The sequence below is a fragment of the Actinoplanes sp. NPDC019969 genome (assembly GCF_055562375.1).
Genome location: NZ_JBVHFK010000010.1, coordinates 221,424 through 334,527, shown reverse-complemented (window position 1 = coordinate 334,527; position 113,104 = coordinate 221,424). Strand labels below are relative to the sequence as shown.

The window sequence follows — 113,104 nt, the reverse complement described above, 5'->3', positions numbered from 1 at the left end:
GCTCACCCTCGGCGACGCGTCCCCCGGCGAGATCGCCGCGGAGTTCGGCATGCCGACCAACCTGGTCGCTCACCACGTGAAGGTGCTGCAGGACGCGGGTCTCCAGCGAGTCCACCCCCGCGCGGTGCGGGTCGCCCACGAACACGGCCTCGCCTTGAACCGGCCGGCACCCGGCACGCCGACGACGTGCTGCAGGACGGCGACCTGGTCATCGCCGTCTGCGACAACGCCCACGAGGATCTGACCGGCCCGGCCACGGCTGCACTGGCCGGTGCCCGGCCCCGCCCGCGTCGACACCGACGCCGCGTTCGAGGCCGCCTACACCGACCTCGCCGACCGCATCGACCGGATCGCGCCTGTCCTCGGGTGCGGCGCGCTTCCGATGCACCCCCGACTTTACAATGAAAACCGTTTCCAACAAGATGTGCGTGTCAGATTCCCGCACCGGAGGAACACCCATGGCCGTCCCGAAACGGCGCACCTCGCGCGCCAACACCCGCCACCGTCGTGCTCAGTGGAAGGCGACCGTCCCCACGCTGGCCGACTGTCCCTGCCCGCGCGGGGAGAAGATCGTCCCGCACCGGGCCTGCACGCACTGCGGGCTCTACCGCGACCGGCAGGTGACCGACCCCCGATGAGCAGCACGACCACACCGGAACGCCTGCCGGTCACCGTCCTGTCCGGATTTCTCGGCGCCGGCAAGACCACCCTGCTCAACCACCTTCTCGCCAACCGCGACGGGCTGCGCGTCGCGGTGATCGTCAACGACATGAGCGAGATCAACATCGACGGCGCGCTGGTCCGCGACGGCGGAAGCCTGTCCCGTACCGAGGAACGTCTCGTCGAGATGACCAACGGGTGCATCTGCTGCACCTTGCGCGACGACCTGCTGGGCGAGGTGGCCGGCCTCGCCCGGCAGGGCCGCTTCGACTATCTGCTCATCGAGTCCAGCGGCATCTCCGAACCGCTGCCGGTCGCCGCCACGTTCGCGTTCGGCATCGACGACCAGGAGCGGGTGCTCGCCGACGTCGCCCGGCTCGACACCATGGCCACGGTGGTCGACGCCCCGCATCTCATCGCGCAGATCGATGCGGGCGAGACCCTGGAGGCGCGCGGCCTGGCCGCGTTCGAGGACGACGATCGTACGATCGCTGATCTGCTCGTCGACCAACTCGAGTTCGCCGACGTCGTCGTGATCAACAAGACCGACCAGGTCACCGCGGCGGAACTCGCCCGGGTGCAGGCGCTGGTCACCCGGCTCAACCCCGGGGCACGGCAGATCCGGTCCACGTTCGGCCGGGTGCCACCGGCCGAGCTGCTGGGCACCGGCCGCTTCGACATGGACGCCGCCGAGGCCGCGCCCGGCTGGGTCGCCGAGCTCAACGGCGACCACATCCCGGAGACCATCGAGTACGGCATCGGCAGCCTGCTGTTCCGCGCCCCCGAGCCGTTCCACCCGCAGCGGCTGTGGAACCTGCTGGACACCGCGGTCACCGAGTACGGCGTACTGCGCTCGAAAGGTTTCCTCTGGCTCGCCACCCGGCCCGGCATGATCGGGCTCTGGTCGCAGGCCGGGCCGAACGGCAGGTGTGATCCGGCCGGTGTGCCGGTCGCCGTCTCCGGACAGTGGCCGGACGACCCGGAGGAACGCGCCGTTCTGGAGCGGCGCTGGCATCCCGTCTTCGGTGACCGGCAGCAGGAGCTGGTCTTCATCGGGGTCCGGCTGCCGGTCGAGGAACTTCGCGAAGGGTTGCGCCGCTGCCTGCTGACCCCCGACGAACTGGCGGCCGGCGAGGAGGTCTGGCGGACCTGGAACGACCCGTTCCCGCAGTGGGACCTCGACGAGAGGGAACCCCATGCCCACCAGCACTGACCTCATGATCTGCGGCTTCTGGCCACACGCCACGGCCGAGGTCGCGGGACGGCACACGGTGCTGCCCGAGACCGTCGAACCGGACCAGCGGCGCACGCCCGGGAGCCCCAACCCGGCGATCATCACGGTCGTCCCCGCCGACCTGCTGCTCGACGGCCTGACCGACGACCGGCCGCTGCACGACCTCGAACCGCACCACGGCGACGAGCGCAGCATCGGTGAGCTGGTGGCTCGGCAGATCGAGCAGGCCGACGGCGTCCTGCTGACCGGGGACCTCGACGACGAGTGGGAGACCGAGCAACTACGGGTGCTGCTGCGCCGGATCGCACCGTGGGCGGTCCACCTGCGCCCGGGTGACCCGTTCACCACCGTGCACGGCCGTACCGGCCCGGCCGACCCGATCACGCGAGGGCTGCGCGGCTACCCGGTCGGCGTGCATGAGCCGATCGGGTCGCATGCGGTGAGCGCCTGTGTCTTCCGTGCCCGCCGCCCGTTCCATCCGGGCCGCCTGCACGACGCCCTGGACGAGGTCACCCACGGCGTGCTGCGCTCCCGCGGGCACTTCTGGCTGGCCGGCCGTCCGGACCTCGTCATGACGTGGGAGTCGGCCGGCGGGCTCTCCATCGGGCCGCACAGTGGCTGGCTGGCCCAGCTGCCGGACCAGCACTGGGCCGAGGTGGACCTCGAACGCAGGCTCGCCGCCGACCTGGACTGGGACCCCTACTACGGCGACCGGCACCATCACCTGTCGTTCACCGGCATCGACATGGACCCGGCCGGCATCCATCGCGCCCTGACCGGCTGCCTGCTCACCGACGACGAACTGTCTCGCGGTGAGCGGCACTGGCGACGGCTGGCGGACCCGTTCCGCCGGGCCTGTCCCGCGTCGGCGGCTGACCGCTCACCATCGAGGAGAAGTAGGTGAAACCCGTCGCCCGCACGCCCCGGTGATCAGCGGGCCACGAAACGGACGATCTGGTCGACCAGCCTGCCGGTGGCCTCCCCGGGCAGCGCGTAGTACACGTGCCGCCCCCGCCGGCTGCGCCGGATCAGGCCGGCATGGGTGAGGTTGCGCAGGTGATGCGACACCACGGTGGGATGAACGGCGGTCGCCTCGCACAGTTGCGCGGGCGTCGCCTCCCCGTCGCGCAGCAGCACCAGAATGTGCAACCGGGTCTGGTACGCCATCCCGCGCAGCACCTCCACCGCCCGGTCCAGGTCCTCGGGGCTCATACCGCCACCACCGCCCGCTTCACCGGACCGGCCGCCGGAGCCGTCAGCCGCACCAGCGCCCAGGACAGCAGCAGCACCGCGGTGGCAGCCAGCGAGATCGCAGCCCCCGCGGCGACGTCCCACCGGTTCGACGCCCAGAGACCGGCCAGGCCACTGCCGACGGCGAACACCACCGCCAGCCCGGTGATCACCGGCATCCGGTCCGACCACAGGCGGGCCGCCGCGGCCGGTGCGACGATCAGCGACAGCGCCAGGATGGTGCCGACCGCGGGGACGACGGTCACCACCACCACCTCGATGGTCAGCAGCAGCACCACGTCCCAGCCGCCGATCCGCACCCCGGCCACCCGGGCGCCGGACGGGTCGAACCCGGCGTACAGCAGCGGGCGGGCACAGACGGTCAGCAGCACCGCGACGACTGCCAGGACGACCGCGGTGACGACCAGGTCGGTGGTGCTGACCGTGAGGATCGAGCCGACCAGGAACGACGACAGGTCCCGGGAGAAGCCGCTCTGCGTGGCGACCAGCGCGGTGCCGAGCGCGAACCCGCCGGAGAGCACCACGCCGGTGGCGGCCGCCGCGTCCTGCCCGCGGCGGCGGGACAGGGCCGCCACCCCCAGCGCGATCACGGCGCCACCCAGCACCCCGCCCAGCAGCAGGTTCAGCCCGAGGATCGAGGCGGCGACCACGCCCGGGAAGGTGGCGTGGGTCAGCGCCATGGTGAAGAACGACAACCGCCGCAGCACCACGTGCACGCCGACCAGCCCGGTCAGCACACCGACCAGGACCACCTCGGCGACGGCCCGGTGCATCACGTCATCGAACCAGTTCATGCGGGGACCTCCTCGGCGCCGGGATCGTCGCGGTGACCCGCCGGCGATCCCGGATCAGTCGCACCGGCAGAAGCAGCAGATAGGACAGGACCAGCGCCAGCACCACGGCGGACGCCGACGGCAGCGACACCTGGTGGTCGAGGGAGGCGGTCCAGCTGGCCAGCAGCCCGGCGTATCCGGCGGCCAGGACCAGCCCGGAGCCGGCCACGGCCATCACCGCGAGCCGGTCGGTGATCATGCGGGCGGCCGCGGCCGGCACGATCAGCAGGGCGACGACCAGGATGGTGCCGACCGCGCGGACCGCGGCGACCACCACCAGCGCCAGGACGACGTTGAACCACAGGTCGATCCCGCCGACCCGGAACCCGGCCGCGCTCGCACCGGCCGGGTCGAACGTGCGGAACAGCAGCGCCCGCACGCCGATCAGCAGCGCCAGCAGGATCACCGCGGCGAGCACGGCGGTCTCGGCGAGCTGGCGTTCGGTGACGGTCAGCAGCCGGCCGAACAGGAACGACGTCAGGTCGCTGGTGTACGAGGCACGCCGGGACACCAGGATCACGCCGAGGGAGAACATGGCGGTCAGCACGACGGCGGTGGCCGCGTCGTCGGACACCTTCGCGGTACGGGTCAGGACGGTGAGGACCACGGCGGTGAGCACGCCGGCGACCAGTGCGCCGGCGACGATGCCGTCCAGCCCGGCGGCGACGAAGCCGATGACCACGCCGGGGAAGACGGTGTGGGTGAGCGCGTCGGAGACGAACGCCAGCCGGCGGGCGAAGACGAAGACGCTGACCGGGCCGCAGATCACCGCGAGCAGGGCGATCTCGGCCAGGGCGCGGGCCATGAACGGTACGGTGAACGGCTCGATCACGGCTCGGCCAGCACCATCCGGCCGTCGGCCAGGTCGATGGCGGCGTGGCCGTACGTCTGCCGCAAGGCCGTGGCCGTGAGCGTCTCGCCCGGCGTGCCCACCGCCCACTGCCGTCCGTTGATCAGGCAGACGAGATCGGCGAGATCGCGGGCGACGTTCAGGTCGTGGGTGCTGAGTACCAGGGCGGTGCCGGCGTCGCTGAGGTCGCGCAGCACCCGGACGATGGCTTCCTGACTGACCGCGTCGACGCCGTTGAACGGCTCGTCGAGCAGCAGCAGGCGCGGTTCGGCGACGATCGCGCGGGCCAGCAGCACCCGCTGGCGCTGGCCGCCGGACAGCAGGCCGAACCGGTGCCGCGCCCGGTCGGCGAGCCCCACCTGTTCGAGGGCGCCGGTGACCGCGCGGCGGTCGGCGGTGCGGGTGGGCCGCCACCAGCCGAGCTGCCGGTAGCGGCCCATCATGACGACCTGCCGGACGCTGACCGGGAAGTCGGCGTCGAGGGTGTCGGTCTGCGGCACGTACCCGACCAGGCCGCGCGCCTCGGCCGGTGGGCGTCCCAGGACGGTGGCCGTACCGCTGAGGATGCGGGCGATGCCGAGCACCGAGGTGATCAGGGTGGACTTGCCGGCGCCGTTCGGGCCGACCAGGGCGAGCCGCTGCCCCGCGCCGAGCTCCAGGTCCACGTCGGTGAGGACCGGTGTGGCGTGGTATCCGACGCTGACCCCGGCGTAACGCAGAGCAGCGGGCGACATGTCAGCCGGCCAGCGCGTCGACGATGGTCCTGGTGTTGTGCCGCTCGGCGCCGAGGTAGGTGCCCTCCGGGCTGCCCGGCTCGCCCAGGCTGTCGCCGAACAGCGCGTCCTCACCGGCGATCACCTTGACGCCGGCCTGCTGCCCGATGGCCTCGGCGGTCTTCGGCGGCAGCGAGCTCTCCGCGAAGATCGCCTTCGTGCCGGTGCTCCTGATCTTCGCGACCAGATCGGTGAGCTGCTTGGCGCTCAGTTCGGCGGAGGTGTCCAGGCTGGGGATCACCGAGCCGACGAACTGCAGCTCGTAGCGCTCGATGTAGTAGCCGAAGGCGTCGTGGTTGGTGACCAGCTTGCGGTTCTGCGCCGGGATCTTCGCCCAGGCGGCGGTGTTCTCCGCGTCCAGCTTGTCCAGTTCGGCGGTGTAGGTGGTGAGGTTCGTCGCGAACAGGCCGGCCTTGGCCGGCTCGGCGGCGGCCAGGCCCTTCTGGATGTTGGTCACCATGGTCTTGGCGTTGCGCGGGTCGTGCCAGATGTGCGGGTCGTGTTCCTCCTCCTTGCCTTCCTCCGCCTTGTGCTCCTCCTCGCCCTCCTCGTGCTCGTGGCCGCCCTCGTGCAGCTCCACGCCCTGGCTGGAGTCGACGACCGGGCCCTTGTAGCCGGCCGACTCGATGGTGCGGTCGAGCCATTCCTCGAGGCCGACGCCGTTCTTGACCAGGACCTTCGCGCCCGCGATGGCCTGCAGGTCGGCGGGGGTCGGCTCATAGTCGTGGGGGTCCACGTTCGGCTTGAGGATCTGGGTGACGGCCACGGCGTCGCCGCCGATGTTGCGGACGAAGTCGGCGACCTCCGGCGTGGTGGCGACGACGGCCAGCTTCGGGGCGCTCGCGGCCGGGGTGTCGGTGGTGGCTTCGGCACCGCAGCCGGCCAGCAGGACGGCGGCGGCCACGGCAAGGGACATACGCCCGTGTTTCATCGATCTCACTCCTGTCACTGAGGAGCGAAACGATAATCGTTGTCAAAAAATATCGTCTAATGGCAAATTGACGATGTGTCAGCAGATGTCGGCCGCCGGGCAGCAGCCCAATGAGCATGTTAACGTCTTGCTGAAAACGAGAGTCATTTTCAATCTCGTGCTCGTCCCGCTTTCTTCTCAAGGAAGAACACAGTGCTCCTACGTTCACGCCCCCGCCGCAGGGCCGCGGCCCTGGCGGTCCTCACCGTCGCGACAGCCGCCGTGCTGGCCCCGGCGTCGACCGCCACCGCGGCCGACGGGCCGGCCCCGCAACCCCGCGAACACCGGGTCATCGCCGGAGTGCACACCGACGCCGTGTCCACGTTCCTCGACGACGGCAGGCTGACCCTGGCGTCCAGGGCCGACGTCGCCGAAGGCAACGGCACCCGCTTCAGCGCCGACGACGTCTGGTTCCACCTCGCCGACGATGCCGAGGTCACCGTGCCCGCCGGCTACGAGTTCCTCGCTCCGGCCGGCAGCCGGGCGTGGATCGCCCCCGAGTCCAACCCCGGGACGGGCCGGCTGTGGCCGGGCTTCTCCACCGAGTCGGTGCCGCTCGGCGCCATCGACGGCAACCAGACGACCCTGGCGCTGACCAGCCTCGACGGGCCGGGCAGCCTGGAACTGTTCACAGCCGCCGGGTTCGGTGGGATCAAGCGCCTGTGGTCCTCCGACGACGACGGCTTCCGCGCCTTCACCGCCGGCCGCACCCACATGCACGCCAACTGGGCCTTCACCGCCGCCGGCACCTACCGGATCGGCGTGCGGGCCACCGCCACCGTGGCCGGGCAGCAGCAGACCGCCGACGCCACCTACACCTTCGTGGTCGGTGGGCTGCCCGCGGCGACCGGCACCACGACCGGCCTGACCGCGAGCGCCACCACCGTCGCGGCGGGCGGGACCGTGCGCCTCGACGCGACCGTCGCCCCGGCCGAGGCGGCCGGCTGGATCGAGTTCCTGGACGGCGACACCGTGCTCGGGCACGCCGCACCGGCGAACGGGCGAGCCACCTTCGACGTGGCGGCCCTCCCGCTGGGCGCCCGGCCGTTGACCGCACGGTTCGTGCCGCACGTGCTCAACCGGTACGCCCGGTCCTCGTCCGCGCCGGTCACCGTCACGGTGACCGAGAAGCCCGGCGGCGAGGTGTTCGGCATCTCCGGGCTGGCCGGCAGGTACCAGGCCGGCGAACAGATCGATCTGGGTGTCGTCGGCGCGACCCTGGCCGAGGGCCAGGAGTGGTGGTGGCTCATCCGGCCCACCGGGCAGACCACCGAGTACCTCGCCGTCCGCGGCGAGCGCTACCGGCGGGACGCGACGGTGGGGCTGCACGGCGCGGACATCACGGCGCAGATCCGCGACGCGGGCGGCAAGCTCGTGCAGCAGACCGGTTACCAGCGCCTGACCGTGGACGGCCCGAACGTGGGCACCGGCGAGCCCGTCACGATCACCGGGATGCGCGACAGCCACCACATGGGCGATCCGGTGCGCGTCACCGTCGAGCACCGCGCCCTCGCCGCCGGCGAGAAGGGCCGGTGGATGAACCGATACCTGCCCACCGGCACCACCTGGGAGGAGGTCGGCGAGTGGGCGCTGCCCACGACTGTTCCCGGCAGTCCCGGCACCTACCTGATCGACACCCAGTGGATCAACTCCAGCGAGTGGGCGTACGAGATCGTCGCCGCGGACGGCACGATCGCGGGCCGCTCCCCCGCCGCCACCGCGACCATCGTCAACCGGGAGCTGCAGCTCTCCGGCCTGCGCACCGTCTACCGCGCCGGTGACACGCTGACCGCGCGATCGGACATCCACCCGGCCCGTGACGGCGTCACCTACGAGTGGGGCATCGCGGACGACCAGTGGACCCCGATCCCCGGCGCCACCTCGCCCTCGATCGAGTTGCCGGTCACCGCGCAGCTCGACGGCACCTACCTGTACCTGACCGTGACCGACGCGGCGACCGGCTTCTACGTCGGCAGCGTCCAGCACGAACTGCGGGTCACCGACGCCGCGCCCGGCGAGCAGCTGCTGTTCCTGGACTCGCTGTCCGGCCACTACCACCAGGGCGACACGATCCGCCTGGGCGCCTTCGGCGACCCCGCCGCCGGCGACACCGACACCTACCGCTGGCTGTGGAAACGCCCCGACCAGGCCGGCTTCGTGGTGATGGACGAGGTCACGGCAGCCGGGCATCAGCTCCGCGCCGAGCAGGCCCTCGACGGCGCCCAGGTCAAGGCCGAGCTCTACTCGGCCGCCGGCACCCTGCTGGCCACCAGCGAACCGGCGACCATCCACGTGGACGACCACGGCGCCGCACCGCGGCAGAAGGTGGCCGTCGCCGGTCTCACCGACAACTACCGGGCCGGCGACGAGATCGCACTGTCCGCCACGGTCACGCCGGAGTCGGTGCTGGCCCGCTGGGAGTGGTACCTGGACGGGCAACTCGTGCCCGGCCAGAACGGCGCGCGGCTGTCCGTCGTGGCGGCGGCCGAGCACGACGGCGCCGCTGTCGTCGCCCGGCTCACCTTCGACGACGGCCGCAAGTACGTCGAGTCGACTCCCGTCACGCTGCACGTCGACGGCTCCGGTCAGCCGGGCGGCCCCGCCCTGACGGTGTCGGGCCTGTCCGATGGCGCGTACCAGCCCGGCGACGCGGTCACGGTGCAGGCCGTCCAGTCGCCGCAGGGACCGCTGACGACGTATCAGTGGTTCGTCGAACGGGCCGGTGACGCCGGGTTCACCCCGGTCGAAGGCGAGACCGGGGTTTCTTACGGCTTCACCGCGACCACCCAGCTCAACGGGGCCCGATATCTGGTCAAGCTGTACGACGGCGCGACCGTGGCAGCCGTCAGCAGCCCGGTCACCATCAAGGTCGCGACCGGACCGCAGGGCGGCGCCGCCGCCAAGACGGTGACGGCGACGATCAGCGACACCGACGGCGCTTTGGTGATCAGCGTCGACGACGCCGACCGGGCCGTCACCCTGCCCGCGGCCACCCTCAACGGGGCCGGCGACCGGTGGGAGAGCACCGGCGCGCTCAAACCCGTGACGGTCACCGACACCCGGTCCGGGCAGCCCGGCTGGACAGCGTCCGGGCAGGTCGCCGACGGTTTCCGTACCGCCGACGGCAAGAGTTTCGCCGGTGGCCACCTCGGCTGGGCGCCCGTCGTCATCCAGCAGAACGACACGCAGGGTGTGGTGGCCGGGCCGGTCGCCGTGCCGTCCGGGCCGGGCCTCGGGAACGGCGCGGTGCTGGCGACCGCACCGGGCGGCTCCGGCCGGGGAACCGCCCGGCTCGACGCGCGGTTGCGGCTGAGCGTGCCGACCGACACGGCGCCCGGAACCTACTCCGGCACGCTGACCCTGACCGCCATCTGAGACGTTTTCCGCCGTACCCTCAATGCATTAACAATTGCGCATAAGAGCAACCGATCCGGAGATCGACGATTCGCCGCACGGATATTGCATCCGTGCGGCGAATCGGCAATTCTATTGACGGCCATGACTGGGAATGGCTGTCGGGCGAACTGACGCCGGAACGGGAGCGCGTTGTTGAATTCCCTTAAGAATGCCGCGACCGGCACGCGGACCGCCCGTCGCCCCGCCGCGCCGGCTCCGCGATCCGGGTCCCGGCGTTTCGGCTCGGTGGAATGGCTGGCGGTCCTGCTCGTCCTGCTCGTCGTCTTCCGGGATCCGCTCGCGGGCCTGGTCTCCGGTCCCCGCCTGCAGACCTGGACCACGGTTTTCGTGTCCGTGCTGGTCCAGGCCATGCCGTTCCTGGTCTTCGGGGTCGTGCTGTCCGCCGTCATCGCCGTGTTCGTGCCCCGGTCGTTCTGGGCCAAGGCTCTGCCCCGGCATCCCGCGGCCGCCGTGCCCGCCGCGAGCCTGGCCGGGGTGGTCCTGCCCGGATGCGAGTGCGGCAGCGTGCCGATCGCCGGCTCGCTGATCCGGCGGGGCGTCACCCCGGCCGCCGCCCTGGCCTTTCTGCTGGCGGCGCCGGCGATCAACCCGATCGTGCTGACCGCGACCGCGGTGGCGTTTCCCGGCAATCCGGAGATGGTCGCCGCCCGGGCGGTCGCCGGCCTGGTCGTCGCGATCGCGATGGGATGGCTGTGGCTGCGGTGGGGCAAGAGCGAATGGATCCGCCTGCCACGCCGTTCCGACCTCGACGGCACTTCCCGGGCCCGGGCGTTCTGGGCCGCCTGCCGGCACGACCTCATGCACGCCGGTGGCTTCCTGGTCGTCGGCGCGGCAGCGGCCGCGACCATCAACGTCGTCGTGCCCGAATCCTGGCTGCAGGGTCTGGCCGCCGATCCGGTCCTGTCCGTGCTGACCCTCGCCGCCCTCGCCGTTCTGCTGTCGATCTGCAGCGAGGCCGACGCGTTCGTCGCCGCCTCCCTGTCCCAGTTCTCGCTGACGTCCCGGCTGGTGTTCCTGGTCGTGGGCCCGATGGTCGACCTCAAGCTGATCTCGATGCAGGCCGGGGTGTTCGGCCGGCGGTTCGCCGCCCGGTTCGCGCCCGCCACGTTCGTGGCCGCCGTCGTCGTCGGCACCGGCGTCGGGGTGGTGCTCTGGTGAACCGGCGCGCGCAAGCGGTCATGCTGATGCTGCTCGGCGGGGCGATCCCCAAGGCCGGCCTCACCGACATCCACCTGCGCTACGTCAAGGAAGGGCTGCAACCGTTCCTCATCGCGGCGGGCGCGCTGCTGGTCGCCGCCGCCGTGATGACCCTCTACTACGAACTGCGGGCCGGCCGGGAGGCGAGCACCGGCCACACCCACCACGAACCACGCGTCGGGTGGCTGCTGATGCTGCCGGCGCTCGGCCTGGTGCTCATCACGCCTCCGGCGCTGGGCGCGTACGCCGCCGGCCAGTCCGGCACCGCCCTCACCGCCGCCCCGGCCGACGCGGAGTTCGCACCCCTGCCCCCGGGCGATCCGGTGCCGTTGAGCCTCATGGACTACGCCTCCCGGGCGGTGTTCGGCGACGGCCGCAGCCTCACCGGCCGCACCGTACGGCTGATCGGCTTCGTCACCGCCGGCCCGGACGGAGCGCCGATGCTGACCAGGATGGTGCTGGCGTGCTGCGCGGCGGACGGCCGCCCGATCAAGGTCGGTCTGACCGGCGGCGTACGGGTGGACGCACCGGCGGACACCTGGATCCAGGTCGTCGGGACCTACCACGAGCGGGTGGAGAAGGACCCCGTCAACAACGCCGACGTGCCGTACGTCGCGGTGACGAGCTGGCAGAAGACGACCGCGCCCCGGCAGACGTACGAATGACCGCCGTACGTCGAACCCGTGGTCTCCCCATCGCCGGCCTGGCCGTCGCGCTCGCGGCGACCGGCGCCCTGGTGATCGGCGGCGGCCCGGCCGCACCGGAGCCCGCCGCGTCCGGCGGGCGGCCGTCCGCGGCGACGGCCTGGCCGGCCGCGCGGATCAGCACGATCGCCGGCCTGCCGCTGCGGCCTCTGCTGTTCCTCGACACGGCCACCGTGGTGGGCACCGCCCCCAGCCCGGACGACCGGTTCCTGCGGCTCCTCCTGCACTCCGGCGGTGGCGAACCTCGGGAACTACGCCGCCTGGCCACCTCGGGCAGTCCCCGCTTCGAGAACCTGACCGCCGCCGGCGACGACGTCGTCTGGACCGAATACGCCGACGGCCGGCCACCGGAGATCTGGGCCGCGGACATCCGTGCCGGCGGCCCTGCCCGGCGGCTCACCGCCGACACCGGCGCCGTGATGTTCCACGGCAGCCAGTACGACGTGGTGCACCATGCCGGCCGGGTGTACTGGACCGCCACGCCGCAGGACGGCGCCGGAGCCACGGAGATCCGCTCGGTGTCGTTGCGCGGCGGCCGCGTCCGGATCGACCGGACGCCCGGCGAATGGACGATGGCGGCGTGGCCCTGGCTCGACGACGGCGCCAGCGGCGGCGCCGGCGCGACCCTGCTGCGTGACATGAGCACCGATCGTGAGATCACGGTGCCCACCACCGCCGGGGAGTTCGCGGCGTGCAGTCCTGCCTGGTGCCGGGTCCTGGTGACCGGCGAGGACGGCCTGGCCCGCATCGACCTGATGCGTCCCGACGGATCGCAGCGCCGGCGGATCTCCGGCGGGACGGCGCGCACCGCGGTTCCCGACGTCGCGATCCTCGACCGCTTCGAGATCCTCGCCGAACCCGGCCCGCATTCCGCCACCACCGGCACCGCGGGCCTGCTCGTCCACGACATCCGCACCGGCGAGACCCTCGAGCTGGACGCCGCCGCGAACGACACGCAGAGCCGCGGCGGCCTGGTGTGGTGGTACTCCGGCAGCACGGGCTCCGCCCAGTGGCACGTCGTCGACCTGCGCACCGCCTGACAGCACGGTAACCCGTAGGCCTCGCGTTCCGTGTCCCCCGATGGCCGTCACCCCCCTATCGCTTTGTAAACGAAAACCGTTATCGTTTGCAAATCGGGTCACCTCGTCAGTCGGGAGTGCACGGTGGGTCATGTTCTGTTGGTGGAGAGCTGGGTCGGGGCGATGAGCGCGTTGCTGCCCCGGGCGATACGGGAAGGCGGGCACCGGTTCACGTTCTTGACCAGGAACCTGCATCACTACCTGCGGGCCGGCTCGGCCCAGGGCGTACACCCGCTGCTGGCGGCGGACAACGTCATCACCGCCGAGACCAATGACGAGGCCACGCTGCTGCCGCGGGTGGCACGCCTGCATGAGGTGATGCGGTTCGACGCCGTGATGACCTCCTGCGACTACTACCTGGGCACCGTCGCACGGCTCGCCGCCCATCTGGGTCTGCCCGGCGCACGGCCGGACGCGGTCGAGCACGCCTACCGCAAGGACCTGGCCCGCCGGCGCCTGCAGGCGGCGGGGATCCCCGGGCCGGCGTTCGCCGTGGCCGACGGCTGGCCGGCGGTGCGCGACGCCGCCCGGTCGCTGGGGTTCCCGCTGGTGGTCAAGCCGGTCGACCTGTGCGCGGGGATGTTCGTCCGGCGGGTGGACGACGAACGGCAGTTGCGCGAGGCGTTCGACGCGACGGCCGGCTTCCCGGTGAACGCACGCCAGCAGCCACGGTCGCCGTTGATGCTGCTGGAAGAGGTCCTGGTAGGGCCGGAAGTCAGCGTGGAGACAGTCACCGCCGACGGGCGCACCACGGTCGTCGGGGTGACGGACAAGAGCCTGGCGGGTGAGCCGTGGTTCGTCGAGAGCGGCCACATGTTCCCGGCGGCGCTCAGCCCGGCGGCGGCGTCCGCGGCGGCGGACATGGCGGTGGCGGCCCTGAACGCCGTCGGCTTCGACCGGGGCGTGGCGCATACCGAACTGCGGTTGACCGGATCGGGGCCACGAGTCGTCGAGATCAACCCCCGGCCGGCCGGCAACCAGATCACCGAGCTGGTCCGCCGGGTCACCGGCGTGGATCTGCCCATGGTCTCCACGCGACTCGCCCTCGGTGAGCGACCGGACGTCGCGGCGACCGACACCGGGGTCCGCAGTGCTGCCATCTGCTTCCTGCTGCCACCGAAGGCGGGCACCGTCGAACGCATCGACGGGATCGCGGCGCTGGCGGAAGCGGCGGACGTGGTGGATTGGACGGTGAAACCGGCCGGGCACCGGACCGCGGACGCCAGCAGCAACAACAGTTACCTCGGGCATGTCATGGTGGTCGATACCACGGGGCCGGGGGCGCGTACCCGTGCGGAGGAACTCGTCGCCGGGCTCCAGGTCCGGTTCGCCGGCGATCGGGCCGAGGTGCCCGCGTGACCGCCGCGTCCGAGCTGCGGGCCGGCTACACATCGGTGGACGAGCTGATCGGCGCCATCGGCGCCGGCCACCTGGGGGTGGACCCACGGACGGTACGGGTCAGCGTGGGATTCACGACGCGGCAGGGGGTCCGGCACTCCGGACGTGGCCGCGGCTACCGCAATCAGGTGCTGAGCCTGCGGGTGGGCGCCGCGGTGGGCTCCTGCGCCGTGGAGCCGGATCAACTCGACGACGAGTCGGTGTTCGCGTGCGTCGGACGCAGCGTCGCCGACCTGCTCGGCCATCCCGATCCCGCGGTACGGATCGCCGCGGCGGACGCCTACCTCGCCGAGACCCGGCCGCATGCGTCCACCGCGCACGACACGGTGACGATCACGGCCGGCAGCTCCCTGGAGAAGTCGATGGCCCGCGCGGCCGCGGTGCTCGACCTGTTGCCGGTCACGGCGGGGCAACGGGTGCTGGTCGTCGGTGTCGTCAACTCCCTGCTGCATCAGCTCCGGCAACGGGGCGTGGCGTATCTGCCGTGCGACCGTGCGGGCGGCGCCACCGAGTGGGACGAGCCGTGCCGGCCCGACGCCGCCGGCCTGCTCGACGACTGTGACGCGCTTCTGGTGTCGGGCATGACGGTGGGCAACGGCAGCTTCGACGCGCTGCTGGAGCACGCCCGCCGGACCGGCAAGCCATTGGTCGCCTTCGCACAGACCGGCAGCGCACTGCTGCCGTACTTCCTCGGCGCGGGTCTGAGCGCGGTGTCGGCGGAGCCGTACCCGTTCTTCTGGCTCGACGGCGGCCCGACCACCATCTATCGCTACCGCGCCGCGGCCGGTGTCCCATGCTGACCTCCGCGCCGCCCGCCGGCGCCCCGCACCTGCTGCGGTTGCTGGGGCAGACCCCGGTGGCGTTCGTGGACGCCCCGCTGCCGTTTCCGCACAGCGGGTTTCACGCCAAGCTGGAGTGCCTGAGTCCGGGCGGGATGAAGGCGCGGGCCGCCGTCGCGATGTTGCACGCCGCCCGCGAGCGGGGTGAGCTGCGGCCGGGCGCCACGGTGATCGAGTCGACCAGCGGCACCCTCGGGGTCGGGCTGGCATTCGCCGGGCAGGCGCTCGGCCACCCGGTCGTGCTCGTCGTCGACCGCGACATCGACGCGTCGATGCGGGCGCTGCTCACCGCGTACGGCGCCACCATCGAGGTCGTCGACCGGCCGCATCCGTCGGGCGGCTGGCAACAGGCCCGCCTGGACCGGCTGCACCGGCTCCTCGACCGGCTTCCGGGCGCCTTCTGGCCGGACCAGTACCACAATCCCGACAACGTCACCGGCTACCGCACGCTCGCCGAGGAACTGGTCGCCCAGCTGGACGCCGTGGACGTGCTGGTGTGCAGTGTCGGCACCGGTGGGCACAGCGCCGGATTGGCCCGTACGCTGCGCCGCCACTGGCCGGCACTGCGGCTCGTCGGCGTCGACACCGTCGGCTCGACGATCTTCGGACAGCCGGCCCGGCCACGGTTGATGCGCGGCCTGGGCAGCAGCATCTATCCGCGCAACGTCGATTACCGCGCTTTCGACGAGGTGCACTGGATCGGCCCGGTCGAGGCGGTCGACAGCTGCCGCCGCCTGGCGCGCGCCGCGTTCGTCACCGGCGGCTGGAGCACCGGCGCGGTGGCCCGGGTCGCCGCGTGGATCAGCCGGATGGAACCCGGCGCCCGGGTGGCGACGGTCTTCCCCGACGGGCCGCACCGCTATCTGGACTCCATCTTCGACGACGCGTACTGCGCCGCGCACGGGCTGCTGGCTCCGGCGCCGGCGCATCCGATCGAGATCTCACACCCGTACGCGGTCGAGGTGACCCGGTGGAGCCGCTGCCGTACGGTGCTCGACCCGGTGGCGGTGGCGGCGTGAGACTCACCTGGCACGGCTACCGGCTGACGCTGCGCGAACCGCTGCGGATCTCGCGCTCCACGATGGCCGCCCGGGACGCCGTCCAGGTGGAGCTGTCCCACGACGGTGTCAGTGGGCACGGTGAGGTGGTCACCAGCGTCTTCTACGGCCTCGAGCGGGACACCATCGAGGAGCTGCTGACCGGCGTGCGGCCACGGCTGTCGGCGTACGAGACGCCGGAGGAACTGCTCGCCGAGCTGCCGGAGCTGAGTGACCATCTGCCCGCGGGAGTGCTCGCCGCGGTGGACGCCGCCGCCCACGATCTGCTGGGCCGCCGCGACCGCACACCGGTTCATCGGCTGCTCGGCCTGCCGGCCGCGGCCGGGACACCGACCGCGTGCACGATCGGCCTGACACCGCCGGCGCAGGCCGCGGAAACGGCCCGCATGCTGGCCGGCCGCGGTTTTCAGATGATCAAGGTGAAGGCCGGCGACGATGCCGACCCGGCCCGGATCGCCGCCGTACGGCAGGCCGCGCCGCACGCCCGGCTGCTGCTGGATCCCAACGGGGCGTGGACGGCGGAGCAGACGGTCCGTCTGCTGGACCGGATGAGCCGGCACCGCATCGACGGCGTCGAGCAGCCCATCGCTCCCGGCGCCCCGCGGCGGCTGGCCTGGATCAGCGCCCGCACCGACATCCCGGTCATCGCCGACGAGGACGCCGCCACCGTCGCTGACGTGCACGCCCTGGCCGGCGCCGTCGCGGGCGTCAACATCAAGCTCGCCAAATGCGGCGGCCTCGGCGCCGCGACCCGGATCATCGCCGCAGCACACGAACACGGCATGGACGTCATGCTGGGCTGCCTGGTCGCCAGCTCGCTCGGCATCGCGCCCGCCGTTCACCTCGCCGCGCGGGCGCGCTGGGTGGACCTGGACGGTCACCTGCTGCTGCGCGACGACCCGTGGACCGGCATCGGCGGCCACGACGGTCTCCTGCGCCTGACCGGCGTGCCCGGCCTGGGCGTACGGCCGGCCCGATGACCTCCACGTGGGCTGCGCTGCGCGGCTTCCCGTTGCCGATCCGGCTGCTGGTGATCAACCAGTTCGGCGTGAACCTCGGTTTCTACCTCCTGCTGCCGTACCTCGCCGGATATCTCACCGACGACGTCGGCCTGTCGGTGGCGCTGGTCGGTGTCGTGCTCGGCGTACGCAATCTCAGTCAGCAGGGTCTGTTCCTGCTCGGCGGGTCCGCCGCGGACCGGCTCGGCGCTCGTGGCGTCATCATCGCCGGCTGTGCGCTGCGCAGCGTCGGGTTCGGCCTGTTCGCCCTCGGTACCGCCCTGCCGCTGCTGCTGACGGCGTCGGTGTTGTCCGGGCTGGCGGGGGCGCTGTTCAACCCGGCCGTGCGCAGCTACGTCGCGCAGGCCGCCGCGGACCGGCGGGCGGAAGCGTTCGCGCTGTTCACCGTGTTCGCCAACGCGGGCGCCGTGCTCGGGCCGCTGCTGGGCAGCGCGTTGCTGCTGGCCGATTTCCGCACCGGCGCGGTGGTCGCCGCCGCCGTGTTCGCGGTGCTGACCGTGGCGCAGGCGGTGTGGCTGCCCGCCCAGAAGGTGGTGCCCAGCGGCGCCACGGTGCTCGGCGACTGGCGTACCTGCCTCAGCGACCGCCGGTTCCTGGCCTTCAGCCTGGCCTGCGCCGGCATGTTCGCGCTGCAGACCCAGCTGTACCTGGTGCTGCCCGTGCAGGCCGAGCACGTGACCGGCCGGCCGGTCGCGATCGCCGCGCTGTTCGTGGTGTCGACGCTCGCGACGCTCCCCCTGCAGGTCCCGGTGACCCGGTGGTTGCAGGCCCGCTGGGCGCGGGGCCGGTCCATCACCGCCGGATTCACCGTGATGGGAGCCGGGTTCCTGCTCCCGCTGCTCGATCCGCGGGACGCCGGCCCGTGGCCACGGCTGGCGCCGGTGCTGGGCGCCGCCGTCCTGCTGGCGGCCGGGGTGATGATCGCCCAGCCGTTCGTGCTGGAGCTCATCCCGGCGTTCGCGCCCAGCGGGCTCACCGGCACCTACTTCGGTCTCTTCTATCTCGTCTCCGGGCTCGTCGCGGCGGGCTGCACCGCGGTCATCGGCGCGGCGGTCGACACCACCGCCGACGGCGGTGTCCCCGCCGCCGCGTGGCTGCTCACCGCCGCGGTCGGTATCGGCTGCGCCGCCGCGCTGGGGCTGCTGCACCGGCGCCGCAGGCTCACCCCGGTCTCCGCCTCCTCCACGGATGGATCATGAACGAGCGCAACCTGCTCACCGACAACCCGCATCTGTACGAGCAGCAGTTCCCCGACCCGGAGCATGTGGCGGGCCGCTTCGTCGACGACGTGGTACGCCGCTTCACCGACCCGGCCACAGGACCCGCACGGCTGCTGGACGTGGGCTGCGGCACCGGCCGCGACGCCGGGTACCTGCACTCCCGCGGCTACACCGTCACCGGGCTGGACACCTCGCAGCCGATGCTCACCCATGCCCGCCGCCGGCATCCGGCGGTGCGGTTCCTGCACGCCGACATGCGCACCTTCGGCCTGCCCGACCGGTTCGACGTGGTGACGTGCCTGGACAGCGCGATGCTGTACTGCCACACCACCGCCGAGCTGATCGGATTCCTGCACCGCTGTCACCGGCATCTGCGGCCCGGCGGGCTGTTGGTGGCGGAGATGCGCAACGGCGCCTTCTTCCTGGGCAACACCGAACTGCTCGACGGCGCCCGTACCCGGACGGTCGCCTGGCGCGGGATCACCTACACGTCACGGACCCGGCTGTGGATCGACCACGCCGCCCAACTGCTGCGCCGCGAACGGGTCTGGAGCTGGCCCGGTGGTCCCGAGCCGCTGGTGCAGGAGTCCGCGTGGCGGCTGCTGTTCCCCGCCGAACTCCGGCACCTGCTGGACACGACCGGCTTCGACGTTCTCGCCCTCTTCGACGCCCCCGGCCCGCGCACCGACCCGCCCTGGGACCCGGCTGCCGGCCTGTCGACTGCTCTGTCCGGCGACCGCCTGCACCTGGTCGCCCGCCGCCGCGACGACGCGGCCTGATCACCGTCGAAATTCCTCCGGAAGGACCGCCTGATGTTCGACTCCCTCACCACCCCGCTGAGCCGCCGTGGGCTGCTCGGCGGCGCCGCGGCCTTCTCCGCCGTGCTTCTGACCGGCTGCGGCGCGGAGGCCCAGCCGGCGACCGCCACCGCGGGTCAACCGCGCCGCGGTGGCCGCCTGCGGGCCGCGTTCGCCGGCGGCGGCGTCAACGAGACCCTCGATCCGCACCTGGCGAACCTGTTCAACGAGGCGTCGCGGGCCAAGGCGATGTTCGACAAACTCGCCGACTACGGCCCCGACGTGTCCATCCAGCCCCGTCTGGCCGAGAGCTGGGAACCCAGCGCCGACCTCACCCGCTGGACGATCCGGCTGCGGCAGGCGACCTTCCACGACGGCAAACCGGTCCGGGCCGCCGACGTGCTCTACAGCTACACCCGGATCACCGACCCGGCGAAGGCGTTCCGCGCCAAGGCCAGCCTCGACATGATCGACCTGAAGAACAGCCGCGCCGTCGACGACCGTACCGTCGAACTGGTCTTGAAACGGCCGTTCGCGGAGTTCCCCAACGCCCTCGCCGCGTTCGGCGCCTACATCGTCCCCGAGGGTGCCACCACCTTCGACAAGCCGATCGGATCCGGGCCGTTCGCCTTCGGCTCCTGGCAGCCGGGCCGGTCGCTGCTGCTCGAACGCCACGACGGCTACTGGGACGGCGCCGCCCACCTCGACGAGCTGGAATATCTGATCAGCAACGAGGAGTCCGCCCGGGTCAACGCGCTGCTCGCCGGTCAGGTCGACTACGCCCACGACATCACCCCGACCACCGCCCGCACCCACGAACGCGACAACCGGATCACGATCACCCGGATGCCGAACAGCACCATGCAGTCGTTCGTCATGAAGGTCGACCGGCCCCCGTTCGACAACCGGGACCTGCGTGAGGCCATGTTCCTGCTCACCGACCGGCAGCAGCTCGTCGACACCGTCCTGGCCGGCAGCGGCCAGGTCGGCAACGACCTGTTCGGCAAGGGCTACCAGCACTACGCCGCCGACATCGCCCAGCGCACCCGCGACCTCGATCGCGCCAAATCCCTGATCGACAAGGCCGGCGCCAAGGGCCTGCGCATCACCCTCGACACCGCGCCGGTCGCCAGCGGATTCGTCGAAGCCGCCAGCGTCCTCACCGAACAGGCGGCCCAGGCCGGCCTGGTCATCGAGACGAAACTCGGTAACAAGGACACCTACTGGAAGGACATCCTCAACTCCGGGGTGCTGGCGTCCTACCGCTCCGGGGCCATGCCGATCGAGACCCACATCTCCCAGAGGCTGCTCACCGGCTCCACCACCAACGCCACCCGATGGGCGCGCCCCGACTTCGACGACCTCTACAACCAGGCCATCTCCAGCAACGACGAGCAGACCCGCAAGCAGGCGTACGGCGACATGCAGCGCATGCTGCACGCCGAAGGCGGGTTCCTGATCTGGGGCTTCGCCGACTTCCTCGTCGCCGCCCGGCCGCAGGTCGGGGGCATCTCCGCCGACGCCCCCGCCAACACCCTCAACTGGGCCCGGTTCGACAAGGTCTGGCTGGGTTGAGTCTGCCCCGCTACGCCGCCCAGCGGCTGCTGCTCGGGCTCGGGCAGGTCGCCGGCATCGCCACCCTCGTCTTCGTGCTCACCGAGGTGCTGCCCGGAGACGCCGCCGTGGTGATCGCCGGCGACCAGCCCGACCCGGCCCGCATCGCCGCCATCCGCGCCGAGCTGGACCTGGACCAGCCCGCCTGGCAGCGCTACCTGCACTGGCTGAGCGACCTGCTGCACGGCGATCTCGGGATCTCCCTGATCTCGCAGCAGCCGATCGCCGCCCGGCTCGCCGCCAGCGCAGGCGCGACCCTGCTGCTGGCCGTGCTCACCCTCAGCGTGCTGGTGCCGCTCGCGGTGACCGTCGGGATGCTGGCCGCCCGCCGCGAAGGCGGGCTGCTCGACCGGACGCTGTCCACGGTCGCGGTCGCCCTGTACGCGGTACCGGAGTTCGCCCTGGCCATCCTGCTGGTCGCCGTGTTCGGCGTTCAGCTGGGCTGGCTGCCGCCCACCGCGTTCGGCACCGACCTGATCAGCCGGCCGGCCGTCCTGGTGCTGCCGCTGCTGGTCCTGCTCGCTCGCCCGATCTGCACCATCAGCCGGCTCACCCGCGCCGGCATGCTCGAAGCCCTCGCCTCGGAGTACGTGCGCCACGCCGCCCGGCTCGGCGCCACCGGCCCCCGGCTCTGGCTCGATCACGCCCTGCCCAACGCCCTGGCGCCGGTCGTGCAGCAACTCGCCCGCACCACCGACTGGCTGCTCGGCGGGGTCATCGTCGTCGAGGCGGTCTTCGTCATCCCCGGCCTCGGCACCGCCCTGGTCGACGCCGTCGCCACCCGCGACGTGCCGACCATCCAGGCCCTCTGCGTGCTGGTCGCCGCCGTCACCGTCACCGTCAACCTCGGCGCCGACCTGATCGCTTTTCGCCTCGCGCCCCGTACCGGAGCCGTCCGATGACCCGCCCCGCCCGCACCGTTCTCGGCATCCTGCTGCTCGCCGTGCCGCTGTCGCTCGCCGCGCTCGGCCCGGTCGTCGCCGGTTCCCCCGGCGCGCGCGGCGTGCCGTTCGCCACCGACGGGCTGCTCGGCACCGACTTCGTCGGCCGTGACGTCCTGCGCCAGGTGCTGCTCGGCGGCCGGTCCATCGTGCTCGTCGCCGTCTCCGCCACCGTTCTGGCCTATCTGGCCGCCGTCCCGATCGGGCTGCTCGCGGCGACCAGCCGCCGCCGGTGGCTCGACGAACTGCTCATGCGGCCGCTGGACCTCGTCCTGGCCGTACCGTCGCTGCTGCTGCTCATCCTGCTGGCCGCCACCGCACCACCGGGACCGGCCACCCTGATCGGCATCGTCGCCCTGATCGCCGTGCCGGAGATCGCCCGGATCACCCGGGCCGCCGCCCTCCCGCTGGCGCACGGTCCCGCCATGGAGGCGATGCGCCTGCACCGGGAGACCTGGGCCCGGCGCGCGATCGGCCATGTCGCCCACGGTATCCGCCGGGTTCTGCTCGCCGACGCCGGCGTCCGGTTCATCGGCGCCGTCTATCTCGTGGCCACCGCCAGCTTCCTCGGCATCGGGGTCGCGCCCGACGCCACCGACTGGGCGGTCATGGTCGACCGCAACCGCACCGGGTTGTTCCTGCAACCGTGGTCGGTCGTCGTCCCCGCCGTCCTCGTCATCGCCCTGGCGGTCGGCTTCAACCTCGTCACCGACCGCATGCTGACGGCGCCACCGGCGCCACCGGCGCAGCGCCCGGCGCCGCCCGCCTCGTCCCGGCGACGGGCGACGCCCGCGACAGCGGTCGTACGGGCGAGCGATGTCACCGCGACCACCGGCGACCGTGTCGTGCTCAGCGCGGCGAACGTCGAGGTGGCCGCCGGACGGACACTCGCCGTCATCGGCCGCTCCGGCAGCGGCAAGAGCACCCTGGCCCGGGCCCTGCTCGGCGAGGCGACACCGGGAATCACCTGGACCGGCGACATCACCATCGCCGGCCACCCGGTCAGCCAGGGCACGCCCGCCCCGCCGGGCACCGTCGGTTACGTTCCTCAGCAACCGTCGGCCGCCCTCAACCCGGTGCGCCGCATCGGCGCCGTCCTGCGGGAGGTCGCCCGCCGGCACCACCCCGGCAGCGACACCCGGCAGGCGGTCACCGACGTGCTCACCAGAGTCAGCCTGCCCGGCGACCGGTCCTTCCTGCGTCGCTTCCCGCACCAGCTCTCCGGCGGCCAGCAACAACGGCTCGTCATCGCCCACGCCCTGCTCAGCCGGGCCGTCCTGCTCATCGCCGACGAGCCCACCACCGGCCAGGACGCGCTCACCCGCGGCGACGTCGCCGGCGAGCTGGACCGGCTGGCGCACGACGGCATCGGTGTCGTCCTCCTCAGCCACGACCTGGAACTGGTGCGTTCGGTCGCCGACCACGTGGTGATCCTCGAGGAGGGGCGCACCGTCGAGCACGGCCCGGTGGCCGAGGTGCTCGACGCGCCCCGCCACCAGCACACCCGAGCCCTCGTGGCGAGGCCCGGGCCCATGGCGCGCGACATCACCGCCGCCGGCGCGCCGTTGCTGCGCGTCGACGGGCTCTCGGCGGTCCACCGCGACAACGGCCGCAGCCGGACCGTGCTGCACCACGTCGACCTCACCGTTCCCGCCGGGCAGTGTCTCGCCGTCGTCGGCCGATCCGGCAGCGGCAAGACCACCCTCGCCCGGTGCATCGCCGGCCTGCACAGCGCCCACGACGGCACGATGACCCTCGACGACCGGCCGCTGCCTTCCCGGCTCGACCGGCGCAGCGGTGAGCACCTCGCCGCCGTGCAGTACGTCTTCCAGGACGCCCGCGCCAGCTTCAGCCCCTACCGGCCCGTGCTCGACCAGATCCGTCGAGCGGCGCAGCGCCTCACCGGGGCGAGCCCGGACACGGCCCGGCGCGCCGCCCTCGACCTGATCGATCGCGTCGGGCTCACCGCCGACATCGCCGGCCATCGGCCGGACCGGCTCTCCGGAGGGGAACTGCACCGCGCCGCCCTGGCCCGCGCGCTGATCACCGGCCCACGCCTGGTGATCTGCGACGAGATCACCGCCGGCCTCGACGCCCTCACCCAGCGCCGCATCCTGGACCTGCTCGACGACCTGCGCCGCGACCTCGCCCTCACGGTCCTCACCATCACCCACGACCGCGACGTCGTCGCCCGGCTCGCCGACCACATCGCCGTGCTCGACAGCGGACGACTCGTCGAAACCGGCCCGGCAGCCACCCTGCTGACCCGGCCCCTGCACCCCTTGACCCGTGCGCTGCTGCACCCCGAACCGGCGCCCACCACGCGGTGCCCATGACCGGAGGAGAATCCATGCCCCACGCCCACCACAACGCCGGCCGGTACCACATTCGGACGGCCCGGCATCAGGACCTCGGCGGCGCCCGCAGCGTCATGCTCGACACCTTCTACTACGAGTTCGGGTACGGCTACCGCCCCGACTGGCACCATGACGTCGTCGACCTCGCCGGCACCTATCTCGACCCCGAGGACCACGCCCTGTTCGTCGCCGTCACCGGTGACGAGGTGGTCGCCACCACCGCCGTCCGCGCCGCCGCACCCAACAGCCCGCCCCACCCGCGGTTCCTCGCGCAGCGATACCCCGCCGACACCACCGCCCAGCTGTTCCGCGTCTACGTGCACCCGCAGCACCGGCGCAACGGCCTGGCCCGGGCACTGGTCGAACGAGCCGTCGCGTTCGTCACCGGCCGGCCGCGATACCAGGCGCTGTACCTGCACACCGACACCCGTGTCCACGGCGCCGGGCCCTTCTGGTTCGCCGTGGCCCACCCCGTTCACGACGCCCGCGACGGCCACGCCGACACCGCGCAGACGGTGCACTTCGAGATCCCCCTCGCCGGACGGTCGCGCCGCCTCCAGGCTCTCCAGGCTCCCGGCGACCGCAGGGAAAGCACCGCGCCGCGCCGCTGACGTTCGGCCGGATCACCGCGACCGCCGGCGACCCGGAGACGCTGCGCACCGCAGTGAACCGCTTCTTCGGCGAACCGGCCGCCCGGACCACCGGCCGTGCGGCGGTGAACCACGCCGTCAGGCCGGCTCGGCCACGATCAGGCCGGAGGGAGGCGGCAGCTCGTGCAGGCCGGCGAACCGCCAACCCGTCGCGCCGAGCCAGGTGGCGACCTCGTCCACCTGGTACAGGTCGCCGCCGCTGATCATCAGGAACTCGCCGGCGCCGAACCGCGCCGACGGGTGCGGCGCCACGTCGGTGCGCCACCAGTCGACCAGCAGCAGGCGCCCGCCGGGGGCGATCGCCGCGCGCGCCCGGCGGAACAGCTCGGCGATCTGCTCGGGCGGAAACAGGTGCACCACGTTGGCGACCAGCACGGCGTCGTGCCCGCCGGGCAACGGCTCGGCGAAGATGTCCTGCCCGACGGCGGTGAGGCGGCCGGCGAGCGGCCCGCCCGCCGCCTCCGCGGCGACCGCCGACGCCACGTCCGGCAGGTCGACCAGCGTCGCACTGAGATCGGGGTACGCGGCGAGGATCGGCTTGACGAACGTGCCGTAGCCGCCGCCCACGTCGAGCAGCCGCCGGTGCGGGCCGAAGTCGTAGCCGCGGGCCAGGTCGGCGGCGGTCTCGGCGGTGACCAGTGTGACGGCGGACTCGTACGCCTCGGTCTGCGTCTTGTCCAGCTGCGGCCGGACACCGCGCCGGGTGCGGTACGCCTCGGTGGCGTGCCGCCAGGTCGGGTAGCTCACCAGATCCCAGTAGCGGGCCAGCGGCCGCAGGTCGAACGGGCCCCGCCCGGTGAGGAACGTCTCGGCGTCGGGCGCGTTACGGAATCGGCCGCCGTCGCGCACCAGCAGGCCCGCGTCGGCCAGCAGGTCGGCCATCGCGCGGGCACTGCGCTCGGGAATGGAACATTGCTCAGCCAGCTCGGCCGGGGTGCGGCCGTCGGGCGCGGCGGCAGCGAACAGTCCCACCTCGATGGCCGCGAACAGGGTCTTCGAGACCATGAAGCCGGCTGCCAGCTCGATGATGCGGGCGGGCAGCGGCGGGTCGGCCGCGGCGCTGCCGGTCTGCCCGGTCGGCGTGAACATGCGCTGCGGCTCGTCGGACATGGCGTGGTCCCCCTGTCACCCGTCGTTGGGGCCCATCGTAAGCCGGTCCACTGTGGTCGTGTCACCCGGCGAATCGGCCCCGACGCGCTCGGCTACGGGGCGCGGGACGCCTTCGCCGACCCTGACGCCCCGAAGTGATTTCCTCCGCATCCAGGGGTATCCGGGGCATATGACTCGGACGAAGGTCGGCCTGTGCGGAGCCGGCATGGCGCTGACGTCCTACGCGCAACGCTTCCGGGTGCTTGAGGTGCAGCAGACGTTCTACGAGCCACCCCGCGAGGCGACCTTGCGGCGGTGGCGGGCCGGCGTTCCACCGGCGTTCGAGTTCACCGTCAAGGCGTGGCAGCTGATCACTCATGAGGCGAAAAGCTCCACATACCGGCGGCTGCGCACGTCACTGACGGCCGAGGAGCGTACCCAGGTCGGTGGTTTCCGGTGGACGCCCGTCGTTGCGCGCGCCTGGGAGACCACGCTCGGCTGCGCCGCGATCCTGGAAGCGACTGCGATCCTGTTGCAGTGCCCGGCGAGCTTCCGGCCGACCGAGCCCGCCGTCGCGCGGCTGCGTGAGTTCTTCACCAGAGCGCGCCGGCCGGCCGGTGTCCGGCTGTTGTGGGAGCCCCGCGGCCCGTGGCCGGACGAGGTGGTCCGGGACCTGTGCGAGGAACTGGACCTGACCCACGCCGCCGACCCGTTCCTGCGCCGCAGCCTGACGCCGCTGGCCTACTACAGGCTGCACGGCATCACCGGCGCCCGGCACGTGTACACGGATGCCGAGCTGGCACGCCTCGCCGACACGGTCGGCGACGGCCCGGCCTACGTGATGTTCAACAACCTGCCCCGGGCCGCCGACGCCTGGCGGTTCCATCAGCTGGTGCGCCCGGATGCCGGCGCCGGACACGTTGACCCCTAGACCGCGGGTTCGATCCCCGGCGTACTTCAGCTTGCGGCGCAGGCCACCGTGGCGCCGCTGCCGTTTCCGGCGCCTTGGAAGCCGAAGGTGGCGCTCTGGCCGGCGGCCAGCCGTCCGTTGCAGCTCTGGTTGGTGACGGTCACCGCGCCGCTGCTGCCACTCGCCACGGCGTTCCACAGCGAGCTGATGGACGCTCCGCCGGGCAGGCCGAGCGAGACCCGCCAACCGTTGAGCGAGGCCGAGCCGGCGGTGACGGTCACGCCGGCCACGAAGCAGCCGTTCCACTGGTCCTGCACCGCGTAGGTCGCTGAGCAGCCCGTACCCGGCTCCTCGGTGGGCGGCGGCGTGTCACCGTCGAGGGTCAGGTTCCTCTGCTGGACCTGCCCCTGGCCGCTGCGGCACAGACCGCAACCGGAGCCGGCGAAGTTGGTGCCGGCGACAGCTGATCAGCCCTTGCGGTACATCGACGATCTGCAATGATTCGGGAGCGCTCCCAAACCTGTGAGGAGAACCGATGCGGAAGCTGCTCGCCACGATCACCGCTGCCCTGACGCTCGGCGCCATGGCGGGACCGGCAGAAGCCGGCCACCGCCACCGCTGCGCACGTGACCTGCTCTTCTGCGAGGACTTCGACCGGCTGCCGACCGGCGGTCCCAGCACCCTGGACTGGGGCGTCGACACCCGCAACGGCACCCTCACCGTGGAGCGGGCCCGCCACGGCAACAAGGTGCTGCACGTCCGTACCCTCGACAACGGCCGCGCGTTCCTGCGCGTCGACGACTTCGCCCCGCCGGGCAACCGTTTCTTCGGCCGGATGCGGCTGCGCGTCGACGCCTTCCCCACCGCCCCCGACTGGGCGCACTTCACGCTCGTCGAGGCGACCGGCACCGGCAGCGCGGAGATCGTCCGCCCGATCGGTGGGCAGTACGCGCCCACCGTCCCCGGCATCTTCTGGGGCGTCGGCGCCGACGGCGGGCCCACCGGCGACTGGACGAACTGGCGCGAGTCGGCCCCGGTCGCCGAGGACACCTGGCAGTGCTTCGAATGGATGCTCGACCCCGCGGACAACCGCGTCGCCGTCTGGATCGACGGCCGGGCGAACCCGGAACTGACCGCCTCCACCACCGAGCACGGCGGCAACGACGTGCCGTTCATCCTGCCCGCGGTGAACACCGTGAAGATCGGCTGGCAGCTTTACCAGGGCGGCACCACGCCGAAGCGGTTCGACCTCTGGATCGACGACATAGTCCTGTCCACCGAGCGCGCCGGTTGCTGACCGGGCCGCTGTCGACCCAGACGTCCGGGCCTCGGGCACTTCCGTGCCGTTCAGGAACGAGACGTAAGGATCGTCGGCGAACGGTGACCGGCCACGGGTGGCAGCCGTGCAACCCCAGCGTGGGGCTCGGACACGGACCGCATTCCAACCGGGCCGGGCGAGATCGATGTCAGCCCGCGCCGGTCGGTGTTCCGGGTGAACGTCGGCCGCCGAGGTCTTCACTCCCCGCCGTGCTGTTGGCGCCTCGACAGCCGGACGGTCGCGACGGTACCGCCGGGCTGGTTGCCGTCGACGGTGACGGTGCCGTGGTGACGGTGCACGATGGTGCGGGCCGGCGTCAGCCCGAGGTCGTGCCCGGCGACGCCGTGGTGGCGCAGGTCGCTGCCCTGGTGGAACCGGTCGAAGACCCGCACCTGTTCGGCGACCGGGGTGCCGATCCCGGTGTCGATGACGGACAGGGAAAATAACGCAGCTCATCGGAACGACATGGCCCTGGTGCCGGACGAGTGCCTGCGCTACGTGGGCCTGGCCCCGGTACGCGCGCACGAGCTGCACCACGCCGGCCGCCAGTTCGCCGACCGGATGGGCGCGGAGATGGCCGAAGCGCTCGACCCACGGGCGCTTCTCGGTCTTCTCGGCATCGTCAACCCGGTGGTCTGGGTGGAGGCGGTGATCTCACCGGTGCGATTCGCCGCGGGCTTCCTGCTGCTGCCTGGCAAGGCGGCCGTGCCGGCCGCCGGCGCGGGGCCCGCCTCGGGGTCCGGCGAGCCCGCGGCGCCGGAGGCCACGCCGCGCGAGCCGATCCCGCTCACCCCGGAACAGGAGGCGTTCCGGGCCCTCTTCCGGCTCAGCGCTCATCGCCCGCTCGCCGGACAGCTCGCCGAGATCGCCTACCGGCGGCGGTACGCCTTCAGCGGCGACCTCGCGTCCACGGCAGGCGGCCTGCTGCTGTTCCTGGAGCGCTACACCGGCACCCCGCTCGCCGTCAGCGAGTCCCACCTGCACCTGCTGCGGATGGGCCGCCGCCCGGACCCGGACAAGGCCGACCACCGCAAGCCTCAGCTGCTGTGGAGCATGCCCCGGAAGCGGATCGTGCGGATCGACGGCGACCACGGCACGGCCCGGCTCATGGGTTTCCCGTCGACCATCACGTTCGACGACGGGTCGTGGATCCGGATCGTGAACCCGTCGATACGCGACGACCAGGACCGGTTCCTGGCTGCGGTCCGCGACATCGCCGGGGACCGGCCGGCGGCCTGACCGAGCCGGTCAGCGGCAGGTCTGTCGGCTACACGCTGGCGCGACCCCGCCGGGACGCCGACACTGTGCCTCATGACGAACCTGGGCGACGTCATGGACGACGTTCGCTGGCAGGGCTTCGTCGGGCGGGCCGCGCAGGTGGCCGCCTTCGACGATGCGCTGGCCGGGCGATCGGCACGCCGTGTGCTGTTCGTGCACGGGCCCGGCGGCGTCGGCAAGACCACCCTGCTGCTGCATCTGCGCAGCCGGGCGCGGCGAGCCGGCCGTCACGCCGTCTACCTGGACGGCAGCGAGCTCGATCCGTCCCCGGAAGGCTTCGTCCACGCCGTCCAGTCCGTCGACACCGGCGCCGCGCCGGTGCTGCTGGTCGACGGATACGAGCATCTCGCCCCGATCGACGGCTGGTTGCGCCGTGACCTGGTGCCCACGCTGCCCGCCGACGGGATCGTGGTCGTCGCCGGCCGCGACGCGCCCGCGCCGGCCTGGCGGGCCGATCTGGGCTGGCGGGGACTGGTCGCCGTGCATTCTCTGGGCAATCTGGACGAGGCCGACAGCACCGCCCTCCTCGATCGGGCCGGTGTCGCCGCACCGGACCGGGAGGCGATCATGCGGCTGGGCCGGGGCCACCCGCTCGCACTCGCCCTGCTCGCCGACGCGGCGCTGACCGGCACGGTGCCGAGAACCCTCGCCGACGCGCCGGACCTGATCTCCGCGCTGATCGCGTCGCTGGCGCACGACGCGCCGTCGGACGCGCACCTGGTCGGCCTGGGCACCTGCGCCAAGGTGCTGCTGACCACCGAGGACCTGTTGCGGCGTACGGTCGGCGACGACGCGCCCCAGGTCTGGGAGTGGTTGCGGGACCGGCCGTTCGTCACGGTCCGTCCGCACGGCCTGGCGCCGCACGACCTGACCCGCGCCGTCCTGGAGGCCGAGTTCGAGCGGCGCTTCCCGGACCGTTACCGGGATCTGCACCGAATCATCCATGACTACGTCATCACCGGCCTGCACGCCTCCTCCGGCCCGCATCGTCAGCTGCTCGCACAGCAACTCGTCCAGCTGCACCGGGAGGGGCCGTTCAGCGCTCGGTTCCGCGCGATGGGGGCGAACGGAACCATCGCTCTGGCGCGGGCGCGACCCGAGGAGCTGTCCCGTGTCGCCGAGCTGATCGGCCGGCATGTGGGTCCCCGGTCGGCCGAGCTGGCCCGCGGCTGGTTCGCCGCGCAGCAGGCCGGCGCCAGTGTGATGCGGGCCGAGGGCGGGATCGGTGGCTTCGTCCATCACGCGCGGTGCCCGTCCGGTTCCATGATCGAGGATCAGGATCCGGTGGTACGGGCGATCCTCGATCATGTCGCCCGTACCGCGCCGCTGAGACCCGGGGAGCAGGTCGACATCTCCCGGTTCCTGCTCGGGCGCGACGGGGCGCAGAGTGACCCGAACGCGGTCTTCGCCGGATCCATCTCGTCGATCGTCGAGTGGTGCGGCCGTCCGCTCGCGTGGGCCTTCATCGTGTCGGTGGAGCCGTCGTTCTGGGGCCCGTTCTTCGACTATCTCGCCTTCCGCGAGATCCTCGAGGTCACCTTCGACGGACGGCGTCACGTGGTCTACGGCAACGACTGGCGGCGCTTCCCGGTCCCCGCGTGGCTCGAGCTGATGGCGGAGCGGGAACAGTCCGGCGGCACCGGCCCGCCGCCGGACGGGATGCAGCTGCCCGCGCCGCTGAGCCGGGAGGCGTTCGACGCCGCCGTACGCGCCGCCCTGCCCAACCTGTGCCGGCCGGACCGGCTCGCCGCGTCCCGCCTGGTCGGCACCCATCTGGGCGGCGATGCCGCCGCTGTCCGGGCAGCGTTGCGCACGGCGGTGGACGAGCTGACCGGGCTGCCGCGCGGCGATCGGCTCCGGGCGGTGCTGCACCGGACGTACGTCAGTCCCGCACCCACCCAGGAGGCCGCGGCGGAGGTGCTCGGCCTGCCCTTCAGCACCTACCGGCGGCATCTCGCCAAGGCGGTGGACGCGCTCGCGGAGCGGCTCTGGGCCCGCGAGACCGGGCAGGGAATGACCGGCGACTGACCTGGAGAGTGAGCAGCGCCCGGCCCCACCCTCGGGCCATGACGACGATGACGATCCTGGGCGCCGGCCTCGCCGGCCTGACCACCGCGATGATGCTCCACCGTGACGGCCACGAGGTGACCGTCCTCGAACGTGACCCGGCGGTGCCCGCGGACCTGCCGTGGGACGACTGGGAGCGGCCCGGCGTGAGCCAGTTCCGGCTGCCGCACTACCTGCTGCCGCGCTGGTGGGCGGAGTTGCGGGCCGAACTGCCCGACGCCGCGGCCGCCGTGCGCGCCGCCGGGGCCGCCGTGATCGACCCCCTGGCCGCCCTGCCGGCGGAGATCCGCGGCCCGGACCGCGACGGCGACGACCGGTTCGCCGCCGTGACGGCGCGGCGCCCGGTCCTCGAGGCGGCACTGGCGGCGGCCGCCACCGCCGCCGGGGTCGAGATCCGGCGCGGGGTCCGGGTCACCGGCGTACGCACCGACGGCCACCACCCGGTGCCCCGCGTCACCGGCGTCACCACCACCGGCGGCACGGTGAGCGCCGACCTCGTGATCGACTGCGGCGGCCGCCGGTCCGCGCTGCCGGCGTGGCTCGCCGCGGCCGGGGCGGGGCGGGTCGCCGAGGAACGGGCCGACGCGGGCTTCGTCTACTACGCCCGCCACTTCCGGTCCCCGTACGGCAGGCTTCCTGAAATCACGTCGATGTTGATCCAGCCGTACGACTCGCTGTCAATGTTGACGTTGCCGGCCGACCACGGAACCTGGAGTGTGGTGGTGACCACCAGCGGCAAGGACCGGTCGCTGCGGGCCCTGCGCGAACCGGCGGTCTGGTCGGCGGTGGTGGGCCGCTATCCGGCGGCCGCTCCCTGGCTCGGCGGCGAGCCGATCACCGGCGTCGACGTGATGGCCGGCCTGGAGGACAGACTGCGCCGGTACGTCGTCGACGGCCGCCCGGTCGCCACCGGCGTCGTCGCGGTCGGTGACGCGTGGGCGTGCACCAACCCGTCGCTGGGCCGCGGCGCCGCCTTCGCGATCATCCACGCGCGCGTCCTGCGGGACGTCCTGCGCGAGGTCGGCGCCGCCGACCACGACAAGCTGGCCCGCCGGTTCGACGAGGCGACGGCTCAGACCGTCGAACCGCTCTACCGCGCCACCAACTTCGTCGACACGCACCGGCTCGCCGAGATCGACGGTGACGTCGCCGGTGTGCCGTACCGGCCGGACGACCTGCGGTGGCTCGCCTCGAAGGCGCTGTTCGCCGCCGCCCTCCGCGACCCCGGCGCGCTGCGCGGCTACCTGTCGATCAGCTCGTTCCTGAACACTCCCGACGAGGTCTTCGCGACGCCGGGCCTGCGCGACCGGGTCCTGGCCCTCGGTATGCCGGCGCCGCAGTACCCGCTGCCCGGGCCGTCCCGCCCCGAACTCCTGGACGCGCTGCGGCGACGGTGAGAACGACAGTCCGGTCGTCCTGTTCGATGCCGCCTGGCCCGGAGCGGCGCTGGAAACCGGCAACCACCTCGTCATCGATCTCACGCCGGGCGCGTACCGGGTTCGGGCGACGTGCCGCGCCGACGACGACAACCGGATGATCCTCGTTCAGCTCCAGCCGATAACGTGAAACGCCCCCGGGACAGTCATCGCTACGCCGGTGGTCGCCAACGCTTGACGACCACCACAGGCGCTGCCGGCCACACCTGCAATCGCAGGCGTTCCATCGTCTGCGGATCACCATCCGAGTCGATGCCGGCCTGGTAGGCGCGATCAAGGTTGGACTGGGCAACGCGTAACCGCAGCCAACCCGCTGTCGTCGGGCGGCGGCCCGCCTATCAGCTCGACACTGACCGCAACGTCGGCGTCGACGGTGGTGCCGACGGCGACCGCGTCCCGGCTGACGGCCAGATGATCGTCCATCGCCTGGTCGGCCCACGCGTCGCCGAGGTCCGTTTCGGATCCCTCGTCGCACCTCACTCGCGGTGGGTCTGTACGGACGCGGCAAACCAGACCGTGACGGTCACGGACTCCACGTCGTGCACGTGGAGGACAAGCGCTTCGTCTGGAGCAGCATGGGGTGAGCGGTGATGAACCGGACCCGGCCCGTGGAGAGCTACGGCGGTTGACGCGGTCCGGTGGACGTGTCGCCCGCGCCGCGACAGCCGCCCGCCTTGGACATCTCCTACCCGGCAGACGAGCGACGGCTGACCGCTGCCCTCGCATGCCCGCACGACGACGTCACGGCGGCAGCGGACTTGATCGATGCGGCACGGTGGTGGCTCGTGCACCGTGCCACCGATCTCCCCCGCCGGCCATGACCGGCCGGCATGCGCGGCGACCCCATGGCATACCGTTTCGCGGTGATCGCCACCCCGCCCGAGCCGTGGGACCCGCCGCCGGCCCGGCCCAGCCTCGTACCGGCCTGGATCGGCGCGTCCCTCTCGTCCGCGATGATCATCGCGCTGGCCGCCGCGGGTGGCGTGGTCGCCTACGCCTGGAACGACGAACGCTACCGTGACAGCGGCGACGCCTGTTCCCGGCTCGACATCGCGGCCGTCGCCGGCCGCCTCGGCGATCCCGCGCTCCGGCCGCAACCGTCAAGGACCACCGGCGCCTGCGCCTACGTCGTCGCGAACGAGGACGGCCTCTGGCGAAGCTACGGCAGCGTGCAATTGTCGTACGGCAGGAACGCGGCCGTCGCGTGGGTCGAGTGGCGATACAACGAGACCCTGGAAGACCCGCGGGACGTCCCGGACCTGGGGCGAGCCGCGCGCCTCGCCTCTCAGACGAGAACCGTCGAGGGGAGAACGGTCTGTTCCGTGTTCCTGGAGGTGCTCGACTCGAACCTGCGGATCAACACCGGCCTCGGCGCGGACGCCGACCTGCCGTCGCGGCCCTGCGATGACATGGAGGCGCTCGGCGACGCCCTGATCGAGAGCACCCGCGCCTCCCTGGCCCGCCTCGCCGAGAGCCCGTGACCAGCGAGTCAATGGATCGCGGCGAGTTCGTCGCGCACTGAGCGCGCCGGGCGCCCGAGCACCTTCTCCAGCGTCGGATCGGTGACCGCGAACTCGCCCCGGCGCGCGGCCCGGAACATGCCGAGGGTGAACTCGGCCGCGGCCTCGGGCATGCCACCGGCCACGGCAGCGCTCCTCCACTCCTCGTCGGGCACGACCACGCGGGTGATCGGGCGGCCGGTCAGGTCGCTGAGGGCGGCGGCCACGGCAGCGAAGTCGAGCAGGCCGGGCGCGGTCAGCGGCGGGGTGACCCCGTCGAGGACGTCGCCGGTCAGGGCGATCGCCGCCACTTCGGCCAGGTCGTCGTGCGTGGTCCAGGAGAACGGCCCGTCCTCGGGCAGCGCCAGCCGGCCGGACTCGAGCGCGGCGCCGAGGTAGTGGCCGAGCGTGCTCGTGTAGAAACCGTTGCGCAGCGCGGTGAAGGGCACGCCGAGCCCGGCCAGGCAGTCCTCGGTCCGGGCATGGGTGTGCTGCGGCGTGAACAGCGAGGACGACGACGCGGCCTGGTGGCTGGTGTAGAACACGCGCTTCACCCCGGCCGCGCGGGCGGCGTCGAGGGCGGCCTTGTTCGCCGCGAACGCTCCGTCGCCGCGGATGGCCGCCGAGATGACGAGGAGCCGGTCGGCGCCCTCGAAAGCGTGTGCCAGACCGGCGGGGTCGGTGAAGTCCCCGGCCCGGACCCGCACCCCGCGCTCGGCGAGGTGTGCCGCCTTGCCGACGTCGCGGACGCTGACCCCGATCTCGGCGGCGGGCACCCGCTCGAGCAGACGCTCGACGACGCGGGAACCGAGCTGCCCGGTGGCACCGGTGATGACGATCATGACAACTCCTTGTTTCCGTGGATACCGGCGAAACGTTATCACCGATAACACCGCCGATAACAATAGGCTGTTAGCATCGCTACATGACCTCCCCGAACGAGACGGCGCTCGACCACAGCAGCCGGGTCAGGATCGTCGAGGCGGCCACGCGCCTGTTGCGGGAGCACGGCATCGCCGGCGTCACCACGCGCGCCGTCTCGCAGGCCGCCGGCGTGCAGGCGCCCACCATCTACCGGCAGTTCGGCGACAAGGACGGCCTGATCGACGCGGTGGCGGAGCACGTCATGGCCACCTACGTCGCCGAGAAGTCGGCGACGGCGGCGGACGAGAGCGCCGACCCGGTCACGGACCTGCGTGCCGCCTGGCGGACCCACATCGATTTCGGCCTGGCCAACCCCGGGCTGTACGCGCTGCTCAACAGCCCCGACCGAGCCCGGCGCTCCGCCGCCACCCGGGCCGGCATCGAGGTGCTCCGGGCCCGCGTACGCCGGGTCGCGGCCGCCGGCCGCCTCCGCGTCGACGAGGACCGCGCCGTCGCCATGATCCACGCCGGCGGCTCCGGGACCGTCCTGGCGCTCCTCGGCCTCGCTCCCGCCGACCGCGACCCCGGCCTGCCCGACGCCATGTTCGACGCCGTGGCCGCCGCCGTCCTGACCACCGCCCCCGCCACCCCGGACTCCGACGTCGCCGCCGTGGCGGTGACCTTCGGAACCGTGCTGGCCGACCTGCCGGCGCTGACCGGCGCCGAACGCGCCCTGATGGCCGAGTGGCTGACCCGCTCCCTGACCCACCTGCGCGCCGGCGGCGATCCCGGCCGGGCGGAGTAGCCGAATCGCGAACAGGCGGGGGCGAGGTCCCCGAGAATCGGGACAGGCGGCGGGACGTGGGCGGGGGTGACGCCGTGCCGGTACGGCTGTCGAGCTGCTCCTGGCTTCTCCTGGTCGCCGTGGTGCCGGCCGCCCTGTTCGTCGCCTTCATGACGTGGCCCGCCACCGGCATCGGCTACGTCGCCGGCGTCGCCGTCTGCGTGGCCGCGGGCATCGCCGGGGTACGCCGCAACGTCCCCGCCGGGCACCGCCGCCCGTGGCTGCTGATCCTGACGGCCCAGATCCTCTCGATGGCCGCACAGGCCGTCCAGCTGCTGGCCCATCTCGCCGAGGGCCTGACCCATACCGTGCTCACGGTGATCCCGGGGGTGTTGCTGCTGCCCACGTACGTGCTGCTGGCCGGCGGCGTCGTCGACCTGGTCCGGCGCACGCGGGCGGCCGACGACCGGCCCGCCCGGGTGGACACGCTGCTCGTCGGGGTCGGCGCGTCGCTGGTGGTGTGGTCGCTGTGGATCGAGCCGTGGTTCGCCGGTGACGACCCGCGGCTGCTCAACCTGGTCACGGCGGTTCTGCCGCTGATCGCCGCGCTGCTGCTGACCAGCGCGATGCCGATGCTGCTGCTGGGCCGGGCCCGCACCCCGGCGGCGTGGTTCTTCGTGACCGGTGGCCTGGCCGTTCTCACCGCCGACATGCTGCTGGCGACCCGGGGCTGGTTCGCCACCGGGCCGGGCGGGATCACGCTGAACCTGGTCGGCGGGGTGATGCTGGTCGCGGACGCGGCGATCGCGGCCTGCATGCTGCATCCCACGGTCGGCGTGCTGACCGAGCCGGTCCGGGCCCGCTCGCGGTTCCTGCACAAGCGCCGGATCGCCGCGATCTCCGCCGCGCTGTGCGTGCCGACGTTCCTGAGCCTGACGGCGCCTCCGGCGGAGAAGACCTTTGCGGTGGTACGGGCCACGCTCTCACTGGCTCTGATAGCCGTCGTCGTGTTACGGGTGGTGCAGGCGAACGACTCCCGGGCGCACGCCGAGCAGCAGGCCCGCTGGCGTGCCGAGCACGATCCGCTGACCGGCCTGCCGAACCGGGACGTGCTGACCACCACCGTCGACGGCTGGACCGCCGGTGACCAGCGGATCAGCCTGCTGCTGCTGGACCTGGACCGGTTCAAGCTGATCAACGACCACTGGGGGCACGGGGTCGGCGACGAGCTGCTGCGCGGGGTGGCGGAGCGGATCACCGCGGCGGTCCGGGCGGAGGACCTGGTCTGCCGGGTCGGTGGTGACGAGTTCGCCGTCGCGGTGACGGCGCCCGCGGACGAGCCGGTGGCCGAGAACCTGGCCGTGCGCCTGCTGGCGGCGGTGACCGTACCCCTCGATCTCTCGGTGGGGTCCGCCGTGGTGACCGCCTCGATCGGCATCGCGCACGCGTCGGGGCGCGGCGGCGCCGTGGAGCTGTTCCGGGACGCGGACACGGCGATGTACCGCGCGAAGGAGTCCGGCCGCAACCGCTACGACGTCTTCGACTCCCTACTGCGCGAGCGCGTCCAGCGCCGGTTCACCATCGAGCGCGCGTTCCGGGGCGCGCTCGAACACGGGCAGCTCGCCGTGCACTACCAGCCGCTCGTGCACCTGGCGACCGGTGAGGTGCACGGCTTCGAGGCGCTGATGCGCTGGACGCATCCGGAGCTGGGCGCGGTGTCACCGATGGAGTTCATCCCGGTCGCCGAGGACACCGGAATGATCGTGGCGGCCGGGGCGTGGCTGCTGGCGGAGGCCGCCGCACAGACCGCGGCCTGGCGGGCGGAACTGCCACCGGGCACGCCGCTGCATGTCTCGGTCAACCTGGCCGTCCGCCAGCTGCGCGAACCCGGCCTGGCCGGGCAGGTCCGGGACGTGCTGGCCCGTACCGCGCTGCCGCCCGAAGGCCTGTGGCTGGAGATCACCGAATCCGGGTTCATGGAGGACCCCGAGACCTGCCTGCGGACCCTCCACGAACTCGAGGAACTCGGCGTCACCCTGTGCATCGACGACTTCGGCACCGGCTACTCCTCGCTCAGCTACCTGCAGCGCCTCCCGGTGGCCATCGTCAAGATCGACCGCGCGTTCGTGGCCGGCGCCGGCGACGGCGGCCCGAACGAGCCGATCGTCCGGGCGGTGCTCGCGATGTCGCACGCGCTGGGTCACCGGGTCGTCGCCGAGGGCGTGGAGACCGCCGTCCAGCGCGACTGGCTGCGCGCCAACGGCTGCGATTTCGGACAGGGCTGGTGGTACGGCAAACCCCTCCCCGCCGAACAGCAGAACCCTTCCGCCGCGGTGTACGCCGCTACTTCAGGGGGCACGCGGTCACCTACGCGCTGACCGCCTCCCCGAGTTCCGCGCTCTGGCGGTCACGGCGATCCGGCATCCCGGGATGCCGCACACCGAGGCGGATCTGTTGCAAGAGCCTTCCCGTCGAGCCCACGTTCGGGGCGATGCGGGGCGAGCCCGCAGGGCCGAGATCCTTGAATCAGACCCCGCGCTCGACGCTTCTATACGCGCCGCCACCGGGGCAGCCCGGCCCGCAGGTTCGTCCGGGCCTGCGCCTCGGTCGACTCGGGCCACAGCAGGCCGGCCACCCGGTCGCGGCGCTGCGGCTCGTCGCGGCGCAGCGCCAGGTACGCCAGCAACGACTGGGCCCGCGCGGAGGTGAGCACGACGGGCTCGCCGTCGGCACGCAGCTCGAACGTGCCGAAGAGCCGGATCTCCAGCATGCGGCCATCCTCGCCGGGCGGGCCGTCCGGACGCGCCCCCGCGACGCCAACCCGACAGCCGGGCCCGACGGCGCGACCAAAAAGACCAATATGCTCGCAGGCTTCACAATAGTGACCCGGGTCACTGGGTGCGGCAGGGTGCGTAACACCTTCGACTTCACCTGGTGACAGGAGCACAACCTTCATGTTCAACAAGAGCCTCGCGGCCGCTGTGCCGGCCGTCCTGCTGCTGGCCACCGGCTGCGCCAACCAGTCCGTCGGGGGCTCCCCCACCGGCGCGGACGCCGCGTACCCGGCCAAGACCCTGCAGATCATGGCGCCTGCCGGGGCCGGCGGCGGCTGGGACACCACCGCCCGGTCGATGCAGAAGACGATGCAGGACGCCGGGCTGCTCAAGGGCCAGTCCGCGGAGGTCCGCAACGTCACCGGCGCGGCCGGCACGATCGGCCTGGCCGAGCTGGTCACCAGCCACCAGAAGGACGCGCACCAGTTGATGGTGACCGGCCTGGTCATGGTCGGCGGGGTGGTCACCAACAAGTCGCCGGTCGACCTCAGCAGGACGACGCCGATCGCGACGCTCACCGCCGAGTCGGAGGTCGTGGTGGTCCGCAAGGATTCCAAGTACACGACGCTCAAGCAGCTCGCCGACGACATCAAGGCGAACCCGGCCGCGGTGAAGTGGGGCGGCGGCTCGGCCGGCGGCACCGACCAGATCCTCGTCGGCCTGCTGGCCAAGGCCGCCGGCGCCGACGCGAAGACGGTCGCCAAGCAGTACATCGCCTACTCCGGCGGCGGCGAGACCAAGGCCGCGCTGCTGTCCGGGGACGTGAGCGTGGCGGTCTCCGGCACCAGCGAGTTCGCCGACCTGGTGAAGGCCGGGACGGTCCGGGCGCTCGCCGTCTCGAGCGCGGCCGGCGAGGACGCGGGCGCCGGCACCCCGGCCCCCAGCATCAAGGAGTCGGGTTACGACCTGGAGCTGATGAACTGGCGCGGCGTGGTGGCCCCGCCCGGGATCAGCGACAGCGAGCGTACGGCGGTCCTCAAGCTCGTCGACGACCTGCACAACTCCGCCGCCTGGAAGCAGGAGCTCAACGACAAGAAGTGGCAGGACTTCTACAAGTCCGGTGACGCGGCCAAGGCGTTCTTCGACGCCGAGAGCACCCGCATCAAGACGGTCCTCACCGAGATCGGCCTGGGCTGAACCCGATGACCATCGAGCAAGAAGCGCCGGAGGTGGCCCGTCCCACCTCCGGCCCGGTGGCCGCCGGCGTCGTCCTGCTGCTGGCCGGCGTGGCGCTGCTGTGGCAGGCCGTCTCCACCGGGGCCGCCGGCGGTGTCACGCTGGGCGGCCCCACCCTCGCCCCGATCGTGGTGACCGGCCTGTGGGTCGCCGTCGCGACGGGTTATCTGATCGACGCCGTCCGCAAACGGGCGGCCACCGGTGAAGCGGCCTCCTGGCGGGCGCCGGTGCTGCTGCTGGCCGCGCTGATCGGGTACGCCGTCGTCCTCAAGTTCACCGTCCTCGGCTACGTGCTGGCCACCGCCGTGTTCGTGTTCGCCGCGGCCCGGCTGCTGGGCGACCGCCCGATCCGTGAGGTGCTCGTCCGGGACCTGGTCACCGCGGTGGTCCTGCCGCTCGCCATCTATCTGGTCTTCACCCGGCTGCTCGGGATCGTCCTGCCGTCGGGAGTGCTGCCGCTGTGAGCTCGTTCATGGATCTGCTCGCCGGTTTCGGCACCGTCCTCACCCCGGTGAACCTGCTGTACGCGGCGATCGGCGTCACCATCGGCACCCTCGTCGGGGTGCTGCCGGGGATCGGCCCGGCGCTGACCATCGCCCTGCTGCTGCCGGTCGCCCTGCAACTCGACGACCCCACCGGCACCCTGATCATGTTCGCGGGCATCTACGCGGGCGCGATGTACGGCGGCTCCACCACCTCGATCCTGCTCAACACCCCCGGCGAGTCCGCGTCGGTGGCGACCTCGATCGAGGGTTACCAGATGGCGCGCGCCGGCCGGGCCCGGTCGGCGCTGGCCACCGCGGCGATCGGCTCGTTCGTCGCCGGCACGATCTCGACGATCCTGCTGGCCTTCGTCGCCACCCCGATGGCGCGGCTGGCCGTCTCGTTCCGGGCGTCGGACTACTTCGCCCTGGCGGTGCTGGCGATGGTGACCGTCACGGCGATGGTCGGCGCGTCCCTCGTACGCGGCCTGATGTCCTTGACCTTCGGCCTGTTCCTGGGCCTGATCGGGCTGGACTCGCTGACCGGGCAGGCCCGGTTCACATTCGGCGTGCCGGAACTGCTCGACGGGGTCGACATCGTCACCATCATCGTCGGGCTGTTCGCCATCGGCGAGACGCTGTACATCGCCTCCCGGCCGCGGGACCTGCCCGGGACGGTGACGCCACTGGAACCGGCCGGCAGGGGTTTCGCCTGGCTCAGCCGTGCCGACTGGTCCCGCTCGTGGCGGCCGTGGCTGCGCGGCACCGCCCTCGGTTTCCCGTTCGGCGCGCTGCCGTCCGGCGGCGCGGAGATCCCCACCTTCGTCTCCTACACCCTGGAGAAGCGCCGCTCCAAGCACCCCGAGGAGTGGGGACGCGGCGCCATCGAAGGGGTCGCCGGGCCGGAGGCCGCCAACAACGCCTCGTTCTCCGGTGTGCTGGTGCCGCTGCTCACGCTCGGCATCCCGACGTCGGCGACCGCCGCGGTGATGCTGGCCGCGTTCGGCTACTTCGACCTGTCCCCCGGCCCGCAGCTGTTCGAGAAGTCCCCGGACCTGATCTGGGGCCTGATCGCGTCGCTGTTCATCGGCAACGTCATGCTGCTCGCGCTGAACCTGCCGATGATCCGGGTCTGGGTGAAGGTGCTGCAGATCCCGCGGGCGCTGCTGTACACCGGCATCCTGGTGTTCGCGACGCTCGGCGTGTACGCGGTCTCCGGCAACATCGTGGACGTGTTCATCGCCTTCGCGATCGGGGTGATCGCCGTCTTCATGCGGCGTTTCGAGTTCCCCATCGCCCCGGTGATCCTCGGCGTCATCCTCGGGCCGATGATGGAGGTCCAGTTCCGGCGGGCGTTGCTGCTGGCGGACAACGACCTGACCGTTTTCGTACGGCGCCCGCTGACCCTGATCCTGCTGCTGCTCGCGGTGGCCGCCCTCGGGCTCCCGCACCTGCCGAAGCTGATCGCCCGGATCCGGGGCCGTGGCGACGGGCGGCGGCTGGCCTTCAGCGACGAGGACTGATCAGGTCAACCACGCCACAGGTAACGATGCTCGGGCCGGCCGGCTCCCCCGTACCGCGAACGCACCTCCGCCTTGCCCGCCTGGACCAGATGCTCCAGGTAGCGGCGGGTGCTGACGCGCGACAGGCCGGCCCGGGCGGCGCATTCGGCGGCGGACAGGTCGGTCGGGCTGTCGCGCAGAACGGCGACGACGAGATCGACGGTCCGGCCGGCCAGACCCTTCGGCAGGTTCGCGTTGCCGGCGCCTCCGAAGAACCGGTCGACGTCGGCCTGGCCCGCCTCCGGCGCCTCGTCCAGCCGAGCCATCGACTCGGCGTACCGTTCCAGCCGTTCCCGCAGCGTGTCAAAGGTGAACGGTTTGATGATGTAGTGCGCGACCCCGCCGTGCAGGGCGGCCCGGACCGTCTCGGCGTCCTTGGCCGCGGTGATCGCGATGACGTCGACGGCACGCCCCGCCCGGCGTAGCCGGCGCAGCACCTCGAGACCGGTGATGTCGGGCAGGTAGATGTCGAGCAGCACGAGATCCGGCTGCAGCCGCTCGACCGCCTCCAGCGCCGCGGTGCCGCTGTGCACCGCGCCGGCCACGGTGAAGCCGGGCACCTTCTGCACGAAACCCTGGTGGATGCGGGCCACCATGAAGTCGTCGTCGACCACCAGCACCCGCGTCACGACGGACGCCCCGACGGCACCGGCAGCCGCGCGGTGAACGCCGACCCGGCCACCGTGATGCCGCCACCGCGGGCGGCGCACACCCGGCTGATCAACGCCAGCCCCAGCCCTCGGTGCCCGTCACCGGCCTTGGTGGTGAATCCGCTGGTGAACACCTTCTCGGCGTGCTCACCGGCCACCCCGGTGCCGGAGTCGGCCACCGTCACCTCGATCTCGTGCCCGAGGTCGCGGATGCGCACGCTGACCCAGCCACCGGCCTGCACCGCGTCGACGGCGTTGTCGATCAGGTTGCCGGTGACCGTGACCAGGTCGGCGGCCAGACGTTCCTCGACCGGGCGCGGCATCATCGTCTCCTCGGCGATCCGCAACTCGACATGCTGTTCGGAGGCGACACTCGCCTTCGCGATGATCAGCGCGGCGAGCGCCGGATCCGCGATCCGCGACTGGACCTCACGATTGAGGGCATTGTGCATCTCGCCGGCCGTGATGATGAAGTTGACCGCCTCGTCGTACTCGCCGAGCTGCACCAGCCCGGAGATCGTGTGCAGCCGGTTGGTGAACTCGTGCGCCTGCGCCCGCAGCGTGTTGGTGGTGTGCCGGCTCAGGTCCAGCTCGTGTTCCAGCGAGGTCAGCTCGGTCCGGTCGCGCAGCGTGGTCACCGACCCGGCCGGGGTGCCGCGGACGACCACCGGCATCCGGTTGAGCACCAGGATCCGGGAATCGTGCACCAGCACATGGTCGGGGTCCTCGGAGTCGGCGGTCAGCAGGGTCAGCAGCTCCGGCGGCACCCCGAGCGAGCGCAACGGCACGCCGGTCACGTCACCGGACAGCCCGAGGAGCCGGCGGGCCTCGTCGTTGACGAGCGTCACCCGGCCGGCCGGGTCCAGGCCGATCAGCCCTTCCTTGATGCCGTGCAGCATCGCCTCCCGGTGCTCGACCAGCCCGGCGATCTCGGCCGGCTCCAGGCCCAGGGTCTGCCGTTTGATCCGCCGCGACAGCAGCGTCGACCCGGCCACCCCCAGCGCCGACCCCAGCAGCAGATAGGTCAGCAGGTCGGCGGCGGCGCTGCTCAGCGACTCCGGGAACGACGGGTACGCCTTGCCGACCACGACCAGGCCGAGCACCCGCCCGTCGCCCGGGTCGAGCACCGGCGCGTGCGCCACCAGCGACCGGCCGCCGTGCTCCACCACGCCCAGCCAGGCCCGGCCGGTCGGCCCGCCGCTGTCGCCGAGGTCCGCCGCGCGGCCCCGCAGCGGACCGGTCAGCAGGATCCCCCGCGCATCGACGAGTTCGACGACCGACGCGCCGGAGACACTGCGGGCGGTCTCCGCCCCGGCGGCCAGGGAGTCGTACCGGACCGGGGACCGCATCCCGTCCCGGATGGCGTCGGTGGCGGACAGGTTCTCCGCACTCGACCGCAGTTTCGCCCCCTGCTCCCGGCGGAACGCGGCATCCGCCTCGGCCAGCGACACCGCGGCCACCGCGCACACCACCACCAGCACGATGCCGAGCTGCAGCACGAGGAACTGCCGGGCGAGGGAGAACTGCCAGCGCACCTGTTCCTCCTTGCCTCGTCGGCCGTAGGTTACCGCCCGATCCGGCACGGGCGGCGGCGCTATCGTGGCCCGGTGCGCCGTCGTACCCTGCTCACCGCTCCGCTGGCCGCCGCGCTGGCCGGCGGTTGCGCGGCCGGGCCCGATCCGGAGCTGCGGCTGATGGTGCCCAACACCCCGGGCAGCGGGTACGACATCACCGCCCGTACCGTCGCCACCGTCCTGGACCTCGACGCCATCCGCCGCGGCGTCGAGGTGTTCAACCTGGCCGGGGCGGGCGGCATGGTCGGCCTGCGGCGGCTGGTGTACGAGCGGGGCAACGGCAACCTGATGATGCTGATGGGCCTCGGCCTGATCGGCGCCCAGCACACCACCCCGATCACCGTGACGCTCGCCGACGTCAGCCCGGTCGCCCGGCTGATCGAGGAGCCGGAGGTCCTGGTCGTCACTCACGACGCGCCGCTGCGCACCTTCGACGGCTTCCTGCGGGCCTGGCGGCGCGACCCGGCGGCGGTCGCCGTCGGCGGCGGTTCCGCGCCCGGCGGACCGGACCACCTCGCCACCATGCTCGTCGCGAAAGCCGCCGGCATCACCCCGCGCTCGGTCCGCTACACCGAACACGACGGCGGCGGCGCCCTGCTGGCCGCCGTCCTCGCCGGCCGGGTGGCGGTCGCGGTGTCCAGCCTCGGCGAGTTCGCCGGCCAGATCGACTCCGGCCAGCTGCGGGTCCTCGCGACGACCGGCGGCGACCGGCCCGCCGGCGTCGACGCGCCGACCCTGCGCGAGGCCGGCCTCGATGTCGTGTTCGCCAACTGGCGTGGCCTGGTGGCGCCACCCGGCCTCGGCGAGGCGCACCTGCGGGCCCTCGAGACGACGGTGTACCGGCTGCGCGGATCGCCCGGCTGGCAACAGGCGATGGCCGGTTTCCGGTGGACCGACGCCTACCTGCCGGGCGCGGAGTTCGGCGCCTTCCTGCACCAGCAGGACAGCCGGGTGACCCGCGTCCTCAACGAGCTGGGCCTCGACACCTGACCCCGAGAGCGTGTGGAGTTGGCGCGCTATGCCCGCCCCAACTCCACACCCCGGCCCGGATGTGAACAGCGATTGACCACGATCTGACGTGGCGAACAGGCACCCTCACGGCCCACTCTGAGCACTCAGCGCATCACCACCCGGAGGGGCCCATGGTCCGATCCCCCGTCGCGCCGGTGAGCACCGCCCGGCGTTCGGCGATGTCGCCGCTCGCGGCCTGGACCGCCAGTCTGGCGGCCACCGCGGCGTCCACCTACGCGCTGGACGCCTGCGCGGCGGCCGCCGGAGCCGGCCTGGTCGCTTCCGGGCTGCTCGCCGACCTCGGCCATCGGCCGGTGGTGGCGTTCCTCCTGGTGAGTTACACGGTCTGGGTGTTCGGGCTGCGCGCCGGCGTGCGGATGAACGGATCCCTGCTGGCGACGACGGGGACGAGCACGAATGTGCTGTCCAAGCTGGCGTACGACGTCACCCGGCGCCGGCGGGCCGGTGAGCGCGCCGCTCGCCTGGCCGCCGCCGTGGCGTACACCGGCACCGAGATCGTCAAGGAGGCGCCGTACTACGCGGCCGCGTTCGGCGCCGCCGCCGCGTTCGGCTCGATCACCACCGACGAGGCCCTGGTCTTCCTCGGCGGCGCGAACCTCGGCGCCGCGTGCTACGAAGCCGCGCTCGCCCGTCTCACCCGGACCGTCCTGGGCCGGGACCGCGGGCACGCGTCGTTCGACACGGACTGGGTGCCGGCCGAGTACCTCGCCGACTACTACCGCACCGTCGAACCGGACGAGATCGCCACGATCGCGTTCCTCGTCGGCGCGATGCGTCACGCCGAACGCGATCAGCCGATCCTGTACTTCGGGACCGGTCCCACCCTCCACCACGTGTTCGCCTGCGCCGAGACGGCCTCGGAGATCCATCTGGGCGACTATCTGCCCGCGAACCTGGCCGAGATCCAACGGTGGATCGACCGCGCGCCGGGCGCTCACGACTGGCGGCCGTTCGTCCGCTACACCCTGCAGTGCGAGGGCGTCGGCTGCCCGACCGACGACGAGGTGACCGCACGCGAAAACCTGACCAGGGCGAAGATCACCTCCCTCGTACGGGTGGACGCCCACCATCCCCGCCCGGTGACCCGGGACTACCCGACGGTGGTCAGTGCCTACTGCGCGGACTCGGCGACCAGCGACCGCGCCACATGGAACCTGTTCATGCGCCACATCACCGGCCTGGTTCAGCCGGGCGGCCTCTTCCTCACCGCGGCGCTGCGCCGGTGCCGTGGCTACACGGTCGGCGGCAAGACCTTCCCCGGCGCCGACATCGACGAACACGACCTCCGAGCGGCCCTCCGGCCCGGCTTCGACGTGCCGCCGGAGGGGATCAGGGTCGTCCCGACGGCCCAGCACGGTTCGCACGGCTACGCCGCGATCCTGCTCTGCCGGGCACACCGGACCGCGACGGACTGATCAGCGCGTCGAACCCGATGGCGTATGCATCGCTCACCACCCCGTCGTGGCCCGCCCGGGACGCCGGCAGGTGTACTCCCTGGCCGGCGCCCACGTCGCCCGGCTCGTCACCGAGACCCTGCGGACCGCCGGACAGCGGACGGCGGGGTCATCGGGCGCGGCGTGGCCCGCCCGCCGCGATCCGGCCGGCCCGGCGGGCCGCGTCGACCACCGGGTCGGTCTCGTCGTCGAACTGGCCGATCACCTGCTCGAGCAGGTCCTCCAGGGTGACCAGGCCGGCCACGGCGCCGTCGTCGGAGACCAGGGCGAGATGGCTGCGCCGGTGCCGCATCGCCGCGATCGCGTCCAGGACGCTGGTGCCGGCCGGCAACGGCAGCGCCGCGGTCATCAGGTCCCGTGCGGTCGTGGTCCGCCCCGCGCTGACGGCCTTGGCGGCGTCCCGGACGTGCACGACGCCGACGATCGTCCCGGTGCGGTCGGTGACGGGCAGCCGGGAGCGGCCGGTCTCGGTGCTGCGCACCTCCACAGCGCGGGCGCCGGCGTCGGCGGGCACGTCCAGGATGTCCGCGGTCGGGACCATCACGTGCCGTACGGTCATCGACTGCACCTGCAGCATCGCCGACAGCAGCTCGTGGTCGGCGTCCTCGATGGTGCCGTGCTCCTTCGACGTCTCCAGGAGCATGCGCAGCTGGTCGGCGTTGTGCACCTGCGCCAGCTCGTCCTGCGGGGTCACCTTGATCAGCCGCAGGCAGGCGTTGGCCAGCCCGTTGAGCGCGACCAGAACCGGCCGGAACACGGCGATGAACCCGACGAACGGGATCGCCAGGAGCTGTGACGAGTTCTCCGGGTGGCTGATCGCCCACGACTTGGGCGCCATCTCCCCCACCACCACGTGCAGGAATCCGACCAGGGCGACGGCCAGGACGAACGCCACCACGTACGCGGCGTCGCCGGGCAGCCCGATCGTGGTGAACACCGGTTCGAGCAGGTGCGCGACGGTCGGTTTGGCCAGCGCGCCGAGCCCGAGGGTGCACAGGGTGATGCCGAGCTGGGCGCCGGCCAGCATCATCGACAGCTGCCGGGTGCCGGCCAGCGCGGCACGGGCGCCGCGGGAGCCGTCGGCGGCGGCGGTCTCCAGCCGGTGCCGTTTCGCGGCGACCAGCGCGAACTCCGCGGCGACGAAGAACCCGTTCAGCGCCAGCAGGATCACGGAGACGATCAGCGACCAGGTGGTGCTCATGCGGTCACCCGGCTTCCGGCACGGTCGTGGACGACGGTGAGGGCGACCCGGTCGGGTACGAGCCGGCGGACGGCGACGACCGTCAGCCGGGCCACTCCCTGCGGCACCGGCTGCCCGTCGGCGTCGACCACCGGTGGCAGCGGCACCTCGACCCGTTCGTGGACGGCGGGCAGGTGGCCGAGGCGGGCCAGGATCAGGCCGGACACGGTGTCGTACATGTCGTCGTCGGGCAGCCGCACCCCGGTGGCGTCGGCGATCTCGTCGACGCGGGCCCGGCCCGGGATCAGCCAGGCGCCGTCGCCGGCGGCTTCGATGGCCGGTTCGGGCAGGTCGTCCTCGTCGTGGATCTCACCGACCAGTTCCTCGGCGACGTCCTCGAGGGTGATGATCCCGGCGAAGCCGCCGTACTCGTCGACGACGACCGCCATCTGCCGGTGCTCGCGTTTCAGCGCGTCGAGGACCTCGGGCAGCCGCATCGAGTCCGGCAGCGCGACCGGCGCCGTCGCCAGCTCGCGGACCGCGGTGGTGGCCCGGGCCGCCGGGTCGAGGGTGACCACGTCGGCGATGGAGACCACACCGATCACGTCGTCGACACCGGCGCCGATCACCGGGAACCGGGAGTGGCCGGTGTCGAGCAGCGCGACGACCCGGGACGCCGGTTCGGCCGCGCCGATCGTGGTGACGTCCACGCGGGGGCGCATCGCCTCGGCCGCCGTCCGCCCCCGGAAGTCCAGGCCGTGGTCGAGCAGCCGGGCCGCGCGCGCGTCGAGGCCGCCCTCGCTGCCGGCGGTGGCGATGATCCGGTCGAGGTCCTCGGTGGTGGCGCCCTGCGGCAGCTCCTCGATCGGCTCGATGCCGATCGCGCGCAGCAGCCGGTTGGCGGTGGCGTCGAAGACCCGGATCAGCGGGCCGACCACGGTCAGGTAGATCAGGGTGGACCGGGACAGCGCCCGGGCCAGGGCTTCGGGCTTGGCGATGGCCAGGTTCTTCGGCGCCAGCTCACCGAGCACCATCTGCACCACGGTGGCGAACAGCAGCGCGAACACCATCGAGATCGAGGTGCTCAGCGTCGCGGGCAGGCCGGTCAGGCCGAGCAGCTCGGCGGTGCCGCGGCCCAGGAACGGCTCGGCGACGTAACCGGCGAGCAGGGCGGTGACGGTGATGCCGACCTGGGCGCCGGACAACACGAACGACAGCCGCTGCGTCACCCGCAGCGCGCGTTGCGCCGCCGGGTCGCCGTCGTCGGCCATCGTGCGCAGCTTCTCCCGGTCGACGGCCACGTAGGCGAACTCCTGCGCCACGAAATAGCCGGTCGCCGCGGTCAGCAGCACGATCACCAGAACACCGATGGTGATCAGCACGAGGAGTCACCGCCAGAGCGGGACCCACTGCGTGGGACTCGGGGCCGGGTCACACCCGGCCGGGTACTACAACCTTCGATCGCATCATCGGACACCCCCGCAAACTAGTACGCCCAACTGCATGATCGCTGAAAGCCGATCATGGGGAGAGCGCCGCCGAACACCGCTGCCGGTCAGGAGACGCCGAACTCGTCCTTCATCACCTCGGCGACCGGTGAATCGGGGCGTTGCCGGGGCACGCCGTCGACGGTCACGTCCACGGCCTCGTCGAAGAAGGCGACCAGACCGGCGAGCGGGGCCGCCTCCGGCAGCGGGTCCGGGTAGGTCCAGGCCAGGTTCTCCCCCACGGCGAACGACAGGTAGGTGGCACGCCCCTTGTACGGGCAGGCCGTCACCAGATCACTGGGCAGGGCCTCCGCGACGACATCCGCGCGTGGCAGATAGAAGCGCGGGTGCAGCTTCGTCTCGAAGACGAGTGCGGGGGTACGCGACTCGGCGAGCAGCACGCCGTCGCGTTCGACGCGGACGTGCCGGCTGCTGCGGCGTACGTCGACGCGGGAGAACGGGTCGCGGGGGTGGGAGAACACCGGCTCGTCCTCCTCCGTCCAGTCGAACGCCGCGAAGTCGAGCAGAACGTGGCCGGCGAGGTCCTCGTCGTGAGGGCGGAAGGCGGCGCGCTCGCGGATGTCTTCGCCGAGGCGTACGCCGTACGCCCGCCCGGGGGTGGAATGCACGGCGAACGGGATGCCGGGGTGGAGGATCGGCACGTCACTGCCCGGGGCCGGATCGGCGGGGACGAGTTCGGCGTGCACGTCGCCGGCGGGCACGGCGTAGGTGGGCACGATGCGGCGCGGTTCCCACACCAGCAGGGCGGCCCGGCTGTCGGCGACGAGCCGGCCGCCGAGCCGGGCCCGGACCCACTTGTCCGTCGGCTGGTGCCGCAGCACGCCGAGCAGCCTCGTCATCTCGTCACCGACGTTGTGGCTCATGCCGCGAGTCTGGCCGCTGCACCGGGGCCGGGGATGTCTTCCATCGGATTCGCGACTCGGCATCTGGCAGCACGAAACATTTATGACGCTTGCCGTTGACAGCAGTTAACAAACCGAACAATGCTGTGAGAGCGCTCTCACTCCACACCGGAGGAGCGTCGGCGATCGATCCCCGTCGCCGTCATCCCCACGAAAGGAGGTGTCGGCTTGCGTACCCGAATGAGATGGCTGACCGCCGTCGCCGCGCTCGCGGTCGCGGCGCCGATCGCAGCCGTGGCGACGCCCGCCGCGGCGGCCTCGCCCGCGGTGCTCCCGATGACCGTCACCAACAACACCGGCCGCGGCGACGCCGTGTTCCTGTACGTCATCGGCACCATGAACGGGCGCTGGGGCTACGTCAACAGCGGCGGCGCCTTCACGCCCTGGCCCGCCGGCGGCAACCCGCCGGTGCCCGCCCCGGACGTGGCGATGGCCGGGCCCGGCAACGGCGGCACCACGACGATCCGCATCCCGAAGGGCCTGTCCGGCCGGGTCTACATGGCCCTGCGCGACAAGATCAAGTTCTTCATCACGCCGGACGGCTTCGTCCAGCCCGCGCCGTGGGCGCCCGGCGACCCGAACTACAACGTCCTCTTCGACACCAGCGAGTTCACGTTCAACGACGCGGGCCTGTGGCTGAACAGCTCCCAGGTGGACTTCTTCGGCATCCCGCACGCGGTCACCGTGACCAACGGCGCCGGGCAGACCAAGCGCACCGGCGACGTCGTCAACGACGGCCGCAACAAGGTCATCAATGCCATCAAGGCCCAGCCTGGCTGGCAGGACTCGGTGATCACCCGTTCCGACGGCACCGTCCTGCGGGTGCTGGCGCCGGGCAAGGCCATCGACGCCGGGAAATTCCCCGCCAACTACCTGGACGCGTACATCAACTCGGCGTGGAACGCGTACACCGGCAAGGTCTTGACCGTCGTTCCTCGCCAGAACGAGCCGAACCGCAAGTTCTTCGGCCGGACCGTCGGCAACACCATGCGGTTCACCGACAGCACCGGCGCCGAGGTCGCCACCGTCGACAAGCCCACCACCGCCAACGTGTGGGGTTGCGACGGCGTCTTCAACGCGCCGAACGTGGCGCCGTTCATTCAGAGCGAGGTACGCCGGACCATCTGCACCGCCCTGGTCCGCGGCACGCTCGGCGCCTCCACGGTGGAGCCGGTCTACGACGCGAACCAGTTCTACAAGAACAGCGCGCCGAACCACTACTCCCGGATCATCCACGCCAACATGGCCGACGGCAAGGCGTACGGTTTCGCCTACGACGACGTCGGTGGCTTCGAGTCGCTGGTCCACGACGGCGACCCGCAGCAGGCCGGCATCATCATGAGCCCGTTCGGCGCCGGTGGCGGGAACCCGCCGGTCACCGGCAACCGGATCCTCAGCAACTGGAACAACAAGTGCGTCGACGTCAACAACGCCAACTTCGCCGACGGGGTGCCGCTGCAGGTGTGGACCTGCAACAACACCGCCGCGCAGGCGTGGACGTTCGCCAACGGCGCGATCAGCACGCAGAACAACAAGTGCATGGACGTCGCATGGGGCTCACGGGACAACGGGGCGGTCATCCAGATCGCCACGTGCAGCGGCAACCCGGCCCAGCAGTTCGTGCTCAGCGCAGCCGGCGACCTGGTCAACCCGCAGGCGAACAAGTGCGTCGACATCGCCGAGTGGAACCCGAACGACGGCGCGCGGCTCCATCTGTGGGACTGCGTCGGCGGCGCCAACCAGAAATGGCGCCGCGGCTGACCCGGCCGAGTGCCTGAGGGGCCCGCGTTGTCCGGCGCGGGCCCCTCAGGCGTCGGGCCGGTCGACGGTCGCCTCGCCCTCGGCGCCTTTGACCGTCCATTCGATCACCGAACGGCCGCCGGGCGTCGCCTTGGCCGGGGCGGCCAGCGACAGCAGCACCACCACGTCCTCCTTACGCACCGGGGTCTCCGGTGCGGGCCAGTCGTCGCGATCCACGGTGAGGTAGACGAGCATGGCCGCCCGCCGCCCGTGCTCGTCGCGCAGCTCGTCGGCCGTGGGGTCCGGCACCGCCTCGTCCGAGCCGGCGATGCGCTCGGGCGCGTCACGGTGTTTCGGGTCGCTGCCGGGGAACGTGTCGGGGCGGTCCCGGCGGCGGCGCTTGCGGACCGCCTGGGCCATGCCGAGATCCGGGAGCTGGAAGTCGACCGCGTTGGTCACCTGGGGCCACACGATGACAGCGCTGTCGAGCCGCCCGTTGTCGTGCAGCCGGCGGTAGAAGCGGATGACGGGATCGATGACCTCGCGATAGCGATCGTTCCACCGCAACCCCTCGAGCATCGTCACGAAGGCGCCCGCCTCGACCTCGGTGACCTTCGCGTCGAAGCCGGTGATCTTCGCGGCGCCGGTCCGGGCGGAGACGAAGCGGCGCGTCCGTCCTTCGGCGGCCTTCGCGAGCAGGGGAACGATCAGGTCGTAATTGGCCCGCTTTCCCTCCGCGTCGTCGGGGGCCGGGACGCCGTACCGGTCCTTGAGGCTGCCCGACTCCGCCACCGTGTTGATGACCGCGTTGAACATCTTGGTACGGCCGACCGGCTTCAGGTACGGCAGGTGCTGGCTGACGATCGGCGGCACCTGCCACGGCTCGATCATCGACGCGCTGCCGTCCTCGGCGGTGCTCTGGTATTCCAGGAGCCGTTCCCGCAGCGACATCTCGTCGCGCATCAATCCTTCGAACGCTTCGTAGAGGTCCACGGCCCGGCCCGTGCCGGGCGGGTCGCGCCGGATGAACAGGCGAACGAGATCGCGGTACCCCGGGCGGAACCCGAACCAGCGCCCCGCCTGCATGAGGGTGTCCCCCTGCAGCGCCCGGCGGGTGTAGAAGGTGATCGTCAGGCCCTCGACGGTGAAACCGCGGCTCAGCATCGCCCCGCCGATCAGGACCCGCCACACCTTGTTGCGGTCGAAGTCGAGCGCCTGCTGGTTCTTGCGGACGTCCTCGTCGCTGTTGACGATGATGACCGGATCGCGGACCTCACGGATCCGCCGGTAGGCCTCGCCCATCGGCTCGATCAGCCGGCCGAAGGAGTCCGGCACCGGATAGCCGTCGCACCGGGCGAGGCAGACCGGCCGGTAGTCGGATTCCCACAGGGCCTCCAGGCGGTCGAGCGCCGCCGGGGAACTGTAGTTCGCCCGGGACCAGACCTCTTTCACCAGGTCAGCCATGTCGCCCTGGTCACTGTTGCGAACCGTCTCGTGCACCATCATCGTGTGATGCCGGTACCGGGCCGCCCCCGCCTGCTCCCGGAACACTTTCACCGCCCCGGACAGCACGAACGAGTCGAGGGCCTTGAGCATCTCCTCCTCGCGCTGTGGGCGCTCCTCATCGGTCTCCGGTGCCGGGCCGACCGGACGGACATAGGCCCGCTCGTTCGACGTGGCCGGATCGTCCTTGGGATCCTCGCTGTTCCAGTCGACGTCGTGGAAATGCCGTACGCCCATGTAGTTCGCCGGTTCGGGCAGCGGAAGGATGAAGTTGCGGGGAAAGATGTCTCCCGCGTCGGGGTCGACGAAGACGTTCGCGGCCGGCGTCGCCGTGTACATGACCAGTTGAGCCCTGGGCAGCCGCTGCAGCAGGTCGACGATCGCCCGGTTGATGGTGGTGCGGTCCTTGGTCTTCGCCGGATTCTTCGTGTTGACCGAGGCGAGGTCGGACTCGTCGTCGATGATCAGGGCGGGCAGCTGGTCCAGATCCTTGCTCTTGGCCAGATCCTTGGCGAGCTTGCCCAGCACGTGGGCGTTCTTCTTGACGACCAGCAGGCGTACGGGGGCCGAGCGCAGATTGTCCGGATGGTAGAACGGCTTGGCCGGGTCTCTCGGGTGGAGCTTCATCGTGCCGGGACCGACCGTCAGGGTGTCGAAGTCCTTGGTGAGCATCGTGAGCCGCTCGATCGCCGGGTGGCCGAGGTCGGTGAAGCCCGCACCGTGCCGGACGAACGCGTCGTCGTGCCATTCCTCGTCATCGGCGTAGTCGAACTCCTTGGCCGACTCGCTCTCGACGCCTTCCAGCAGGTTCTCCCGGCCGACGAGTTCACGGTCGATGCGCCGCTGGGTCTGTGACCGGAGCAGCTCGATGGTGCCGGTCATCACGATGACGAGGCGGTAGCCCGCGTCGATCGCCTTGGCGATGACGCCGGTGAAGTTCGCCGTCTTGCCGCTCTGCACGAAGCCGATGACCAGCCCTTTACGCTGCAGCGAGTCGGCGGAGCCGGCCTGGGTCGGGTCGGCGAGGCGCCGGATGACCTTCGCCGTGGTCTCGTCCAGCAGAGCGACGGCGTCGCCGTGCCAGCCCCGCCGGTCGAGCAGGTAGTCACGGTAGTGCGGCCAGTAGAACGCCCACCGGGAGACCCGCTCCCCCTCGTACCAGGGCTTCCACTTGCCGTTGATGGGCTCGGGGATCGTCGGGTAGACGATCGGCGCCAGGAAGTCGAGACGGTCGACGGCCGCGGGCGAGAGCCGCAGGCGGCCGTAGACCCACCGGCGGCGCTCGGCCGTCCTCGGCGCTGTGCCGTCGGCAGCCCACGACGGCGCGGCCTCCAGATCCCATTCGGCCAGGAGCAGGGCCAGATGGCGTACGGCTGCGCTGTTCTGCTGGGTGCGCTCGTCGAGGAGCTGTTCGAGATCCCGGTCGGTCAGCGGTGGGAGGTCGTCGTCGAGGAACGCGTTCATCGGCTTGAGCAGCGCGGACGGCCCGTTCTTACGGAGGCCGGTGACCGCGCTGTCGAGGGCCTGTTCCCAGGCTGCCGGCGTCATGATGAACCTCCCTGCGTGAAGGCGTCACCGGGTGGCGGCGGCGTCGCCGGCGCGAGCGTCGTCACGTCGATCGCATAGCTGGCGCCGACGATCAGCGACGGCTGAGCACAGCCGCGCCGGAGCACCTCGCGGTTCAGGACCGGGAAGTCAGCGTCCACCGGGTACGCCGCGGGCTCGCTGCGCAGGCGGCGGCACTCCTGGTAGAGCGGGCGGTCACGGTCGCGCCAGCCCGCGTGCCGCAACGAGATCTCGAGTGCGCCGCCGGCCGGCCCGGCGGCTGCCCGCACGTCGTCGACCAGTCCGGCCAGGCTACGGCCGACCGCCGGCGTCGCGACGGTGATCTGCACCGAGACGAACCACAGCGGAGTATCCGGAGTGGGTTGCAGCTGCTCCAGGCCACCGATCGTGTGGCGGCGCGACTCCATCCGCGTCGTCTTGATCTCGAAGCAGGCCTGCGGGAAGACGAAGTCGTGCTCGTTCGGGGCGAAACCCTTCCACGCGGCCACCGCGGCAGCCGGGCCGGCCACGCCGATGCACGACTCGAGGAAGAGCATCTCGCCGTACAGACCGGTCTGCCGTTCCGCGGAGAGGCTGCCGGCCGGAGCCAGCAGCTCCCCGAAGGTAGCCAGGGAGGAGAGCACCGCCGCGTCGAACGGCAGACCGTCCTGCTGGATCAGATCGGCCACATCGCTGAGCAGCAGATAGGCCTCGTACTCGCTGTCGGAGCAGCGGATCAGCAGCTCGGCGTACCGGCCGGCGCCGTCCTCGACGATCCGGGCGGTGACACGCTCGTAGGCGGCCAGATCGGGCGGTTCCTGGCCGGAGTACGGCACGCGCAGCGCCATCTCACGGCGCGGCGGATCGAAATCGATCCGGCAGACCGGGACACCGTCCACGGCGATGGCCGCCGGCGCGCCGCGGAGGTAATCGGCGAGCGCCTCCCGGGACAGGTGCCGGCCGGTGACCGGTGCGCTCATCAACGGTCTCCGGCCCGGTACGCCCACTCGGCCCGGACGGCGGCGCCCAGCACCGCGTCCCAGACCTCGAGCAGGTCCTTGTCCCGAGGTCCCCACTGCTGCCCCTTGAAGTGGTCCTCGGTCAACAGGAAGACCAGGGTCTTGAGCAGCGGGGCGTCGCTGAGACCGATGGTCCCGCCGGTGAGCAGCTGCCGGTACTGCTTGTTCAGGAAGATCGTCCGGCCCTCCCGGTCGAGGCGGAGGAAGCGGCCCGCGGGAAGAGCACCCCAGCGGATCTCGACCGGCCCCTCCTCCTCACGGAGCGGGATCTCGGACCGGATGACACGCCGGACCTCCTCGTGCAGGCCCTTGGAGGGTTCTGCCATGGGCCGCCGCCGATGCCGTCGTCTCCGCGACTCGGTCAGTACGGACTCGGCGTGCCCCAGGAAGTCAGCGAACGACGCGCCGTCGCCGCCCTCGGCCGCGTGCGCGATGGCGCCCTGCAGGTCGTGGCTGAAGACGATGCCCTTCTTCTCCGGGTTGAGCCGGACGTGACCGGACAGGGCTTCGAAATCGTCGACCACCACCCGGGCCAGCGCGCGGTGCGGCGCCGCGGTGACGACGTGGTTCCAGCCGCCGGCCTGCAGCAGCCGGTCATGCCGGTAGATGTAGAAACCCTGGAAGTCGGCGCCGTCGCGGCCGTAGAGGCGGTAGTTCGGGCCGCTGGAACGGGGTGGGACGATATGGCAGGTCAGCATGATCCTGCCGGTTCCCATCCGGGCGGCCAGCGTCCGCGGGTAGCCGGCGACCGCTGCGGCGGGGAAGTCCAGCGGGTCGATGGCGGAGATCGGTTCGGGGATGCCGGCCCGGCCGAGTGCCCGGTCGAAGATCTCGACGTCGATCCGCAACCGGCCGGCGGCGATCAACCGGTGGTAGGTGAGGCCGAGGTGCAGACCGAGACGGGTACGCGAATCCTCGAGCCAGTTGCCGAGCCCTGGGCCGCCGGTACGCGGGAAGTGCGTGTCCGTCCAGGTGACGACGGTGCCCGAAGCCGAACCGACCCGGGCGAGCAGCGGCTCCGGGCGTACCGTCGCCGGATCCAGCACGTCGCAGCCGAAGTCGCGCTGGAAGTCCGACCGGCGTAGTCGCCTGCCGTGCCGCTCACCGGAACGCGGCACGGTGTGAATGGTGATCGTGTCGGCATGACTGAAGGACGCGGCTTTGAGCCCGATACCGAAATGGCCCTGGTCCCCGGCCTGATAGGTGCGCTGGCGGCCCAGGCGCATCGCCTCGTCGGCCTGATGCCCGTCCATGCCCCGGCCGTTGTCGACGACGTGCAGACCGACGGGTTGCGCCCCATCGGCCTCGAAGCGCACGAGGATCCGGTCCGCTCCCGCGTCGATGCTGTTGTCGGCCAGGTCCGCGACAGCCGACTCGAGCGTGTGGTGAGCGCCGAGCCCCTTGACCAGTCCCGGATCGGGTTCCAGGACCTTGCGCTCGAGGACATCGCTCACGCTCACACCGTACGTGCGCTATGTCTTGTTTTCCGGTCTTCTCCGAAATCAGGGTTCAGGGCCGGGCCGGTGGCCGCCGGCGCCGGCTGCGCCGCGTCACCCGGGCCACCCGCACCCTGCGATGCTCCTTTCAGGAGGTCTGGCTCAGAACGTCGTTGGCGAGCTTCTGTACGTTGTCGCGGCCCTGCATCGGAGCGACCGCGCCGACCGCCACCTGCCAGTACGTGGTGCCACCACCGCTTCCGTTCCAGCTGATGAAGCTGGTCAGGTAGATGCCGTACTTGCCGCTCCGGTCCGGGGTGTCCTCCACGAACCGGGCGGACCCGCCGGCCGACAGCAGCCGGTCGGTGGGGCGGAACCACACGTCGTTCATCCGGTCGGCCTCGGCACGGCTGCACGTTCCGGGGCAGGCCCGCAGCATGACGACGGCGTACTCCCCCGCGTCGGCCCGGTTCGCCGGGCGGCACACGTACTGCTGCGAATCGGGCAGGTTGACCTGCTGGTCGCTGCGTCGGGTGCACTGCCAGCCGGCGGGCGCCCGGAACGCGAACGGCCACCCCGGCACGGCGACCACCTCGGTCGCCTCGCCAGCGGCGAACGTGGCGCCGGCGGCCCGGCGGGTGGGTGCGCCGGCGCGCAGACCCGGCGTGGCCCCGGCCTCAGCGGTGCCGCCCTGGGTGGGCACGCCGGTCGGCACGGCCGGGGCCGCGGTGCTCAGGCCGTAGCTCGTCCGTGGTTCCCGGGGACTGTCCGCGATCGCGTACCCCAGCACGCCGATGACGCACGCCATCACCAGGAAGATCGCCATGAACATGACGAACAGGACGCCGCCCGGGTACTTCTGCGGCGCGGGGCCGAGAGCGCCCCGCAGGAAGACCACCACCGGCGCCTTGTATTCCAGGTCGATGATCTGCCCGGGATGGACGTCGACCATCAGGTCGGCGTTGCCGATGCGGCGCGGGATCAGGTACGGGGTGTGCAGGTGAAGATGATGGCGCCCGGGTGGGACCGGGACGCGTACCGGATCGCCCCAGCTCATCGGGACGGGGTGACCGTTGAGGGTCATGACCGGCCGGACGAGCGCGAGCAGGAAGGCGAGGGGGAAGAATTTCGCGGTGACGCCGATAGCGGCCGGCGCGCCGGGCGGGGGGTACGCCGGCGGCTGCCACTGCTGGTTGTACATGAACTGCCTTTCGATCAATGTGCCGGGCACACGGTACCGACGGGATGCTCGTCGCCGGCGCCACCTCCGGGTCAGAACGACCAGTAGTCGCTCACCTATAGTCGTGAGCATGACGGCAGGACACCACCCTCATCTGCTGGGCACACACGAGATCCGGATTCGTCTCGGCGGACTGAGCCGTCAGCGGGCGTACGAGCTCACCACCAGGGACGACTTCCCCGAGCCGGTCGCTGATCTGGCGCAGGGCAAGATCTGGCTCGCCGACGACGTCGAGGAGTGGACGCGTACGCATCGCCGCGGTGAGCCTGAGTCCTCGTGAGCGCCGGCCGCCGGCACCGCCTGACCGTCCCGTTTGCCCGGCCGGGGCAGAATGCGAGCCGGAGAGCGGACCGGGATGAAGGGGCGGCAGATGTTCGATGCCTTGTTCTGGGAGGACGTGCGTGACGTCCTGTGGTCCCGGCCGGTGTTCGTGCTGGCCGCCAACGCGGTCACCCTGCTCCTTGCCGTCGCCGCGGCGGTGCACTTCTGGTCACAGTCGTACACGGTCGCCGGCTACCTCACCGTCCAGACGGTCCTCCTGCTCAGCCAGGCGGTCGCTCTGCTCCCCGCGGTGTGGCCCGGCGACCTCGACGACGCCGCCGGCTTCCACCGGAACACGGCGATGCTCGTCGTGCTGGGCTCGCTGTTCTTCGGGTTGTTCCCGGCCGTCGTCCTGCTCACGGCCTTCGGCGTGGACACCGACGGCTCCCCGTGGGGGGCCGTGCTGTTCTCCGGGACGGCCCTCATGCTGGCCTGCATCGCGAGCATGATGGCCGCGGTCCTCCTCACCCGGAAGGATCGGGCGGCGTCCGGGTTGCCGGCCCACCACGACGGCCCCGACTTCGCCGACAGCGACAGCGGCTCCGGCGGCGACTGACCCGCCGAGCGGGAGCCCGCTGATCCTGCCCTCTCACCCGGCCTGATCCTCCGTCTCGAGGCCCCGCTGGACCGTTGCGACCCCGGTCGTGCCAGCTTCTGCGCCGGCTGGTCACGGCATCCACGGTGACGCCGTTGTTCATCCCCTGGCCCCCGGGAAACGTTGCGCCGACGCCGCGCGACATGCGGCTACCAGAGAGCACGCACACGATCTCTTAGAATCGATGCCGATGGCGGGCCGGGGCCGACTTCTCCTGGACCCGGACTGCAGCCCGAGCGAAGGATGCGCGGTGGATCTCAACGAGTTGTGCTTCCATCTGCGCCACCGGCGACGGATGTACGTCGGCGACGACAGATTCCTGACCGTCGTTGCTTTCGTGGAGGGCTACAACTACGCGTTCACCGTGCGGCCTCTGCAAGGTTTCGGAGATTACGTGGCGGCGCGAATTCTCGGCCGGCACACTCCCCGGCACTGGTCAGCTGTCATTGCCGGGTCCGTCTCTCCGGCCACGCTGGAAGCGCGGGCAGACATCAACGACATGCCACCGGAAGCGCAACTGAACGCGACTCGGCGCCTCTTGGAGTTGCTCGATGACTTCAACTCCATCGGAGGACCTGGCGAATGAGCGGACGTCTGCTCTCCCGTCATGGACAGAGCCCGATCAACGTCGGGCTCACCTCCTCAGCCTCCCCGGCACATCGGTGGCGACGCGGGATCGCAACGCTGTCACCGGGCGGTCGCACCGCCGGGTCCCGGCGATCATCCTGGCCCGCGCCTGCGGCAGGACAGTGGTCCGGGCCGGTGCTCTGGTTCCTGGACGCTCGGGCCGGCCGGTGCCCGAGGTCTATCGGCTGGCCGGACCGTAGCCTTCCGTCAGCGCTTGCCTCGCCGCCGCGAGGACGACCGGGTCGGTGCAGCCGCGCGCATACGCTTGGATCCGCCGGTTGATGTCGTGTCCGAGCAGCCGGCGGCCGAGGCGCTCGGCCACCGGACGCAGGAGCGCAGGGCGGCACCGGAAGCTGTACCGCCACGTGGCAAGGGTATGGCCGGGGGATTCCTCGGCAGCGGTGAACCGCCATCCTCCGGCGAACATCTCGAAGAACCACGGGCCGCGAAGCATTTTCATGCCGACGTTGGTCGGAGGAGCGAACGACACGTACTGACTGATCATGGTCAAGCCGTGGCGAGACTTGGTGAACGTCCGCACGCCCTTGCCGGGCCTGGTGGCGCCATCGAGCAACCGCTGTTCGCGTACGAAAGGATCCCATCGATACCGTAGCGGCGCCGTGGTCTGAGACACTGCGAACGCCAGGTCCGGCGGCACCGGCACCACGACCGCGGCTTCAACGACTGGCATACGCCCATGATCCATCGCGCGACCATCGCGCGCATCCCCCAAGAGGGCTCGAGCCGCCTACGTACTCCCGCCGCGGACCCCGCACGGTAGTCAGATCTTCATGAACCACCGTCGGAGCGGTTGGGGACGCCGGTGGTTGTCGGCAGATTCATCGATAGGTGGTCGGTGGTCGTCTCACCGAGATGTTCGGCGAATAGTCTTTTCGGCAGCCTGCTGGTGCTCAGGAATTTCGTTGCGCCCGGACAATCTGGCCAGCGGTTCAGCGATGCCGCCAACAAGTACCCGGATCGTGGCATGAGAGAGTTGACATCGTGGCGGGAGGCGGTGGGGAATTCCGCTGATTGAGCTGGCCGCCGAAAACCCTGATATTCGACCACTACAAGATCAGGAGGCCATTAGCGAGTGCCGCTTCCATGCCTTTTCAGAATAAAGTTTCGATACCCGAGGTCGCGGAGTCGCGGCCCTGCTTGGATGCCGGACGGGACGGAACAGTGGGCCGGGCGCTCGGCGCGGCAGGTAGGTCAGGGTCTTGAGCGCTTCGCCCGGAACGGCCTGGTTGCCGTGCACCGGGGTGCCGTCCTCGCCGAGCACGACCTCGGTGGTGCATGTCGGCGCCAGAAACCGCCAGCTGGCAAATCGTTCGAAGTATCCATCCAGGGAGTCAACGTCGACTTCTGCGATTTCCCGGACTCGCATGCGCCCCAATACGAACAGGACCTGCCGGTACACGCCGATGGGATAGAGCAGGTCACCGACACTGACCGTGGCGTGTCGGAAACTCGGCTCGGACACGTGCGGGCCGCCGAACATGACCTCCAGCGGTCGGTGCACACGCAACGCCAGACGCCAACGATCTTGCGGCCAGTAGACCGTGTACGCGTCACTCATTCGCGCACTGTAACGACCGCCACCGACAAGACCGGGAGACCGTCTCGTTTGCCGGTAGCACTGCGCAGCAGCACCTCAAGGCGGTATTGCAGCAACGCGGTCCCCGAGCTGCTGATCTGATCAGCATGATCCGGGAACTCGTAGGTGTGTGCCCCAAGCCGTAGTCGACCACCAGCGTCAGCGCCACCACCGCGGTCTTCGAGCGCGTGGGCTACCGCCTGTAGGTACAGCTCGCGGTCAGCGGCATGTTGGTGAACACGCCGCACCTGCGGATACCGGCCATACGTGCGTGGTTAACCTTATAACCATCCCGGACCCGGCGCCGGAGGACGTTTCATTGAGGTACGACCGCAGCCCGGCCGGATGCGTGTGATGGACCTCCGAGCGTGACGCCCGAAAAGCAGGTGTACTCGCAGTGCGGTGCTCGGACAATGCACTGATGCGCCGACTCACTGAGGACGATGTCACTGGTGCCCCACTGCCGCCGGACCTGGTCGAGGAGTGGAACTCCTACCTGGCGTTGTGGCAACGAGGACTCCGCACGGATGCTCTGGAGGCTGCCAACCGCTTCGTTGATCGGCTCGCCGGCTCGGGTTTTGACACGTGCACCGGGTTCGCGGGGTGGTTGTGCGCACTCCTTTTCGACGAGAGCGACTTCTGGGCAGGTCAGTGGGGCGGCGGCATGGTGCCGGTCGCGGTCGGGTGGCACCGGCCGGTAGCGCCGGCGCTGACCGCCCACCCGATCACCGCGAGAATCACCTTGCCGTACCTGACGTCCATTCTGTCTGACCCGGACGGCCGCCACCTGCGGTGGGCGTACCAGTTCACCGTCGGGCAGAGTCGTCGTCTGCCGCCGCCGCTACGGCAACGCTGGGAGCGTGCACTGCAAGCTCTGTGTGGTCCCGACATGGCGCCGATCGAACTTCTTCGACGAGCCCAGGACGATGCGGTCGCTCGCCGCATGCTTCGCGACGCCGAGGAGGCTTGAACAGCGCCGACACCGCCGAAATTCGACCCCTCGGCTATGTTGCGGCCGGTAGACAGCATCCGGATCGCGGCTGCTCTTGAGTGTGTACCGCTGAAAAGATAATCGGCACCAGGTGCTTCATTGTTCACCGATCAATGATCTTTCGAATCCCACCACCGCAGGTGCTCCGGTTGCGAGGCGTCCGGATCGAGGAAGCTGAAAGGGACGCCCAGCTCTCGGGCTACCGCCGCGCCTTTGTTCGCCGCTTCGGCGGCCGGTGGCATGCGTAGCCCTACGTCGGTATTTGTTGGCGCGTCCCGACCGTCGGCGAACATTAGTTCGTGCTCGTCGAATAGCGGGTGCTGCAGGCTGGGACGGCGCACGATGGCGAGCAGAAGAACCCCCCAGCGCTGCGTGTCGCCGTCCCAGAACGCCTCGATGGCCACCACTGGGTCGGCAATGGCCAGAGCCCGCTCAGTGAGTTCCGGCAACGACACCGGCGGAGGCAGAGGCTCCACCAAGCCGGCTCTGGAAAGCTCGTAGTGGCGGGCCTCGGTTAGATCCAGAGCCTGATTAATCGAGACTGGTCTTTCAAGAGGGGTTGCTTCCCGGATTATTCGGGCAGCCTGTACCAAGTGACGCCGGCAAATCAAATCATCGACAAGAGCGCGGCTGTCTTCCGGCAGCATCGACCAGATGTCTTCGTTTTCAAGGCTCACGCCACCATCATGCCGGAGGGTGGGTTTTCTCTCCGTGCGGACCGTCGAGCAACACACGATCATCGACGGATTCGTGTGCGCGTAGGGTCCCCTCCGGTCTGGCCGCCGGTGATCGTGCGTCATCCGGTGGGGAAGGGCGCATCGGCGCATCTCGACCCGCGGCGCCGGGTGCACTGACGGGTAGGTCACGACGCTGGTCGGGTTGTCGCTGGCGCCAGAGCACCGGCGTAGCCGCGACGCTTCGTATGACGCGTTGAATCACGGCCGTATCGAAATCGAGTGCTGCGCAGAATTCGGTGAAGAGTTCGTGGTCGCGGTCGCCGGGTTCGAGGTCCTCGGGTGGTGGGCCGGACGCCGTGAAGGCCAGCAGTCCTCCAGGCATGAGATCCGCTTGAACCTACGTGACGCGGCCCCGGAACTGCTGGGCAAATGGACCACGAAGCCAGCGGTGACGACATCGAACGCGGCGTCGTCGAACGGCAGGGCCACCTGCCCGTCAGCGACGGGGGATAGCCGAGTCACCATCGCGACCGATCCATCGACTGCGGACACCTCGTATCCGCGACGCTGAACCGAGAGCGCCACGGCCTCGGCTCCCGAGCCCCTGTCGAGCAGTCGTTCGCCCGTAGCCGGTACCGGTGAAGCGGAAACCAGGAGTTCGCCGAACGGGACCACGATGTCGTACGACTCCGCAACTTGTTCGACTACGTCGATCCAGGCATTCGTCATGGGCTGTGAGGGCACCGATCCGCGGGAGAATCGTATGGCGCTACGCTGCGGCGCGTGCCGACGAGTGAGGAAGCGGAGCCGCTGCCGTTGACCGGGTGGCGAGGGCTGGTGCTGGTGGCCAGGTTCCTCACCGAACTGGTGATGTTCGCCGCGTTCGCCTACGTGGGGGCGGTCCTGCCGGACCCGCTCGGGGCGGCGATCGTGTTCGCGGTGGGCGCGCCCGCGACGGCGATCGTGGTGTGGGGCATGTTCATCGGGCCGCGGGCTGGGCGGCGGCTGCCCGAGCCGTTGCGGTTCCTGGTCGAGGTGGCGCTGTTCGCCGGCGCCGGGGCGGCGATGACCGCCGCCGGCCAGCCGCTGCTCGGGATCGTTCTGGTCGGCGGCGCCGGGATCGGGGTCGCCGCGCTGACCAGGGTGGCCGCTCCCGGGCGATAGGGCGGCGACGGACTGCGGTCGGGTGTGTACCGTATCGCGGTGAAAGCGGATTGGCCGGCGGACCTCCGGCCCGGCGTGACCAGGCCGTTCTCGTACCCGAACACGACAGCGTGGACCCGGTCGCGCAGGTTCAGCTTGTTCAGGATCCGGCTCACGTGGGTCTTGGTGGTCTGGGCGGATGGTCACCGGCCCGGCGGGGATCGAGCAGTTCGGCGGTGGCGGCCAGCCCGTCCAACTCCGGCATGCGCACGTCCATGAGCACGATGCCGGGGCGCAGGCTGCGGGCCCGTTCGACACCGATCCGACCGTTCTCCGCCTCACCGACGACCGCCATGTCGTTCTGGGACGCGAGGATCGCGTGGATGCCGGCTCTGATCATCGGCTGGTCGTCGACGATGAGAATGCGGATCATCAGGGCTGGTCCTCCCGGCTCGGCAACGGCAGCGTGGCGGCGACCCGGAAGCCACCGGTGTCGAGGGGCCCGGCCGTCAGCGTGCCGCCGGCCAGCCGGGCGCGTTCACCCATGCCCGCCAGCCCGTGCCCGGTACGGTCGCCGACGTCGACGGCGGGCGGAGGGGCGGCCGCGGTCTCCCTCCCTGGCCACACCGGTGGCAGCCCTGATCGGGCTGCTCGTCCTCGGTGTGCTGTTCGGCTACGCCCAGGCGAACCTGCTCGGAACGGTCGCGGAGAACGTCGTGCTCGACGTACGCACCTCGCTGGTGCGCCGGTTCTTCCGCGGGCGCCTGCCCGACCTGCAGCGCCGGTCCTCCGGCGAACTGGTCTCCCGCGTCGTCGCCGACACCGTACTGCTGCGCGAAGCCTCCTCGACGAGCTCGTCAACCTGATCAACGGAGCGGTCTCGCTGACCGGCACCATCGCCCTCATGGCAGTGCTGGACGTGCCGTTGCTGGGCGTCACCCTGGCCGCGGTCACCATGGTCGGGCTATCGGTCGCCGCCCTGATGCGGCCGATAGCCGAAGCCCAGAGCAAGGCACAGGACGAGATCGGCAAACTCGGGGGCGTACTCGCCGCCGGACTCGACGCCGTACGCACCGTCAAGGCCGACGGCCCTGCGCATCGGAGGCTGACCGGATCAGGCGGAGCTGCGCGAGACGCCCACCGGCGCGTACCTCCGGGCGGCACCGGTGACATCCCGGTGCCGCCGGGAACGACCTCGTCCCGGTGCTCCCGCGGCCGCACAGCATCGGCCGGTGCGGGCGAGCTGCTGCCTGAACCGGTCGAAGCGGCGTCGATCACCCGCCAGGGGTGAGGTGCCCGCACCGAAAGAACCGAAAGCTGAGCGGGTCGGGGATGCTCGGTCTTTTTCGCGAGCAAGCCCGCAGCCGAGTGCAGGCATCAGGCCGTTTACCTCCAGGAAGGTGATCTTCGGATGGCAGCCGAAGTTCCGTCTCGACCGGGCGTTCAGGTAGGTCCGACCAGTGAGTTCTCCCTGTTCTTTCATGTGAAGCCGGGGCATGGGCCGGCGCTGCGGGAGGCCTTGCGTGCTCTGCAGGAGTCTCCCGGTTATCGGCCCGGGGACTATGACGTGCCGATCGCGTCCATTCACGAAGCGCGGTTCGTGCCGTTCGACGACGACACCCGATTGCTGTTCGCCACCAGTTTCGACGGTCCCTGGGACGCCTACATGGTCGATTTCGCGTCCAAACCGTTGAGCCTTTTCGATGCCATCTTCCGGCACGTGGAGGGTTACGAGGGCCTGCCGAACCTGGACGCGGTCAAGACGTTCATCCTCTCGGCACAGGTCAGCGCCGGTGGCTACGCCCGCAACTACGGCGGGACGGTCAAGGAGATCCGCAAGGCCCAGCGCGTGAACACAGCGTTCCAGCAGGTCCTGGACGACCCTGAGGCGGCCAAGCTACTCCAGGAGCCGGCCTTGGCGCCGTTACTGGCCGAGGCGGCGGACTGACGGCGCGGGCAGGGGAGACCACATGTCTGATCACATCTCGGGTCCGCGAGCGCTGGCCGAGCCCATCGCCGACATCACCGACGTCTACGCGTTCCCCAGCCCGGAGACACCGGGGAATCTGGTGCTGGTGGTCAACACCCTGCCGTTCGCCGCACCTGACGCTCGTTTCTCGGACGGGTTGATCTACCGGTTCCGGCTTCGGCCGCTCACGCTCTCCGGTGGCCGCCCCGGGGCTGCGCTGTTCGACGTGGGCACGCGAGAGTACGTCTTCGACTGCGTGTTCTCCGACCAGTCACCCGACGCGGGCCCGCAGTCCGGCATCTGCCGCACGCCCGCCGGTGACGAGGTGCTCTTTCCCTGCCTCGACCCGGAGGGCGGCAAAGGCGCCGGAGTACGCGCATTCGCCGGCCCGCGTTGGGACCCGTTCATCCTCGACGCGCCGGCGGCGTTGAAGACGGTGACGACCGGCCGGCTGGCATTCACCGACCCGTCGGCGATCTTCTTGGACGGCAAGAACGTGCTGAGCATCGTCGTCGAGTTCGACTACGCGCAGGTGTTCGGTGAGCAGGCGGGCCTGGTCGGTGTGGTCGCGGAGACCCTGACCCGGGGCCGGCTCACCGTGCGTATCGAGCGGACCGGCCGGCCTGAGGTGAAGAACCTGCTGCTGGCCCCGAAACAGTTCGACCCGGTCAACCGGGATCTGGAGATCCGCGACATCTACAACATGGAAGACGGGTTCCACCTGGCGGACGGATATCTCGGCGCCTACTGGGCCCGGCTCAACGCCAACCTCGCCTTCTGGGACGGCCTCGACGGCCGCGTGGACTGGCCGGCCGGCAAGCACGGCGACCACCCCCTGACCGGCCTCGTGCTCGCTGACCATCTCGTCGTCGACGTCGGCAGGCCCTACCAGGAACACGGATCCTTCCTGGAGATCGAACGGGCCGTCCTGGCCGGCAGACAGCACGTGACGTGCGGCGGGCGGACCCTCAACGACGACGCGATGGACACCCTGTTCACGCTGCTGGTCAACGCCGGAACCGGCCCCGTCATCCGGGACGGCGTCGACATGTCCTCCCGGCCCGCGTCCGGTGTCTTCCCGTACCTGTCACCGGCGAATCCGGCGCCACCGCAGCCACCCGCACACCTGTAGGCGATCATGACTGTTCTTGATCTTGACGACATCCAGGCCGGTGCCCTGCATGAACGGCCGTCGCCGTACGTCGGCACCTACGTCCTGCTGCGGGTCGGCGACCCACAGGACGGCCGTGACCTGGTCCGCCGGTTGATCCCGCTACTGTCGCCGGCCCGTTCCGTGGTGGACGGCACCCCGGCGGCGTGGATGACCCTCGCCTTCACCTACCACGGTTTGAAAGCGCTGGGCGTGCCGCAGCATTCGCTGGACAGCTTCGCGCCCGAGTTCCGGCAGGGCATGGCCGCCCGCGCGGCAGTGCTGGGTGATGTCGGGGACAGCGGCCCCGAGCATTGGGAACAGCCGCTCGGCAGCCCGGCCGTGCACATCGCGCTCGCCACCCTGGCCCCGGACCGGGCCGCTCTCGATCAGGTGGTGGAGCGGGCCCGGAGCGCCCAGAAGCAGTTCCCGGGCATCGACGTGATCTGGCGGCAGGACTGCTACCAGCTCGCCACCGGCCGCACCTCGTTCGGGTTCAAGGACGGGATCGGGCAACCGGCCGTGGAAGGCGTCGCCACACACCGGTCACGCCCGGATCGGCCACCGATCAGGGCGGGCGAGTTCATCCTCGGCTACCCGGACGAGACCGGCACGCTCGCGCCGATGCCCACCCCCGACGTGCTCGGCCGCAACGGCACCTACGTGGTGTTCCGCAAGCTGCACACCCGCGTCGCCGCCTACCGCCGCTACCTGCGCGAACGTGCCGCCGATCGCCGGGAGGAGGCACTGCTCGGGGCGAAGATGGTCGGCCGCTGGCAGTCCGGGGCTCCGCTCGCGCTGACCCCGGACAGCGACGATCCGGAACTCGGGGCGGACCCGAAGCGCAACAACGATTTCGGCTACCGCGACGATCCGCGCGGGTTCAAGTGCCCGGCCGGCGCCCACGCCCGGCGCGCCAACCCCCGCGACGCGCTCGAGGACGAACAAACCGTCGACGTCCGGCTGCACCGCATGATCCGCCGCGGCACCAGCTACGGCCCGGCCTTGCCCGAGGGCGTGCTCGACGACGACGGCGTGGACCGGGGCATCATCTTCGTCTTCGCCGGGGCGCATCCCGGCCGGCAGTTCGAGTTCGTCAAGACGCAGTGGCTCAACGACGGCATCTTCATCGGCGCCCCGCAGGAGAGCGACCCACTCGTCGGGCCCCGTGACAGCACCGGAACCTTCACCGTTCCGCGCCGGCCCATCCGCCGCCGCCTGCCGGACCTGCCGCCGTTCGTGACCACCCGGGGCGGCGAGTACTGCTTCGCTCCCGGCCTTCGCGGGCTGCGATGGCTGGCCGACCTGACCGAGGAGAGCAGATGACCCACACCACCGGCACCGACCGCTGGAAGGCCCTCGACTTCGGGCCACCTGCGCCGGGCGACGTGGACCCGGCCCCGTCGGTGCTGGTGGACCATGCCGCCGGCGGCGCCGTCGCGGTCATCACCCTCAACCGGCCGCGGGCCGACAACGCCATCACCACCGAGATGGGCGCCCAGCTCACCGAAGTGCTGGAAACCATCGCGGTGGAGCCGGCGATCCGGGTCGTGATCATCACCGGCGCCGGCGACCGCGCCTTCTCGGTCGGCAGCGACCTGCGCCAGCGCAAGAGCATGACCAAGCAGCAATGGCTGCGCCAGCGGCAGGACTTCGACCGCACCCTCTACACGCTGCGCCAGCTCCGCAAACCGATCTTCGCCGCGGTCAACGGCATCGCCTACGGCGGCGGCAGCGAGATCGCACAGAGCACCGACTTCATCATCGCCGCCGACCACGCCACCTTCGGCCAGCCCGAGGCGATGATCGGGCTCGCCGCCGGCGGCGGCTCACCGGTCCTGCTCCCCCGGGTCCTGCCACCCGGCCGGGCCATGCAGATGCTGATGACCGGTGAGCCCATCACCGCCCGGGAGGCCCACCGGCTGGGCATGGTCAACGAGATCCACCCCGGCGACGAGCTTCTACCGGCGGCGCACCGCATCGCCGCGAAGATCGCCGGCAACTCGCCGACGGCCGTGCAAGCCGTCAAACGCGCGGTCCAGATGGGCGCCGGCCAGCCCGTCGAACAAGCCATCGCGATCATGATGGAGGCGCACTGGCGCTCCGCGGTGCACCCGGACCGGGCCGAGGGGATCGGCGCCTTCAACGACGACCGGGAACCGCGCTTCCAGGACCCCGACTACTGATCCGTGCCCGAACACATCCGGCCATCGAGGAGCGCCCTCATGTCCCTGACCGTCAATGACGCCATCGTCGCCAACCGCGCCGCGCTCGCCATGATCAAGGAGGAGCCGTTCAACGCGGAGGCGCCGCACGTCGCCCTGCGCGACCACGTCACCTCCACCGACGAGCACTACGTGCGCAGCAACTTCGCGCTGCCCGAGCACGACGGCACCCTGCAGGTCGGAGGTGCGGTGGGTACGCCCCTCGCGCTCACCCTCGACGACATCCGGGCGCTGCCGGCCGTGGAGCACGCCGTCACCCTGGAATGCGCCGGCAACGGCCGCCTCGACATGAAACCGCTGCCGGCCGGCGAACCGTGGGGCGGCTACGCGGTCTCCACCGCCCGGTGGAAGGGCGCCCGTCTCACCGACGTGCTCGCCATGGCCCGGCCCGGCCCCGCCGGTGTCGAGCTGCGCTGTGAAGGCGCCGACCACGGCAAATACCACCTCGCCTCCGTTCTGGAGGACACCGAAGACCTCACCTTCGTGCGCTCGCTGCCTCTGGCACACGCCGCCGACCCGGCCGCCGAAGTCCTCGTCGCCTACGAGATGAACGGCGAACCACTACGACCCGACCACGGCGCACCGTTCCGCCTGGTCGTACCGCACTGGTACGCGGTCGCCTCGGTGAAGTGGCTCGCCCGCCTCGACGTTCTCACCGAGCCGTTCCATGGTGAGTTCCAGACCGGCCACTACATCTACCAGTGGCCCGGCCGCGACTTCGAGCCGGTCACCCTCATGCGCGTACGAGCCCGGATCACCGACCCCGCCCCGGGCGCCACCGTCCCCGCGGGCACCTGCACCATCCGCGGCAAAGCCTGGTCCGGCTCTGGCCCGATCACCGAGGTCGGCGTGAGCTTCACCGGCGAGAGCCCCTGGAGCCCAGCGGTCGTCGAACCGGCCCGGGGTCCCTACCAGTGGCAGGACTGGCACTGCACGTGGGACGCCACACCCGGCAGGCACAGTCTGCGGGCCCGTGCCGTCGACGCGGCCGGCAACGTCCAGCCCGACGTCCCGCCGTGGAACCGGCTCGGTTACGGGAACAACGCCATCGAGATCTCCTACGTCGAGGTCCGCTGAATCGCACAGGGAGGATCGCCCGGTCCGCCTGCATCGTGCGGCGGCGTCGCCGTCGCGACAACCACGATGGGACGCTGTGCCGGGCGGTGTGCCCGGCACAGCCGCCGCTATCCGCGCCCGGGGATCACCCGCATGAACGGGGCGACGGTGACCTTGTCGATCACCGGTGCGTACTTCGAGCGGAGCAGCACGTCCGGCCAGGTGGCCGAGGCGTACGTCGTACCGTCGAAGTTCGGGAGCTCCTACATCAACCTCGCCTGATCCGGTGATCGTGATGGCCGGGCCGCTCACCCGGCCCGGCCATCGCCTCGATGACGAGGAACCGGACGGGTTCGTGAGAGCATCGACGGCGATGACCACCTCGGAACCCGGCGACCGCCTGCTCGCCTTCGGTAACCAGCTGATGGAAGTGCACGTCTCGATCCGTAACGAGCTCGCTGACCTCCACGACGACCTGGCCGGATATTTCGCCGGCCGTGAACCGGCGCCGCGGGACCTGCGGGTGCACTGTCTCGCCTTCTGTGACGCCCTGCGCCGGCACCACACCGGCGAGGAGCAGGCGTTGTTCCCGGAGATCCTGACCCACCACCCCGCCCTGAACGACCTGATCGTGCGGTTGCGCACCGACCACAACCACATCGAGTGGACCATGCGCAAGCTGGAAAGGCTGCTCGCCGAGCTGCCGGAACGCCCGGATCCGGCGGCGACCGCCCGGTTCCGGGCCGAGTTCGAGGCGATGAGCGCGGTGATGGAGACCCATTTCCGGTACGAGGAGAAGCAGCTCCGCCACACCCTGGACACCATGGACGTTCCGGGATGGCGTACCGATCCACCCGAGTTCCTGCGCGACCCGTTCCCGTACCAGGACTGATCCGGACCGGTCAGCGCAGGGCCGGGGACAGGTGCAGGGTGCGGTCGGCGAGGGCGGCCTCACCGTCGTCGTGGGTGGCGACGACGACGGCAGCGCCGGCCCGGACGCGGGCGGTCAGCAACTGGTGGACGAGGGCGCGGCTGTGCGTGTCGAGGGCGGCGGTCGGCTCGTCGAGGACGAGCACCTCGGCGTCCTGGGCGAAGGTCTGCGCGATCAGGGTGCGCTGACGCTGACCGCCGGAGAGTTCCCGCAACCGGCGGTGGGCCAGGTGGGCGATCTCCAGGTGTTCCATCAGGCCGGTGACGGTGGCGCGGTCGTGGCGGGTGAGCCGGCGTAGCAGCCCGCCACGGGTGAACCGCCCGATCCGGACGCATTCGGCGACGGTCAGCGGCAGCGCGTCGATGTCGGTGGTGCGCTGCGGGAGCAGGGCGACGCGGATGCCGGGGTCGCGGTGGACGGCGCCGTCGCCGGGTTGTTCGACGCCGGCGAGCAGGTGCAGCAGGGTGCTCTTGCCGCAGCCGTTGGGGCCGGTGACGGCCAGCATGGTGGCGGCTTCGGCGCGCAGGCTCACGTCGTGCAGGACCGGAATTCCGGCATAGCGGAATCCCAGGTGTGAGGTGGACAGCAACACTTCCCCTTAATGGCAACGGTTTTCATTGCAGTATATTCGGCCCGGTGATGTCGTCATTGACCGAGCCGTTCACCGTCTCCTTCGTCCTGCGCGCCCTGCTCGGCGGCGTGCTGCTGGCCGCCGTGTGCGCGCTCACCGGCGTGTGGGTGATCGCCCGCGGGATGACCTTCCTCGGCGAGGCGATGAGCCACGGCATGCTGCCCGGCGTCGCGGTCGCCTCGATGCTCGGCGGCCACCTCGCCGTCGGCGCCGGAGTGAGCGCGTTCGCGATGGCGGCCGGCGTCACCGCGCTGCGCGACAGCCGCGAGTTCGGCCGCGACACCAGCATCGGGCTGCTGTTCGTCGGCATGCTGTCGGCCGGCGTGATCGTGGTGTCGCACTCACGGTCGTTCGCCACCGACCTGACCGCGTTCCTGTTCGGTGACGTGCTGGCCATCCGCACCACCGACCTGCTGCTGCTGGCCGGGGCGCTCGCCGGGGTCGCGGTGGTGGCGGCGGTGTTCCACCGGCCGTTCCTGGCGCTGACCTTCGACCCGCGCAAGGCCCGCACCCTGGGCCTACGGCCCGGCCTGGCCAACGTGGTGATGATGATCATGCTGACCGTCACGATGGCCGTCGCGTTCAGCGTGGTCGGCACGCTGCTGGCCTTCGGCATGCTGATCGCCCCGTCGGCGGCGGCGATGCTGGTCGCCCGGCGGCTGCCCGCGGTGATGCTGGTCAGTTTCCTGATCGGCGCGGCCGCGACGGTGACCGGCCTGTGGATCTCCTGGTTCGCGGCCACCGCCGCGAGCGCCACGATCGCCGCCGTCGCCGTCCTGATCTTCTTCGCGATCCTCACCGTCCGCCGGATCATTCCCTCCCCGAAAGGATCCCTGTGATCAGAAAAGGACTACTGCTCAGCATGGCGCTCGCCCTGTCAGCGTGCGGCGCGCCGTCGCCGGCGGCGGAGGAGCCACACGGGTACGTGGCCGGCGCGCAGGAACTGCCCGAGGCGCAGACCACCCTCGCGTACGCGGCCCGCGACGCCCGGGAACTGCACCTGCTCGGCCTGGCCGGCGAGACCGAGCACCGGATCGGCCTGACCGTCGCCGCACGGGAACTGTCCGAGGACGGGCGGTTCGTGTACGTCGGCGACGGCGACCGCACCCTGGAGATCGTCGACGCCGGGGTGTGGACGGTCGACCACACCGATCACGTGCACTACTACCGGGCGCAGCCGCGCACGCTCGGGACCGTCACCTTCGGCACGGCGATCGAGACGGTCGCCGGGTTCGGGCCGCACACCGCGGTCGGCACCGCCGACGGGAAGATCCGGGTGCTGGACCGCCGCAAGCTCGAGGCCGGGCAGGTGGCCGAGGTGGCGACGATCGACTCCGGGAGCACGACGGCGCTGGCCGTACCGTACGCCGAAGGTCTTCTCGTCGCCGTCGGCGATGATCGCGGCAGGCCGGCGGACCGGATCGTGGCGATGGGCGCCGACGGCCGGGAGACCGGCGCGCTGCAGGCACCGTGCAAGGCGCCACGTGGGTGGGTGGTGCTGCGCGGCGGCGCGGTCATCGCTTGCGAGAACTCGCTGGTACGGGTCAAGCAGGCCGCCGGGAAACTCACCGCGCAGGTCCTCGCCTCCCCCGCCGGCGCCATCCCGCCGACCGATTTCGGTCATCGCCCCCGTAGCAACGAGGCGGCAGTGGCCGGAGCCGGCGGCATCTGGTCGGTGAACGCGGCCAAGGCGACGGTGCGGCACCTGCCCGCGGACGGCACGGACCTGGTCGCCGCCGCCTCCCCCGCCGACAGCAGGACCGTGCTGGCCCTGGACCGGGCCGGCACGCTACTCCGCTTCGACCTGGCGACCGGCCGCCGGACCGCCGCGTCGCCGTTGAAGGCGTCGACGCTGACGCTCGACATCAGCCGCGCCTACCTGGCCGAACCGGCGGCCCGGGTGATCCACGAGATCGACTACCGGGACGAGCTGCGCACGGCCCGCACTCTCCGCACCGCACAGCAGCCGGACCTGGTCGTGGAGGTCGGACGATGAGAACGCGCACAGCAGACGGACCTCGTCGTGACGGCGGGCCGATGAGACGGCTCGCGGCGGCGCTGCTCGCGGTGACCGTGGCGCTCGGCGGGGCCAGCGCCTGCACGCGCGACGACGGCGCGCACATCGTGGTGACCACCGACATCCTCGGCGACGTGGTCCGGGAGATCGCCGGCGACGAGGCGGAGGTGACGGTGCTGATGAAGCCGGGCGCCGACCCGCACTCGTTCGCCGTCTCGGCCCGTGAGGCGCACACCATGCAGACCGCCGACCTGGTGGTCTACAACGGCCTCGGCCTCGAGGAGGGGGTGCTGCGGCATGTCGCGGCGGCAGAGGCGGAGAACGTGCCCGCGGTCGAGGTCGGCGCCCGGATCGCGCCGCTGGACTACGCCGACGGCGACGCGGCGGGAACACCGGACCCGCATTTCTGGACCGATCCGGCGCGGGTCGTCGCCGCCGTGCGACTGATCACCGAGGAGATCGTGGCGCGGGTGGACGGGGTGGACGCGGCGGTGGTAAGGGCGCGCGCGGACGCGTACACCCGGCAGGTGAACGCCCTGGACGCGGACCTGACGGCGCGTTTCGCCGCCGTCCCCGCGCACCGCCGCGTGCTCGTCACCAACCATCACGTGTTCGGCTATCTGGCGCAGCGGTACGGCCTGCGGGTGGTCGGCGCGATCCTGCCGAGCGGGACCACTCTCGCCTCGCCGAGCGCGTCGGATCTGGCGTCGCTGGTGACCGCGATCGAGGAACACCGGGTGCCGGCGATCTTCGCGGACACCGCGCAGCCGGCCCGGCTGGCCGAGGTGCTCGCCGCGGAGGCGGGACTGGACGTCCGGGTGGTCGGCCTGTACTCGGAGACGCTCAGCGATGTGGACGGTCCGGCGGCGAGTTACCTGGCCATGATGCGGTTCAACACCGACGCGATCATCGGCGGCCTGTCCGCCTGACCCCCGGCGCTCGATGTCCCGGGCCCCTCCGATACTGTTATTAAAAATGATTTCCGTTTGCAAAATGGGGAGAACACTGTGAACCGACGTGGCATCGCCGCTATCGCGGCCGCTTCGCTGGCCCTCGCGGCCTGCGGCAACGAGACGACAGCCGCGCCCGCCGCGCCCGCGCCCGCCGCGCCGACGGTGAACGCGCCGCTCGCGATCACCTACGAGGGCGGCATCCACGTCCTCGACGGCGAGACCCTGACGGTGGCGCACACCGTCGCGCTGCCCGGCTTCAACCGGGTCAACCCGGCAGGCGACGACCGCAACGTCTTCGTCTCCACCGAGTCCGGATTCCAGGTCCTCGACGCCGCGGCCGGCAGGCTGACCGACATCACCTGGCCCGGCGCCAAACCCGGCCACGTGGTCCGGCACGGCGACAAGACCATCCTGTTCACCGACGGCACCGGCGAGGTGCACAGCTTCGACCCCAAGGACCTGGCCGGAGGCAAGCCGCAGGGACGGCAGTACAAGACGGCGACACCGCACCACGGCGTCGCCGTCGAACTCGCCGACGGCACGATGATCGTCACGCTCGGCACCGAGGAGTCGCGGACCGGCGCGCTCGCCCTCGACAAGGACGGCAAGGAGATCGGCCGCAACGAGCAGTGCCCCGGCGTGCACGGCGAGGCCGTCGCCCAGGGCGACGTGGTCGCGCTCGGCTGCGAGGACGGCGTGCTGCTGTTCAAGAAGGGCGGATTCGTCAAGGTGAACAGCGGCCGCGAGTACAGCCGGATCGGCAACCAGGCCGGCAGCGACGCCTCCCCGGTCCTGCTCGGTGACTTCAAGATCGAGAAGGATGCGGAGCTGGAGGCGCCGGAGAACTTCTCCCTGATCGACACCACCACCGACAAGATCACGGTGGTCCCGATGCCGAAGGGCGCCAGCTACACGTTCCGGTCGCTGGGCCGCGGCCCGAAGGGCGAGGCGCTGATCCTCGGCACCGACGGCAAGCTGCACGTCATCGACCCGGCCACCGCGAAGATCACCGCCTCGTGGCCGGTCGTCGCCCCCTGGACCGAGCCCACCGAGTGGCAGCAGCCGCGCCCCGCGCTGTTCGTCCGCGGCGACGACGCCTACGTCACCGAGCCGGCCGCCAAGAAGGTGCACAAGGTCGACCTGACCACCGGCAAGATCGTCACCTCGGTCACCCTGGACGCGGCGCCCAACGAGATCAGCGGCGCCGTCGCCGGCCACTGACACCCGCCGCGCACCGGCCGTCCCGTCCCGGGGCGGCCGGTGCGCGGCGTCGTTTCAGCGGCCCTCGAACGACTCGCGGATCCGGGCTCCTGATTTACTTGCAACTTCAACAACTTGCGGCGTACATGACCCGGCCTGGGCCACGAACGCGTTCCTGAACAGGATGATCAGCCTCTATCCGAACAACGCGTGGAACAACACCGCCAACACGATCGGGGCGATCTGCCAGGCGGTTCAGGTTTCCGCCTACCCGGACGCCTACCGACACGCCGGGCGTGTTCCGTCCGTCGTCCACCCAGTTCCTCCTGCGCAACTCCCACAGCAGCGGCAACGCGAACATCACGTTCACGGGCTTCCTCGCGACGTCCGTCCCCCTCAGCGGAGACTGGGACGACGTCTGACGATGTGAGGCGGCGACCATGCCGGCGTCGCACCGCGTTGAACGCGGCAGCCGGGGACATGCCGGGAGGGGGTGCCGTCACAGCACGCGAACGTTGATGGTTCACTTCCTCGCGTCAGCGATCGGCGTACGCGGGGAGCAGGAATGTCAGCCCAGTTGGTCCGGATCGTTCTGGGCTCGGCAGGAGTCATCCTCACGATCGTCGCCATCCTCGCCACTGCCGACGCCTTCCGCGGCGACGACAGCGCGCCCGCCGCCGCGGTCTTCTACTGGGTGCTGGCGCTCGCCACGTTCCTCTTGATCAAACCGGTGTCCTGGCTGGCCGGCAAGGTCATCGACCTGATCGCACCGCCGCTGCGGCGGGCGATCGCCGCGATTCCCCGGCCGCGCTGGATGCGGATGCCCCGCGTCCCCGGGCTCGGACCGGCCCGGCGGGCCACCGGCATGGTCCCCGCACTGATCGCGGCGACGACGGGCGACGGGATCGGCCTGATCCGCGTCTTCTCCGGCGACGACGACGTGAGGGCGCCCGACTGGACGCCCGAGGAACAGGTGGCCGAGCGGCACATGCGCGCCCACGGCTTCCCGGACGCCCGGCTGACCGAACCCCGCTGGGAGGAGGGCGTCGACATCGTCGCCACGACCGCCGTCGCCCGCGTCACCGCACAGGAGCAGCCGGTCAGCGTGCCGATGGTGCGGCGGCTGCGCGACACCCTCCCGGACCTGGCCTCCCACCTGTTCTACTCGACCTCGGGATACACGAAGATCACCCGGGACACCGCGGACAAGATCGGCGTCAGCCTGTTCCTCATCACCGCGCACGGCACCGTCGAGCCGGTCAACACCGCCGCCCGAGGAATCCGGCGGGAACGCGATCCCCGCTCCTAGGTTCTCGGGCTCATTCCGGCGAGGAGGGCTTCGAGCACGCCTTCGACGTACGCGTGCGTCAGCCCACGTCATGGTCGACAACGCGGGGCCGGAGTGCGCCTGCGGGGCCACCGGTTGCCTGCAGTGCTGCGCCGGGCTGCAACGGATCCTGGACGCCGTACCGGATCTGCCGCCCTCCTCGCAGCAGCTCGCCGTCAGAATCGACACCGTCGCCGCGGCCCTCGACCGGGCCGTCACCTCCCTCGGTGTCGCCCTGTCCGCGCTGGTGAACGTGGACACCGTCCTGCTCGGCGGCGGCTACTCGCTGCTCACCTCGTGGCTGACCGCCGGCATCGACCGGGAACTGCGCCGCCGGGTGCTCACCGCCCGCTGGGCGCCGATCGAGGTCCGCCCGTCCCTGCCGGGCCCGGACGCGGCCGTGATCGGCGCCGCCCTGCACGCCGTCGACGAGGTCCGCCGCGACCCGAACCGCTGGCGCGCCCGGTGACCCCGGCGCCGTACGTCAGCCCGCCGTGATCGCGGCGCGCCCGCGCAGCTCCGCACGTTCGGTGTCCGGGATCGTCATCGACTCGGCGAGCACCGCCGCATTCCCGGAATTCTCGTTCCCGGCGGACTCGGTCGATTCCGTTGATTCCTGCATGCGTGCTCCTCCCCCACGCGAACACGCCACGCCCGCGTTCGCCGCCGCAGTCTACGGTTTCGGTCCGGCGCTTTCCCGGCAGTCCACGCCACCGAGAATCGAGAACTCCGGGTACGCCATTTCGCGAATGAACCACCCTTTGACGCGAATGGTTAAACTGCGCGAATGGTCCGGGATGAACTGCTGCGGTTGCGCGCGGAGGCGGAGGCCGAGTCCGCGACACTCGCTCGCGACCTGGAGGCCTTGTTCGACGCGTCCCGGGACTCCAACGCCGACGACGAGCACGATCCGGAGGGCGCCACCGTCGGCTTCGAGCGCGCCCAGCTGACCGCCGTGCTCACCGCGAGCCGGCAGCGCGTCGCCGAACTCGACGACGCGCTGCACCGCCTGGACGCCGGAACCTACGGCGTCTGCGAGTCCTGCGGGCGCCCGATCCCACCGGAACGCCTGGTGGTGCGCCCGTTCGCTCGCCGCTGTGTCCCCTGCTCCTCCTGACGGCGCCGGCCCGGGACCGTCACCCGGCGGACGGACGCGGCAGGGCGGAGACCAGCGCGTGGTCGTACGTCAGAGGCCCACCCCTGGCGGCCCCACCCGGGGTTCCGAGGCCGGTGAAGAACTCGGCGTTGACGGCTTCGTACACCTTCCACTCCGCGGGCAGATCATCCTCGTAGAAGATCGCCTCGGCCGGGCAGACCGGTTCGCAACCACCGCAGTCGATGCACTCGTCCGGCTGGATGTAAAGCATCCGCTCACCCTCGTAGATGCAGTCGACGGGGCATGCGTCGACGCACGCCTTGTCCTTGACGTCCACGCACGGCGACGCGATCACATAGGTCATGCCGACGGAGGCTAGGACTTGAACCGTGGTTCAACTCAAGCGTTGTTGATCTCCATCACCGCACCGCGACGCCCGGCGATGGGCGGCGGCTCGGATAGCCGAGACCGATCATCACGGGGGAGAACGGCGGCGCCGTGAGCACGCACCCCGCCGGGGTTCAGTGCCGCTCGGTAGAACTACGCCTTTGTGGCGGCCGTCCGGGCGGCCTCGATCGCCGATGTGAAGTCGGGGGTGGCCCCGATCTGAGCGAGCAGCACATTCGCCGCGTTGTAACAGTTGAACGTCTCGATTTTCCCGTCACGGAGATACCAGAGATCCGCCGTCGGCACGTCGATCCGGTTGCCGGTCGGCGGAATCTCTCCGACCAGGGTCGGGAACGCGCCGCGATGGGTCGCCTGAATGCGCAGTTCGACGGCGACGACATCACCGAGGACATGCACTTCGAGCAGCTCGCGGTGGACGTCGGGGAAGATGCCGGCGAAGCCCCGCACCGCCTGCGGGATCTGTTCCCCGCGGAAGGTCAGCGCATTCGGCACATCGTTGAACGTTCCGTTCTCGGTGAACAGGGCACGAAAGCCGTCCCCGTCGAGGACGTCCCCTTCCGACAGCCGGTACGCCTCACGAACCACCTCTTCGTTGCTTTTCACTTCTGTCCTCCCTGTCGTTGCCGGAGATGTGCGCCTCCGCCAAGCTAACAGGGTTTTTGACTAGATAGTCAATAACGTAAGCTCGCTCACATGGCTCGCCCCCGCAAGTTCATCGAGAGTGACGTCGTCAGCAGCGCCAGTGAGGTGTTCGCCGTGCACGGCCTCGCCGCTGCGACATTGGATGACCTCGTGCGGGCGACCGGCCTGGGGAAGCAGAGTCTGTACAACGCGTTCGGCGGGAAGCGGGAACTGTTCCTCCGCGCGCTCTCCGAGGACCGGGAGGAGGCGACGCGCGCCGTCTCGGAGGCGCTCGGACACGACGACGCCTCGCCCGTGGAGCGGATCCGGGGTCACATGCTCGGGATGGCGATCGAATTCAGCAGCACGGACCGGCGGGTCTCGCTCGCCACGCGCGCGCTGGTCGAATCGACCGGTGCGGAAGATCCGCTGTCGACGGCCACGAAGGCCGGCATCGAACAGCTCGCCGGGGTGTACGCGCAATGCCTGGAACATGCGCGGGAAAGCGGTGATCTCCCGGAGGACGCGAACGTGCCATCGCTGGCGGTCTACTTCGTCGCCGTCACGCGGGGGATGGAGTTGCTCGGCCGCGCCGGCGTCGGCCGCGGCGTCCTCACCGCGGTCGCCCTCGACGCGCTGCGCGTGCTCCACGGTCAGCGGAGGGAAGAGACCGGGGACTGACCCGGCCGGGCAGTCGAGACGACGCCGGAGACCATCGAGCGGATGCCGAGGCCGGCATCCGCTCGATCGTTGCGGCGGTCAGCCGAAGGCCTTCACCTCCAGCAGGCCGACCGAGGCCGTTCCGCTGGTCAGGGCGACCCGCAGGCGGGTCGTCGCGACCGGGGTGAAGGTGACCTCGTTGTAGCGGTCGGCCGCGATCGGATAGCCGCCGGCCCCCGGCACGTCCGCGTACGCGCTGCCGGTCCAGTACTGCAGCTTCCACGAGGCGGGCAGGTCGATGCCCTGGCCGTCGTCGAAGAAGTACACCTGGGCCGACTTCAGGTTCTGCGCGCTCGGCCAGGTCAGCTCCGCCCACTGCTGGCCCTGGTTGGGCCAGGTGCCCCAGCGCCGGTTCACCGTGTCGTTCGACGACGGCGGGTCGATGCCGTCGTTGATCGCCGCGACGCTCTCCCACGACGAGGTGTAGGAGGCGCTCGGGGTCGCCGATCCGGCCAGGTTCACCGGTCCGGGGTCGACGCCGCCGCCACGGCTGTACATCTTGATCTCCGTCAACCCGACCTTCGCGCTGCCGGCCGGCTGGGTGAACGAGATCCGCAGCCGGGCCGTGCTGACCGGGGTGAAGCTGACCTTGTTGTAGTTGGACTGCGGCGCCCCCGGCGTCTTGACCTGCGAGGCGGCGGCGACCCAGGCGGAGCCGTTCCAGTACTGGACGGTGTACGCCGAGGGCGGCCGGTACCGGTTCCCGGCCCGGTCGTTGCGGAAGTACAGCCGGGCCTCGTCGACCGTCTTGGCGGTCCCGAAGTTCACCTCGTACCAGTCGGTCGTGTTGGGGCTGCCGTAACTGCCCCACAGCGGCGCGTCGGTCGGCAGCCCGTCCGCCGCGCCCGCCGCCGAGGTGCCGGAGGTGGTGTACGACGCCGACACGCTGCTGCCGGTGACCAGGTTCGGCGCGGTCGAGGTGAGGTCCACGCCGGCCTTGGCCGCGATGTCGACCATCCGGGCGCTCGACTGCACGACGTTCTGCGGCGCCTGCAGCGCCGGGAACGCGGTGCTCGCCGCGACCGTGCCGGTGGTGGTGACGGCCCCGGTCGCCGGGTTGTAGGTGAACGGCACGAGCTGGTTGACGGTCGCCACCCGGGTCCCGTTGAGGAAGATCGAGTAGCCCTGCGGCACGCCGGCGTACCGGGTCACCCCGTCCGCCGGGTCGTCCCACACCACCGACAGGTTCGCGTTGCGGTAGCGCAGGTTGTTGACCGCGAAGTGCGACCAGCCGATGTTGATCGGGGACAGTTCGATCTGGGTGTCGGTACGCGGGCGCAGCCCCGCCACGTCCTCGATGATCGTCCAGTTGCTGCTGCCGAGGATGTTGTGGTGGATCCACGACCGGTACGTGATGGCGCTGCCGTTCCAGTCGGCCCAGAACTCGTTGGCGTCCGGCCACGCCGTGTCACCGTTGACGTATTGCGCCCAGGCGTTCCAGTACAGCAACTTCTTGTAGTCGTCGTTGTTCATCCACTGGTTCGGGTAGTTCCGCAGCACCGACGAGTAGAGCCGGAACTGCACCGTGGAGTTGATCGTGGAGAAGTTGTTGCTGCCCGGGTTGCCCGCCGCCGCCGCAGCCGCCTTGTCGACCTGGTTCGCGGTGTAGAACGGGAAGATCGGGTACTGCGCGGCGTCACCGAACAGGCGCAGCGCCTGCCGGTACTGCTCGGTGTTCGGCATCAGCCCCACCGCGTACGGGTAGTAGTTGTTGATCTCCTTCCACGGCACGTGCGTGTTGGTCGCCACGTGCTTGTGCTCCAGCAACTGCCGCGACGGGTTCCACAGGGTGTTCACCACGCCGGTGCGGATCCGGTCGGCGAGCGTCTGCATCTCGGTGGCCTTGGCGGTGTTGCCGAGCAGGGTGTACGCCTGCTGGGCGGCGACCGCCGCGGACCACACGTACGCGGTCTCGGCCCGGTCCAGGTTCCCGGCCCGCCAGTGGAACGACACGGCGTCGGCGTCGTTGCCGGTCATCGCGCCCCAGTCGTACTCGATCACCCCGTTGTTGTTGGTGTCGTACGTCGCGAGCTGGCCTTTCACGTCGCCTTCGGCGTACCGGGCGAAGTTCGTCAGCATGGCGGGCTGCCCGCCGTGGATCTGGTAGGCCCGCCACGCCGCCTCGGCGATGTACTGGGTGTACGAGTTCGACCAGTTCTCCGGGTCCCCCGGGTTGTCCTTGAACCTGCCGTTGGCCGAGTACTGCCCGACCGCCAGGTACGGCCCGAACGAGTACTCCGCGCCGCGCAGGTACTTGAGGTCGTCGATGTGCATGGGCTGCGTCAACGCGATCGCGTTGTTGTACCCGGTCACGCCCTCGATCGACTGCGGGAACTGGAAGTCCTGGCCCGGGATGTCGGCGTCGAGGTGGTTGAAGCGCATCAGCCACCAGCGGTAGTAGATGTTCTTCTTGATCGCCGGGTCCGGCACGTCGATGTACGGGACGTTGTCGGCCCACCAGCGGTTGTAGTCGCGCACGTGCGTGGCGAACGCGTCGGCGGCGGTCCGCGCACGGTAGGCGTCGTACTCGGTCCGCGATGCCGGGATCTCGGTGGCGACGAACCCGAGCTGCACCTTCACCGTCACCGTCTGCCCCGCCGCGACCGTTACCGATCGGCTGAGCGCCCCGTTCGCGGCGGTGAACCCGTCCCCGGAGAACCGGGGGTACAGCGTCGTCAGGTTGTTCTTCACGGCCCGGGTGCCGGTGAGTTCGCTGCCGCTGACGGTGGTCGCGTACGGCGAGGTCGCGTTCAGGGTCAGCGTCGTCGCGGCGCTGCCGGTGTTGACCACTGCCACGTTGGTGACCAGCACGTTGTTGTTCGTGATGAACTTCGTGACGTCGAGCCGGACCGACCCGCCGGTGTGCACGCTGCGCCAGTGGCTGGGCGTCTGCCGGCGCTGCGCGGGCTGCTCGGTGAACGTGCCGGAGGAGGCGGTGATCGCGTACGCGTTCTGGCTGGAGATGTTGTCCCAGTAGGCGGCGTTGCCGCCGAAACCGATCACCGCGGGATTGTGCGTGTACATGAAGGCGGCGCGGCCGCGGGTCATCAGCCAGGTTCCGGCCGGGTCGTTCCCGGTACGGGCCAGCAGCCGGTCCATCCAGAAGTCGGTGCCACCGGCCTCCGCGTCGTAGATGGCGCGCATGGTGTCCCCGGTCGAGTACCCGACCGGCGGGGCCGGGATCGACCCGGTGTTACCGAAGGTGGGGAACCCGATCGGTTGCGCGGCCTGCGCCGGCTGCTGCGCCACCACCAGCGAGGACAGGATCAGAAGCAGGGCCATGGGGTACGCCCGGAGCCGTCTCATGCCTGGAACGCCTTCCACTCGAGGACGCCTGTGGAGAACCCGCTGCGCGACGTGATCTGCAGCCGCAGCCTTGTCGTGTTGATCGGCGCGGTGAACGTATTGACGTTCTCAACGTTGCCGGCGACGCCACATGGTGACTGCAGTGGGACGGGTACATATTGACTGCCGTTCCAGTACTGCAGTTGACACGACGCCGGCAGGTCGATGCCCTGGTTGTCGTCGAACCAGTACACCGCGCTCTTGTTGATCGACGTGGCGGCCGGCCACTGGTACTCGATCCACTGCACGCCCTGCTGCGGCCAGTTGCCGTAGGCCAGGTTCGACCGGTCCTGCGAGCTGGCCGGCGCGCCCCCGTTGTTGATCGCCGACAGGCTCTCCCAGGACGACACGTACGACGTGGACGCGGTCGCCGACGGCCCGAGGTTCGTGCCGCTGCCCCCGCCCGGGTTCGGCGGCGGCCCCGTGGTCGTCTGCACGACCGGCTGGATCGTGCCGTCGGCGTTGAAGTACAGCCGATCCACCGCCACCGACCTGCGGAAGTTACCGCCGCCGGGCGCGTTCGCGTTGTGGTAGACGATGTACCACTGGCCGTTGAACTCGACGATCCCGGCGTGGTTGGTGGTCGACGACACCTGCCCGAGCACGATGCCGCGGTGGGTCCACGGGCCCATCGGGTTCGTCGCGGTCGCGTACCGCTGGCAGGCGTAGTTGGAGTTGGTGACACAGCCGTTCGTGTCGTTGGCCGCGTACATCATGTAGTAGAGGCCGTTGCGTTTGAACATCCACGGGGCCTCCCAGTAATTGCTGAGCCCCTGCGGCGTGACGACCGAGCCGACCGTGTCGATCATGTTGCCGGCCAGGCGTACGGCGCGGGGTCCCCAGTACCCGCCCCAGTACATGTACGCCTGCCCGTCGTCGTCGACGAAGACGGTCGGGTCGATGTTGAGCCCGGACGAGCCGGGGGTGCCGTCGCTGATCAGCGGCCCGCCCTTGGCGTCGGTGAACGGCCCGGTCGGGCTGTTCCCGACGGCGACGCCGATGTCCATCCACCCGGCGCCGTTCCCGTTGATCGACGTGTACCAGTAATACTTGCCGTTGCGCGGCTCGACCTCACCGGCCCAGGCGTCGGCGCCGGCCCACGGGAAGGTCGCGATGTTCGCCTTCGCGCCCTGGTCGGTCCAGGTGGCGGCGTCGGCCGACGACAGCACGTGCCATTCCCGCATGACGAAGTTGCTGCCGCCGGTGGGCGCCTCGTCGCGGCCGGCGTAGATGTACATGGTGTCGCCGACGACCAGCGGCGCCGGGTCAGCGGTGTAGATGCTGGTGATGATCGGGTTGGCGGCCTGCGCCGGGGTGCCGGCGGCCGCGACCGCGGCGACCGCCGTGACCAGCACGCAGAGCGCGGCCGGCCATCTCCTTCTCGACATGCGACTCCTTCGTCGTGGACCGGTGCCCGGCCGTCTCCGGCCGGGCACGTGAACCTGGGGGGTCAGTAGCCGTAGCGGCTCTTGAGGTGCCGCCACCAGTCGCGGAACATCCAGGCGTCGAACTCGGTGATCTGGGCGGCGCTGCCGGCCTTCATCAGGAACCCGCCGACACCGCTCGGGGTCCAGTCGTAGAAGTCGTCCAGGCCCCAGGTATGACCGATCTCGTGCAGCAGGATGTGCATGTTGACGGCGTTGATGTTGTTGAGGAAGTACTCCTTGCCGACCCGCTGGCCCCAGTCGCCGCCGGCCCCGCCGCCGAACCCGTCGGTGAGCCACAGTGACTGGTCGTAGTGCCGGGCCACCCCGCCCGGGCAGCGCGGGTACTGGCCGTTCTGGTTGAAGAACCGCCCGCACGGCACGCTGCACTGCGGCGCGTTCTCCCGGATGTCGTTGACGTAGATGTCGACGGAGCTGTCGGTCCACTGCAGCTGCGACCGATTCCGTACGGCCCAGCCGACCACCTTGACCGGCACCTGCGCGTACGGCCAGGCGTTGTGCCCGGTCAGCTCGTCCATCCACTTCTTGTGCTGGCGGGCCAGCGCGGCGTGGATCTGATCCCGCTGGGCGGCGGTCACGGTCGCCGAGGAGTCCCAGCGCACGCAGTAGTTGATGTAGCCGCGATTGGCCATCACCTGATCCCAGCCGTAGTTGCGGAACCCGTACAGATTGCCGTTGTTGTAGGTCTGCTCCTGGTGCTGCCACACCTGGTTGAGCGGGGTGACCAGGTTCGCCGGCGGGCTCCAGGTGGCCGGGGCGGCGATGGCCCGCGCCGGGGTCAGGGCGAGCGCGGTCAGGATGGCGAGGAGGGCCGAGCACAGGGCCCGGACCGTTCGTCGGGGTCTCACAGAACCTCCATGAACTGATGAGGATCAATGCGTTACGGCGATCCCATCCCCCGCGTGACGGCATCGGTGATCAACGGGGCACCCCGCTCGCCGCACCACCCCGCCCCCGGGGCCGTTGTCCGGCGAGTCCGCTCCCGGTGTCAGGTTTCACTACGAAAACGTTTTCGGCAAGATGTGCGGCGCGTTACGAAGAGATGTTCTTCAGGCCGTCCCCGTGCTGGTCGGGTCGCCACGACTGTGAACGGGGGCGCCGAAAGCAGTGAAAGCCCTCGTTAACGCGTGAGGCGCGGCGGGACGCGATTCACCGCCGGAAGCCACCTGTCGTCACGGCCTGCCGGGCCGGCTCAGCGTCCGGGATTCGACAGTGCCGACGTTACGACGCACTGCCCGACAAGGAGGGTCACCACACCCCTGAGCTGCCGGGACAGTGAGATTCATGAATGAGCTGACGCATCTCGCCCCCGCCACCCGTGACCGGTTCGACGACCTCAGTGACCGGGAGGTACAGATCCTCACCCTGGTCGCCGAAGGCAAGACCAACAAACAGATCGGCGCCCACCTGTACCTGAGCGCCGCGACCATTCACAGCCACCTGGCCAACGTCTTCCGCAAGCTCGACGCCAACGACCGCGCCCACGCGGTGGCGAAAGCCTTCCGCGCCGGCGTCCTGCAGTGACCGATTCCCACTCCGACCGAACAGGCCCGGCGTGCGCGGGTGCGCGCGCCGGGCCGCGGTGGGCTCACCTGCCGGAGAACCTGCGCAGAACGGCATATCCCAGGCCGGCGCCGACGATCCAGGGCGCGGCGACGATCAGCGGGTCGAGCGGGTGATGCGCGACGTCCGTACGCCCGCGCCCTCGCCGTGAGCGCACGCCGTGATGCGACCGCTCCGCCCGCACGCCGGTCTCGGCGATCATCCGGTCCGGCCGGCCGGTGACCAGCGACAGCAATCGGCTCTCCGCCACGTCGACCCGGTCGGCGGCGAGCAGCAGCAGCCAGTGCGCGGCCCGGCCCTCGCTGTACTTGGCGTACGAGTACCGGCGGATCGCCCCGGACAGCCCACGCGGCGGGCTCGACGTGCCGAAGACGGGGGTCAGGAACTTGTGCTCGATCGACCGTTCCCGGGGTACGCGTTCCGGCTGGCGTTCCGGGAACTCCCAGTGCGCGCCGCCGAACTGCGGGTCGAACACCTCCCGCGGCACCGACGGCCGGTCCTTCGGATCCAGGTCGGCGCCCCAGCCGGGGATCCGGGCACGCAGCTCCTCGCGGGATTCGGGCAGTTTCGGCTTGTCCGGCGTGTAGGCCACGAGGTCTCCCCTATCCGGCGTTCGGAACGATGAGCGGCTTGATGCAGTCGTCGAGCTTCGCCGAGAACAGGTGGTACGCCTCGGCGATGTGCTCCAGCGGGATCCGGTGGGTGACCAGGTCACTGGGTTTCAGATAGCCGTTGCGGATGTGCTCGAACAGCCGCGGCCACTGCCGTTTCACCGGGCACTGGTTCATCCGCAGCGTGAGCCCCTTGTTGACGGCGTCACCGAACTTGACAGCGCTGAACATCGGCCCGTACGCGCCCATCACCGAGACCGTGCCGCCCTTGCGCACCGAGTCGATCGCCCAGTTCAGCGCGACCGGGGAGCCGCCCTGCAGCTTCAGCTTCGCCGACGTCACATGCTGCAGCAGGTTGCCGTCGGCCTCGGCGCCGACCGCGTCGATCGCCACGTCGGCGCCGAGATGGTCGGTGATCTTCTTCATGTGCACGACGATGTCGTCGTACTCGGCGAAGTTGTACGTCTCCGCGTGCGCGAACGTCCGCGCCTTCTCCAGGCGGTAGTCCAGGTGGTCGATGACGATCACCCGGCCCGCGCCCATCAGCCAGGCCGACTTCGCCGCGTACAGCCCCACCGGCCCGGCGCCGAAGACGACCACCACGTCACCCTCGGCGATGTCCCCGAGCTGGGCGCCGAAATAGCCGGTCGCCAGGGCGTCGGTGAGCAGCACCGCGTCGTCCTCGTCCAGCCAGTCCGGGATCAGGCTCGGGCCGACGTCGGCGAACGGCACCCGCACGAACTCGGCCTGCCCGCCGTCGTAGCCGCCGGTCGTGTGCGAGTAACCGTAGATCCCGCCGACCGCCGTGGCGTTCGGGTTGACGTTGTGACAGTTGGAGTACAGGCCGCGGGCGCAGAAGAAACAGGTCCCGCAGAAGACGTTGAACGGCACCATCACCCGGTCGCCGGGTTTCAGCCGCTGCACCGAGGAGCCGACCTCGTCGACGACACCGACGAACTCGTGCCCGAACGTGGTCCCGACCCGGGTGTCCGGCATCATCCCGTGATAGAGGTGCAGGTCGGAGCCGCAGATGGCGGCACGGGTCACCCGTACGATCGCGTCGTTCGGATGTTCGATCGCCGGCCGGTCCTTCTCCTCGACCCGCACCCGGTAGGGACCGCGATAGACCATCGCCTGCATCAGCACCTCCTGTGACGGCGGGCCGTCACCCACCGCCGCCCCGCCTACCCGCTCCCACCGCCCCCAAACCGCGGCCGGCGACGAGCCGCGGTTCGGGGCCGACAGAAGACGGGTCCGTCAGGCCCGGGCGCAGGCGGTGCCGTTGAGAGTGAAGCTGGACGGGCTGGCGAAACTGCCGCTGTACGAGCCCTGGAAACCGAACGACGTGCTGCCGCCCGCCGGGATGCCCGCGTTGTGGGCGGCGTTACGGGCGGTGACCGCGCCCGAGGTTCCGCTCAGCGAGGTGTTCCAGGAGCTGGCGACACTCTGGCCGGCGGGCAGCGTGAAGCCGAGCGCCCACCCGTTGATCGCGCTGCCGCCGGTGTTGGCGACGGTCACGGTGGCGGTGTAGCCGGTGTTCCAGACGTTGCTGGCGTACGTGACCCGGCAGGCCGCGGGACCCGGCGGCGGCGTCGACGGGTCGGTCGTTCCGCCGCCGTTGACGGACGCCGAGAAGTTCGTGACGGCCAGGCCGGCGCCACCGATCCACGGCTCGAAGCCGGCCTGGATGCTGGTCAGGTACCAGGAGTTGGTGATCAGGCCGCGGTTGCGGGTGTCGTTGATGAAGTCCAGGACGCTGAAGCTCCAGCTGCTGATCGGGGACGGCGCGACGTACGAGATGACCGCGTTGGAGCCGTTGCTGCCCTGCCACACCTGCCAGGTCCGGCCGCCGATCGTGGTGGTGCCGACCACCGAGCCGATGGGCTGGATCGAGCCCTGCCGGTTGAACCAGATCATGATCTCCTGCGCGTTGACCCCGTTGGTCCGTGGCGTGGGGTCGAGCCAGATGTCGAACGCGGCGTCGTACGTCGCCCCCGACACGTAGTTGAAGCCGACGCTGCTGGTGGCGCTGGAGATCGAGCCGACCTGGATCGGCAGGTTGGTGCCGGGCGAGCAGTTGGTGTAGTGGCAGCCGTAGTAGACGGCCGGGTAGGAGACCGGCGCGCCGCTGGTGTTGCCGGTCCCTTGCTGGCTGACGATGCTGAAACCGGTCCCGGTCACGTTGATGCACTGCTCGGCGCTGGTGCCCCAGCGGTTGTTCATGACCACGTAGCGGCCGCCGATGGTGGTCGATCCGTACTGGTCGCAGATCCGGGTGTCGGCCTGTGCCGGGCTGGCGACGGTCAGGCCGAAGAGTCCGGCGGCGGCGAGGAGGATCGCCGCCGCGAGGGCGCGCAGGGGATGTCTCATGGAAGCTCCTTGTCCGAAGGCCCGAGGGGGGATGCCTGGGAGCGCTCCCGGCGGACGTTACAACACATCGACGAACATGAGAAGCCGAACCGGTGCGAGCCTGGCGTACGGCATCCCGTACGCCAGGCTCGTCAGGGGTGTGTCAGCAGCGGCCGAGGTCCTGCCACTGCTCGGTCCAGCCGGGCTCCGAGCCCTGCGTCCAGTACCGGGCCCGCCACAGGTGCACGCCCTCGCCGGACTTCGGGCCGGACGGGTCGCCGTACCGGCTCTTCTCGTGTTTCACCGCGGCGCCGCCGGTGTAGACGGCGCCGTGCTGCCAGGACGGAGCGCCGGAGCAGTCCCCGCCCGACGGTGTGGACGGAGACGTGGAGACCGACGGCGACGGGTTGACGCACGGCCCGGACGAGGCGACCGTGTCGGTGAACCGGGTGCCGGCCGTGCGGTACGCCGCCGTCTGGGCGCTGACCTGGGCCGGCGACAGCACCTGGTTCTTGGCGAACAGCACCCAGTCGACCTGCTCGATGTAGGTCGACAGCCCGCCGGTGTGCGTCGCCGTGTCGATGAACCACAGGTTCCAGTTGATCGTCATCGTCTGGCGCGGGAAGTACTTCCCACCGTGGTCGCCGACCTGCACCCCGTCGATCCAGTAGACGACGTGCCCGTTCGACACCTGCGCGACCAGGTCGTGCCACCCGTCCAGGCTGGAGCGCTGTTCGGAGTGCAGGTTGTCGGCGTACCAGGGGTCGGCCCGGTACGTGTACCAGCTCGTCTGGTAGTTGATCGGCCCGGTCTCGCCCCACCCGCCGTTCGGCAGGTACTCGGAGATGTCCAGCTCGCTGTACGTGGGGTCCATGTCCCCGTTGAGCGGGCTGATCGTGAAGAACGTCTGGTTGATGTGGTCGCCGTCGTTGCCGCTGACCGGTGCGTCGGTGAACCGGATCCGGCTGGCGTAGGTGCCCTCCAGGTAGCGCTTCTGGGTCGAGTACAGCTCGGCGTGCTTCGTCCCGGCGGCGGTGCCGTCGGTCGACGCGGTCAGCTGCATGACCTGCTGCCCGCCGCTGGTGGGGAAGGTGATCGCGGACGGCGACCAGTTGGCGCCGGGCACCCCGGGACCGCCCTGGTAGCTGCGGGGCGTCCAGCCGTTGGCGGTCAGCGCCGGGTCGGCGGAGGAGGTGTAATGGAAGTCGTCGAACAGGTAGCCGCAGTCCGCGGCGGCGGCGCTGCCGGCGTGGGCGGCGACGATGCCGAATGCGGATAGAGCAGACACAAGCAGGCCGGCGAAGAGCCGTTTACCCATGGACATGGTGACTCCTAGATGGGGGATTTACCGGACCGCGCCGGCGGTCAGACCGGCGCGGATGTGTCTCTGGAACGCGACGTAGGCGACCAGCACCGGCAGCATGGCGATGGTCAGACCGGCGAACAGGCCACTCCAGTCGCTGCGGTAGCCCTGGCTGACCGACAGGGCGGCCAGACCCTGCGCCAGGACGTACCGGTCCGGGTCGGGGTTGAGAACCAGCGGGAGCAGGTACTGGTTCCAGAGCCCGAGGAAATTGAAGATGCCCACGGCGACCAGGCCGGGGCGGGCCAGCGGCATCATGACGCGGAAGTACACCCCGGCGTGCGAGCACCCGTCGAGCACCGCCGCCTCGGCGACCTCGCCGGGCAGGCTGCGGAAGAAGGCGTGCAGGAAGAAGACCGTGAACGGTACGGCGTACGCGGTGTACACCAGGATGAGGCCCGGATAGGTGCCGAGCAGTCCGAGTTGCTGCACCACGAAGAACAGCGGCACCAGCGCCAGGAACACCGGGAAGAACATCGCCGCGACGAACGTGTAGTAGATCAGCCGGTTGCCCCGGAACTGATACCGGGCCAGGGCGTACGCGACCATCGACCCGAGGAACATGGTCAGCAGCAGCGCCCCGCCGACCACGAGCAGGCTGTTGAAGAAGTACCGGCCGATGCTCGCGGCGGTCCACGCCCGCGACCAGTTCTCGAAGTGCGGTGAAGCCGGCGGCGACCACGGCTCGTTGAGAATCTCCTGGTCGGTCTTGAGCGAACTCATCACCGCCCAGAGCAGCGGCAGCCCGGTCACCACGGCCCAGGCCAGCATCGCCAGGTGCGGCAGCGGATTCCACCGCTCCCGCGGCGCCGGTGCGGCCGTCTGCGTGCGGACCGGTCGTTCCATGAGCGCTGTCATGCCATCTCCACGTTCGAACGGCGGCCGAAACGCAGGGCGAGGACCGCGAGGGTGAGGGCGGCGAAGAACAGCGCCACCCCCATCGCCGTGGCGTAACCGAACTTGCCGTACGTGAACGCCGTCCGGTACAGCGACAGCCCGACCACCTCGGTCGCCCCGTCCGGACCGCCCGGTCCCACCGTCATGACCTGGACCAGCACGAACCCGTCGAGCGCCACGATCCCCAGGTAGACGAACGCCACCTGCACGCTCTCCGCGACCAGCGGCAGGGTGACCCGCCGCAGCGTCGCCCACCGCCCGGCCCCGTCCAGCACCGCCGCCTCGAACAGCTCCTTCGGGATGCTGTCGATCGCCGCGCTGAACAGCACCACGTAGAACCCGGCCGACGACCAGACCACCACCGCCATCACCGCGATCAGGGCGAGCGACGGCTCGGCGAGCCAGCTGCGGGCCAGAGCGTCCAGGCCGACCGCCCGCAGCCCCGAGTTGAGCAGCCCGGTGTTCGGGTTGTAGACGAACCCCCACAGCACCGCGATGATCACCAGGGAGAGCATCTGCGGGAAGAAGTAGACGATCTGGTACGCCGACGCGCCGCGCACCGGCCGCCGCCCGTGCAGCATGCTCGCCAGGAACAGCGCCAGCGCCACGGTCAGCAGCGGCACCACGACGAGCATCACCGCGTTGTTGCGGACCGCGTCCAGGAACAGCGCGTCGCCGCCGAGCCGGGCGAAGTTGTCCAAACCGACGAACCGGGCCTCCCCGGCCACCCCGGTCCAGTCGGTCAGGGAGAGATAGAAGGCCTGGGCGTACGGGGAGACCACGAACACGACGTGCAGGACCAGCGCCGGCACCAGCGCGGCCAGCAGGAACCGCCACCGGCCGTGCCGCATCAGCGTGTGTACTTCGCGACGGTGGCGTCCTTGGCGAGGGCGTCGGACGCCTTCTGGATGCGGGCCGACCAGTCGGCGACGCTGATCCGGCGGTTCACGAGTTCGCCGGTGGCGTCGTCGACCGCTGTGGCCAGCGGCGCGTACCACGTACGGAAGCGGAAGTTGAAAGCGTCGCCACCGGCTGCCGTGACCGCGTCGCGAACCGATCCCAGGCCGCTGCTCAGGGTCAGCCCGTCGGTGGCCCCGGCCACCGCGGGCAGGGTGCTGTTGGCCTGCGCGAACGCCGTCGCCGACTCCTTGGCGAAGAGGATCCGCAGGTACTCCAGGCCGCCGGGCACGTTCTTCGCCTTCGACGGGACCAGGTAGGACTCGCTGCTGGCCGCCTGCACCGCGGTGCCCGGCATCCTGTCGCCGGTGGAGGCGGCCGGAACCGCTCCCATCACCATGTCGAACCCGGCCGGGGTGACGTCCTTCTGCTCGGACTCCAGCCAGGAGCCGCACGGGATGAACGCCGCCTTCCTCTGGCACCAGGCGGCCTGCGCCTCGGTGTGCGACAGCGCCTCCGACCCGGACATCAGGTAGCCCTTGCCGGCGAGTTCGGCGAACGCCTCGGCGGCCTGGGTGAGGCCGGGCTGCTTCCACGCCGCCGGATCCAGGTTGTCGACGGCTTTCACCAGGTCCATCCCGCCGGTCTTGGCGGCCATGGTGAGCAGCGGGTCGTTCAGGTACTCCGGGTATTTGCCCTGGTAGGTCCAGGGCGCGATGCCCGCCTTCTTGATCGTCTCGCAGAGGGTGAGCATCTCGGCCCACGTCGTCGGATAGGTCCAGCCGCGTTCGGCGAAGAGCGACTTCGAGAACCACAGACCCCACACCGTGTACGTGAAGTTCAGCGTGACAGTGGATCCGCCGAACGTGCCGTCCTCCACGACTCCGGGCAGCAGCGTGTCCCGGACCTTCTTGCCGGGCTGGTCGAACGCCGGCGCGTCGAGCAGTTCGGCCAGGTCGGTGACCTGCTTGGCGCCGACCAGGGTGGCGATGTCGAGACGGCCGGCGCCGGTGTTGTCGACCACGTCCGGCGGGGTGTTGGCGACGAACCGGGGCTGCATGGCCTCGCCGACCTTCTGCAGGCCCTGGTGCTTGATCTCGGCGCCCGGGTACTTCTGCTGGTACTTCTGCTCGGCCTTGATCGCGTACTCGTCGCCGTAACCGCCCTTGAAGACGACCACCTCGAGCGGCGCGTCCGCCTTGACCCCGAGCGGGTTGTCCGCGGTCTTGGCGGCGCCGCCGGTGGTGGCCGGCTCGTCGTCGCCGGCGGCGGTGACACAGGCGCCGAGCAGGGGCGCTGCCACCGCGGCGAGTCCGGCCGTGCGGAGCAGGGATCTACGGCTGGGGTACGGTTCGGGAAGGGATTCCGGGTTCATCACGGGCTCGTTTCTCTATGCGGTACGCCGGATGCGCCCGGCGTACCGCGCCTCGAGTTCTGCGTTGTGTTCCTTGCCGCCGGGCACGTTGTCCGACAGGTAGACGGGCGGGGTGACGCCCGCGCTGATCAGGTGGTCCACCACGGCGATGACGATCTGCTGGGCCAGCAGCGCCGCGGTGATCGAGGAGACCGCCCCGACCGCGCCGCCGCCGGGCAGCGGCAGCGCCGCGTCGCCGTAGGGCGCTCCGTTGTCGAGGGTCACGTCGGCGATGTCGCCGAGCTTGCGGCCGCTCGGGTGCCGCGAGGTGACCCCGGCCGAGTGGGCCGCCGAGGTGATCGCGACGAGCGGGTGCCCGCGTTCCTTGACCAGCAGCGCCATCTCGACGACCGCGCCGTTGATGCCGGAGTTGGAGGCGATGACGAACGCGTCGTCGGGTTTCACCGGCGCCAGCTCATAGAGCTTGTGGGCGATGCCCGGGTCGCGTTCCACGCCCGGGTCCGCAAGCGCTTCCAGCGGCGCACCGCCGTAGAGGACGATGTCACGCAGCGCGATCCGGTTGGTCGGCACGAGCCCGCCGGCCCGGCCGGCGATCTCCATGGCCAGGGCCTCGGAGTGGCCGCAGCCGAACGCCTGGATCACGCCGCCGTTGAGGATCGAGCCGGCCAGCAGGCCCGCCGCCCGGGACTTCGCCTCCTGCTGCCCCCGGCCCACCCCGGCCACCAGTTCTTCGATCGTGGACTGAAAATCCGCGCTCACGTCGGTCCTCTCTCTCCCCGCCGTTTACGGGTCGGCTGTTTCTCCGGCAGGCGGTGCGCGTCCACGGCGCGGACCGTCAGCTCCAGGGCCTCCGCCGTCCGCTCGTAGGTGCGCTGCGCCACCGCGACATAGATCAGGTCGAGGACGAGCAGCTGCGAGTGCAGCGCCGACAGCGCCGCCAGCCGGAACGTCGTCTCCAGCACGCTGGTGGTGAACACGACGTCGGCGACCTCGGCCAGCGGCGACCTGTTGAAACTGGTCACCGCCACGGTCAGCGCGCCGTGGTCGGCGGCCTCCGCGAGGGTCTCGATCACCTCGCGGGTGCGGCCGGAGTGCGACAGGCCGATCGCGACGTCGCCGGGGCGCAGCAGCGCGGCGTTGGTCAGCGCGGCGTGGCTGTCCTGCCGGTGCCACACCGGCACCCGGATCCGTTCCAGGCGGAACGCCATCTCGCGGGCCGCGGTGCCGCTGCTGCCGAAGCCGAACAGCTCGACCCGCTGCGCGCCGGCGATGGTCGCGGCGACCCGTTCGACGTCCTCGGTGCGGATCAGCGACGCGGTGCTCTGGATGGCCCGGGTGTCGGCCGCCGCGACCACGGAGAGGACCTGGTCGAGCGGGTCGTCCGGGCTGATGTCGCCGCTGATGTCGGTCTCCCAGCGGGCCTGCTCGGCCCGGCCGGTCTCGGTGGCGACGGCGACGCGCAGGCTCGCGTACCCCTTGAAGCCCAGCGTGCGGCTGAACCGGGTGACGGTCGCCGTGGACGTGCCGGACCGTTCGGCGAGATCCACGATGCTGGCGTGCGCCGCCGTCTCCGGGTCGGCGAGGATCGCCTCGGCGATGCGGCTCAGCGCCTCCGGCATCCGCGGCCCCTCGATGCGCAGCCGCCCCAGCAGCCCGCCGCTCTCACCCGTCATCGCATGGACATCCTTTTCATCGATTGCTCGTTGCGATGAAAATTACGACCGTCTTCACAGCTAGTCAACAATGAATTTCTGTGTTTCGATCTCGGCCATGAGGTTCGTGGTCGGTGTCGACGCAGGCGGGACGGCCTCCCGCGCGGTGGTGGCCACCCTGGACGGCTCGGTGGTGGGCCGCGGCAGGGACGGCCCCGGCAACCTGTTCGCCGGCGGTCCGGGCGCGGCGGCCGCCATCGCCGGGGCGGTCCGGCGGGCGCTGTCCGGCCTGGAACCGGCAGCGGTCGCCGGTGGGACCCTCGGCCTGGCCGGGCTCGGCGCCTGCGCCGACCCGGCGATCCTCGACGCGCTCACCCGAGCCTGGAGATCGACCGGTCTGACCTGCCCGTTCACCGTCGTCGGGGATGCGGTGACCGCCTTCGCGGCGGGCGCGAGCGAGGCGTCGGGCACGGTTCTCATCGCGGGCACCGGCGCGGTCGCCGCCGAGATCAAGGACCATCAGGTGGTACGTACGGCGGACGGGCTGGGCTGGCTCCTCGGCGACGAGGGCTCCGGGCACTGGCTGGGCCTTCGGGCGCTGCGCTCGGCCGTCCGCTCCTGGCCGTCCCCGTTCGCCACCGCCATCGCCGCGGAGGCTTTCGCCGCCCCGATCACCGCGGAGGCGCCTGCCACACCCGCCGCGGCGGCCGGCACCGGCGGGCGGGACGCGTTGATCGCCTGGGCGCAGACGTCGCCGCACGCCCGGATCGCCGGGCTCGCGCCGGTGGTGTGTGCCCTGACCCGGGCAGGGGACCCGCACGCGGCCGCGATCACCGGCGAGGCCGTCCGGCGGTTGACCGCCACCCTGGACGAGGTGGGCGCGGACGGCCCGGTGGTGCTGGCCGGGAGCCTGCTCACCGCGGCGACACCCGTGCGTGCCGGGCTGACCGGGGTGCTCCGGCAGCGTGGCGTACCGGTGCTGACCAGCGGTGATCCGGCAGCCGCCGCGGCCTGGCTGGCGGCTCGCGGCCTCTCCGCGGTCGGCCCCGCGGAACTGCACCGGCGGCTGGTCAGCCTCCCGGGGCCAGCGCCGTCAGGGGCAGATCCGGGTCGAGTCCGGCCTCGGTGAGCACGCCGGTCAGCGCGGTGACCATCCGGTCGGCGGCGGGCCGGTCGAACCGGTCGACGGCGTGGTGCACCAGGCCCTCGACCCCGGCCGGGACACCGTCGGCAGTGAAGGTCTCCCGCAGCTCCACGACCAGAGGGAACTCCGCGGTGTCCGAGTTCAGCGGCTCGACGGTGGCCCGCAGACCGGGCAGGGTGAGCCGCGGCTCGGTGAAGGTCTGCGACACCAGCGCGACCTCCGGCACCAGGCCGCCGCGGCCCTTCGTCACCAGTTCGAAGGGGGCCTCCTGGTGGGCGTACGCGGCCAGGTTCGTATCCCTGACCCGCAGCACCAGCTCCCGGAACGACGGATCCCCCGAACAGTCGGTGCGCAGCACCAGCACGTTGACGAAACACCCGACCAGCCCGTCGAGGGCCTCGTCGTCCCGCCCGGCCACCGCGGTGGCGATCGGCAGGTCGCCGCCGCCGGCCAGGACCGCCGCGAGGCCGGCCTGGGCGACCATGAACGTGCTGGCCCGGCACTGTGTGGCCAGCTCCCGCATCCGCCGGTGGGTTTCCGGCGGCAGGTGCAGCGCGACGGAGGCGGTGCGGTGGCGGGCGATCCGGGGCGCCGGCCGGTCCGGTGCCCCGGCCAGTTCCTCGCGCCAGAAGCCGAGCTGCCGGGCGACCAGGCTGCCCGGGTCGGCCGGATCGCCGAGAAGCTGCCGCTGCCACAGCGTGTAGTCGGCATACTGCACCGGCAGCGGCGTCCACTCCGGAGGCCGGTTGCGGCTCCGCGCCGCGTACGCGGCCCACAGATCGGCGACGAGCGGCCCGATCGAGTGGCCGTCGCAGGCGATGTGGTGCACCACCAGCAGCAGGAGATGCTCCCGGTCGCCCAGGGCGAACAGATGGGCTCGGAACGGGATCTCCGTGGCGAGGTCGAAACCACGGTTCACCTCGGCCGCGACCAGCGTGGGCAGCGGCCCGGACGTCCGCAGCACCGGGCCGGGCTCCGGGGGCAGCACCTGCTGGTACGGCCCGTCCGCGCCGTCGGGGAAGATCGTGCGCAGGCTCTCGTGCCGTCCGGTCAGGTCGCCGAGGGCGGCTTCCAGGGCGGGCACGTCCAGGTCGCCGTCCAGGCGCAGGCCGAGCGCGATGTTGTAGCCGCCGTCGGCCTCGCCCAGGTAGTTCGCCATCCACAGCCGGAACTGCGCGGCCGACAGCGGGGGTTGTCCGGGCCGGGTCATCGGGCGCAACGGGGGCCGGGGCCCGCCCGCCCCGCTGATCCGCTCCGCCAGCGCGGCCACCGAGGGGGCACGCAGGATGTCCCGGACCGGCACGTCGGCCCGCAGCACGGCACGGATCCGGTTGGCCAGCACCATGGCCCGCAGCGAGTCCCCACCGAGACCGAGGAAGTCGTCGGCGCCGGTGACCGTGGGGACGTCCAGCACCTCGGCCACCAGCCCGGCCAGCACCGGATCCCCTTCGACCTTCCGGGCCGCATCACCGACCGCCCGGGAGCCCGTCACCGCGGGCGCCGGGTCATCCGGGGCCGGGTTCAGCGCCGCCAGCGCGGCCCGGTCCACCTTGCCGCTGGACAGCAGCGGGAGCTCGTCGACGACGGCCACCGTGGCCGGCACCATCGGGCCGGGAAGCAGCCGTTCCAGGTGCTCCCGCAGGCCGGCCGGCGAGACCGGGTCCGAAGTGACGGCGTAGGCACGGAGTCTTCCCCCGGCGGCCACCACGACCGCCCGTTCGACGGCGGGATGCCGGAGCAGCGCCGCCTCGATCTCGGCGGGCTCGACCCGTACCCCCAAGACCTTGATCTGGTCGTCGGTGCGTCCCAGGTAGTCCAGGCTGCCGTCGGGGCGTTCCCGCACCAGGTCGCCGGTGCGGTACATCCGGGCGCCGGGAGCGCCGAAAGGGTCGGCGACGAACCGTTCGGCGGTCGGCGCGGGCCGGTTCAGGTAGCCGCGGGCCAGGGCGGGGCCGGACACGTACAGTTCGCCGGCCACCCCCGCCGGAACCCGGCGCAGCCGCTCGTCCAGCACGTGCAACGCGCCGCCGCCGAGCGGACGGCCGATCAGGCCGCTGTCGCCGGGGCCCAGCGGCAGGCTGGTGGTGACCGCCACGGTCGCCTCGGTCGGGCCGTACGCGGCCACCATCAGCCGGCCCGCCGACCAGCGCCGGACCAGCGGCTCCGGGCACACCTCACCGCCGACCAGCACGCTGACCCGCGGATCGACCCGGTCGGCGGGCAGCAGCGCGAGGGCGCTCGGCACGATCATCAGGTGGCTGACCCGCCCGCTGTCGAGGAACCGGGCCAGCTCCTCCCCCACCAGCGCCCGGTCCGCGACGCCGAGCACCAGGGCCGCCCCGGACAGCCAGGCGGTCGCCCACTCGGCGACCGACGCGTCGAACCCCAGCGGGGCGAGCTGCGCCATCCGGCTCCCGACATCGACACCGAATCGCGTGGCGGTGGCCGTGGCCAGGTTCGCCAGTCCCGCGTGCGTGACGACCACGCCTTTCGGCAGGCCGGTGGAGCCGGAGGTGTGGATGACGTACGCCGGGTGGGTGGGCAGCAGCGGCGCGATCCGGTCGGCGTCGGTCAGGGGCTGCCCGCTGTAGGCCGCCTCGTCCGGGAACTCCTGGTCACCGTCGAGCACCAGGACCGGCCGGGCGTCCTCGATCAGCTGCCGGATCCGCTCCGCCGGCAGGTGCGGGTCGATCGGCAGGTAGGCGGCCCCGGCCGTCAGCACGCCCAGGATCGCCACGGCCTGGTCCACGCCCCGCGGCAGCGCGATCGCGACCACCCGCTCCGGGCCCGCGCCCCGGGCGACGAGGAACCGGGCGAGCCGGTTGACGCGCTCGCTGAACACGGCATAGCTCAGCTCGACCGGGCCGCACACCACGGCCGGGCGGTCCGGGACGGCGGCGACCTGCCGCTCGAACAGGGCCGGAACCGGCTCCGGCGCCGGGTCGCTCCGGACGATCGCCGGCCGGTCCGGGCCGGCGCCGAGATCCGCCAGCAGCCGGGTGAGCCGTTCGGCCAGGCCCGGTACGGTCGCCGGATCCACCAGGTCGGGCCGGTAGCCGAGGGTCAGGGTCAGCCGGTCCCCGACGAGCGCGACGGCCAGGCTCAGGGGATAGTGGGTGCCGTCGCGGCCGTGGATGCCGGTGATGCGGACCCCGGGCGCCGGTTCGGCGAACGCCGTCCAGTCGGCCGGATAGTTCTCGACCACGACGGCGGTGTCGAACAGCACCGGACCGCCGGTGGCCCGCTGGATGTCGCTGAGGCCGAGGTGCTGGTGCGGGATCAGGGCGGCCTGCTCGTCCTGCAGGCGGGTGAGCAGGCCGAGCAGGGACTCCTCCGGTTCCAGGCGGACCCGGGCCGGCACGGTGTTGATGAGCGCGCCGACCATCCGGTCGATGCCGGGGACCGGCGCGGTACGGCAGGCGACGGTGATGCCGAAGACCACGTCGTCCCGGCCGGTCAGCTCGGCCAGCAGCAGGCCCCAGGCGGCGAGCACGGCGGTGTTCAGGGTGATGCCCGATGCCCGCAGCCGGCCGGTGAGCGCGGCGGTGGACTCCGCGGGCAGCGCGGTCTCCCACCGTTGCGGCGGGCTGTCGGCGCGGCCGGGGTCGGTGGGCGCCACCCGGGTCGGCGGCGCCCCGGCCAGCGCCGCCCGCCACGCCTCGGCGGCGGTGTCCCGGTCCTGCCGGTGCAGCCAGGCGAGATGGTCGCGGAAGCTCGGGGCCGGAGGGAGCGGCTGTCCGGCGTACAAGGCGAAGAGATCTTCGAGAAGCACCGGGGCCGACCAGCCGTCGGACAGCAGGTGGTGGTGGGTGAGCACCAGCCGGAAGCGCTGTTCGCCCAGGTCGAGGAGGGTGAAGTGGAGCAGCGGCGGGCGGTCGGGCGGGAACGCGGCGTCACCGGGGTCCGCGTCGTGCCACGGCGGGTCCAGTTCGGCGGGGATCACCTGGACCGGGCGGTCCAGGCCGTCGTGCACGAAGCAGGCGCGCAGATTCGGGTGCCGGTCCAGCAGCGCCCGCGCCGCGGCACGCAGCCGGTCCGCGCGCACCGGGCCGGTGAGGTCCACGATCAGCTGGACGGCGTACACGTCCGGGGTGTCCCGCGCCGCCACCGCGTGGAACAGCAGTCCCTCCTGGAGCGGGGTGAGCGGCAGCAGGTCCACCAGCCCGGGGTGCTCGGCTTCGAGGCGTGCGATCTGCCGCCGGGTCAGCGCGACCAGCGGCACGTCCACCGGGCTCCGGCCGGCGCCACCCGGGGCGGGCGCCCCGGCGATCAGGGCGCCGAGGGCGGTGCGCCACCGCTGGGCGAGGTCCGCGATCCGCTCCTCGGGCAGCACGTCCACGGGCCAGGCCCATCGCGCGACGAGGTGGTTCTCGTCGGCGTAGGCGTCGATCTGCACGGCGTGCGTCACCGGCGCGCCCGCGTCGGCGGCGGCGACGACGCCGAACTCGGCGGCGCCCAGCCGGCCGAGATAGTTGAAGCTGATCTGCGGCGCCGGCAGGGCGGCCAGCGCCTCGGCGGGGCCGGTGGTGAGGTGGCGCAGCAGGCCGTACCCGAGGCCGTTGTCCGGCAGGGCGCGCAGCACCTCCTTCACCCGGCGGACCGTCTCGGCCGGCGACCCGGCCGGATCGAGCGCGACCGGGAACAGGCTGGTGAACCACCCGACGGTCCGGGACAGGTCGATCTCGTCGCCGGACGGTTCCCGGCCGTGGCCCTCGACGTCGACGAGCACCGGCGCCGGGCCGGGCCGCCACTCCCGGACCGCGATCGCCAGGGCGGCCAGCAGCACCTCGTGGACCCGGGCCCGGTAGCCGGCGGGCACCCGGGTCAGCAGCGCGGCGGTCTGCTCCGGTGGGAGCCGCACGACGAGGGAACGCTGCCTGTCGTACACGTCGCGGGCGGGGTCCAGCGGCCGGGATCCCAGCAGCGGTTCGGGCCGCCGCAGCATCCGCTGCCACAGGCCGGGTTCGGCCGCCCGGCCGGCCAGCGACCGGGACCAGGCGCCGAAGGAGGCGCCCACCGGGTCAAGCCGGGGGCGGCGGCCCGCGACCGCGTCCGTCCAGGCGGTGGCCAGGTCGGCCGTCAGCACCCGCCACGACACGCCGTCGACGGCGAGGTGGTGGATGACCAGGGCGAGCCGGCGGTCCTGCCCGGCGCCGGGATCGGTGACCACGGCCTGGACCAGCACGCCGGCGTCGGGGTCGAGGCGGGTGCGGGCCTGCTCGGCCAGGCGGCGCAGTCCCGCGTCCGCTTCGGCGGCGGTCCATCCCGCGACGGACGTCCAGGTCAGACAGTCGGCCGCGGACACCTGCCGGACCGACAGCGACCACGTCCCGGAGCGGTCCAGCCGCATCCGTAGCGCGTCGTGCCGGTCCAGCACCGCCTGCAGCGCCTCGGCCAGATGCTGCCGCTGGACCTCGGCCGGGACCGTGAGCAGCATCGACTGGTTGAACCCGTCGATCGGGCCGCCGGTCTCCCGCAGCCGGTGCATGATCGGCAGCAGGGGGATGTCCGCGGACGGATCGGTCCCGCCGGCGCGGTCCTCGACCGCCACGGCGATGAGCGTCAGGGCGGCGGCGGTGCGCCTGCTGAACACGTCCTGCGGCGTGATCGCGAGTCCGGCGCGACGGGCCCGTCCGGCGAGCTGGATGGCGAGGATGCTGTCGCCGCCGAGGGTGAAGAAGTCGTCGCCGGGTCCGGCCCGGTCGATCCCGAGCACCTCGGCGATCAGCCGGGCGAGCAGTTCCGCGCGGTCGGTGGCGGCGGCCTGTGCCGGCCCGGCGGCGGGCACGGGCGCCGGGTCCGGCAGCGCGGCGTGGTCCAGTTTGCCGTGCCGGGTCAGCGGCAGGTCCGGCACGGTGACGAAGGCGCCGGGTACGAGGTGCCCCGGCACCCGCTGCCGCAGCCGGTCGGCGACGGCCTGCGGATCGAGGTCCGTGCCGGGGACCGCCGGGACCAGGTGGGCGATCAGGCGCAGCCGGCCCCGGTGGTCGGTGCGCGCGGTGACCGCCGCCCGGGACACGTCCGGGTCCTGTTCCAGCGCGTGCCGCACCTCGGCGGGCTCGATCCGGAAGCCCCGGATCTTGACCTGGTCGTCGGCGCGGCCGAGGAACTCCAGCACCCCGGACGGGTCACGGCGGACCCGGTCACCGGTCCGGTACAGCCGGGTCCCCTCCGGTCCGGCCACGAAGCGGGACGCGGTGAGCGCGGGCTCGCCGAGGTAGCCGAGGGCCAGTTGCGCGCCGCCGACGTACAGCTCGCCCTCGCCTGCCGGGTTCAGCCGGTCGTCGAGCACATGCAGGGTGGTGCCGGTGACCGCGGCGCCGATCGGCACGGTCGGCCCGTCCGTGCCGGCCCAGGTGTGCGCGCTGACCTGGACGGTGGTCTCGGTCGGGCCGTACAGGTTGACCAGCGGAACCGGCCAGCGGCGGACCGTCTTCCGGGCGAGCGCGGTCGGCAGCGCCTCCCCGCCGCTGAACAGGGCCCGCAAGGTCGGCCACGGCACGTCCTGGCCGGCTTCCGCCAGCGTCGCGGCCAGCAGGGACGGCACGAACTGGGCGACCGTCACGCCGTGCCGGGCGGCGAACGCGACCAGCTCGCGCGGATCGCCCGCCAGTTCCTCGGGCGCCAGGCACACGGTGGCGCCGGACAGCAGCGGATGCCACAGCTCCCAGACGGAGGCGTCGAACGTGGCGGCGGTACGGGCCAGCATCACGTCCCGCCCGTCCAGCGGATGGGCTTCGGCGAGCCAGTCGAGGTGCGCGGCCAGGGCGCCGTGCGGCACCACCACGGCCTTGGGCCGGCCGGTGGAACCCGAGGTGTGACACAGGTACGCCGGTTCGAGGGGGTTCCGGACGTGCCCGGTGGGCCGCCGCGCCGGCCGGGAGGACGCCGCCGCGACGGTGTCCCGGTCCACCACCAGCACCGGCCGGGCCGCGCCGAGCAGGTCCCGAAGCCGGGCCGGCGGGTGGGCCGGGTCGAGGACCAGGTAGGCCGCGCCGGCCTTCAGCACCGCGAGCAGCGCCGTCACCAGATGCGCGCGGCGGTCGAGGGCCACGGCCACGACGGTTCCCGGGCCGGCGCCGCGGTCGGTCAGCAGGCCGGCCAGCCGGTTCGCGCCCTCGTCCAGCTCCGCGTAGGTCAGCGGGCCGTCCCGGTCGACGACAGCGGTCGCGGTGGGACAGCGGTCGGCGGTGGCCTCGACGGCCCGTACCACGTCGGTGATCTTCTGGCGGGTGGGCACGTCCACCGGCAGCGCGCTGACCGGGGTGTCCAGCGCGTCCGGGCCGAGCGCCTCCAGCAGGCGGGCGAAGCGGCGCTGATGGCCGTGCAGCTCCTCCGGGTCGTACCACCGGGGGTTCGCGTCGAAGCCGAGTTCGAGGCCGGTGCCGTCGCCCCGGTCGTAGACGAAGACGGCCAGGTCCTCGACGGGGCTGTTGGGCAGCCGGTGTGTGGTGGCCGGGTGCCCGGCGAACCGTACGTCGTAGTCGAGGGCCATCACGTTGACCGTCGGCCCGGTCAGCCGCTGCCCGCCGCCGTCCGGCCCCAGGTCCCGCACGATGTCCTGGTACGGGTATCGCTGGCGGCGCAGCACGGCGGTGATCTCGGCGGCGACGGCTCCCAGGGTCTCGCGGAGGGTCGCGTCCGCGCGCAGCGTGACGCACAGCGGCACCAGGTTGGCCGCCATGCCGGGGGTCCGGCGGGCGGCCCGCCCGTTGCGGGCGCTCACCGGGAACCCGAGCACCAGCCGCGTCTCGCCGCTCGCCCGGTGCACCAGCACCGCCATCGCGGCGACGAGGACCGCCGGCCAGCTCACCGAGGCCGCTGCCGCGGTGGCGCGCAGCCGGTCGAAGGTGTCCCGCGACACCCGGGCGGTGCCGCGCAGCGGTGGTGCGGTGCCGGGGCCGCGCCGCCGGGCCAGGGTCGCCGGGGCGGAGCGGCCGGCCAGGCGTGCGGCCCACCACTCGCGGTCCTCGGTGAACCGGGGCGAGGAGCGGTAGCCGGCGTCCTGGTCCAGCAGGACCCGTACCGACGGGATCGTCCCGTCCGGCACCGGTTCGCCGGCGGCCAGGGCCGAGTAGATCTCGGCGACCCGCTGGACGATCGCCGCGCCGCCCAGCCCGTCCATCACGATGTGGTGGTAGGCGTGGTACCAGGCGTACCGGCGGGGGCCGAGCCGCAGCAGGGCGTGCGCGAACAGCGGCAGGGCGGTGAGGTCGAACGGACGGGACTGCTCGGTACGCATCCAGTCCAGTGCCGCCGCGGCCGGATCCGCCGCGCCGCTGAGGTCCACCACCGGGAACGGCCAGTCCGGCAGCGCGGCGAACTCCTGGACCGGGCCGCCGCCGGTGTCGGTGAACCGGAGGTTCAGGGTGTCGGTCTCGGCGACGGTCCGGCGGACCGCTGCCTCGAACCGCGCCGGGTCCACCGGGCCGTCGACGAGCAGGTACTCGGCGACCTTGAACACCGGGCTGTGCGGGTCGAGCTGCTGGGCGAACCAGATCCCGGCCTGCGCCGCGGACAGTTCCCGGCGATCGTGCGCGACGGTGGTCATGGCGTGGTCCCTCCCGAGGTGTCCCGGCCGAGCCGGCCACGGAGCAGCGCGGCGATGGTGTCCAGCGCCGGCCCCTTGAGCAGCGACTCGTGTCCGGCCGGGATCGGGCGTACGTCGAGGCCGGTCACGTACGGCCGCCAGGCCTCCGCCGTCGGGGTGCCCTCCGGGACGTCCCGGGTGGACACGAACAGCAGCGGCACCCCGTCGAACACCCGCGGGACGAACCGCCCGGACATCTCGGTGCAGTTGGCGGTGACGTCGACGACGGCGCGGATCCGGTCCTCGGTCATGCCGGCGAGAACGGTGTCGCTGTCCCGGACGATCTCGGCGAACCGCCGCACCGACGGCTCCGCGCCGCCCCAGATCGACTCGCCGTACCCGGCGAACTTCAGCAGTTCCCCGAGGATCCCCTGCTTGCGGGCCTCGAGGCGGTCCTTCATCGCGACCCCGTCGATGGGGAAGCTGTCGACCATGGCCAGCAGGTCGATCCGCTCGCCGTCGCGCTGGAGCCGGGTGGCGATCGCGTGCGCCACCACCCCGCCGAACGACCAGCCGAGCAGCCGGTACGGGCCCTTCGGCCGGATCTGGCGCAGGTGGGCGATGTAGTCCTCGGCCATCTCCTCCACCGAGGCCGGCAGCGGTTCCGGTTCGGCGATGCCGCGGGCCTGGAGGGCGTACACCGGCTGGTCGGGGCCGAGCGCGGTGGTCAGCCCGAGGTAGACCCAGCCGAGGCCGCCGCCGGGGTGGACGCAGAACAGCTCCGGCCTGGCGCCCGTCTCCCGCAGCGGGAACAGCACGTTGTAGACGCCGCGCCCGCTGGTCACCCTGGGCGTCGCCGGCGCCGCCCCGGCCACCAGACCGGCGACAGCCGCCAGCCAGTCGCCGGCCAGCGCGCGGACCACCGCGTCGTCGAGCAGGCCGGCCCGCCACTTCCAGGCCGCGCGCAGCTCCTCACCGGTACCCGTGTCGTGGAGATAAGCGGAGATCGACACGTCGTGGCCGAGGACATCCGGGGCGTCCACGGCGACCGCTGTGGTCTCCGGCGCGGGCGCCCAGTCGGCGGGCCGCCCTCCGGCGATGCGGCCCAGATAGGCGAACCCGATCCGTGGCTCCGCGGCAGTGACCGTCCCCCGCTGCCGCAGCAGCCCGTAGCCGACGCCGTTGCCGGGCACCGCGGCGATCTGCGCGCGGACCCGGTCCAGCGCGGCGTGCGGCGGGGCGCCGCCGGTGTCCAGCCGCAGCGGGTATCGGGTGGTGAGCCAGCCGACGGTGTCGGCGAGATCCGCGCCGCCGTGGGTGAGGTCGCGGCCGTGGTGTTCCACGGCGACCGTCACCGGGCCGTCCCGGCCGGCGGCCAGGGCCAGCGCGGTCAGGAGCACGTCGTTCACCGGGATCCGGCCGGCCTCGGCGAAGCCGTTCAGCGCGGCGGCGTCCAGGGTCACCGTCAGTTCCCGCGTGGCGAGTGGGCCCCTCGGCGGCGCGGCCCGCGGGCCGGCCGTGACGCCGGCCCAGAACTCCCGCTCGCCGGTCCGGTCCGGGCCCTCGGTCAGCAGCCGGGCCCACTGCCGGAACGGGGTGCCGGTGGCCGGCGCGAGCGCGGCCCCGCCGGCCGCGGCCCGGTACGCCGCGGCCAGGTCCGTCATCAGGGGCGGCCAGGAGAACGCGTCGACCGCCAGGTGATGGGCCACCACCACGAGCCGGCCGCGCTCGCCCGGGCCGGTGTCCAGGACCACGAACTGGATCATCACGCCGGACCAGGGCGCCAGCCGCCCGCGTGCCGCCGCGGTCTCTCTGGCGACCAGGTCGCCCAGCTCGGCCGGGGTGAGCCCGGCCGCGTCCACCCGGTGCAGGCAGGACGCGGCGGACACCGTGCCGGGCCCGGTGATCGCGGCGGTGAAGGCGTCCGGCGGGCCGGTGAGCCGCATCCGCAGCGCGCCGTGCCGGTCCAGGACGGTCCGGACCGCGCGGAGCAGGTGGTCGACGTCCAGGCCGGCCGGCGTGTACCACACGGTGTGCTGGCTGAAGCCGTCCAGCGACTCGGCGGCGGCCCGCAGGTCGGCCATGTTCGGGGTCAGCGCCACCGGCCCGGCGTCGTCCGCGGGGGCCGGCGCGGCGACGGCGGCGACCGGCTCGGCGTGGGCGGCCAGCGCGGCGGCGGTCCGGTGCTCGAAGATCTGCTGCGGGGTGAGGAGCAGTCCGGCCCGCCGGGCCCGGCTGACCAGTTGCACCGACAGGATGCTGTCCCCGCCCAGGTCGAAGAAGCTGTCATCGGGCCGGACCTCCGGCAGGCCCAGCAGCTCGGCGACGATCCGGCACAGGGCCTGCACCGGCGCCGCCGGCGTGACCGGCCGGGCCAGCGCGGCCCGGTCGAGTTTCCCGTTCGGGGTCAGCGGGAGACTGGCGTGCCCGGCGAAGACGGCCGGCACCATGAACTCCGGCAGCCGGTCCCGGAGGTGGGCGCGCAGATCCGCGGCGGCGGGATGGGCGGCCGGGACCAGGTGGGCGACCAGCCGCCGGTGACCCGTCCCGTCCTTCTCGGCGACCACCGCCGCCGCGTCGATCCCGGGATGCTCGGCCAGCGCGGCCTCGATCTCACCCGGTTCGATCCGGAAGCCGCGCACCTTGACCTGGGCGTCGGTACGGCCGAGACATTCCAGGTCGCCGGTTCCGGTCCAGCGGGCCAGGTCGCCGGTGCGGTACATGCGGGTCCCGGGCGGGCCGAACGGGTCCGCCACGAACCGGGACGCGGTCAGCCCGGGACGATTCAGGTAGCCGCGCGCCAGCCCGTCCCCGGCGATGTACAGCTCCCCCTCCGCACCGGCGGGCACCGGCTGCAGGGCAGCGTCCAGCACGTGCACCCGGGTGTTCCACAGCGGGCGGCCGATGGTGACCCGCGCGGATTCCAGGGTGGCGGCGGTGGACCACACCGTCGTCTCGGTGGGGCCGTACAGGTTCGTCACCGACCCGGCCAGGTCCAGCAGCCGGGCGGCCACCTCGGTCGGCAGCGGCTCGCCGCCGGTCAGGGCCCGCAGGCCCCGCAACCGTTCCGGGACGAGCGCGAGCAGGTTGCGCCACAGCGACGGGGTCGCCTGGACGGTGGTGATCCCGGCCTGGTCGATCAGGCGCTCCAGCGCTGCCGGGTCACGCAGCACCTCGGGCGGGCACAGGACGGTGCCGGCGCCGCTGATCAGCGGCAGGAGGATCTCCAGCACCGAGATGTCGAAGGACACCGTGGTGACCGCCAGCAGCCGGTCCCTCTCGGTCAGCGCGAACCGGTCCCGCATCGCGCACAGCAGGTTGCCCATGGCCGTGCGCGGGATCACCACGCCCTTCGGCCGGCCGGTCGACCCCGACGTGTAGATCACGTAGGCCGCGTCGTCCGGCCGCGCCGGCTGGGGAAGGCCCGCGTCGGAGTAGCCGTCCAGTTCGGCCTGGTCCGGGGACAGGCCGCCGGGGCCGAGGGTCAGCAGCGGGCGGGCGTCGGCGAGCACGAAGTCGCGGCGGCGTGCCGGCTGGTCCGGATCGACCGGGAGATAGGCGGCGCCGCTGCGCAGGACGGCGAGCATCGCCACCACCAGGTCGGCCGAGCGGGGCAGCGTCAGGGCGATCATCCGGTCCGGGCCGGCGCCGTGCGCCAGCAGGAACCGGGCCAGCCGATTCGCGCGGGTGGTCAGCTCACGGTAGGTGAGGGTGCGGGTGGCGTCGCGGACGGCGGGCCGGTCCGGGGTGCGGGCGGCCTGCTCGTCCACCAGCGCGGCGACGTCCCAGGACGGCAGGGCCAGTGGCTGGTCCGGGGCGGTGAGCAGGGTTTCGAGGAGGTGGGCGCACGATTGGGCGTACGCCGCAAGGGTTTCCTGGTCGTGATAGGCGGTCGTGGTCCGGAACTCCCACGCGGAGCCGCGCGCCACGATGGCGAGGGCGCCCTGCTCACCGTCCGGTGTCTCCGGGTGCACGGTGACCGCGTGCTCGGCGGTGAACCCGTCGTGGTGCCGCCACAGGTGCTGGTGACGGCGAACCCGCCGGATCTGTCGCGCCGTGTGCCGCACCACCTCGGTGAAGCGGGAGCCGGCCCGCACCGGGATCCGCAGCGGACGGGCCCGGCCGGCGACGACCAGGCCCAGCACGACGTCCTCGGTTGCGGCGCGGCGCCCGAGATGGACCGCGAGGCCGGCGAGCAGGATCGACGCCGGGTCGGTGAGTTCGGTGTCGGCGAGGGCCCGGAGCCCGGCCACGGTGGTCTCGGGCAGCGTCATGTGGTGCCGCACCGGCGCCCGGCCACCGTCGGCGCGCAGCCGGGGCGGGGCGGTGAACCCGGGGACGCCGGCCAGTTCGCGGTCCCAGTAGCCGAGGTCAGTCATCGGCCCGGCTCCCGGCGCGGTAGTCGTGGAACCCGTGACCGTTCTTGCGCCCGAGCCGCCCGGCGCCGACCATCTCGACCAGCAGGCGGCACGGCTCGAACCGGGCGTCGCCGGTGTGGTCGCGCAGCACCACCAGGGAGTCCACGATGGTGTCCAGCCCGATCAGGTCGGCGGTCCGCAGCGGTCCCATCGGATGCCCGAAGCAGCCCTGGAACACCCGGTCGACGGTGCCGGCGTCGGCGGTGCCGTCCTGGACGACGGTGGCCGCCTCGTTGACGGTCAGCATCAGCACCCGGTTGGAGACGAAGCCGGGCGCGTCGCGTACCACCACGCCCTCCTTGCCGATCGCCGTGAGCAGCGCCAGCCCGGTGTCGAGGGTGGCGGCGCCGGTCGCCGCGGTGATCACCTCGACGGTGTCCTTGAGCGGGGCGGGGTTCATGAAGTGCATGCCGAGCACCCGGTCCGGCCGTGCGGTCCACGAGGCGATCCGCGCGATCGGGATCGCCGAGGTGCAGGAGGCGAAGATCGCTTGCGGTACGCAGATCCGGTCCAGTTCGCCGAACAGCTCCTCCTTGACGGCCACCAGCTCCCGGGCGCACTCGACCACGAACCAGGCCGCCGACAGGTCCTCGAGGGAGTCGCTCCAGCGCACCAGCGCGGCGGCCTCGGCCGGGGTGGGCCCGCCCGGGGGAAGCCGGTCGAGCAGCCGGTCCAGCCGCAGGCCGGCCCGCAGCCGGGCCGGTCCGGAGGCGAGCGCCGCCGGGTCGGTGTCGACCACGACCACGGAGTAGCCGGCGCGGGCGAAGCACTGCGCCACCCCGAGCCCCATGGTGCCCGCGCCCACCACGCCGACCGGGCCGCGGCCCGGGCTGTGATCACTCATCGGTCGGTCTCCGTTCGCTGCTGGACCGGCCTCAGGTCCATGACGGGTGTTCCGGGTTCGCGCAGGGCGGCGCGGAGCAGGCTCAGCATCTGGCCGGCCTGCGTCTCGACGGTGGCGTGATCGAACCGGCCGGTGTCGAACCGGACCACGAGGGTGAGGTCGTCGCCGTCGGCCTGGGCGGTCCAGTTCTGCGCCGCGCCGCCCGGCTCCTCGCCGAAGCACACCTCCGGTGTCCCCTCGGACGGTGCGGGGGCGACCTGCCGGAGCCGGTCCACCAGGGTCCGCAGATCCGGCTCGTCGCCGAGATCGACACGGATCGGGAGCGGTCCCACCCCGATCAGCACCTCGTCCTGGTTGGAGCGGCGGGCCAGCAGCGTCACCAGGCCCCCGAGCAGCACGTCCGGCACGGTCACCGCGGCGGCCGAGGCGAAGTCGTGCAGGTCCGCGGCCAACGCCGCCGGCACGGCCCGCACGTGGACCCCGGCCGCTCCCCCTGGCTCCTGCCGTACCGCCGACCGCAGCACGCCGAGGAACTGTTCGACCATCCCGGCGGCGGTCGCCTCGTCGAACAGCTGGGTGCTGAACTCCAGGCCCGCCTCCAGGTGCCCGGCGCCGGCGCGTTCCGCCACCACCAGGGTCAGGTCGAACTTGGCGGTGCCGGCCGGCAGCCCGCCGAAGCCGCTGCCGCCGGCGTCGAACCGGACCTGTTCGGTCTGCGGGAACGACGTCACGGCAGGCAGCACCTGGTGGATGTAGAGCACGTCGATGATCGGGTTGCGGTTCAGGCCGCGCTGCGGGGCGATCTCCTTGACCACCTTGTCGAACGGGATCTCCTGGTGCTCCAGCGCGCCGAGCAGCACCCCACGCACCCGGCGCACCACCTCACCGAACGTGGGCCGCCCGGACAGGTCGGTCCGCAGCGCGATGGTGTTGTTGAAGAATCCGATGAGATCCCACAGCTCCGGGCGGGTGCGCCCGAGCGTCGGGGTCCCGACGATGATGTCGTCCTGCCCGGACCGGTCGGCCAGCAGCAGGTTCAGGCCGGCGAGCAGCACCATGAACAGGGTCGCCGACTCCCGTTGCCCGACCGCGCGCAGCTCCCCGGCCAGTTCCTCCGGGATGCGGAAGCCGATCACCTGGCCGGCGTAGTCCCGTTCGGCCGGCCGCGGCCGGTCGGTGCGCAGCTCCAGCGCCGGAGCGTCGCGCAGGGTCTCGCGCCAGTAGTCCAGCTCGCCGTCCAGCGCCGACGAGGCGAGCAGGTCGCGCTGCCATCGCGCGTAGTCGCGGTAGCGCACCGGCAGCGGGTCCGGCGTGAACACCGTGCCGGTGCGCCGGGCCTCGTAGAACGCCAGGAACTCGCGCTGCATGATGGCCGGCGCCCAGCCGTCGTTCACCGCGTGGTGCATCGTGTACTGCAGCAGGTGGTCCTCGTCGGCGAGCTTGACGACGGTGAGCCGGACCAGCGGGTCCCCG

General features: G+C 71.6%; 102 protein-coding genes and 1 pseudogene (2 of these 103 only partly in view). 58 read left to right on the top strand and 45 right to left on the bottom strand.

Annotation, left to right across the window (positions count from 1 at the left end; all coding sequences use genetic code 11):
- The 4 genes from ACZ3II_RS29265 to ACZ3II_RS29250 all read left to right on the top strand — a co-directional run.
- On the top strand, positions 1–244 hold the 3' portion of the coding sequence (locus tag ACZ3II_RS29265; RefSeq protein ID WP_465521202.1) for an ArsR/SmtB family transcription factor. The gene continues 86 nt to the left of window position 1, outside the view; only the last 244 of its 330 coding nucleotides appear in the window; the start codon falls outside the window, past its left edge; its stop codon occupies positions 242–244.
- 214 nt (positions 245–458) lie between these two features.
- Complete coding sequence (gene rpmF / locus ACZ3II_RS29260; protein WP_465521200.1) at positions 459–638, top strand: 50S ribosomal protein L32; 180 nt, start codon at positions 459–461, stop codon at positions 636–638.
- Positions 635–1,873 carry a GTP-binding protein gene (locus ACZ3II_RS29255; protein ID WP_465521198.1) on the top strand — a complete coding sequence of 413 codons (1,239 nt, stop codon included), beginning with the start codon at positions 635–637 and terminating at the stop codon, positions 1,871–1,873. Before rpmF ends, ACZ3II_RS29255 begins: the two co-directional genes overlap by 4 nt.
- Positions 1,857–2,798, top strand: coding sequence for a GTP-binding protein (locus ACZ3II_RS29250; protein WP_465521196.1), 942 nt, complete (start codon positions 1,857–1,859; stop codon positions 2,796–2,798). Before ACZ3II_RS29255 ends, ACZ3II_RS29250 begins: the two co-directional genes overlap by 17 nt.
- A gap of 26 nt (positions 2,799–2,824) precedes the next feature.
- Here ACZ3II_RS29250 and ACZ3II_RS29245 read toward each other — a convergent pair whose 3' ends face one another.
- From ACZ3II_RS29245 to ACZ3II_RS29225, 5 genes are read right to left on the bottom strand one after another with little or no spacing between them, the layout of a single operon-like run.
- A complete protein-coding gene (locus tag ACZ3II_RS29245; protein ID WP_465521194.1) occupies positions 2,825–3,106 on the bottom strand; it encodes an ArsR/SmtB family transcription factor in 282 nt (93 codons plus the stop codon).
- Positions 3,103–3,939, bottom strand: a complete 837-nt coding sequence (locus tag ACZ3II_RS29240) for a metal ABC transporter permease (protein ID WP_465521192.1) — start codon at positions 3,937–3,939, stop codon at positions 3,103–3,105. Before ACZ3II_RS29240 ends, ACZ3II_RS29245 begins: the two co-directional genes overlap by 4 nt.
- On the bottom strand, positions 3,923–4,810 hold the full coding sequence (locus ACZ3II_RS29235; protein WP_465521190.1) for a metal ABC transporter permease: 888 nt from the start codon (positions 4,808–4,810) through the stop codon (positions 3,923–3,925). Before ACZ3II_RS29235 ends, ACZ3II_RS29240 begins: the two co-directional genes overlap by 17 nt.
- Positions 4,807–5,562: a metal ABC transporter ATP-binding protein gene (locus ACZ3II_RS29230; RefSeq protein ID WP_465521188.1), complete on the bottom strand. Its 756-nt coding sequence runs from the start codon at positions 5,560–5,562 to the stop codon at positions 4,807–4,809. The genes ACZ3II_RS29235 and ACZ3II_RS29230 overlap by 4 nt, the downstream gene beginning before the upstream one ends.
- 1 nt (position 5,563) lies before the next feature.
- The gene (locus tag ACZ3II_RS29225) at positions 5,564–6,532 is read right to left on the bottom strand and encodes a metal ABC transporter substrate-binding protein (RefSeq protein WP_465521186.1); all 969 of its coding nucleotides are present in this window, start codon (positions 6,530–6,532) and stop codon (positions 5,564–5,566) included.
- A gap of 192 nt (positions 6,533–6,724) precedes the next feature.
- Between ACZ3II_RS29225 and ACZ3II_RS29220 the strand changes: the two genes are divergently transcribed.
- The 14 genes from ACZ3II_RS29220 (at position 6,725) to ACZ3II_RS29155 (ending at position 24,822) form a co-directional block, all read left to right on the top strand.
- Positions 6,725–9,946 (top strand): choice-of-anchor M domain-containing protein, encoded by a 3,222-nt coding sequence (locus ACZ3II_RS29220; RefSeq protein WP_465521184.1) that lies wholly within the window; start codon positions 6,725–6,727, stop codon positions 9,944–9,946.
- 267 nt (positions 9,947–10,213) lie between these two features.
- Positions 10,214–11,146 (top strand): permease, encoded by a 933-nt coding sequence (locus ACZ3II_RS29215; RefSeq protein WP_465521182.1) that lies wholly within the window; start codon positions 10,214–10,216, stop codon positions 11,144–11,146.
- Positions 11,143–11,850, top strand: a complete 708-nt coding sequence (locus ACZ3II_RS29210) for a TIGR03943 family putative permease subunit (protein ID WP_465521180.1) — start codon at positions 11,143–11,145, stop codon at positions 11,848–11,850. Before ACZ3II_RS29215 ends, ACZ3II_RS29210 begins: the two co-directional genes overlap by 4 nt.
- Positions 11,847–12,929 carry a hypothetical protein gene (locus ACZ3II_RS29205; protein ID WP_465521178.1) on the top strand — a complete coding sequence of 361 codons (1,083 nt, stop codon included), beginning with the start codon at positions 11,847–11,849 and terminating at the stop codon, positions 12,927–12,929. The genes ACZ3II_RS29210 and ACZ3II_RS29205 overlap by 4 nt, the downstream gene beginning before the upstream one ends.
- A 141-nt stretch (positions 12,930–13,070) precedes the next feature.
- Positions 13,071–14,327 (top strand): ATP-grasp domain-containing protein, encoded by a 1,257-nt coding sequence (locus tag ACZ3II_RS29200; RefSeq protein WP_465521176.1) that lies wholly within the window; start codon positions 13,071–13,073, stop codon positions 14,325–14,327.
- Positions 14,324–15,166 carry a Rossmann-like domain-containing protein gene (locus tag ACZ3II_RS29195; RefSeq protein WP_465521174.1) on the top strand — a complete coding sequence of 281 codons (843 nt, stop codon included), beginning with the start codon at positions 14,324–14,326 and terminating at the stop codon, positions 15,164–15,166. Before ACZ3II_RS29200 ends, ACZ3II_RS29195 begins: the two co-directional genes overlap by 4 nt.
- Positions 15,160–16,224 (top strand): PLP-dependent cysteine synthase family protein, encoded by a 1,065-nt coding sequence (locus tag ACZ3II_RS29190; protein ID WP_465521172.1) that lies wholly within the window; start codon positions 15,160–15,162, stop codon positions 16,222–16,224. Before ACZ3II_RS29195 ends, ACZ3II_RS29190 begins: the two co-directional genes overlap by 7 nt.
- Positions 16,221–17,243, top strand: a complete 1,023-nt coding sequence (locus ACZ3II_RS29185; RefSeq protein ID WP_465521170.1) for a dipeptide epimerase — start codon at positions 16,221–16,223, stop codon at positions 17,241–17,243. The genes ACZ3II_RS29190 and ACZ3II_RS29185 overlap by 4 nt, the downstream gene beginning before the upstream one ends.
- Positions 17,240–18,481, top strand: coding sequence for an MFS transporter (locus ACZ3II_RS29180; protein ID WP_465521168.1), 1,242 nt, complete (start codon positions 17,240–17,242; stop codon positions 18,479–18,481). Before ACZ3II_RS29185 ends, ACZ3II_RS29180 begins: the two co-directional genes overlap by 4 nt.
- Positions 18,478–19,281 (top strand): class I SAM-dependent methyltransferase, encoded by an 804-nt coding sequence (locus tag ACZ3II_RS29175; RefSeq protein WP_465521166.1) that lies wholly within the window; start codon positions 18,478–18,480, stop codon positions 19,279–19,281. Before ACZ3II_RS29180 ends, ACZ3II_RS29175 begins: the two co-directional genes overlap by 4 nt.
- Before the next feature lie 33 nt (positions 19,282–19,314).
- A complete protein-coding gene (locus ACZ3II_RS29170) occupies positions 19,315–20,874 on the top strand; it encodes an ABC transporter substrate-binding protein (protein ID WP_465521164.1) in 1,560 nt (519 codons plus the stop codon).
- A complete protein-coding gene (locus tag ACZ3II_RS29165; RefSeq protein WP_465521162.1) occupies positions 20,871–21,815 on the top strand; it encodes an ABC transporter permease in 945 nt (314 codons plus the stop codon). Before ACZ3II_RS29170 ends, ACZ3II_RS29165 begins: the two co-directional genes overlap by 4 nt.
- Entirely contained in the window at positions 21,812–24,190 is a 2,379-nt protein-coding gene (locus ACZ3II_RS29160; protein ID WP_465521160.1) for an ABC transporter ATP-binding protein/permease, read from the top strand. Before ACZ3II_RS29165 ends, ACZ3II_RS29160 begins: the two co-directional genes overlap by 4 nt.
- Before the next feature lie 14 nt (positions 24,191–24,204).
- Complete coding sequence (locus ACZ3II_RS29155) at positions 24,205–24,822, top strand: GNAT family N-acetyltransferase (protein ID WP_465521158.1); 618 nt, start codon at positions 24,205–24,207, stop codon at positions 24,820–24,822.
- A gap of 117 nt (positions 24,823–24,939) precedes the next feature.
- Here the strand turns inward: ACZ3II_RS29155 and ACZ3II_RS29150 are convergent, their stop codons facing one another.
- Positions 24,940–25,971, bottom strand: coding sequence for a methyltransferase (locus ACZ3II_RS29150; RefSeq protein ID WP_465521156.1), 1,032 nt, complete (start codon positions 25,969–25,971; stop codon positions 24,940–24,942).
- 205 nt (positions 25,972–26,176) lie between these two features.
- Here ACZ3II_RS29150 and ACZ3II_RS29145 point away from each other — a divergent pair, with 205 nt between their 5' ends.
- Entirely contained in the window at positions 26,177–26,881 is a 705-nt protein-coding gene (locus ACZ3II_RS29145) for a DUF72 domain-containing protein (protein ID WP_465521154.1), read from the top strand.
- Between the two features lie 26 nt (positions 26,882–26,907).
- Here the strand turns inward: ACZ3II_RS29145 and ACZ3II_RS29140 are convergent, their stop codons facing one another.
- The gene (locus ACZ3II_RS29140; protein WP_465521152.1) at positions 26,908–27,177 is read right to left on the bottom strand and encodes a cellulose binding domain-containing protein; all 270 of its coding nucleotides are present in this window, start codon (positions 27,175–27,177) and stop codon (positions 26,908–26,910) included.
- 218 nt (positions 27,178–27,395) lie between these two features.
- Between ACZ3II_RS29140 and ACZ3II_RS29135 the strand changes: the two genes are divergently transcribed.
- Positions 27,396–28,157: a hypothetical protein gene (locus ACZ3II_RS29135; protein ID WP_465521150.1), complete on the top strand. Its 762-nt coding sequence runs from the start codon at positions 27,396–27,398 to the stop codon at positions 28,155–28,157.
- A 218-nt stretch (positions 28,158–28,375) separates the two neighbouring features.
- On the opposite strand, the gene ACZ3II_RS29130 is transcribed toward ACZ3II_RS29135, so the two are convergent.
- Entirely contained in the window at positions 28,376–28,606 is a 231-nt protein-coding gene (locus ACZ3II_RS29130) for an ATP-binding protein (RefSeq protein WP_465521304.1), read from the bottom strand.
- A 37-nt stretch (positions 28,607–28,643) separates the two neighbouring features.
- Here ACZ3II_RS29130 and ACZ3II_RS29125 point away from each other — a divergent pair, with 37 nt between their 5' ends.
- From ACZ3II_RS29125 to ACZ3II_RS29105, 5 genes are all read left to right on the top strand, one after another.
- The gene (locus tag ACZ3II_RS29125; protein ID WP_465521148.1) at positions 28,644–29,417 is read left to right on the top strand and encodes a hypothetical protein; all 774 of its coding nucleotides are present in this window, start codon (positions 28,644–28,646) and stop codon (positions 29,415–29,417) included.
- Positions 29,418–29,489: 72 nt separating this feature from the next.
- On the top strand, positions 29,490–31,484 hold the full coding sequence (locus tag ACZ3II_RS29120; RefSeq protein WP_465521146.1) for an AAA family ATPase: 1,995 nt from the start codon (positions 29,490–29,492) through the stop codon (positions 31,482–31,484).
- Between the two features lie 38 nt (positions 31,485–31,522).
- On the top strand, positions 31,523–32,920 hold the full coding sequence (locus ACZ3II_RS29115; RefSeq protein ID WP_465521144.1) for an FAD-dependent oxidoreductase: 1,398 nt from the start codon (positions 31,523–31,525) through the stop codon (positions 32,918–32,920).
- Positions 32,921–32,939: 19 nt separating this feature from the next.
- Complete coding sequence (locus tag ACZ3II_RS29110; RefSeq protein ID WP_465521302.1) at positions 32,940–33,089, top strand: hypothetical protein; 150 nt, start codon at positions 32,940–32,942, stop codon at positions 33,087–33,089.
- Positions 33,090–33,822: 733 nt separating this feature from the next.
- The gene (locus tag ACZ3II_RS29105) at positions 33,823–34,440 is read left to right on the top strand and encodes a hypothetical protein (protein ID WP_465521142.1); all 618 of its coding nucleotides are present in this window, start codon (positions 33,823–33,825) and stop codon (positions 34,438–34,440) included.
- An 8-nt stretch (positions 34,441–34,448) separates the two neighbouring features.
- On the opposite strand, the gene ACZ3II_RS29100 is transcribed toward ACZ3II_RS29105, so the two are convergent.
- Positions 34,449–35,300: an NmrA family NAD(P)-binding protein gene (locus ACZ3II_RS29100; RefSeq protein WP_465521140.1), complete on the bottom strand. Its 852-nt coding sequence runs from the start codon at positions 35,298–35,300 to the stop codon at positions 34,449–34,451.
- A gap of 83 nt (positions 35,301–35,383) precedes the next feature.
- On the opposite strand from ACZ3II_RS29100, the gene ACZ3II_RS29095 reads away from it, so the two are divergent.
- Together ACZ3II_RS29095 and ACZ3II_RS29090 are read left to right on the top strand one after the other, a co-directional pair.
- Positions 35,384–36,127 (top strand): TetR/AcrR family transcriptional regulator, encoded by a 744-nt coding sequence (locus tag ACZ3II_RS29095; protein ID WP_465521138.1) that lies wholly within the window; start codon positions 35,384–35,386, stop codon positions 36,125–36,127.
- Between the two features lie 74 nt (positions 36,128–36,201).
- Positions 36,202–38,484, top strand: coding sequence for a putative bifunctional diguanylate cyclase/phosphodiesterase (locus ACZ3II_RS29090; protein WP_465521136.1), 2,283 nt, complete (start codon positions 36,202–36,204; stop codon positions 38,482–38,484).
- Positions 38,485–38,654: 170 nt separating this feature from the next.
- On the opposite strand, the gene ACZ3II_RS29085 is transcribed toward ACZ3II_RS29090, so the two are convergent.
- On the bottom strand, positions 38,655–38,876 hold the full coding sequence (locus tag ACZ3II_RS29085) for an AfsR/SARP family transcriptional regulator (RefSeq protein WP_465521134.1): 222 nt from the start codon (positions 38,874–38,876) through the stop codon (positions 38,655–38,657).
- 184 nt (positions 38,877–39,060) lie between these two features.
- Here ACZ3II_RS29085 and ACZ3II_RS29080 point away from each other — a divergent pair, with 184 nt between their 5' ends.
- Genes ACZ3II_RS29080 through ACZ3II_RS29070 form a run of 3 tightly spaced genes read left to right on the top strand, consistent with a single transcriptional unit; the run spans position 39,061 to position 42,121 of the window.
- Positions 39,061–40,077 (top strand): Bug family tripartite tricarboxylate transporter substrate binding protein, encoded by a 1,017-nt coding sequence (locus tag ACZ3II_RS29080; protein ID WP_465521132.1) that lies wholly within the window; start codon positions 39,061–39,063, stop codon positions 40,075–40,077.
- Positions 40,078–40,082: 5 nt separating this feature from the next.
- Positions 40,083–40,580 (top strand): tripartite tricarboxylate transporter TctB family protein, encoded by a 498-nt coding sequence (locus ACZ3II_RS29075; protein WP_465521130.1) that lies wholly within the window; start codon positions 40,083–40,085, stop codon positions 40,578–40,580.
- Entirely contained in the window at positions 40,577–42,121 is a 1,545-nt protein-coding gene (locus tag ACZ3II_RS29070; RefSeq protein ID WP_465521128.1) for a tripartite tricarboxylate transporter permease, read from the top strand. The genes ACZ3II_RS29075 and ACZ3II_RS29070 overlap by 4 nt, the downstream gene beginning before the upstream one ends.
- 5 nt (positions 42,122–42,126) lie before the next feature.
- On the opposite strand, the gene ACZ3II_RS29065 is transcribed toward ACZ3II_RS29070, so the two are convergent.
- Positions 42,127–42,789, bottom strand: a complete 663-nt coding sequence (locus tag ACZ3II_RS29065) for a response regulator (protein ID WP_465521126.1) — start codon at positions 42,787–42,789, stop codon at positions 42,127–42,129.
- On the bottom strand, positions 42,786–44,345 hold the full coding sequence (locus ACZ3II_RS29060) for a sensor histidine kinase (RefSeq protein WP_465521124.1): 1,560 nt from the start codon (positions 44,343–44,345) through the stop codon (positions 42,786–42,788). The genes ACZ3II_RS29065 and ACZ3II_RS29060 overlap by 4 nt, the downstream gene beginning before the upstream one ends.
- Before the next feature lie 72 nt (positions 44,346–44,417).
- Between ACZ3II_RS29060 and ACZ3II_RS29055 the strand changes: the two genes are divergently transcribed.
- Together ACZ3II_RS29055 and gntF are read left to right on the top strand one after the other, a co-directional pair.
- Positions 44,418–45,374 carry a Bug family tripartite tricarboxylate transporter substrate binding protein gene (locus ACZ3II_RS29055; RefSeq protein ID WP_465521122.1) on the top strand — a complete coding sequence of 319 codons (957 nt, stop codon included), beginning with the start codon at positions 44,418–44,420 and terminating at the stop codon, positions 45,372–45,374.
- A 152-nt stretch (positions 45,375–45,526) separates the two neighbouring features.
- A complete protein-coding gene (gntF, locus tag ACZ3II_RS29050; protein ID WP_465521120.1) occupies positions 45,527–46,831 on the top strand; it encodes a guanitoxin biosynthesis pre-guanitoxin forming N-methyltransferase GntF in 1,305 nt (434 codons plus the stop codon).
- Between the two features lie 148 nt (positions 46,832–46,979).
- Here gntF and ACZ3II_RS29045 read toward each other — a convergent pair whose 3' ends face one another.
- From ACZ3II_RS29045 to ACZ3II_RS29035, 3 genes are all read right to left on the bottom strand, one after another.
- On the bottom strand, positions 46,980–48,071 hold the full coding sequence (locus ACZ3II_RS29045) for a hemolysin family protein (protein ID WP_465521118.1): 1,092 nt from the start codon (positions 48,069–48,071) through the stop codon (positions 46,980–46,982).
- A complete protein-coding gene (locus tag ACZ3II_RS29040) occupies positions 48,068–49,432 on the bottom strand; it encodes a hemolysin family protein (protein ID WP_465521116.1) in 1,365 nt (454 codons plus the stop codon). Before ACZ3II_RS29040 ends, ACZ3II_RS29045 begins: the two co-directional genes overlap by 4 nt.
- A gap of 173 nt (positions 49,433–49,605) precedes the next feature.
- Complete coding sequence (locus ACZ3II_RS29035; protein ID WP_465521114.1) at positions 49,606–50,421, bottom strand: DUF427 domain-containing protein; 816 nt, start codon at positions 50,419–50,421, stop codon at positions 49,606–49,608.
- Positions 50,422–50,640: 219 nt separating this feature from the next.
- On the opposite strand from ACZ3II_RS29035, the gene ACZ3II_RS29030 reads away from it, so the two are divergent.
- Positions 50,641–52,221 carry a beta-1,3-glucanase family protein gene (locus ACZ3II_RS29030; RefSeq protein ID WP_465521112.1) on the top strand — a complete coding sequence of 527 codons (1,581 nt, stop codon included), beginning with the start codon at positions 50,641–50,643 and terminating at the stop codon, positions 52,219–52,221.
- A gap of 45 nt (positions 52,222–52,266) precedes the next feature.
- Here the strand turns inward: ACZ3II_RS29030 and ACZ3II_RS29025 are convergent, their stop codons facing one another.
- The 4 genes from ACZ3II_RS29025 to ACZ3II_RS29010 all read right to left on the bottom strand — a co-directional run bounded on the left by ACZ3II_RS29025 (position 52,267) and on the right by ACZ3II_RS29010 (position 58,904).
- Entirely contained in the window at positions 52,267–55,251 is a 2,985-nt protein-coding gene (locus tag ACZ3II_RS29025; RefSeq protein WP_465521110.1) for a Z1 domain-containing protein, read from the bottom strand.
- Positions 55,248–56,228 (bottom strand): PD-(D/E)XK motif protein, encoded by a 981-nt coding sequence (locus ACZ3II_RS29020; protein WP_465521108.1) that lies wholly within the window; start codon positions 56,226–56,228, stop codon positions 55,248–55,250. The genes ACZ3II_RS29025 and ACZ3II_RS29020 overlap by 4 nt, the downstream gene beginning before the upstream one ends.
- On the bottom strand, positions 56,228–57,721 hold the full coding sequence (locus ACZ3II_RS29015) for an ATP-binding protein (protein WP_465521106.1): 1,494 nt from the start codon (positions 57,719–57,721) through the stop codon (positions 56,228–56,230). Before ACZ3II_RS29015 ends, ACZ3II_RS29020 begins: the two co-directional genes overlap by 1 nt.
- 130 nt (positions 57,722–57,851) lie before the next feature.
- Positions 57,852–58,904, bottom strand: a complete 1,053-nt coding sequence (locus ACZ3II_RS29010; RefSeq protein WP_465521104.1) for a hypothetical protein — start codon at positions 58,902–58,904, stop codon at positions 57,852–57,854.
- A gap of 109 nt (positions 58,905–59,013) precedes the next feature.
- On the opposite strand from ACZ3II_RS29010, the gene ACZ3II_RS29005 reads away from it, so the two are divergent.
- The 3 genes from ACZ3II_RS29005 to ACZ3II_RS28995 all read left to right on the top strand — a co-directional run bounded on the left by ACZ3II_RS29005 (position 59,014) and on the right by ACZ3II_RS28995 (position 60,445).
- Positions 59,014–59,223, top strand: coding sequence for a DNA-binding protein (locus ACZ3II_RS29005; RefSeq protein WP_465521102.1), 210 nt, complete (start codon positions 59,014–59,016; stop codon positions 59,221–59,223).
- A gap of 90 nt (positions 59,224–59,313) precedes the next feature.
- On the top strand, positions 59,314–59,820 hold the full coding sequence (locus tag ACZ3II_RS29000; protein ID WP_465521100.1) for a hypothetical protein: 507 nt from the start codon (positions 59,314–59,316) through the stop codon (positions 59,818–59,820).
- 289 nt (positions 59,821–60,109) lie between these two features.
- Positions 60,110–60,445 carry a hypothetical protein gene (locus tag ACZ3II_RS28995; protein ID WP_465521098.1) on the top strand — a complete coding sequence of 112 codons (336 nt, stop codon included), beginning with the start codon at positions 60,110–60,112 and terminating at the stop codon, positions 60,443–60,445.
- A gap of 219 nt (positions 60,446–60,664) precedes the next feature.
- On the opposite strand, the gene ACZ3II_RS28990 is transcribed toward ACZ3II_RS28995, so the two are convergent.
- Positions 60,665–61,177, bottom strand: coding sequence for an SRPBCC family protein (locus ACZ3II_RS28990; RefSeq protein ID WP_465521096.1), 513 nt, complete (start codon positions 61,175–61,177; stop codon positions 60,665–60,667).
- Between the two features lie 384 nt (positions 61,178–61,561).
- The gene (locus ACZ3II_RS28985; RefSeq protein WP_465521094.1) at positions 61,562–62,065 is read right to left on the bottom strand and encodes a hypothetical protein; all 504 of its coding nucleotides are present in this window, start codon (positions 62,063–62,065) and stop codon (positions 61,562–61,564) included.
- A gap of 439 nt (positions 62,066–62,504) precedes the next feature.
- Here ACZ3II_RS28985 and ACZ3II_RS28980 point away from each other — a divergent pair, with 439 nt between their 5' ends.
- The gene (locus ACZ3II_RS28980) at positions 62,505–63,053 is read left to right on the top strand and encodes a hypothetical protein (RefSeq protein WP_465521092.1); all 549 of its coding nucleotides are present in this window, start codon (positions 62,505–62,507) and stop codon (positions 63,051–63,053) included.
- Between the two features lie 131 nt (positions 63,054–63,184).
- Here the strand turns inward: ACZ3II_RS28980 and ACZ3II_RS28975 are convergent, their stop codons facing one another.
- Positions 63,185–63,751, bottom strand: a complete 567-nt coding sequence (locus ACZ3II_RS28975) for a hypothetical protein (protein ID WP_465521090.1) — start codon at positions 63,749–63,751, stop codon at positions 63,185–63,187.
- A 258-nt stretch (positions 63,752–64,009) separates the two neighbouring features.
- Entirely contained in the window at positions 64,010–64,480 is a 471-nt protein-coding gene (locus ACZ3II_RS28970) for a class I SAM-dependent methyltransferase (protein WP_465521088.1), read from the bottom strand.
- A 54-nt stretch (positions 64,481–64,534) separates the two neighbouring features.
- On the opposite strand from ACZ3II_RS28970, the gene ACZ3II_RS28965 reads away from it, so the two are divergent.
- Positions 64,535–64,915 carry a YrdB family protein gene (locus tag ACZ3II_RS28965; protein WP_465521086.1) on the top strand — a complete coding sequence of 127 codons (381 nt, stop codon included), beginning with the start codon at positions 64,535–64,537 and terminating at the stop codon, positions 64,913–64,915.
- A 65-nt stretch (positions 64,916–64,980) separates the two neighbouring features.
- Here the strand turns inward: ACZ3II_RS28965 and ACZ3II_RS28960 are convergent.
- Positions 64,981–65,327 (bottom strand): annotated as a pseudogene (locus ACZ3II_RS28960) (response regulator transcription factor); the annotation flags it as partial.
- Entirely contained in the window at positions 65,327–65,521 is a 195-nt protein-coding gene (locus ACZ3II_RS28955; RefSeq protein WP_465521084.1) for an ATP-binding protein, read from the bottom strand. The gene ACZ3II_RS28955 and the pseudogene ACZ3II_RS28960, both read right to left, overlap by 1 nt.
- A 2-nt stretch (positions 65,522–65,523) precedes the next feature.
- Here ACZ3II_RS28955 and ACZ3II_RS28950 point away from each other — a divergent pair, with 2 nt between their 5' ends.
- The 9 genes from ACZ3II_RS28950 (at position 65,524) to ACZ3II_RS28910 (ending at position 72,186) form a co-directional block, all read left to right on the top strand.
- Complete coding sequence (locus ACZ3II_RS28950) at positions 65,524–65,760, top strand: ABC transporter transmembrane domain-containing protein (RefSeq protein WP_465521082.1); 237 nt, start codon at positions 65,524–65,526, stop codon at positions 65,758–65,760.
- A gap of 38 nt (positions 65,761–65,798) precedes the next feature.
- Positions 65,799–66,185, top strand: coding sequence for a hypothetical protein (locus ACZ3II_RS28945; protein ID WP_465521080.1), 387 nt, complete (start codon positions 65,799–65,801; stop codon positions 66,183–66,185).
- A 120-nt stretch (positions 66,186–66,305) separates the two neighbouring features.
- Entirely contained in the window at positions 66,306–66,842 is a 537-nt protein-coding gene (locus tag ACZ3II_RS28940; protein ID WP_465521078.1) for a hypothetical protein, read from the top strand.
- Between the two features lie 22 nt (positions 66,843–66,864).
- Positions 66,865–67,995, top strand: a complete 1,131-nt coding sequence (locus ACZ3II_RS28935) for a DUF4331 family protein (protein ID WP_465521076.1) — start codon at positions 66,865–66,867, stop codon at positions 67,993–67,995.
- 6 nt (positions 67,996–68,001) lie between these two features.
- The gene (locus ACZ3II_RS28930; protein WP_465521074.1) at positions 68,002–69,339 is read left to right on the top strand and encodes a Dyp-type peroxidase; all 1,338 of its coding nucleotides are present in this window, start codon (positions 68,002–68,004) and stop codon (positions 69,337–69,339) included.
- Complete coding sequence (locus tag ACZ3II_RS28925) at positions 69,336–70,199, top strand: enoyl-CoA hydratase/isomerase family protein (RefSeq protein WP_465521072.1); 864 nt, start codon at positions 69,336–69,338, stop codon at positions 70,197–70,199. The genes ACZ3II_RS28930 and ACZ3II_RS28925 overlap by 4 nt, the downstream gene beginning before the upstream one ends.
- Positions 70,200–70,238: 39 nt before the next feature.
- Entirely contained in the window at positions 70,239–71,315 is a 1,077-nt protein-coding gene (locus ACZ3II_RS28920) for a sulfite oxidase (protein ID WP_465521070.1), read from the top strand.
- Between the two features lie 132 nt (positions 71,316–71,447).
- On the top strand, positions 71,448–71,576 hold the full coding sequence (locus ACZ3II_RS28915; RefSeq protein WP_465521068.1) for a hypothetical protein: 129 nt from the start codon (positions 71,448–71,450) through the stop codon (positions 71,574–71,576).
- A gap of 13 nt (positions 71,577–71,589) precedes the next feature.
- Positions 71,590–72,186: a hemerythrin domain-containing protein gene (locus tag ACZ3II_RS28910; RefSeq protein ID WP_465521300.1), complete on the top strand. Its 597-nt coding sequence runs from the start codon at positions 71,590–71,592 to the stop codon at positions 72,184–72,186.
- 10 nt (positions 72,187–72,196) lie between these two features.
- On the opposite strand, the gene aztA is transcribed toward ACZ3II_RS28910, so the two are convergent.
- Complete coding sequence (gene aztA, locus ACZ3II_RS28905) at positions 72,197–72,814, bottom strand: zinc ABC transporter ATP-binding protein AztA (protein WP_465521066.1); 618 nt, start codon at positions 72,812–72,814, stop codon at positions 72,197–72,199.
- 50 nt (positions 72,815–72,864) lie between these two features.
- On the opposite strand from aztA, the gene aztB reads away from it, so the two are divergent.
- The 7 genes from aztB to ACZ3II_RS28870 all read left to right on the top strand — a co-directional run bounded on the left by aztB (position 72,865) and on the right by ACZ3II_RS28870 (position 78,822).
- Positions 72,865–73,695: a zinc ABC transporter permease AztB gene (aztB, locus tag ACZ3II_RS28900; protein ID WP_465521298.1), complete on the top strand. Its 831-nt coding sequence runs from the start codon at positions 72,865–72,867 to the stop codon at positions 73,693–73,695.
- 23 nt (positions 73,696–73,718) lie between these two features.
- Positions 73,719–74,852 carry an SMP-30/gluconolactonase/LRE family protein gene (locus ACZ3II_RS28895; RefSeq protein WP_465521064.1) on the top strand — a complete coding sequence of 378 codons (1,134 nt, stop codon included), beginning with the start codon at positions 73,719–73,721 and terminating at the stop codon, positions 74,850–74,852.
- Between the two features lie 41 nt (positions 74,853–74,893).
- Entirely contained in the window at positions 74,894–75,802 is a 909-nt protein-coding gene (aztC, locus tag ACZ3II_RS28890; RefSeq protein ID WP_465521062.1) for a zinc ABC transporter substrate-binding protein AztC, read from the top strand.
- A 78-nt stretch (positions 75,803–75,880) separates the two neighbouring features.
- Positions 75,881–77,047 carry a zinc metallochaperone AztD gene (aztD, locus tag ACZ3II_RS28885; protein ID WP_465521060.1) on the top strand — a complete coding sequence of 389 codons (1,167 nt, stop codon included), beginning with the start codon at positions 75,881–75,883 and terminating at the stop codon, positions 77,045–77,047.
- A gap of 275 nt (positions 77,048–77,322) precedes the next feature.
- On the top strand, positions 77,323–77,448 hold the full coding sequence (locus tag ACZ3II_RS28880) for a hypothetical protein (protein ID WP_465521058.1): 126 nt from the start codon (positions 77,323–77,325) through the stop codon (positions 77,446–77,448).
- Positions 77,449–77,591: 143 nt separating this feature from the next.
- Positions 77,592–78,335 carry a restriction endonuclease gene (locus ACZ3II_RS28875; protein WP_465521056.1) on the top strand — a complete coding sequence of 248 codons (744 nt, stop codon included), beginning with the start codon at positions 77,592–77,594 and terminating at the stop codon, positions 78,333–78,335.
- A 70-nt stretch (positions 78,336–78,405) separates the two neighbouring features.
- On the top strand, positions 78,406–78,822 hold the full coding sequence (locus tag ACZ3II_RS28870) for an ROK family protein (RefSeq protein ID WP_465521054.1): 417 nt from the start codon (positions 78,406–78,408) through the stop codon (positions 78,820–78,822).
- Between the two features lie 15 nt (positions 78,823–78,837).
- On the opposite strand, the gene ACZ3II_RS28865 is transcribed toward ACZ3II_RS28870, so the two are convergent.
- Positions 78,838–78,975 carry a hypothetical protein gene (locus tag ACZ3II_RS28865; RefSeq protein WP_465521052.1) on the bottom strand — a complete coding sequence of 46 codons (138 nt, stop codon included), beginning with the start codon at positions 78,973–78,975 and terminating at the stop codon, positions 78,838–78,840.
- 165 nt (positions 78,976–79,140) lie between these two features.
- On the opposite strand from ACZ3II_RS28865, the gene ACZ3II_RS28860 reads away from it, so the two are divergent.
- Positions 79,141–79,470, top strand: a complete 330-nt coding sequence (locus tag ACZ3II_RS28860; protein WP_465521050.1) for a TraR/DksA family transcriptional regulator — start codon at positions 79,141–79,143, stop codon at positions 79,468–79,470.
- Positions 79,471–79,489: 19 nt separating this feature from the next.
- Here the strand turns inward: ACZ3II_RS28860 and fdxA are convergent, their stop codons facing one another.
- Together fdxA and ACZ3II_RS28850 are read right to left on the bottom strand one after the other, a co-directional pair.
- Positions 79,490–79,813 carry a ferredoxin gene (fdxA, locus tag ACZ3II_RS28855; protein ID WP_465521048.1) on the bottom strand — a complete coding sequence of 108 codons (324 nt, stop codon included), beginning with the start codon at positions 79,811–79,813 and terminating at the stop codon, positions 79,490–79,492.
- Positions 79,814–79,989: 176 nt separating this feature from the next.
- The gene (locus ACZ3II_RS28850) at positions 79,990–80,460 is read right to left on the bottom strand and encodes an ester cyclase (RefSeq protein ID WP_465521046.1); all 471 of its coding nucleotides are present in this window, start codon (positions 80,458–80,460) and stop codon (positions 79,990–79,992) included.
- A gap of 90 nt (positions 80,461–80,550) precedes the next feature.
- On the opposite strand from ACZ3II_RS28850, the gene ACZ3II_RS28845 reads away from it, so the two are divergent.
- Positions 80,551–81,159 carry a TetR/AcrR family transcriptional regulator gene (locus ACZ3II_RS28845; RefSeq protein WP_465521044.1) on the top strand — a complete coding sequence of 203 codons (609 nt, stop codon included), beginning with the start codon at positions 80,551–80,553 and terminating at the stop codon, positions 81,157–81,159.
- Positions 81,160–81,237: 78 nt separating this feature from the next.
- On the opposite strand, the gene ACZ3II_RS28840 is transcribed toward ACZ3II_RS28845, so the two are convergent.
- From ACZ3II_RS28840 to ACZ3II_RS28830, 3 genes are all read right to left on the bottom strand, one after another.
- Positions 81,238–84,504 carry a discoidin domain-containing protein gene (locus ACZ3II_RS28840; RefSeq protein ID WP_465521042.1) on the bottom strand — a complete coding sequence of 1,089 codons (3,267 nt, stop codon included), beginning with the start codon at positions 84,502–84,504 and terminating at the stop codon, positions 81,238–81,240.
- A complete protein-coding gene (locus ACZ3II_RS28835) occupies positions 84,501–85,931 on the bottom strand; it encodes a glycoside hydrolase family 43 protein (protein ID WP_465521040.1) in 1,431 nt (476 codons plus the stop codon). The genes ACZ3II_RS28840 and ACZ3II_RS28835 overlap by 4 nt, the downstream gene beginning before the upstream one ends.
- 62 nt (positions 85,932–85,993) lie before the next feature.
- Positions 85,994–86,836: a hypothetical protein gene (locus tag ACZ3II_RS28830; RefSeq protein ID WP_465521038.1), complete on the bottom strand. Its 843-nt coding sequence runs from the start codon at positions 86,834–86,836 to the stop codon at positions 85,994–85,996.
- Positions 86,837–87,272: 436 nt separating this feature from the next.
- Between ACZ3II_RS28830 and ACZ3II_RS28825 the strand changes: the two genes are divergently transcribed.
- Positions 87,273–87,512 carry a response regulator transcription factor gene (locus ACZ3II_RS28825; RefSeq protein WP_465521036.1) on the top strand — a complete coding sequence of 80 codons (240 nt, stop codon included), beginning with the start codon at positions 87,273–87,275 and terminating at the stop codon, positions 87,510–87,512.
- A gap of 64 nt (positions 87,513–87,576) precedes the next feature.
- Here ACZ3II_RS28825 and ACZ3II_RS28820 read toward each other — a convergent pair whose 3' ends face one another.
- The 9 genes from ACZ3II_RS28820 to ACZ3II_RS28780 form a co-directional block, all read right to left on the bottom strand.
- Positions 87,577–88,143: a hypothetical protein gene (locus ACZ3II_RS28820; protein ID WP_465521034.1), complete on the bottom strand. Its 567-nt coding sequence runs from the start codon at positions 88,141–88,143 to the stop codon at positions 87,577–87,579.
- A gap of 10 nt (positions 88,144–88,153) precedes the next feature.
- Positions 88,154–89,335, bottom strand: coding sequence for a zinc-dependent alcohol dehydrogenase (locus tag ACZ3II_RS28815; RefSeq protein WP_465521032.1), 1,182 nt, complete (start codon positions 89,333–89,335; stop codon positions 88,154–88,156).
- Positions 89,336–89,419: 84 nt separating this feature from the next.
- Complete coding sequence (locus ACZ3II_RS28810) at positions 89,420–90,532, bottom strand: glycoside hydrolase family 12 protein (RefSeq protein ID WP_465521030.1); 1,113 nt, start codon at positions 90,530–90,532, stop codon at positions 89,420–89,422.
- A gap of 142 nt (positions 90,533–90,674) precedes the next feature.
- Positions 90,675–91,835: a glycosyl hydrolase gene (locus tag ACZ3II_RS28805; protein WP_465521028.1), complete on the bottom strand. Its 1,161-nt coding sequence runs from the start codon at positions 91,833–91,835 to the stop codon at positions 90,675–90,677.
- A gap of 21 nt (positions 91,836–91,856) precedes the next feature.
- Positions 91,857–92,732, bottom strand: coding sequence for a carbohydrate ABC transporter permease (locus ACZ3II_RS28800; RefSeq protein WP_465521026.1), 876 nt, complete (start codon positions 92,730–92,732; stop codon positions 91,857–91,859).
- Entirely contained in the window at positions 92,729–93,622 is an 894-nt protein-coding gene (locus ACZ3II_RS28795) for a carbohydrate ABC transporter permease (protein WP_465521024.1), read from the bottom strand. Before ACZ3II_RS28795 ends, ACZ3II_RS28800 begins: the two co-directional genes overlap by 4 nt.
- Complete coding sequence (ngcE, locus tag ACZ3II_RS28790; RefSeq protein WP_465521022.1) at positions 93,622–95,043, bottom strand: N-acetylglucosamine/diacetylchitobiose ABC transporter substrate-binding protein; 1,422 nt, start codon at positions 95,041–95,043, stop codon at positions 93,622–93,624. The genes ACZ3II_RS28795 and ngcE overlap by 1 nt, the downstream gene beginning before the upstream one ends.
- A gap of 15 nt (positions 95,044–95,058) precedes the next feature.
- Entirely contained in the window at positions 95,059–95,802 is a 744-nt protein-coding gene (locus ACZ3II_RS28785) for a sugar isomerase domain-containing protein (RefSeq protein WP_465521020.1), read from the bottom strand.
- On the bottom strand, positions 95,799–96,716 hold the full coding sequence (locus tag ACZ3II_RS28780) for a MurR/RpiR family transcriptional regulator (protein WP_465521018.1): 918 nt from the start codon (positions 96,714–96,716) through the stop codon (positions 95,799–95,801). Before ACZ3II_RS28780 ends, ACZ3II_RS28785 begins: the two co-directional genes overlap by 4 nt.
- A gap of 97 nt (positions 96,717–96,813) precedes the next feature.
- Between ACZ3II_RS28780 and ACZ3II_RS28775 the strand changes: the two genes are divergently transcribed.
- Positions 96,814–97,824 (top strand): N-acetylglucosamine kinase, encoded by a 1,011-nt coding sequence (locus ACZ3II_RS28775; RefSeq protein WP_465521016.1) that lies wholly within the window; start codon positions 96,814–96,816, stop codon positions 97,822–97,824.
- Here ACZ3II_RS28775 and ACZ3II_RS28770 read toward each other — a convergent pair.
- The 4 genes in view from ACZ3II_RS28770 to ACZ3II_RS28755 are tightly spaced (each overlapping or abutting the next) and all read right to left on the bottom strand, a layout consistent with a single transcriptional unit that may run on beyond the window.
- Positions 97,766–106,390, bottom strand: a complete 8,625-nt coding sequence (locus ACZ3II_RS28770; RefSeq protein WP_465521014.1) for an amino acid adenylation domain-containing protein — start codon at positions 106,388–106,390, stop codon at positions 97,766–97,768. The genes ACZ3II_RS28775 and ACZ3II_RS28770 overlap by 59 nt on opposite strands.
- The gene (locus tag ACZ3II_RS28765) at positions 106,387–110,748 is read right to left on the bottom strand and encodes an amino acid adenylation domain-containing protein (protein ID WP_465521012.1); all 4,362 of its coding nucleotides are present in this window, start codon (positions 110,746–110,748) and stop codon (positions 106,387–106,389) included. The genes ACZ3II_RS28770 and ACZ3II_RS28765 overlap by 4 nt, the downstream gene beginning before the upstream one ends.
- Positions 110,741–111,631, bottom strand: a complete 891-nt coding sequence (locus tag ACZ3II_RS28760) for a 3-hydroxyacyl-CoA dehydrogenase family protein (protein ID WP_465521010.1) — start codon at positions 111,629–111,631, stop codon at positions 110,741–110,743. Before ACZ3II_RS28760 ends, ACZ3II_RS28765 begins: the two co-directional genes overlap by 8 nt.
- Positions 111,628–113,104: the 3' end of a condensation domain-containing protein gene (locus ACZ3II_RS28755; RefSeq protein ID WP_465521008.1), read on the bottom strand. 2,750 nt of this gene lie beyond the right edge of the window; the window shows 1,477 of its 4,227 coding nt (coding positions 2,751–4,227); its start codon lies beyond the right edge, outside the window; it ends in the stop codon at positions 111,628–111,630. Before ACZ3II_RS28755 ends, ACZ3II_RS28760 begins: the two co-directional genes overlap by 4 nt.

What these genes read in the sequence shown, in the direction of transcription:
- ACZ3II_RS28915 (WP_465521068.1), top strand. Translation starts at nt 71,448, where the DNA reads ATGAACGGGGCGACGGTGACCTTGTCGATCACCGGTGCGTACTTCGAG.
- ACZ3II_RS28910 (WP_465521300.1), top strand. Translation starts at nt 71,590, where the DNA reads ATGGCCGGGCCGCTCACCCGGCCCGGCCATCGCCTCGATGACGAGGAA.
- ACZ3II_RS29250 (WP_465521196.1), top strand. Translation starts at nt 1,857, where the DNA reads ATGCCCACCAGCACTGACCTCATGATCTGCGGCTTCTGGCCACACGCC.
- ACZ3II_RS28810 (WP_465521030.1), bottom strand. Translation starts at nt 90,532, where the DNA reads ATGAGACATCCCCTGCGCGCCCTCGCGGCGGCGATCCTCCTCGCCGCC.
- ACZ3II_RS28930 (WP_465521074.1), top strand. Translation starts at nt 68,002, where the DNA reads ATGACTGTTCTTGATCTTGACGACATCCAGGCCGGTGCCCTGCATGAA.
- ACZ3II_RS29045 (WP_465521118.1), bottom strand. Translation starts at nt 48,071, where the DNA reads ATGAGCACCACCTGGTCGCTGATCGTCTCCGTGATCCTGCTGGCGCTG.
- gntF (WP_465521120.1), top strand. Translation starts at nt 45,527, where the DNA reads ATGGTCCGATCCCCCGTCGCGCCGGTGAGCACCGCCCGGCGTTCGGCG.
- ACZ3II_RS29255 (WP_465521198.1), top strand. Translation starts at nt 635, where the DNA reads ATGAGCAGCACGACCACACCGGAACGCCTGCCGGTCACCGTCCTGTCC.
- ACZ3II_RS28875 (WP_465521056.1), top strand. Translation starts at nt 77,592, where the DNA reads ATGTCAGCCCAGTTGGTCCGGATCGTTCTGGGCTCGGCAGGAGTCATC.
- ngcE (WP_465521022.1), bottom strand. Translation starts at nt 95,043, where the DNA reads ATGAACCCGGAATCCCTTCCCGAACCGTACCCCAGCCGTAGATCCCTG.
- ACZ3II_RS29000 (WP_465521100.1), top strand. Translation starts at nt 59,314, where the DNA reads ATGTTCGATGCCTTGTTCTGGGAGGACGTGCGTGACGTCCTGTGGTCC.
- rpmF (WP_465521200.1), top strand. Translation starts at nt 459, where the DNA reads ATGGCCGTCCCGAAACGGCGCACCTCGCGCGCCAACACCCGCCACCGT.
- ACZ3II_RS29010 (WP_465521104.1), bottom strand. Translation starts at nt 58,904, where the DNA reads ATGTACAACCAGCAGTGGCAGCCGCCGGCGTACCCCCCGCCCGGCGCG.
- ACZ3II_RS29080 (WP_465521132.1), top strand. Translation starts at nt 39,061, where the DNA reads ATGTTCAACAAGAGCCTCGCGGCCGCTGTGCCGGCCGTCCTGCTGCTG.
- ACZ3II_RS29120 (WP_465521146.1), top strand. Translation starts at nt 29,490, where the DNA reads ATGACGAACCTGGGCGACGTCATGGACGACGTTCGCTGGCAGGGCTTC.
- ACZ3II_RS28780 (WP_465521018.1), bottom strand. Translation starts at nt 96,716, where the DNA reads ATGACGGGTGAGAGCGGCGGGCTGCTGGGGCGGCTGCGCATCGAGGGG.
- ACZ3II_RS29155 (WP_465521158.1), top strand. Translation starts at nt 24,205, where the DNA reads ATGCCCCACGCCCACCACAACGCCGGCCGGTACCACATTCGGACGGCC.
- ACZ3II_RS28970 (WP_465521088.1), bottom strand. Translation starts at nt 64,480, where the DNA reads ATGACGAATGCCTGGATCGACGTAGTCGAACAAGTTGCGGAGTCGTAC.
- ACZ3II_RS28760 (WP_465521010.1), bottom strand. Translation starts at nt 111,631, where the DNA reads ATGAGTGATCACAGCCCGGGCCGCGGCCCGGTCGGCGTGGTGGGCGCG.
- ACZ3II_RS28845 (WP_465521044.1), top strand. Translation starts at nt 80,551, where the DNA reads ATGGCTCGCCCCCGCAAGTTCATCGAGAGTGACGTCGTCAGCAGCGCC.
- ACZ3II_RS29245 (WP_465521194.1), bottom strand. Translation starts at nt 3,106, where the DNA reads ATGAGCCCCGAGGACCTGGACCGGGCGGTGGAGGTGCTGCGCGGGATG.
- ACZ3II_RS28980 (WP_465521092.1), top strand. Translation starts at nt 62,505, where the DNA reads ATGCGCCGACTCACTGAGGACGATGTCACTGGTGCCCCACTGCCGCCG.
- ACZ3II_RS29145 (WP_465521154.1), top strand. Translation starts at nt 26,177, where the DNA reads ATGGCGCTGACGTCCTACGCGCAACGCTTCCGGGTGCTTGAGGTGCAG.
- ACZ3II_RS29170 (WP_465521164.1), top strand. Translation starts at nt 19,315, where the DNA reads ATGTTCGACTCCCTCACCACCCCGCTGAGCCGCCGTGGGCTGCTCGGC.
- ACZ3II_RS29160 (WP_465521160.1), top strand. Translation starts at nt 21,812, where the DNA reads ATGACCCGCCCCGCCCGCACCGTTCTCGGCATCCTGCTGCTCGCCGTG.
- ACZ3II_RS29030 (WP_465521112.1), top strand. Translation starts at nt 50,641, where the DNA reads ATGAGATGGCTGACCGCCGTCGCCGCGCTCGCGGTCGCGGCGCCGATC.
- aztB (WP_465521298.1), top strand. Translation starts at nt 72,865, where the DNA reads ATGTCGTCATTGACCGAGCCGTTCACCGTCTCCTTCGTCCTGCGCGCC.
- ACZ3II_RS29205 (WP_465521178.1), top strand. Translation starts at nt 11,847, where the DNA reads ATGACCGCCGTACGTCGAACCCGTGGTCTCCCCATCGCCGGCCTGGCC.
- ACZ3II_RS29230 (WP_465521188.1), bottom strand. Translation starts at nt 5,562, where the DNA reads ATGTCGCCCGCTGCTCTGCGTTACGCCGGGGTCAGCGTCGGATACCAC.
- ACZ3II_RS28945 (WP_465521080.1), top strand. Translation starts at nt 65,799, where the DNA reads ATGGCAGTGCTGGACGTGCCGTTGCTGGGCGTCACCCTGGCCGCGGTC.
- ACZ3II_RS29025 (WP_465521110.1), bottom strand. Translation starts at nt 55,251, where the DNA reads ATGACGCCGGCAGCCTGGGAACAGGCCCTCGACAGCGCGGTCACCGGC.
- ACZ3II_RS29225 (WP_465521186.1), bottom strand. Translation starts at nt 6,532, where the DNA reads ATGAAACACGGGCGTATGTCCCTTGCCGTGGCCGCCGCCGTCCTGCTG.
- ACZ3II_RS29100 (WP_465521140.1), bottom strand. Translation starts at nt 35,300, where the DNA reads ATGATCGTCATCACCGGTGCCACCGGGCAGCTCGGTTCCCGCGTCGTC.
- ACZ3II_RS28795 (WP_465521024.1), bottom strand. Translation starts at nt 93,622, where the DNA reads ATGCGGCACGGCCGGTGGCGGTTCCTGCTGGCCGCGCTGGTGCCGGCG.
- ACZ3II_RS29175 (WP_465521166.1), top strand. Translation starts at nt 18,478, where the DNA reads ATGAACGAGCGCAACCTGCTCACCGACAACCCGCATCTGTACGAGCAG.
- fdxA (WP_465521048.1), bottom strand. Translation starts at nt 79,813, where the DNA reads ATGACCTATGTGATCGCGTCGCCGTGCGTGGACGTCAAGGACAAGGCG.
- ACZ3II_RS29095 (WP_465521138.1), top strand. Translation starts at nt 35,384, where the DNA reads ATGACCTCCCCGAACGAGACGGCGCTCGACCACAGCAGCCGGGTCAGG.
- ACZ3II_RS29075 (WP_465521130.1), top strand. Translation starts at nt 40,083, where the DNA reads ATGACCATCGAGCAAGAAGCGCCGGAGGTGGCCCGTCCCACCTCCGGC.
- ACZ3II_RS28805 (WP_465521028.1), bottom strand. Translation starts at nt 91,835, where the DNA reads ATGTCCATGGGTAAACGGCTCTTCGCCGGCCTGCTTGTGTCTGCTCTA.
- ACZ3II_RS28800 (WP_465521026.1), bottom strand. Translation starts at nt 92,732, where the DNA reads ATGACAGCGCTCATGGAACGACCGGTCCGCACGCAGACGGCCGCACCG.
- ACZ3II_RS28985 (WP_465521094.1), bottom strand. Translation starts at nt 62,065, where the DNA reads ATGAGTGACGCGTACACGGTCTACTGGCCGCAAGATCGTTGGCGTCTG.
- ACZ3II_RS29125 (WP_465521148.1), top strand. Translation starts at nt 28,644, where the DNA reads ATGGCCCTGGTGCCGGACGAGTGCCTGCGCTACGTGGGCCTGGCCCCG.
- ACZ3II_RS28895 (WP_465521064.1), top strand. Translation starts at nt 73,719, where the DNA reads ATGGCGCTCGCCCTGTCAGCGTGCGGCGCGCCGTCGCCGGCGGCGGAG.
- ACZ3II_RS28825 (WP_465521036.1), top strand. Translation starts at nt 87,273, where the DNA reads ATGAATGAGCTGACGCATCTCGCCCCCGCCACCCGTGACCGGTTCGAC.
- ACZ3II_RS28775 (WP_465521016.1), top strand. Translation starts at nt 96,814, where the DNA reads ATGAGGTTCGTGGTCGGTGTCGACGCAGGCGGGACGGCCTCCCGCGCG.
- ACZ3II_RS28870 (WP_465521054.1), top strand. Translation starts at nt 78,406, where the DNA reads ATGGTCGACAACGCGGGGCCGGAGTGCGCCTGCGGGGCCACCGGTTGC.
- ACZ3II_RS28865 (WP_465521052.1), bottom strand. Translation starts at nt 78,975, where the DNA reads ATGCAGGAATCAACGGAATCGACCGAGTCCGCCGGGAACGAGAATTCC.
- ACZ3II_RS28840 (WP_465521042.1), bottom strand. Translation starts at nt 84,504, where the DNA reads ATGAGACGGCTCCGGGCGTACCCCATGGCCCTGCTTCTGATCCTGTCC.
- ACZ3II_RS29240 (WP_465521192.1), bottom strand. Translation starts at nt 3,939, where the DNA reads ATGAACTGGTTCGATGACGTGATGCACCGGGCCGTCGCCGAGGTGGTC.
- ACZ3II_RS29085 (WP_465521134.1), bottom strand. Translation starts at nt 38,876, where the DNA reads ATGCTGGAGATCCGGCTCTTCGGCACGTTCGAGCTGCGTGCCGACGGC.
- ACZ3II_RS28765 (WP_465521012.1), bottom strand. Translation starts at nt 110,748, where the DNA reads ATGACTGACCTCGGCTACTGGGACCGCGAACTGGCCGGCGTCCCCGGG.
- ACZ3II_RS28920 (WP_465521070.1), top strand. Translation starts at nt 70,239, where the DNA reads ATGTCCCTGACCGTCAATGACGCCATCGTCGCCAACCGCGCCGCGCTC.
- ACZ3II_RS28770 (WP_465521014.1), bottom strand. Translation starts at nt 106,390, where the DNA reads ATGACCACCGTCGCGCACGATCGCCGGGAACTGTCCGCGGCGCAGGCC.
- ACZ3II_RS28935 (WP_465521076.1), top strand. Translation starts at nt 66,865, where the DNA reads ATGTCTGATCACATCTCGGGTCCGCGAGCGCTGGCCGAGCCCATCGCC.
- ACZ3II_RS29005 (WP_465521102.1), top strand. Translation starts at nt 59,014, where the DNA reads ATGACGGCAGGACACCACCCTCATCTGCTGGGCACACACGAGATCCGG.
- ACZ3II_RS28940 (WP_465521078.1), top strand. Translation starts at nt 66,306, where the DNA reads ATGGCAGCCGAAGTTCCGTCTCGACCGGGCGTTCAGGTAGGTCCGACC.
- ACZ3II_RS29190 (WP_465521172.1), top strand. Translation starts at nt 15,160, where the DNA reads ATGCTGACCTCCGCGCCGCCCGCCGGCGCCCCGCACCTGCTGCGGTTG.
- ACZ3II_RS29135 (WP_465521150.1), top strand. Translation starts at nt 27,396, where the DNA reads ATGCGGAAGCTGCTCGCCACGATCACCGCTGCCCTGACGCTCGGCGCC.
- ACZ3II_RS28860 (WP_465521050.1), top strand. Translation starts at nt 79,141, where the DNA reads ATGGTCCGGGATGAACTGCTGCGGTTGCGCGCGGAGGCGGAGGCCGAG.
- ACZ3II_RS28835 (WP_465521040.1), bottom strand. Translation starts at nt 85,931, where the DNA reads ATGTCGAGAAGGAGATGGCCGGCCGCGCTCTGCGTGCTGGTCACGGCG.
- ACZ3II_RS29180 (WP_465521168.1), top strand. Translation starts at nt 17,240, where the DNA reads ATGACCTCCACGTGGGCTGCGCTGCGCGGCTTCCCGTTGCCGATCCGG.
- aztC (WP_465521062.1), top strand. Translation starts at nt 74,894, where the DNA reads ATGAGACGGCTCGCGGCGGCGCTGCTCGCGGTGACCGTGGCGCTCGGC.
- ACZ3II_RS29035 (WP_465521114.1), bottom strand. Translation starts at nt 50,421, where the DNA reads ATGAGCCACAACGTCGGTGACGAGATGACGAGGCTGCTCGGCGTGCTG.
- ACZ3II_RS29020 (WP_465521108.1), bottom strand. Translation starts at nt 56,228, where the DNA reads ATGAGCGCACCGGTCACCGGCCGGCACCTGTCCCGGGAGGCGCTCGCC.
- ACZ3II_RS28925 (WP_465521072.1), top strand. Translation starts at nt 69,336, where the DNA reads ATGACCCACACCACCGGCACCGACCGCTGGAAGGCCCTCGACTTCGGG.
- ACZ3II_RS29150 (WP_465521156.1), bottom strand. Translation starts at nt 25,971, where the DNA reads ATGTCCGACGAGCCGCAGCGCATGTTCACGCCGACCGGGCAGACCGGC.
- ACZ3II_RS29115 (WP_465521144.1), top strand. Translation starts at nt 31,523, where the DNA reads ATGACGACGATGACGATCCTGGGCGCCGGCCTCGCCGGCCTGACCACC.
- ACZ3II_RS28990 (WP_465521096.1), bottom strand. Translation starts at nt 61,177, where the DNA reads ATGCCAGTCGTTGAAGCCGCGGTCGTGGTGCCGGTGCCGCCGGACCTG.